Here is a 112022-nt window from a genome sequence, read left to right as displayed (position 1 = left end):
TGAGTCGGCTCCAAAGTCACCAAAGATCAAATTCTGGCGAAGTATTGGATCTTCACCTACTGCGGCTTTCCACATCGTCCACTCATGTCGAGGTGTTCTCGACGTTGATCCCTGAGCAGCCGGGTTCCTCTCCGGGTAATTGGTAGCCTCAACTACAACCCTCTCCCACAGTCCGACTTCCATTATAGACTGATAGTTGTCAGCCACCCACTCGCCTACGGTAAGCGGATCATCCAAGTCAGCACCAGCGAGGTCTAGTATCAATATGCAGTTTTGGGGTTTCAGGCCGATCTTGAGCAGAATTCGGTGGAGACGCGTTGTAAGCCCAGGATCACCCAATGCTCGCAATGTAACCCTGAGCGCAAGCCCATGAGCAAGATTCTGGATCACCGTCGAAGCCGCGCCCGACATCGGGCCTTCAAGGTCCTCTAACGAGAAGGTAGGTAATGCATTTACGTGAGCGTAGGCTGTTGCCTGGAACAGTTCGAGTAGCCCCGCACAGGTTTGTTCCACATCATCAAAGCGGACAAAACGCGGATCAACAATGCAAGGTCGAAGCGGCCAATGCTTTCCGACCCTTCGAGCGTTCTCTTGGATGATCTCCGCCTTCGTGAGCAACCGACCTTTCTCAGGATCACGCTCCTTTGTCGAAGGAAGAACGAAGTGCGGTAGAACGCGCTGCGCTACCGGGGCGTCTAGTTCCGTGACGGCGAGGTACTCACCGAGCTTCAGCCTGAGAACCGGCACATAGGATTGGAGATCCACGATCATCAAACACGCCTTTTCTAGAGGAATTGTCTACGAACCGCCCCTGCGCCAACCTCTTTTGTAAAAAGTTTATAGTTTCTTCTATCGTGCCTAATTTTCCCAAACACGATAGCCGGATGAACTCCGATCTGCTTAGCAAAATCGATTATAGTGTCGCGATCCTTGCTGATGCGCGCAGGCGAAATGCGCCACCGCTCTGGAGGGACTAACAGCGAACCAGCGAATTCGTTGGCTTCTTGCTCAAGCTCATCTGTCAACCCAGCCTCTAAATCGTCGAAGAAGCCAGCTGCCAAACCTGAACTTGAATGCAAGAACACATGCGCTAGCTCATGGAACAGAGTAAACCAAAAGTAGTCAAGCCGATCATGACGTAGCGTCATAGCGATTACCGGATGAGTGCGCAGCATGATCGCTGCGCCATCCAACCGCGTACCTGCCACATGAGGCTCAACCAAGAATACAATGCCATGATCCTGAAGGATTTGAGATACAGTCTTCAAACCGTCCTGATTAGCACTGGACCGAGCAAGCTCAACCAACCACGAAATTTCTAAGGGATCAAAATCCGGCAAGTTTTTACTTGAAGATTTCAAGCGGTCCTCGGCCAGATCAACTATCCGAGCCCGCCAAGCAGAAAGAGACAGGTCGTTCGTGATGTCTAGTGGATTGAGCCCCGTCCTCAGCAGCGCTGGGCTAGCTAGCAAGCGTTCCGGACGTTTGATATAGGCAAAGAGTGCAGCGCCTCCATCATCATCGTCGGGAACAGAGATCCAGTTGTTGTCCTTTGCGTGCGCGAGTGTTCTCGACATGTCTGACTTCGATATCGGAACCTTCTCAGCCCCAACGTCCCGACTCCAAAGAAAGCTTTCGGACCTTATGGTCGCTGTAAACTCGACCCCCAGTGCATTTGCTACTTTCCTGTAGTTTGACAGGCTAATTGAGCGATAACGCTCCGCCTCGTACCGCTGGATTTGCTGCTCCTTCAGCCCAAGGCGGTCGGCAAGTTCTGCCTGCGACAGCCCTCTGCTGATGCGCGCGAAGACCAGCATTATGCCCGGATCACGGCGAAATCTATCAAGGGACTCATCGAGAACACCCGCCTTCAACTTTTCGTAGAGTCGAAGCGCGGCTGCGGCCTTCTGCTCCAGCGTATCTACTGCTTTCCTGTGGCGTTCGATGACTTGAGGAGAAACTCCTGCGGCGGCAGCGTCGATTGCCGCTCGACCCGACGAGACCTCCTTGGCCCGCACGACGAACGCACGACCTCGCGCGGCTTCTCGTTCGTTCAGAATGAGTTGATCAGCGAACATGCCCCAAAGGTGACACAACAAATTTGTTGTGTCCAGCCGTCTCACACCTCAATCACCGCATAAGGCCGCCCGCCCTCCTTCGTAATGCCCGCCGCCACGTTGAACACCGGGATGCCCTTGGGCGTCTCGCCGCGATGGGCTCCCCGATGAGCGTGGCCGTGGACCACGGCTGAGACGCCGTCGAAGCGGTCGATGACCTCGGCCAGGCGCGAGGAGCCGAGATAGGGGTAGATCTGCTCCGGCTCTCCCACCACGGTGGCCTCGATGGGGGCGTAGTGCAGGACGACGAGCTTGCGCTCCGTGCGCAGCGAGCGCAGCGCGATTTCGAGGTGCATGCATTCCTGCTGCACCTCGGCCACGAAGGCCTTTGTCGCCGCCTCGCCGAACGCGCCGAGCATGTGGCGCCCGAAGCCGCCGCCGAAGCCCTTCACGCCCGCAAAGCCCACGCCCTTGTGGATGTGCGCGTTCTCGCCCAGGAAGCAGACGCCGGCCTGGCGCAGGATGCGCTTCACCTCCTCCGGCTGTCCGCATTCATGATCATGGTTTCCCAGCACGGCGACGATGGGCGCCTTGCAGTGCCGCAGGTCCTCCGCGAGGATTTCGGCCTCGCGGGTCTTGCCGAAATCCGTGAGGTCTCCGGCCAGCACCAGCACGTCGGCAGTGTCGGAGATCTCGGTGAAGAGGTCGCGGTAGGGGTTCGACGCCGTCTCGTGGACATGCACATCGCCGATGGCCGCGACGCGCACCGTGCCGGCCTCGCGCTGGGCGGCCGGCTCGTGCGCCGTGTCGCCGGCGGCGGCGGGGTTCAGTTCGATGACGGTGGCGTCTTCCTGCATGTTCGGCTCCCGGTGCGGTTTCCTCCTGCGGGGAATGTGCGGGGGCGCGGTGGGGTTCCCCCGGCGTGGCTTGTGGGGGGCGGCTGGGTGGGGAGGCCGATCCTTCGACGGGCTCAGGATGAGGTCTTTGGAGGTGGCTGGTCCGTTTGGCATCCCCTCCGCCTCATGCTGAGCCTGTCGAAGCCATGCTCGCGGGTGGGGGCTCGTGCTTCGACAGGCCCGGGATTGGGCTGTACGGTTCGCACGGCTGGAGATGGTGCGGCGGATGACGATGCTGGGACGCGGGCTGCTGGTGCTGGCCGGGCTGTGGGCGCTGACGGGCGTGGGGCCGGCGGCTGCCGAGGAGGCGCGGCGCGTGCTGCTGATCGGCAACAGCCGCACCTTCTACAACGACATGCCGGCGATGCTGCCCGAACTGGCGCGGTCCGCCGGCGACACCGCGCCGCTGGAGGTGGTGGTGGAGGCCCGCTCCGGCGCGCGCTTCGCCACGCATCTGCGCAACCCGGAGGTGGAGACGCTGCTGGCGCAGCGCTGGACGCTGGTGGTGCTACAGCCGCACAGCGCGGCCTTCAGCGACGAGGCGGCGGAGGCGGAATTCCTGGCCGACGGGCGCGTGCTGGCGGGCAAGGCGGCGGCCGGCGGATCGCCCGTCGCCGTGGTGGCGAACTGGCCCTATGCGCCGGAGCATTACGAGACGCGGGCGCCCGGCGCGCGGCAGGCGCACATCGCCCGCATCCAGGCCGTGACGCGGCGGCTGGCGGACGAGCTGGCCGCGCGGGTGATCGATATCGGCACGGACTGGGAGCGGGTGCGCGCGGCGGCACCGGGCCTCTCGCTCTACAGCGACACCAACCACCCCTCGCCGGCCGGCAGCTATCTGTTCGCGCTGGCGATCTATGCCGCCATACCCGGCGCGCGGCCGGGCGGGGTCACCTATGCGCCGCCGGGGATCGATGCCGCCGACGCCGCGCGGCTGCGGGCTCTGGCGGCGGCGACGCACTAGCCGACGAGGTCGGCGAAGCCCCATTCCGTGATGTCGATGAGGTAGTCCGGCGGCGAGAACAGGCGCCCGCGGCAGACCGGCGTCTTGCTCTCCGGAATGGCGCGCTGGTTCTGCAGGCGCTCCAGCAGCTCGTCGAACAGCCAGTCCGGCACGCAATGGCGCTGCGTGGGATAGACGAAACGGAAATTGAGGAGGTGGATGAACAGCACCTCCCAGTATTGCTCCATGTAGCCGAGCAGGCGCCGCCAATCGATGGCCGCGTGCTGCTTGAGGATGACATGGGCGATGTCCGCGCCGTCATAGCGCTCGCGGTTCTGGACAAAGACCTTGGAGTAGACGAGCTCGGTGGGCGCGACGAGCTGCACCTCCGTGCCGTAGATCTTGCTGGTGTGCTTCTCCGCGAACCATGAATCCGTGATGGGCGTGGCGGCGGTGCGGGAATTGAAGATGACGTCGAAGGTTTCGCGGCCCTTCTTGACCTTGGCGATCCAGCGCTCGTCCTCCACCACCGTCTTGTGGCCGAGCTCCTGGAAGTAGCGCAGGATGCGGGGGTAGTCGCCCGCCCGGCAGAACACGTCGAGGTCCTTGGTGGGGCGGCGGATGCCGGTGTAGCTGGAGACGGCGTAGGTGCCCGAGACCAGGAACGGCACGCCCAGCTGCTTCAGGTGCACCAGGCTCTCGGCATAGAACGCCTCCGAGCGCGGCGGCACCGGCATGCTGGACGGCTCGACATGGCTGGACGTCATTTCCTCGCGGCCTTTCGTCTTGGGCCTGTGCAGGCCGGTGGGACGTGAACCCTGCGAGGAGGGTCAAGGTTCCGGCGTGGCACCCGTCAGCGTTGCGATGAACCGCGCGGTGCGGGCCTGCTCCGGCTGGCCGAACAGGCGCTCCGGCGGCCCCTGCTCCACGATCTGCCCGGCTTCGAGGAACACGACCTCGCCGGCCATGCGGCGCGCGAGGCGCAGATCGTGCGTGGCCATCAGCATCGTGGTGCCTTCGCGAGCGAGGCCGGCCAGCACCTCCACCACCTCCTCCGCCAGTTCCGGATCGAGCGCCGAGGTGGGCTCGTCGCACAGCAGCACGCTGGGCGACGGCGCCAGCGCGCGGGCGATGGCGACGCGCTGCTGCTGCCCCCCGGAGAGCGTGGCCGGCCAGGCATCGGCCTTCCCGGAGAGGCCGACCTTGTCCAGCAGGTCCATGGCGCGGGCGCGGGCCTTGTCCTTCGGCCAGCCGAGCACGGTGCGCAGCCCCTCCTCCACGTTCTCCACCGCCGTCTGGTGCGGGAACAGCTGGAAATTCTGGAACACCATGCCGGTGCGGCGACGCAGGCGCAGCACATCGGCACGCGAGGGCTTTCGGTCCGGGCTAAAGGCGATGCGGCTGTCTCCGATCTCGACCGTGCCGGAGGTCGGGATCTCGAGCAGGTTGACGCAGCGCAGCAGCGTGCTCTTGCCGCCGCCGGAGGGGCCGATCAGCGCCGTGACCGTGCCCTCGGCCAGCGTGAGGTCCACGCCCTTGAGGATCGTCGCCTCGCCGAAGCGCTTCACGATCTGCTGCAGGCGGATCATGCGCGGGCTCCCATGAAGCCGCCATAGCGGTTGAGGCGCGTCTCCAGCCGGTCCTGCGCGAAGGACAGGATGGTGCTGAGCACGAGGTAGATGAGCGCCGCCTGCACGTAGAGGATCAGCGGTTCGTACGTGACGGCGACGATGCGCTGGGCGGACTGGAACAGCTCCGGCACGGTGATGGCGGCGGCGAGCGAGGTGTCCTTCACCAGCGAGATGAAGCTGTTGGACAGCGGTGGCACCGCTGTGCGCAGGGCCTGGGGCAGCACCGTGCGGCGCATGGCCTGCGTCCACGTCATGCCGATGGAATAGGCCGCCTCCCACTGCCCCTTCGGCACGGAGGCGACCACGGCGCGGATGATCTCGGAGGTGTAGGCGCCGACATTCAGCGTGAAGCCGATCAGCGCCGCGACGAAGGCGTCAAGCGTGATGCCGGCGCTGGGAAGGCCGTAGAAGATGAGAAACAGCTGCACGAGAAGCGGCGTGCCTCGGAAGATCCAGACGTAGAACCAAGCGACAGCCGCGAAGGGCCGCGGGGCGAACAGCCTGACCAGAGCGGTGCCAAGGCCCAGGACGAGCCCGAGCGCAAAGGACAGCAGCGCCAGGGGGACGGTGAAGCTCAACGTCGCCCAGAGCAGCGTCGGCAGCGACGACGTCATCAGTTCAAGCCAATGCGCCACGCCGCCGCCCTTGATCCCTGCGAGTTGATGATGGCCAGCGCGAAGCCGGCCACACCTCTACTTACTGGGCGGACACGTCCGTGCCGAAGTATTTCTGCGAGATCTTCGCATAGGTGCCGTCGGTCTTGATGTCGGCCAGCGCCTTGTCGAGCGCCGCCTTCAGCGCCGGCTCGCCCTTGCGGAACAGGATGCCGGACTGTTCGGCGGCGTCCTGCGTCGCGGCGATCTTCACCGGCGCGTCGGGCTTCTTGGTCTTGAAGTCGTAGAAGGACAGGCTGTCGTTGACGGTGGCGTCGGCGCGGCGCTGCAGCACGAGCGTGATGGACTGGTCGAAGCCGTCGGTGCCCACCAGTTCAGCGCCGGCCTTCGCGGCCATCTGGCCGAAATTGCTGGTGAGGGACTGGGCCGACTTCTTGCCCTTGAGGTCCGAGAGGCTCTTGATGCTGTCGTCGTCTGCCCGGACGATCACCACGGCTTTGGAGGTCGTGTAGGGCTCGGAGAAGTCGTATTTGGCCTTGCGGGCATCGGTAATGCCGACCTGGTTGATGACCACGTCGTAGCGGTTGGCGTCCACGCCGGCGATGAGGCCGTCCCACTTGCCCTCCAGGAACTCCGCCTTGACGCCGATCTTCTCGGCGACGGCGCGGCCGATCTCCACGTCGAAGCCGACGAGGTCGTTCTTCTGATCATGGAAGCTGAAGGGAGCGTATGTGCCCTCGGTGCCGATCTTCAGCACGCCGGCGGACTTGATGCTGTCGAGCCGAGACTGGGCTGCGGCCGGGAGCGCGGACAGGGCGGCAATGATGCCGGCCAGCAGAATGGTTCTCGTCTTCGTCATGATGGTGTTCCCGGCTGCATGCTGCCCAACGCGTGTGGGGTGATGAAGTTGCGTTCTGGTATCACAGGTTTCAAGCGTGCGTTTAGAATATCACCCTTTCTTCGCCTGGGTAATTCGATGGTCGCCGGTTGTTGCAGGATCGCAGATGCCAAGTCAGTGGTCTCACCATTCGCAGCGGGTATGGGTCCCGGCCTTCGCCGGGACGCCCGGAGCGAGGGGCGAACTCTGCGCGTCCTGACGCAGGTCAGGACCCATATGCTCCGTGGTCGAAGCCCTGCCCCGGTGCCACGAATCCCTCGTAGGGACGCCAGTTCTCCGTGATCAGGCGGACCGCATCTGCCAGCCCGGCCTCGTAGGTGAGGGTGCGGGCGAATGCGCGGCCGTTCCGCGCGATCTCGTGGCTGCGCGCGTCATGGCTGCGCACCCACTCGATCTTCTCCGCGAGGTCGGACAGATCGGCACGCACGGGGATGAAGTGCTCCCATGGCTTGATGCGGTCATAATACCATTGCCGGTAGCCGTGCTGGCTCTCCACCTTCAGCACGCAGCAGCCGTAGTGAAAGCGCACGAGCAGGTTGGACCAGGTGTTGGTCTGGCCGTCGATGTCGATGGCGAACTTGCGGCCGAGCCAAGTTTCCTCCGGAACGCGCGGGGACGCCAGCCCGTGCCGCCGCAGCACGTCCAGGGTGACCTCTCCGGGCGGCATGAAGACAATGCCGCCCTCGCAATCCGTGATGTCGCGGAGGGCAAGACAAAGAAGAAGCCGCGCCGCCCCCCGTTCTGGCCGCACCTGCGCGAGCACGGGATCATAGGTACCCTTGCCTGACGACGCGCCGACCCATGTGATCCGCGCCGAGCGGCTCTCCCATGGAACATCGTCGTTCTCGGAGCGCCTTCTCCAGTCGGCGAAGCCCTTCCACTGGAAGAAGTACGGGTCCGGCAAGGCGATCACGTCCGGCCGGTTGCTGGACGGTGCGAAGCGGGCTGCCGTGCCCGCCTCCCCGTCGGACAGCGTGATGGAGAAAACCTCTATGTCCCGCGCGCACGCGGTCAGCCAGTATAGGTAAGCAGGTCCGTGGAAGATCGCGAGTTCGGCCGCGCGCGCAACGTTGTGCATCGGCAGGAGAATGGTGAGCCCTCTCCCCTCGCGAACCGCCACGAGATCCTCTCCGTAAGGGAGGCTTGCAGTGAAGCGGACGGACAGCGGCGGGAGATCGCCGGGCGCTCCGCCGAGAATGTAGCGAAGGTTTCGGTTTAACTCGTAGGGCACCCAGTCCTGAAGAGCCCGCGCATGGTTGCCCAGCCCATGGCTCGCAAGCTGGTGCCGAAGCCTGTGATATTCCCTGATGATCTTCGGTGTCATGGGTGCACCCCCGGCCGCGCCTCACCGCAAGGTTGTGACACACGCGAAACCTTGCCGCGCCCCCCGGCTTCGCCTATGCCCTGCGACCATGTCGCACAACACCTTCGGCCACCTCTTCCGCGTCACGACCTTTGGCGAGAGCCACGGGCCGGCGCTAGGCTGCGTGGTGGACGGGTGCCCTCCCGGCATCCGGCTGACGCTCGACTGGATCCAAAGCTTCCTCGACAAGCGCAAGCCCGGCCAGTCCCGCTTCACCACCCAGCGCCGCGAAGCCGACGAGGTGGAGGTGCTGTCCGGTGTCATGCCGGGTGACGGCGTTGGGTTGGTGACCACCGGCACGCCGATCGCCATGCTGATCCGCAACACCGACCAGCGCTCCAAGGACTATTCCGAGATCGAGGCCAAGTACCGGCCCGGCCATGCCGATTACGCCTATGAGGCGAAATATGGCCTGCGCGACCATCGAGGCGGTGGCCGGTCTTCCGCGCGCGAGACGGCGGCGCGCGTGGCAGCCGGTGCCGTGGCACGAAAGGTCATCGCAGGCGTCGAGATCCGCGCCGCTTTGGTGCAGATGGGCCGGATCGTCATCGACCGCAGCCGCTGGGACTGGAACGAGGTGGACCGCAATCCCTTCTTCTGCCCGGACGCGGAAGCGGCGCGTGAGATGGAAGTTTATCTCGACGGCATCCGCAAGGCGGGCTCCTCCATCGGTGCCGTCATCGAAGTGGTGGCCGATAATGTGCCCGCCGGCTGGGGCGCGCCGATCTACGGCAAGCTGGACGCGGACCTTGCCGCTGCCTTCATGAGCATCAACGCCGTGAAGGGCGTCGAGATCGGCGACGGCATGGCGTCGGCGCGGCTGACCGGAGAGCAGAACGCCGACGAAATGCGGATGGGCAATGAGGGCAAACCCGTGTTTCTTGCCAATCATGCGGGCGGCGTTCTCGGCGGCATTTCGACAGGTCAGCCCGTGGTCGCCCGTTTCGCGGTGAAGCCCACCTCCTCCATTCTCACGCCCCGCCAATCCATCGACCGCAACGGACAGGATGTGGATGTCTCGACAAAGGGCCGGCACGACCCTTGCGTGGGCATCCGTGCCGTTCCCATCGGCGAAGCCATGATGGCCTGCGTGCTGGCCGACCACTTCCTGAGGCACCGCGGCCAAAACGGCTGATGCTTCCCAAGTCTGGAACCTGAGATGCAGGATATCTTCGCGCATGTTCGCTCTGCCATCGACGCGTTCGCGCGCGGCGAGATCGTCGTCGTCACCGATGACGACGACCGGGAGAACGAAGGCGATCTCATTTTCGCAGCCGTACATGCGACGCCTGAGAAACTGGCCTTCACTGTCCGCCACACCTCCGGCATCGTCTGCGCGCCGCTAACCTCCGAAGAAGCGCGCCGGCTGCGCCTCTCCCCCATGGTGACGGACAACGACGCGCCCATGCAGACGGCTTTCACCGTCTCGGTGGATGTGCGCCACGGGACCACGACCGGGATTTCGGCCGAGGAGCGCACTCTGACGGTGCGCGCGCTGGCCAACGGCAATATGGGTGCGGCCGACTTCGTGCGGCCCGGGCACATCTTCCCTCTCATTGCGCGCGACGGCGGCGTGCTGATCCGCTCCGGCCACACGGAAGCGGCGGTCGATCTCTGCAAGCTGGCGGAACTGCCGCCGATCGGCGTCATCGCCGAACTGGTGAACGACGACGGCACCGTGATGCGTGGCCCGCAGGTTTCCGCCTTTGCCGAGCAGCACCGCCTGACCCGCATCAGCGTGGCGGACCTGATCGCCTACCGGCAGGCGCGCGAGAAGCTCGTGACGCGCATCTCGGAGTTCGAGGTGCCGACCGAGATCGGCGTGCTGAAGGGCTATGGCTATGTGACGCCGTTCGATGCCGTGCACCATCTGGCGCTGGTCCATGGATCCATGGGCGACGGCCGCGCGGTGCCGGCGCGCCTGCACCGGGCCGATGCGCTGACGGACGTGTTCGGCGGCGGCAAATCCATCCGCGCGGCCCTGCGGCAGTTCCAGGCCAGCGGGCGCGGCGTGATGGTCTATCTGCGCGATGGCGCCGTGGGTGTGCCGGTGCAAGCGACCGGCGAGAAGTCCGCCAGCGAGAGCACGCGCGACCAGCAATGGCGCGAAGTGGGGCTCGGCGCGCAGATCCTGCGGGATATCGGGGTCTCGTCGATCCGCCTTCTGGCGTCGCGCGAGCGGCATTATGTCGGACTGGCCGGATTCGGCATCGAGATCGAGGGCACGGACATCATCGAGTGATGGTGATGTGGTTCGGCAGGGCGCGTCCTGACGAAGGTCAGGACCCATACGCTCCTCGCCGGCGGCTCAGCCCGGCTTCTTCCCCTCGAACAAACCTCCAGCCACGTCCCGCAGCGTCGGCGCTTCCCGGGCGGAGAACGGCAGCGGGCGGCACACCGCGATGGCGGCAAGGCCAATGCGTGCGGTGAGGATGCCGTTGATGACGCCCTCGCCCAGCCGTGCCGACAGCTTGGCGGCGATGCCATGGCCGACGAGCTGGTCGATGACGCTTTCACCCGCCGCCATGCCGCCGGTGACCGCGAGATGCGCCAGCACATGGCGAATGAGGCGGAAGAAACCGATCGTGCCCGGGCGCCCACCGTAGACACCGGCGATGCCGCGGATCAGCGCCGCCGATGTCGCGGCGACCACGGCGATGTCGATGACCGCGCGCGGTGCGACCGCCGTAATGGCCGCGACGCGCTTCGAGGCATTGGAGACGATGCGCCGCGCCTCGGCATCGAGGCCGGTCATCAGTTCACGTTCGGCGAGGTGGACAAGGTCCGCCCCGTCGATGACCTCCCCCCGATGCTGCTGGAGCGAAGAGCGGCCACGCGCGGTGGCCGGCACGGTTGAATAGAGCGCGACGAGTTCATCCACCACGCCGAGCGCAAGCGCCCGGTCGTCCTTCAGCACGGCGGCTTCGGCGCGGGCGCGCAGGCCGTCGATGCGGCCGAGGCGGCGCAAGGCGAGCAGTTCGCGGCCGATGATGAGCACCAGCGCCAGCACGAACAGCACCACGAGGCCGACGCCGATCCAGCCCAGCCATTGGCTGCGCGCGAACAGATCTTCCACGAGGGCCGTGACCGCGAGGCCGAAGCCCAGCGAGACGAGGCCGCTGAGCGAGGTCCAGAACAGGGTGGCGAGCGGCCTGCGCCGGGGCGCCGTGGCGGTGGCGACGGCGGAGGTCGCGGCGATCTCGCCGTTCTGCGGCAGCGGCTCGATCAGCAGATCGGCGGTGTCGGGTTCCGCCTCCTGCAGGATGAGCTCGGGATCGTCGAGCCGGAACGTGGCGGGTCTGCGGGGTGGCTGCATGTCTTCCTCGCCTCAGGCCAGCTTGTCGCCGAGCAGGAACTGCAGGACGCGGTCCATGCGGATGTGCGGCAGGCGGGGTTTGTCGCGGCTGCCTTCCACGCGCGGCGGGCGGAAGCGGATGATTCCCACATCGCCCTCGCCTGTTTCCGCGCGTCCCCGGTAGCCGCCGGGCTGAAGTGCGATGGCGGGATCCGCCGGGAGGTCTCCCGGGAAGACGCCGATCTCCTCCTCGCCATCGAGCACCTTGTCTCCGGAGCGCTCGCCGGGCTCAGGGGTGCCGACGATGATGGGGAGGTCCTGCCCGTCCTGCCTCGCGCTGGCTTCACGCGTGGCGCGGACGGCGGCGATGGCCAGCACCTCGACCTCCGCGCCGCTGAAGCTGGCGCGCTGGCGGGCGCGGTCCACGAGACGACCGAGAATGGCCTCCAGCCGGTCATGGCTGGTGTGGTGGAGATGGTCGGCCTTGGTGGCGGCGAAGAGGATCTTGTCCACCCTGGGCCGGAACAGCGATGTCAGCCAGGAATTGCGGCCGTGGCGGAAGGCGTCGAGCACGCCGGAGAGCGCGGATTCGAGATCGGCGACCGCATCGGGGCCTGCATCGAGCGCTGCCAGCACGTCCACCAGCACGATCTGGCGATCCAAGCGGGCGAAGTGTTCGCGGAAGAAGGGCTTCACGACCTGCGCCACATAGGAATCGTAGCGCCGCGCCATCATCGCGTGCAGCGTGCCGGGCGCAGGCACGGCATCGGCGGCGACATCGAGCGGCGCGAAGGTCAGGACCGGCGAGCCCTCGAGATCGCCCGGCAGCAGGAAACGCCCCGGCGGCAGCGCCGAGAGCGCGTGGCGGGCCGTGCGCGAGGCGCGGAGGTAGTGCGTGAAGAGCTCAGACGAAGCCTTTGCCCACGATTCGCTTTCCGGCGCCGCCGCGTCGGCGGTGGCGAGGTGGGCGTGCCATTCGGCGGCCAAGGATGCGCGGGCGCCCTTGCGGCTCATGGCCAGGGTCTCGGCGGAGAACTGGGCATAGGTGCGGCCCATCAGTCCGAGATCGAGCAGCCATTCTCCGGGGTAATCCACGATGTCCAGCGTGAGGTGCGAGGTGCCGAGGCGGCGGCCGATGAAGGTGTCCGACTGGAACTCCAGCACGATGCGGAGTTCGGAGATGCGGCGCGTCGATTGCGGCCAGCGGCGCTCGTCCAGCACGGCGGACAGATGCGTCTCGATGTCGAAGCGAGGCACCGCATCGTCCGGTTGCGGGCTGAGGCGGGCCGCGATGAGGCGGCCATCGGCAAAGGCGCGGAACAGCGGCAGGCGCGCACCGCTCACCAGCGCATTGACGAGCGCCGTGATGAAGACGGTCTTGCCGGCGCGGGACAGTCCGGTGACGCCGAGGCGAATGCTGGGGTTCAGCGCGCCGACCGCCGCGTCACGGACGCTGGCCGCAACGATCAACGCCTCGTTCTGGAGATCGGCGGCCTTCATTCGCCCTTGATGCCCAGATGTTTGGGCGTGACGAAGGCGGACAGCCAGGCCGTCTTCTCCTCAAGCGCCGCCCAGGGCACGTCCTCGAAGTCCAGCACCGCGATGGCGGCGGTCGGGAACTTCTTCTGGAAAAGGTCCACCACTTCCGGCTCGCCGCTTTCGGCCAGCAGCGTCACCAACATCTCCATTCCGGGATTGTGGCCGACCATCAGGAGCGTGAACACGTCCGAATCCTGTTCCTGTACGACTTCGAACAGGGTCTCAGCGGCGGCCTCGTAGATGCGGTCGTCGTAGGTCACGACGGGCGCAGGATCGAAGGCGCGGCTTGCGAGACGCCATGTCTCGCGCGTGCGCGCCGCACCGGAGCAAACCACGGCGTCTGGAACGATGCCCTGCCCGGCCATCCATTCGCCCATGCCTGCTGCCGCAGTCCGTCCCCGCGGAGCAAGCTGCCGATCATAGTCGTTAACGGGATCGGGCGCTTCGGCTTTGGCATGCCGCAAGAGGACCAGTCTGCGCATCGGTGTGTGGCTTTCGTGTCATAGAGTTCATGAATGGCAAAGGGAAAGGCGAAATCCTGTGAGAACTAATGTTCCTTAACCAAGTTTACCCCAGAGCCGCCCTAAATTCGACACGGCTGGGCAGGAAACCTTAGGCGTCACCCCGGGATAACCCCCAAGGGCGCCGCCTTTTCATAGGAACGGGTCTGATGTCACTCGCGTATGCGTATCAATCTGTCGAGCCGCTCCCAGTTGAGCGGTCGCTTGATCTTGATCACCTTTCCCGCCGCACTTCCGGCGATGCTGCGCTCGAGCGCGAAGTACTTGCAATATTCCGCCGGCAGGCGCGGCAGGTGCTGTTCCAGCTCGAAGCCATGACAGATCCTCATACCAGGCTGAAAATCGCCCAGTCGCTCAACGGTTCCGCCAAGGGCGTAGGCGCCTGGCGCGTGGCTGAAGCCGCCGAGGCGCTGGAAGCTGCCATGCGCGACGAAAGGCCCGCCGGGGCCGTGGTCGCCGATCTGGCCGAGTCGATCTCCGATGCCATCGGTGAGATCGACAACGTTCTCGAAGGCTGACGCACCTCTGGCGCGACGCAGGGTTTCGCCCTAAGTCTCCGCGTGGTTATCAACGGGAGCGGCCCGCCCGCTCCCGCACCTGCGCGAGTTCCCATGCCCAGCATCACCTTCATCGATTCCTCCTCCGAGTCCCGCACCATCGATGCCGAAACCGGCTCGACGGTGATGGAAGCGGCCATCCGGAACGGCATTCCGGAGATCGAGGCGGAATGCGGCGGCGCGTGTTCCTGCGCCACCTGCCATGTCTATGTGGACGATGCGTGGATGGAGAAGACCGGCGGCCCCTCTCCGATGGAAGAGGACATGCTGGACTTCGCGTTTGACGTACGCCCCACCAGCCGACTGTCCTGCCAGATCAAAGTGTCCGACACGCTCGACGGCCTTGTCGTGCATACGCCGGCGCGCCAGGGCTGATCCGGGACTTCCGCTTTCCGCTCTCAGCGTCTAAGAAGCCGCATCTTTTTCCCTTGGCGCGTGCGGACGCCCCAGTCAGGACTGTTCAGTCTCTATGAGCGACACCATCAAGACCGATGTGGTCATCATCGGCGCCGGCCCGTGCGGCCTGTTCGCTGTGTTCGAACTCGGCCTCCTCGACATCAAGTGTCACGTCGTCGACATCCTGGATAAAGTGGGCGGCCAGTGCGCCGAGCTCTATCCCGAGAAGCCGATCTACGACATTCCCGGCCTGCCGATGGTGACCGGCCAGGGACTTACCGACAATCTGCTGGAGCAGATCAAGGCGTTCGATCCCGTGTTCCACCTCGGCGAAATGGTCGAGTCGCTGGAGCGCCAGGAGGACGACACGTTCCGCCTCGTCACGAACCACGGCACGGTGTTCGACACCAAGGTGGTGGTGATCGCGGCCGGCGGCGGCTCGTTCCAGCCGAAGAAGCCGCCGATCTCGAACGTCGCGGAATACGAAGACGGCTCGGTGTTCTATTCGGTGCGCAAGATCGAGTCGTTCCGCGACCGTCGCGTGCTGATCGTCGGCGGCGGCGACTCGGCTCTGGACTGGACGCTGAACCTGCAGCCGGTGGCCGGCCGGGTGACGCTGCTACACCGCCGCGACGACTTCCGTGCCGCGCCCGACAGCGTCAACAAGATGCGCGCGCTTGTCGAGCAGGGTGCGATCGACCTCAGGATCGGCCAGGTGACGGAGTTGAAGGGCCCCGACGGCAAGCTGGAAGCAGCCGCCGTGAAGGGCACCGACGGCACGGTTTTCGACATCGAATGCGACGCCATGCTGCCGTTCTTCGGCCTGACCATGAAGCTCGGTCCGCTGGCGGAATGGGGCATCCACCTGCATGAGAACCTCATCATGGTGGACACCGAGAAGTTCGAGACCAACGAGCCCGGCATCTTCGCCATCGGCGACATCAACACCTATCCGGGCAAACTGAAGCTGATCCTCTCGGGCTTCCATGAGGGCGCGCTGATGGCGCAGGCGGCCGCCCGCCGCATCAGCCCCGACAAGCGCTTCGTGTTCCAGTACACGACCTCGTCGACCAGCCTTCAGAAGAAGCTCGGCGTCTCCTGACGCGCAGAGGACATGACTGCGGAAAAGGCGGAGCCCCTGGCTCCGCCTTTTTGTTTCAGCGCCGCACGGGCCATGGGCCAAAGGTCTAGAGCACGCTGCCGAGGCCGGATTCCCATCCGCCCCAGCATTCCCGGGCAGCTTCACGCCCGCAAAATATCCTGACAACTTTACGCATCCCAACAAATCAAAGTTGAGGGTTCGCGCGGCAAGGTAGATCTGCGGCCGGATCACCGGCTGTTCTTATGGTAAATGAAGCGTTAACGACGTTAGGGAAATCCCGGGCTATCCAGTTTCCAAGCCGTGCCGCTTTGCGTAAAGTTCAGGTGCGGCGAACTATCTTCGGCACGGGCCATGGCCTTTGCCGAAGCGGAGACGGAAGCCCCCGGGCGCCAGGCGCAGCCATTGTACCGGCTGGGCAGGCACCGTCTCTGATGTGGACGCAGCCGGTTTTGTAATGCGGTTCGGCAGCGAGGCACTGTAATGGCTCATCAACCCACCAAGGCGCAGCTCCCCTCGGATGCCGCCTTGTCCGCGATCGAACAGGCTTTGAACCTCGAAAGCGACGCCCCTTCTCCCGCTCCGGCACCGGAGCCCGACCCCCAGCCGCGTGCACAGCGCACAGGCGGCGGCCTCACGGCCAGCCAGCCACCGGCGAACGACGACGCCCGCTCCTTCGCCCATGTGCTCTACGGTCTTCAGCGGCGTCCGTCCTACGCACCGTTCATCGCGGCGGGCGTGGGTTCGCTGGTCTGGATCGCACTCGTCAGCCTCTATGCCGTCACCACGCTCAACATGGCGGGCGGCTTCGATGTGAACGCGCCCGGTGCGCTGCCGCAGGCGGCGATGCTGGCCGTCATCGCCATCGCGCCGATCCTGTTCTTCTTCACGCTGGCCGTGCTGTCGCGGCGCGCGCAGGAAATGCGCCTCGTGGCGCGCTCCATGACGCAGATCGCCATCCGCCTCGCGGAGCCCGAGAAGGCCGGGCAGAACGGCGTGGCCAATCTCAGCGAATCCGTGCGCCGCGAGATCGCCGCCATGGACACCGAGATCGAGCGCGTCGTGTCGCGCGCCAGCGATCTCGAAGCCACCCTGCGAGGCGAAGTGGTGTCGCTCGAACGCGCCTATGCGGACAATGAATCCCGCATGCGCATGCTGATCGACGATCTGCGCCTGCAGCGCGAGACGCTGATGTCCAACGCCCATGAGCTGCGCCTGTCCATCGAGGAGGCACAGAGCGGGCTTTCGCGCGAGCTGAGCACCGCGAGCGAGGCCATGGCCGGCCAGATCACCGCCGCCGGCGATAACGTCGTGCGTTCGCTGGAAGAGCGCAGCGCCGACTTCAGCAGCGCCGTGGGTGTTGCGGGCGAGAACCTGCTGACCAGCTTCAACAACGAAAGCCAGGGCCTGCTGGCGCGGCTTAACGAGACCGGCTCCACCTTCAACCAGAACTTCGCCGAGACCGGCGAGCGGCTGGCCGGAGAGTTCGGCATGCGTGCCGGGGCCATCCAGGAGACGCTCGCGGCCACCACCGACGACATCGCCCGCATGCTGGACGAGCGTACCCGCGCGGTGGGCGAGAGCTTCATCGACAATGGCAACCGCGTGGCCGACCGCATCGAGGAGCAGGCCCGCACCTTCGACGCCACCGTGACCGCGACCAGCGCGAACCTGACCGATTCGCTGACGAGCCGTGCGCAGATCCTGACCGACGCGCTGATGCAGACCGCCGACGCCGTGAACGACGTCATGGGCGAGCGCACGCAGGCCGTGATCTCCACCCTCACCCACACCACGCAGGAAGTGACCCAGGTTCTGGCCGAGCGCGGCGAGGACGTGGTCCGCGCCGTGTCCGAACAGGCCAACAGCGTGACGCTGAACCTGGCCGACAGCGCCCGCGAGATGGCGCAGACCCTGAGCGGCACCGGCTCCACCGTGACCATGCTGCTGGCCGACCGTGCCCGCGAGATGTCCGACGCGCTGGCCGATACGGGTCTCCAGATCGCCGAGACCATCGGCAATCGCGGCGATCTGGTGGGCGAGGCGCTGGAGCGCACCGGCCGCAATGTAGCGGCGACCTTTGCCGAGCGCGCCGATGCGCTGAACCAGGCGCTGCTCGATTCGAGCGAACTGATCGGCCGCAATCTCAGCGACCGCGTCGGCGAAGTGAACGAGATGCTGCGCTCCAGCGGCGAGACGCTGATGGGCGATATTGCGTTGCGCGGCGAGGAAGTGGCGGCACGGCTGGCCGACAGCAGCACCCGCATCGCGGACGTGCTGGGACACGGCGGCGCTCTGGCCGACAGCATCACCGAGGCCAGCGAACGTATCCGCGAGGCCGTGCTGGACCGTGGCGGCGAACTGGACCGCAGCCTGCAGGACGGCGCACGCCTCCTCATCGACGGGCTGGACACCCGCATCGGCACCATCCGCGACGTGGTGGAAGCCGGCGCCCGTGCGGCCGATGGCCTGTTCGAACAGCGCGCCGAGGACATCCAGCAGCGTCTGGACCTGGCGAGCGCACGCGCGGCGGACAGCATCGCCGAGCGTGGCGGCGCCATCGTCGAGCAGATGACCGGGTCCGTCTCCCGCATGCACGACCTCATCGTGGTGCGTGGCGAGGACCTGGAAGCCCGCATTGCGGGTGCGGCGACGGCGGCCTCCGAACTGCTGCTGCGCGGCACCGACGGCTTCGAGGAGCGGCTGGCCGGCCAGATCGAGGCCACCGTGCTCAATGCACGTGACGCACTCGCCGGCGCCGGCGACATGCTCACGCACGACCTCAACGACCGCATGACGGTGCTGACCGCGCGGCTTGCCGATCTCGGCGGCGATGTTGCCGACCGGATGGCCGAACGTGGCCAGCAGGTCAACGACCAGCTTATCGCGACGGCGGAGCGGGTCTCCGGCACCATCGTGGCGCAGGGCGACACTGTGGGCTCTGCGCTCGCCGCCTCGCTGGGTTCGTTCGACACGCTCATCAACGGGCGCGCGCTGGACATCGCCAACCGGCTCGGCTCGGACGCCGCCGAGATGAACCGGGCGCTGGACGGCCATGTCCGCAGCCTCGAGCATATCATCGACGTGCGCGGCACGGGCATTCTCGAGCGCCTGGAAGGCCATGCGGGGGAACTGGACCGTGCCTTCAATTCCGGCGCCGAGGCGCTGGACGCGACGCTGGGCCGCTATGTCGGCACCTTCGAGGACGTGCTGGGACGCCGGGCGGGCGAGGTCGAGCAGGCCGTTGCGGCCGGCACCGAGACCGTCGAACAAACCCTCTCGCGCTATGTGCAGAACTTCGACCAGCTGTTCGGCGACCGGAGCGTCGCCGTTGAGCAGGTGGTGACGCAGGGCACCGAACGCCTCGACACCGCCCTGCTCCGCCATGTCGAAACGCTGGACGTCCTGTTCGGCGACCGCGGCAATGCCGTGGAGCATGCTGTGGCCCAAGGCGCGGAACGCCTCGACGGAGCCCTGCTCCGCCATGTCGAGACCATCGACACCCTGCTCGGCGAGCGCGGCAACGCGGTCGAGCAGGCGGTGATCCAGAGCACGCAGGCGCTCGATCACACCTTCAACCGCCACAGCCTCGCCTTCCGCGAGATGCTTGAGACGCGCGGCACCGGGCTGGAGCGCAGCCTTGCCGAAACCACCGAAGCCATCGGCGCGGTGCTGGGCCAGCATGCCGACGCCTACCGCGACTTCATCGGCACCCGAAGCGATGCGCTGACCCTCACGGTCGAGCAGACCGCACAGGCGCTGGACGACAGCCTTGCTCGTCAGGCCGCCACCATCGAAGGGGTCTGGACCGGACGCGGTGCGGCCGTGGAGCAGGCCGTGGCTCATGGCGCAAGCGCGCTGGACGCCACCCTCGCCCGCTATGCCGAGGCCTTCGACACGCTGTGGACCGAGCGCGGTTCCTCGCTGGAGAACGCCGTCTCCGGTGCTGCCCAACAGGTGGAGACGGGCCTTGATCGCCAGCTGACCTCCTTCGAGCGTATCTGGGCCGAACGCGGCGCTGCTCTCGAACAGAACCTCGCAAGCGGCACCGAAGCCCTCGACGGCTCGCTCGACCGCTATACCCAGGGGTTCAACGCCCTTTGGACCGAGCGCGGCACGGCGCTCGAGGACGCGGTCAGCGGCATGGCCGAGCAGATCGACGGTTCGCTGGGCCGCCATATCTCGGCCTTCGAGAACATCTGGACGGAACGCGGCGGGGCCGTGGAGCGCGCCGTCAGCGGCGCCGCCGAGACCATCGACGCGGCACTTGTGCGCCACATCTCCGCGCTGGAAGATGTGTGGCACCAGCGTGCGCCTTTCGTGGAGCAGGCGGTCGCACAGGGCACCGAGCAGCTTCGCGCCAGCCTCACCCAGTACATCGAGGCGTTCGAGAACATCTGGGCGCAGCGCGGCGGCGCCGTGGAACAGGCTGTCGCCCGCGGCACGGACGCGATCGACACCACTCTGAGCCGCTATGCCACTTCGCTGGAGACCTCGCTGACCGAACGCGGCCAGGCCGTGGAACGCGTCATCGCCGAGGGCACCGGCACGCTGGACGCCGCGCTGGGCGGCTATGCTCAGGTCTTCGAGACGCTGTGGCAGGAACGCGGCACGGCGCTTGAGCGTGCGGTGGCCGACGGCGCCCAGAGCATCGACGGCAATTTGGAGCGCGGCGTTCGCACCATCGAGACCACGCTCGCAGACCGCAGCGGTGCGGTGGAGCGCGCAGTGGCCGAAGGCGCCAGCACTCTGGATGCGGCTCTCGGCGCATATGCCGAGCTGTTCCAGACCCTGTGGCAGGAGCGCGGCGGCGCGCTGGAACGCGCGGTCGCGGAGGGTGCCGAGCGCATGGACGGCAATCTGGAGCGCGGCGTGCGCGCCATCGAGACCACGCTCGCAGACCGCAGCAGCGCCGTGGAGCGCGCGGTCGCGGACGGCGCCAGCACGCTGGATTCGGCGCTCGGCGGCTATGCCGAGCTGTTCCAGACGTTGTGGCAGGAACGCGGCGGTGCACTTGAGCGCGCCGTGACCGAAGGTGCCGAGCGCATCGACGGCAATCTCGATCGGAACGTCCGCTCCATCGAGACCACTCTTGCCGCCCGCAGCGGCGCCGTGGAGCGCGCCGTGGCCGAAGGCGCCAGCACGCTGGAAGCAGCTCTTGGCGGCTATGCCGAGCTGTTCCAGACCCTGTGGCAGGAGCGCGGCGGGGCGCTGGAACGCGCGGTCGCCGATGGTGCGGAGCGCATCGACGGCAATCTGGAGCGCGGAGTGCGCGCCATCGAAACGACCCTGGCCGCGCGCAGCGGCGCCGTGGAACGCGCTGTTGCCGACGGTGCCAGCACCCTGGAAGCAGCTCTCGGTGGATATGCCGAGCTGTTCCAGACCCTTTGGCAGGAACGCGGCGGGGCGCTGGAACTCAGCGTCTCGCAGGGCGCGGACAATCTTCAGGGCGTCCTCACCCGTTATGCGGACGGCATCGAGACGCTGTGGCGCGAGCGCGGCGAGCAGCTTGAGCGCGCCGGCGTCGGCACGGTCGAGGTTCTGGAGCAGCGCCTTGGGGCGCAGATCGGCCGCTTCGAGGGCTTCTGGACGGAACGCGGCGGCACCATAGAGCAGGTGGTGCGCGATGGCACCGGCGCGCTCGACGAGGCGCTGAACCGCTACGTCGAGGCGTTCGGACTGGCGTTTGGCGACCGCGGCGAGGCCATGCAGCAGATGGTGGCCGCCGGCACACAGCAGCTGGACGACACGCTGGCTCGCCAGATCGACGCCTTCAACAAGGTCCTGTCGCGTCGCGGCACAACCATCCAGCAGGTCGTGCAGCAGGGCACGGAATCGCTCGACACGACCCTGGCGCGCCACGCGGAAGCCATCACGGGGGCGTTCGACGGACGCGGCGAGGCCATCCAGCAGGCAGTGGCAGAAGGCGCCCAGGCGCTGGACATCACCCTGACCCGCCATTCCGACACCATGGCCGGCATGCTGGCCCGCACCAGCCAGACGGTCGACAACGCACTGATCACCGGCACGCAGTTGATCGACGTGACGCTTGGCGGCCACGCCGAGACGTTCAACACGCTGCTCTCGCGGCGCGCCGACGAGATCAGCGCGACCGTGGCCGCGCGCCTCGACGGCTTCAGCGATGACGCCGCCATCCGCGTGGAAGAAATCGGGGGACGCCTGGACAATCGCCTCCAGCGCATCGGAGATGGCCTGGACGCCCGCGCCGAGAGCTTCAACGAGATGCTGGCTTCGCGCACCTCCGACCTCTCGCGCACCCTCAACGAGGGCGGCCGCGAGCTGGCAGAGACGCTGGACGCCCGCGTGCAACGCTTCGCCGAGGACATCGTCGAGCGTTCGGCCGGTGTGGTCGAGGTGCTGGAAACCAGCGCGCGGACGGTCAACGAGCAGCTTGGGCAGAAAGCCACCGAGGTGGCCGAGACGCTCAACAACCGCATCGGCCGCTTCGAACACGCTGTCGTCGCGCGTCTGGACGAGGTGTCGTCGAACCTCGAATTCCGTGGCGACGCCCTCACCCATCGTCTGTCGCAGGATGTCGAGCGCGTGGCGCAGAGCCTTGCAAGCGCGGTCGGTCAGGCCGAGGAAAGCCTGCAGGGTCTCGCGGGCGGCACGGTGGCGACGCTTGCCGAGCGCACCCATGGCCTTGCCGATGTGCTGGGCGAGCGCACCTCCGAACTGGCCCGCGTGCTGGAAGAGGACGGCACGCGCTTCGCCGACCTAGTGGCGGCGCGCCGCGGCGAGATCGCCGAAGAGGTGCGCCTGACGGGCGACGAAGTGGCACGCGCCATGGACCGCCAGTCGGAGATCGCCTCCCGCACCCTGCACGCCCAGGCCGAGCGCATCCGCACGGAACTTGCGGCGACGATGGAGACCGTGACTGGCGGCATGTCGGAGGATGCGCTGCGCGCGGCCGCCGATCTGCGCATGGCGAGCGACCAGCTTGCGCAGCAGCTTCAGGGCTCGCTGGCCGGCATCCAGAACACCAGCGCCACCATCGGCCAGCTCGTCATGCGGGCAGCCGAGACGGTGGACCAGCTCGGCCATCAGGCGGACCAGAAGTCCGAGGTGCTGGCGGAGCAGCTGGACGGCCTGCGCAGCCTGAGCCATGGCCTGCTTGGCGACCTCACCAGCCTTACCGAGCGCTTCGACCAGCAGGGCAGCGCGCTGTCCGGCGCGGTGGCAGCCCTCGCCAGCACGCAGGAGACGCTGGAGGACAACCTCAACGCCCGCCGCGAATCGCTGGAAGGCCTCACGGCTGCTCTCGATCGCCGCGCCCGCGATCTGGATGGTGTGCTGCGCAGCTTTGCCGGCACCATCACCCAGCAGCTGGACGAAGCGGAAATGCGGGCCCGTGAAGCTGCAGCAGGTCTCGGCCTGCAGGTGGCGGACACGACCCGCCTGCTGCAGAGCGGCCTAGAAGAGGTGCGCGGCGTGACCGAGGCCGAGCGCGAGCGCACGGCACGTGCCCTTCGCGAGACCTATGACACGGCGCTCGCGGAGATGACCGGGCTGCTGCGCAGCAGCACCGACGGTCTTGGACAGATCGCACAGGACATGCGTGGCATGACCGGCGTGATCCACCAGGAGCTGGAGGCCACCCGCGAGGAACTGCGCCGTGGCGTGCTGGCCATGCCGAAGGAGACGGAGGAGAACACCGCCGCCATCCGCCGCGTGGTCTCCGAGCAGATCCGTGCCTTGAACGCCCTCACCGAGATCGCGACCCGCCACGGCGGACTGCACGATGCGGTGGAGCCACGGCGTCTGGAGGCGGTCGCCTCGGAGGGCAGTCGCACCGCCCGCCGCGTGGAGGCGAAGCCCGTGGCGTCGCGCCCTGCACCGCAGCGCGAGGAACGGCCGTCCCAGGCTGCCGCCACCAACGAGCGCGGCTGGCTGGGTGGGCTTCTGGCCCGCGCGGCAGAGGATGAGGAGACGGTGGACACCACTGCGCAGGCACGCTCGACCCTGAGCTCACTGGACAGCCTGTCCGCCGATATCGGCCAGTTCATCAACACCGACGCGATGATGGACGCCTGGGACCGCTATCGCCGGGGCGAGGACGATGTGTTCACGCGCCGCCTGTACACCCGCGACGGCGCAAAGACCTTCGACGACCTGCGCCGCCGCTACGGCCAGAACGCCGAGTTCCGCCAGACCGTGGACCGCTATGTCAGCGAGTTCGAGCGGCTTCTGGAGGATGCCACCCGCGACGAGGCCAATCCGGACGTGGCAAAGGCCTACCTGACTTCCGACACCGGCAAGGTCTACACCCTGCTCGCCCACGCGGCGGGCCGGCTGGACGAGAAGGACTAGGGCTTGGCTGGTCCGGATGTGACGTGATCAAGGGGCGCTTCGGCGCCCCTTTTTCGTTTGGTAGTGCGGGTGAAGTTGGTTCGGCGTCCGGAAGGCGCGTTGCGCCTGTCCGTGCCCGCTGCGCCGTATGGCTGCGGGTGGAGTTCTGCCGTNGTGATCAAGGGGCGCTTCGGCGCCCCTTTTTCGTTTGGTAGTGCGGGTGAAGTTGGTTCGGCGTCCGGAAGGCGCGTTGCGCCTGTCCGTGCCCGCTGCGCCGTATGGCTGCGGGTGGAGTTCTGCCGTCACGGCACGGGGTATGGGTTCCGGACAGCGCAGGCGCTTCCGGAACGCCCGAGGCGGGAGTCTCCCGTATCTGCCGTGTCCTCCCGGCAGGAGGTCGCATGTTTCGAGGCGGGATGACGCTGCGGCAAGCGGCAGTGCGTCCCGGGAGGCGCAACGCGCCTGTCCGGGACCCATACGCCGTGTGGCTGCGGGTTAAGTTCTGCCGATACGGCACGGGGTATGGGTTCCGGACAGCGCAGGCGCTTCCGGAAGGCACGCATTATTTGTGCGTGTCAGGCGCCGGCGCTGCCCCAGGTCACGAGATCACCGAGCACCTGCCACAGCGCGGCGTTGAGGCCGTGCGTTGCGCCGGCGCCGGTGATGCTGGTCACGGGCGCCTGGCCCTGGAAGACGCGGGCGCTGCGCACGCGCCCTTCCCGGTCCACGAGGCGAGCGGAGATCTCCACCAATGCGGTGCCGGTCGTGCCGGAGGCGGACACCTCGAAGGCGCGGATTTCGGTCAGGAGCGTCAGGTCGCTGGCTACACGGTCCTGCGAGCGGGTGACGGAGCCCATGCGGCCGGAATTCTCGAAGGCCTGGACGATGCGGGTCTGCAGCAGGCCGGGCAAGGTGTCGGTCCACTGGGAGGCGGGAAGGTAGCTGACCTGCGAGCCGGTGCGAACCACGATGCGATTGGAATCGAGCACCTGGATGGCGCTCGGCACCTCCACCGCAAGGACACCGCGGCGTGCGGCACGCTCTACCGACAGGCTTGGCGGGGCGCTGAGATCGAAGGTGGTCGAGGGTGCCGTCTTGCCGAAGCCGGCGCAGCCGCCGACGAGCAAGGCAAGGCCGAGCACAAAGGTGCGACGCGCGGAAACTTGCGTGAAACCAGTCAGCACCCAGCGATCTCCAGCCCTGCTCAGACACCAGCGCCGCGAATGGGCGCCTTCAGACATCAGCGACGCGGCGCATAATCCGGAACGCCGCCTCCGCCGAAGATGAACCGCTGCGGATTGCGCTCGAGATCCCGCACCACGCGGTCTACGCCAGACAGAGTTTGGCGGCCACTTGCTACAAGTCCACTAAGATCACGCAGGCCCTGACCAGTAAACTTGTTGATGTCACCCGAAAGCGACGCCGTGCGCTTGTCGAGATTGTCGGAGAGGATGCGGATCGACTTGGCGGCTTCGCGCACCTCGTTGAAGACGCCGCTCTCCTGACCCTCGCCGAGCAGCGAGTCGGCACGTGCCAGCACGCCGTCGATGCGCACGGACGCCTTGTTGAGGCGGTCGGACAGTTCGCGGGCGTCGGCCACGATCTCGTCCACCGAGGGCGCGTTGCGCTTCAGTGTTTCCGAGAAGGTGGCGGCGTTGTCCACGACCTGCCGGATCCGGTCCGGGTTCACGGCGGCGACCACCGACTGGACGCCCGTCAGCGTCTCGTTCAGCTTGGTGCTGGAGGTCACGAGGTTCGAGGTGACCGTCTGGGCGTTGGTGAGCACCACGTCCAGCTTCGGCCCGACTTCCGAGATGCCGTTGGCGAACTGCTGGGTGGATTCCACGATGCTGGCGATGCGCTGCGGGTCCACGGCCTTGACGATGCGCTGGGCATCCGCCGTGAGGTCGCGCAGCGGGCCGGCAACATCCGCCACGGCCTTCGCCATCTCGCCGGTTGAGGCGAGGAAGCTGTCGAGGCCGGAGGCGTTCTTCGCCAGCGCGTCGGTGAAGGTCTGGACATTGGCGACCGACTTCGTCAGCGGCGCGCGGTTCTCTTCCACGAAGCTGTTGAGCCCGGTCAGCACGCTGTCGGCCCGCTCCATGATGGTGCGGGCGCCCTCCATGATGTCCTGATAGGAGGAGCTTTGCGCGATAAGCGTGGGCGGTGCTCCGTTCTGCGAGACGAGCGCCGGGGCATCCGCGCGGCCGCCCTGAAGCATGATCGACGCGACGCCGGTGAGGCCCTGATATTCCAGCTGCGCCTTGGTATCGGAGCGGACCGGCACGGACTGGTCGACGCCGATCACCGTGTAGATCTTGCCCGGATCATCCGGCGCGACCGCGATGCTCTTCACCTCGCCGACATTGAGGCCGTTGAAGAGGACGGTGGACCCGCGCACGAGCCCGGACACGGAGCCCTGAAAGACGACGCGGTAATCCACCCGGCTGGCCAGATTGGACTTGCCGCTGAACCACCAGACAAAGCTGAACCCGCCGAGCAGGACGGCCAAGGTGAACAGCCCGATGACGAAATGATTGGCGCGCGTTTCCATCGCTAACCGTTAAACCTCCGCGCCTGCCGCCGCACGTGCGCGCGGGCCGCCGAAATAGGCCTTGAGCCAAGGGTGGGTGGCACGGCGCATCTCGGCGATCGTTCCTTCAGCCAGCACCGCACCATCGCCAAGCGCGGCAATGCGGTCGCAGGCATGAGCCAGGCTGTCGAGGTCATGGGTTACCATGAAAACGGTGAGCCCCAAAGTGCGGCGCAAGGTCAAGATAAGTTCATCGAAGTCCTGCGCGCCGATGGGATCGAGGCCCGAAGTCGGCTCGTCCAGAAAGATGAGGTCCGGGTCCAGCGCGATGGAGCGCGCGAGCGCGGCGCGCTTGATCATGCCGCCGGAAAGCTCGGACGGGTAGAGGTCGGCCGCGGCCGGCTTCAGCCCTACGAGCTCGAGCTTCAGCATCGCGACCTCGTCCATCAGGCGCGGGGAGAATGTGGTGTGTTCGCGCAGCGGCACCTGGATGTTCTGCTTCACCGTGAGCGATGAGAACAGCGCACCATGCTGGAAGAGGACGCCCCAGCGCCGCTCCACCCTCTGCCGCTGGTCGGTGTCGGCCCGGTCCATGTCGGTACCGAATACTTCGACGCGGCCTTGGCGCTTCGGCACAAGGCCGATGATGGTGCGCAGCAGGACGGACTTGCCGGTGCCGGATGCGCCGACCACGCCGAGGATTTCACCGCGGCGGACGTCCAGATCCACATTCTTGAGGACGAGCTTGTCGCCGAAGCCGGCCGCGAGGCCGCGCACGCGGATGACCGGCGTGGCCTGTTCTGCGGCGATGGCGCGGGCGGATGCGGGTTCGGCCATCTAGTATCCGATCGCCGCGAAGAACATGGCGAAGAGGCCGTCGAGAACGATGACCATGAAGATGGACTTCACCACCGACGCCGTGGTGCGGCGGCCCAGCGACTCGGCGGAGCCTTCGACGTTCAGCCCCTCGATGGTGGCGATGAGGCCGATGACCATGCCCATGAACGGGGCCTTCAGCGTGCCGACGAGGAAGCTCTCCATGGTGAGCGTGGTCGGCAAACGCGTCAGGAAGACATCGAGGCTGATGCCGCCATAAACCACCGCGACGAAGGCGCCGCCGGCAATGGAGGCGAGCGTCGCGAGGAAGGACAGCAGTGTGATGCCGACGACGAGCGCAAGGATGCGCGGCAGGATCAGCACCTCGATGGCGTCCAGCGCCATGACGCGGATGGCGTCGATCTCCTCCCGCATCTTCATGGAGCCGATCTCGGCCGTGAAGGCGGAACCGGAGCGGCCGGCCAGCATGATGGCGGTGAGCAGGACACCCAGTTCGCGCATGGAGAGGATGCCGACGAGGTCCACCACGAAGACGGTGGCGCCGAAGGCGCGCAGCTGGAAGATGCTCTGCTGGGCGATGATGGCGCCGACGAGGAACGAGATCAGCGCGATGATGGGCACCGCGCGCAGCCCGACCAGTTCGAGATGGTGGACGAACGAGGTGAAGCGGAAGCTGCGCGGGCGCAGCATGACGCGGCCGAGGGTGGCGACCACCGCGCCGAGGAAGACGACCCAGGATTTCAGGTCGGTCACGGAGGACAGGACGCCCCGGCCGATATCGGCGACGAGGCCATAGCCCGCGTTTTCGCGCCGCGCTTTCGGAGCGGGCGTGTCCTGCGGCTCGCGATCCGCCGCGTCGATAAGGATGCGCTGTTCGGGACGACCGCCCTCCAAGGTGGCGGAACCGCCGGCGGCGGCGATCTCGCGGCGCAGGCGGCCCAGAAGCAGCGCGCCGACGGTGTCCACGCGCGAAATGCCGGCAATGTCCACGCGAACCTGATGACCACCGAGGCGCATCACGGCGTCGGCGACGAGTTGTTCCAGGTCAGCCGCGTGCCGTCCCGTCCATTCGCCGGACAGGCGCAGCAACTGGCCCACGCCGCCGCCGGCGGCATCCGGTTCAGCCGAAATCGCCAACGCACTGAGCCCATGGTGAGAACATGCTTAAGCTTTACCCGAGCACGGGGTTGCCGCATAGCAGCGCGACAACCGGCGCATCAAGATTGTCGCCGTGCGAGCCCCGGCGGCCACAGCAGAAGCGGGTTTGAACCAATGGCACGACATCTCCTGGTGGAGATCGAAAGCTGGCCCATTGCGGGGCGCTTCACGATCTCGCGCGGCTCCCGCACGGAGGCCGTGGTGGTGGTGGCCCGCTTGGAGGATGGCGGGCTGATCGGCCGTGGCGAGTGCGTGCCCTATGCTCGCTACGGCGAGAGCGTGGAGAGCGTGGCGGCGGCCATCAATGCCATGGCGGATGCGGTCGCACAGGGTCTGACGCGAGCGGACTTGCAGGCGGCGATGCCGGCCGGTGCCGCGCGCAATGCGCTGGATTGTGCGCTCTGGGATCTCGAAGCCAAGACCGCGGGTGCTCCGGCGTGGCGGCTGGCCGGCCTTGCGGAGCCCCGGACAGTCGAAACGGCCTACACGATCAGCCTTGGCTCGCCGGAAGAGATGGCCGAAGCCGCCGCCCGCGCCGCCGCGCGGCCGCTGCTGAAGGTGAAGCTGGGACAGGCAGGCGACGCGGAACGAATCGCGGGGGTCCGGCAAGCGGCGCCCAATTCCCGCCTCGTCGTGGACGCCAATGAGGGCTGGACGCCGGAGAACCTCGCGGCCAATGCGCAGGCCTGCGCGGATGCTGGGGTGGAACTGATCGAGCAGCCCTTGCCCGCCGCCGACGATACCGTGCTCGCGGATTTCCGCTCGCCGGTGGCGATCTGCGCGGACGAGAGCGTGCACAGCCGCCAGGGGCTGGAGGCGCTGCGTGGACGCTATGACGCCATCAACATCAAGCTCGACAAGACGGGCGGCCTGACCGAGGCTTTGGCGCTTGCGGCGGAAGCCGAGCGGCTGGGCTTTGGCATCATGATGGGCTGCATGGTCGGCACGTCTCTCGCCATGGCGCCGGCCATGCTGCTGGCAGGCCGCGCGCGGTTCGTCGATCTCGACGGACCGCTGCTGCTGGCGCGGGACCGGATGCCCGGCCTTAACTATACGGGCTCTTTGGTGAGCCCTCCGGACCCGGATCTGTGGGGTTGAAAGGGTTCCATTAAGCGGGACGCAACTCTTCTGCGGCAGGTTCTGCTCAGCAGAGAGGCCGGGCCTGCCCGGAACGGATCACGACCTGATGTCCCAGTCGAACCAAACCCACTTCGATGATGAGTACGACGCCATCGAAGCCGCGGTGATGGAGACGGAACGCGGCCGCTGGTTTCTGCGCGAGTTCGCGCGCCGTACCCGCGCTACGGAAACCGCCGCGCTCCTGGCCGCTATCGACCGGCTGGAGAATGCGATGAAGGCCGGGCTGCAACCCCTGCCCGCTGCTGAGGAAATTGCCGCTGCGGCGAACGGTTCGAAGCCGGCCCTTCCGGGCATGCGCGCGGAAGATCTTGAAGGCAACAGCTTCGAGAGCAAGATCCTCTACTTCTCCTGAAGCTCCGGGTGCTGCGCGGCGAAGACCATCTCGTCGATGAACATGCGCGCGCACTGATGCCAGGAATGCTGCAGGGCCAGATCGCGCGCCGCGCTTTTCGATAGGGTCAGCGCCCGACGTGCTGCGGCGCCCAGATCCCAGTCCAGCGCGCCAGCTGTCTCATGGCCGCCGAGCACGTCCAGCGGACCCGTGACCGGGTAGGCCGCGACAGGAAGACCGCTGGCCAGCGCCTCCAGCACGACGATGCCGAAAGTGTCGGTGACACTCGGAAACACGAAGACGTCGGCGGACGCATAGATGCGCGCCAGATCATCCCCCGTATGCTTGCCAAGGAAGACGGCCTTCGGGAAGCGCGCCTGAAGATGCGCCATGGCCGGCCCCTCGCCGACCACGACCTTGGTGCCCGGAAGGTCGAGCGACAGGAATACCTCGAGGTTCTTCTCTACGGCTATGCGCCCGACGGAGAGGAAGATGGGGCGCGGCAGGTCAAAGGCCGGCGGGCCATCGACGGGGTGGAACAGCTCCGAATCGACACCCCGGGTCCAGGGCCGCAGCTTGGTGAAGCCCCGCTCCGCCAGTTCCGCGCGCAGCGAGGCGGTGGCGACGAGGGTTCCGCGTCCCGCATTGTGGAAGCGGCGCAGGAAGGCGTAGCTCCACCGCTCCGGCACGGGCAGGCGCGCCCTGACATATTCCGGGAAACGCGTGTGGTAGCTGGTGGTGAAGCTCCAGCCACGGTTGAGGCAGGCCCGCCGCGCGGCCTGGCCCAGCGGACCCTCGGTGGCGATATGCAGGTGATCCGGGGCGAAGGCGCTGATGTGCTTTGCCACCGCCCCCGGCGGGGTGACCGAGAGACGGATTTCCGGGTAGCTCGGCATCGGAACGGTGCGGAAGCGGTCCGGAGTCAGAACCTCGACGTCATGGCCGAAGCCGCGCACTTCCTGGCTGACGCGGTCCAGCGTTCGCACGACGCCATTGACCTGAGGGTGCCAGGCGTCGGTGACGATGAGGATGCGCATATGGCGATGGAGCCGTCCGCGTGCTCAGGCGGCGTCGAGGGATGGAGTGCGAGCCTCGCCAACATTAGCATCATCGCTGACGAGTCGCAGGGAACGGTTCCAGCGGATGATCTGGAAGCTTCCGTCCTCGTTCTCGGCCAGCGCGGTGCAGCTCTCCACCCAGTCGCCCGTGTTCATGTAGCGGATGTCACCGATGTCGCGCAGCGCGGCATGGTGGATGTGGCCGCAGATGACGCCCTGCACGCCGACGCGTGCCGCCTCGCCCGACAGCGAGTTCTCGAACTCCGAGATGAAGTTCACGGCGTTCTTGACCTTGAGCTTGGCCCAGGCGGAAAGCGACCAGTAGGTCAGGCCGAGCTTGCGGCGGACGATGTTGATGTAGGTGTTGACGCCGAGCGCCGCGACATAGGCCCAGTCGCCCAGATAGGCGAGCCAGCGCGCGTGACGCACCACCATGTCGAAGATGTCGCCATGAATGACGAGGTATTTGCGGCCGTCCGCCGCCTCGTGGATGGCGGTTTCCGCCACCTCGATGCCGCCGAAATGCGAGCCGTAATAGCTGCGCAGGAACTCGTCGTGGTTGCCGGGGATGTAGATCAGGCGCGAGCCCTGCCGGCCCTTGCGTAGCAGCTTCTGCACCACGTCATTGTGGGCCTGCGGCCAGTACCAGCTCTGCTTGAGGCGCCAGCCATCCACGATGTCGCCCACCAGATAGATGGTGTCCGCATCGTGGTAGCGGAGGAAATCGAGCAGCATCTCGGCCTGGCATCCCTTCGTCCCAAGATGGACGTCGGAGATGAAGAGAGCGCGGAACCGCTGCGGCTGGGGGCGTGGAGCGTTCATACCTAAGCGAAACCACCCCCTGATCACAACGTGATGACATAAACGCCAGCACGCGGGTTTGGTTTCAGCCGGGCTGCCACATCCTGTGGAAATGATGAACCGGGCCGTGGCCTCGCCCCACCTTCAGGGTGTCGGAAGCCTGTATGGCGCCGGTGATGAAGGCCTTGGCCTCGCTGACCGAGTCGCGAAGATTCATGCCATTCGCAAGGCCGGCGGCAATAGCGGACGACAGGGTGCAGCCGGTGCCGTGGGTGTTCTTGGTGGCGTGGCGGCGCGAGGTGTAGCGCTGCAGCCCCGCTGCATCGAGCAGGATGTCCGTGCTTTCCTCGCCCTCGCCGTGCCCACCCTTCAGGAGGACGGCGCGGCAGCCGAGCTTCATCAGCCGCTCGGCCTGCCGGATCATGGCGGGTTCGTTTTCGGCCATGTCCTCGTCCAGCAGGGCCGCGGCCTCCGGCATGTTGGGGGTAATGACGAGCGCCTTGGGGATGAGGACCGTCCGCAGGGCATCAATCGCTTCCGGCACGAGGAGCCGGTCGCCGCTGGCGGCCACCATGACCGGGTCCAGAACAAGCCTTTCCGTGGCGACGTAACGATCCAGCCCCTCTGCGACGGTGCGGATGACCTCCGGCTGGGACAGCATGCCGATCTTGACGGATTTCACGTCCAGATCGTCGAAGACGCTGGCGATCTGCTCGGCGATGAACGCGGTCGGCACGTCGTGAATGGCGCGCACGCCCTGGGTGTTCTGCGCCACCAGAGCCGTGATGACGGAGGCGCCGTAGACGCGGAAGGCCGAGAAGGTCTTGAGATCGGCCTGCACGCCCGCCCCGCCCGTGGGGTCGGTGCCGGCGATCGTCAGCGCAATATTGATGTCCTGAGAGGCTGTAGCCATCCCGCTTTCCTCCGCCGGCATGACCCGGATCAGGTTCGTGGGTTGGCGTCGATCCTTGCGGACCCCGTGCCTCTCAGCGCACCGGCGTGCGCACCCCAAGCAGATGGCCGTCACATAGAGATCATGATCGCGCAGGGCAAGACGGATCAGACGGGCGGTGGCTCCGCCCGGCGGGCCTTCGCGCGCTCGATTCCGAGGCGGCGCTCGTACAGGATGACGAGCACGCCCGAGGCGACGACGACAAGGCCGCCCACCAGTCCGTAGATGTCCAGAAGGTCGCCGAAGGCCAGCCAGCCGATGGCGAGCGCCCAGATCAGCGTGGTGTACTCGAAGGGGGCGATCACCGAAGCCTCCGCGTAGCGGTAGCCCTGCGTCAGCAGGATCTGACCGATCCCGCCCGCGATCCCCGTGGCGAGAAGGGCCAGGGCATGCGGCAGATCGGGCACCACCCAGCCAAAGGGGAAAGTCAGGAGCGCGAAGAGCGTGGAGAAGGTGGAGAAGTAGAAGACCACCGTGCCGGTCGATTCGGTCTGAACCAGCCGCCTGACCTGGATCATGGCGCAGGAGGTCAGCACCGCACCCGTGAGAGCGAACAACGCCCCGGCCGACGCCTCCCCGCCCCGGCCATCGAGCATCTCGGCCAGTTTGCCGCCCGCGACGTGCGGCCAGAGCACGATGCACACGCCGGCAAGGCCGACGAACACCGCGACGAGGCGCGGCAACCGCAAGGGTTCGCGGAGCACGACGGTGGCCAGGATCGTGGTGAAGAGCGGCACCGCATAGGAGATCATGGTGCTTTCCGGCAGGGACAGGCGGGCCAGCCCCAGGAACAGGCAGAACATGGACGCCACGCCGATGCTGGCGCGCAGAAAATGGCCAAACGGACGCGGCGTGCGGAACGCGCGCGGGAGTTCGCCGGACAGGCCGAGCCAGAGCAGGATGGGGAGCAGCGCGAAGAAGCTGCGCGCGGCCACGATCTGCCCCGTGGGGACATCGTGGCCGATCCAGCGGATGAGGCCGGCCATGACGGTGAAGCAGAACGCGGACGCGATCTTATAGAAGATGCCGGTGAGCATGATTGGATCGCTTGCGCGGGAGGCACGGGAAACGGTTCGCTCTTCTAGCGCCTGCGTCATCGCGCCGACACGGGAATCCCGCACAAGGCCCTCATCCAGACGATGCTGATGCTGAATCAACTGGACATGATCTTCGGAACTCCGGACCGGCCCGAGCGTTTTGGTGCACCGGTGTCGTGTTTTGCGTGGAAAGGACGCCAGATCTTATGTCGGACGTCTACATGATCGAGGTCGATGAGCGTTCGGTCGGGCTCGTCGCACGTGATGCGGAAAGCGGATTCTTCCGGTTCCACGCAGCCCTCGAAGCTGTGTTCGGGATGGAAGGTCGCGAGTTCACCACTCCCGATCAGGCCCGTCGCGAAGCCCGCCAGATCCTTGGCCTGAAGCCGCGAAACGCGCTCCAGGATCTCGACTGCGCCGCTTGATGAGGCGGGCGATACACGCCTCTTGATCGCAACCTCAGGTTCTGTGCTAGCCTCCCTTTCAGAAGAGCCGGAAAAAGAGCTCTTCGCTTAGGGGGAAACGAATGAAAAATACGACGATGGCGTCGCTGGCCGTGCTGTGCCTGGCGATGGGTTCCGGCGCGTCTTACGCACAGGATGCCGAGCCCGACATGTCCCACGCCAAGAAGGTCGAGGCTTATGCCCGCGACTTCATGAAGAGCTGGGGCAATGATCCCAAGCTGCTCGAGGCGGTCAAGGCATCGACGGATAAGAACCGGAGCCTTGGCTACGACGACGTCCAGATCCAGGACAAGGAATGGCAGCTTGCCCGCACCAAGGGCAAGACGGACGAGAAGTCCACCGCAGCCGCCAAGAAGCTGACGGACGAGCTCGCCGGCCTCGACAAGAAGTCCGCCGACGATCACATGGCCAATGGCGAGAAGACCATGGCCAGCATCCGCGGCAGCGCGACGTCCAAGTGGCTCGAGACGCAGATGCAGAAGGCTCCTGGCGGCGCCGTGACGGAAATCTTCGTCATGGACGGCTGGGGCTGGAATGTCGGCCAGACCGGCGGCACCTCCGACTTCTACCAGGGCGACGAAGGCAAGTGGCAGAAGACCTTTGCCGGTGCTTCCGAGACGGGCGTCGAAGTGCTTCCCGTGGTGGAAGAGGATGGCGTGAAGGTCTCGCAGGTGTCCCTGCCCATCAAGGACGGCGACAAGAATGTCGGCGCGGTCACCATCGGCGTGGACGTCGACAAGGTGAAGTAAGGCCGGCAGCAGCTGGAAGTTGGTGAGCGGCCTTGTGCCGCTCATCTTTTTTCCGGTATCGGGCAACCGTGGCCCATGGTGCCCCGCCGGCTGGGATTTGCCGCATCAGGGGGAAGGCAGATCCAGATGACGGTGACAAACGAGGACGAACTCGCGGCCCTGAAGCGGATCGGTCGCATCGTTGCCGACACCCTGGAGCTGATGGGCAAGTCCATCGAGCCGGGAATGACGACGCTGGAACTCGACGGCATCGGCCGGCGATACATGGAAGCGGCCGGAGCCCGACCGGCTCCCGAACTGGTCTACGGCTTTCCCGGGGCGACGTGCATCAGCGTCAACGAGGAAGTGGCGCACGGCATCCCGGGTGCCCGCAGGATCATGGCGGGTGATCTGGTGAACGTGGATGTCTCGGCCGAAATGAACGGCTTCTTCTCCGATACGGGAGCGTCGTATGCCGTGCCGCCCGTGACGCGCGCGGTCGAGCGCCTCTGCAAGGACGGGCGCCGCGCGATGTGGACCGGTTTGCGCCAGGTCGGCGCCGACAAGCCGCTGTCCTGCATCGGACATGCCATCGGCGTCTTCGCAAAGAAGAACGGCTACACGCTTGTCCGCAATCTCGCGAGCCACGGCGTCGGACGGTCGCTGCATGAAGAGCCGACCGAGATTGCGACCTGGCCTGACCAGTCCGAGCGGCGGATCATGACCGACGGGCTGGTCTTCACCGTGGAGCCGTTCCTGTCCCTTGGTGCGGAATTCGCCGAAGATGGCGATGATCCCTGGACTCTCTACAGCGAACCCAGAGCTCTCACCGTCCAGTACGAGCATACGGTGGTTGCGACACGGAGCGGGCCTCTCGTCCTGACCATGGCCGGCCAGTAGGCCCTTAGTCTTCGAAGCGGCTCGCGGCGACGCGGTCGCCCTCGTAGTGCCTCAACGTCGGAAATGGCGGCAGCCACGATTCGCGGCGCGCGGTCCAGCTCTCATAGGTCGGCGTGAACTGGTCGGGTGCATCCAGCGAGCCCAGGTTCACTTCGAACTCGTCCCCGGTGCGGGCGAACACCGACGAGCCGCAGCGCGGACAGAAACAGCGCCCCGCATAGCTCTGCGTTTCGCCGCTGACCGTCACCGCGTCTTCAGGAAAGATGGCCGAGGCGTGGAACAGGGCGCCGTGATGCTTGCGGCAGTCGAGACAATGGCAAAGCCCGACACGATAAGGCCGCCCGCGCGCAAGGAACCGGACATCTCCGCACAGGCAGCCGCCGGTGAATTCCTCCATCTCCAGCCTCTTCCATTCGCAACCGGCGTCGACCCGTCCTGACCAGATGCCGCAGCAGTGCCGGGGGAACAGGGTTCGCGCCGCGTTTGTTTTTGTCTAAGAAGAAATCCAGTAAACGCACCGAACGGTTCGCAGCCACTTGATCGACAAGCTGGAATTTGTGCTGGCCCTCGCACGCGAAGGGCATTTCGGACGCGCCGCAGAAGCCTGCGGCGTCACCCAACCCACCCTTTCGGCCGGGCTCAAGCAGCTAGAGGACGAATTGGGAGTGCGCCTCGTGGATCGGGGCTCGCGGTTCCAGGGCTTCACCGCCGAGGGCGAGCGCGTGCTGGATTGGGCGCGGCGCATCGTGGGTGACAACCGAGCGATGCGCCAGGAGATCGAAAGCCTCAAGAAAGGCCTCTCGGGACGCATCCGTATCGCTGCGATTCCAACCGCCCTGCCCATGCTGGCGGCGCTAACGACGCCCTTCCGGCAGCGCCACCCGGACGTCACGTTCAACATCATCTCGCGAGCTTCGGTCTCCATCCTGACGCAGCTCGAAAACCTCGATGTCGATGTCGGCATCACCTATCTCGACAACGAGCCGCTCGGGCGCGTGAAGAGCGTGCCGCTCTACCGCGAGGAGTTCCAGCTGTTCACATCGTTGGACAGTCCGGTAGGGCGCAAGGACAAGGTGACCTGGAAGGAAGCGGGAAAACTTCCTCTGTGCCTCATGTCGCCCGACATGCAGAACCGGCGCATCATCGACGGCGTGCTGCGCAGCGTCGGCTCCGACGCGCAACCGACGCTCGAAAGCGATTCCCTGACGGCGCTCGTCGCGCATGTACGGACGGGACAATGGTCCGCCGTCATGCCGCGCAAATTCGCCGATATGTTCGACCTTCCGTCGAATGTGCGGGCCATTCCCCTCGTTGATCCCGAGGTGTTCCACACGATCGGGCTCATCGTGCCGGAGCGTGACCCGCTGCCGCCGCTGACGGCAGCCTTGTTCTCGGAGGCTCGCCAACTCGCGCCGACGCTGACAAGCGGCGCCCGGCGAGGCTGATCGCCCCGCCGGATCGTCTCTGCGGATCAATCGCAGCGGTAACGCCGTCCATCCCTGCCGCGATAGGTGTTGGTGCGGCGGTCATAGCTCTTGTAGCGAGCGTCGCAGGCGGTGTTCTCGATCGTCTGTCCAACGGTGCGAGCGCCCCCGACAACAGCCCTTCCGGCCTTGCCGAAGAGGGAGCCGAGCGTCTCGTCACTGCGGCGGCCATCGCGATACCGGCGGCAGTCGCGGTCTCCGGGGTTCTTGGCGCAATAACGTTCGACCTGCCGCTGACGGCCATCGTCGCCGCGCTGTGCGCTGGCGGGAGCCGCGGTGAACACCGCCGCCGTGGCGAACAGGGCAACCATAGTGGACGTGATCAATTTAGTGTGCATGGAATTCTCCTGTGGCGTCCCGTGACATACAGGAACGCCGGGCGCTGCAGTTCTGTTCACTCGCAGGGAAAGAAACAGAGCTTCTTAACGCGCTGCGGGTAATTTAGCCGCGAGCGCCGAAAATAGGGCCGACTGTGACGATCAGCCGATATTTTCCGAAGCAGTACTTCTTCCCGGTCGTCCTGATCCTTGGCAGCAGCTTTGGATGTCTCTTCTACATGTTCTCCTACCTGACGAATGTTCAGGACCAGATGGAGGTGGCGCGGGAAGAGCAGTTCGTCCGCAATTCGGTTCGCACGGCCTCAAGCCTCGCAGTGCACGACCTTCAGGACTACGCGATCTGGGACGAGGCCGTCCGCTATATCGCGACGGGTCTGGACCCCGCCTGGATCGACGAGAATGTCAGCGCCTATCTTGGCGTGATCCAGGGCTACGAACATGTCTTCGTGGTCGATGGGACAGGCCGCACGCTCTACTCCTTCAAGGATGGCAAGCGCTCGACCGAACCCATGGATGCGGTCAGGACCGTTGGAGCTGCGTTCCTGACCACGCTGAACCGCGCGATGACCATGCCCGCCGAAGCAAGGCCGGTGATCGGCGGCTTCGCGCGCAATGCACAGGGAGAGCCCCACATCTTCGGTGTCGGGCGCATCATCCCGCTCAGCGACAAGGTCGAGACCCCGCCCCCGCCGGGATTCGCCATCGTTGTCGCGGGCGCCCTCGACCAGAAGCGGCTGGACAGCTGGACCGAACTTTACCAGGGCAGCGCCCTTTCGATCGTACCCGATGACGCGACCGATCCACTGCTCGGAACGCTGGACCTCAAGGACGACGATGGCGGACAGGTCGCGCGCCTCGCCTGGAGCCTTTCCAAGCCCGGCACGGAGCTCATGCGGAAGATCCTGCCGGGTTTCCTGGTCATCGGCCTGATCTCGCTGATGTCCGCCGGTCTGATCCTGCAGCGCGCCCGCCTGAACAACGAGGCGCTGCACCGCAGCAAAGTCCGTGCCCAGTATCTCGCCCACCACGACATCCTGACGGGGCTGCCGAACCGGCGAGAGCTCCTCAGCCATCTGCGCGCCAGCATGCGCAGCACGCGCGTCTTCCTTCTGTATATGGACCTCGACGGCTTCAAGGAGACCAACGACGTCTATGGACATGCGGCCGGAGACGAGGTGCTGCGTGAGGCTGCCACGCGCATCACGCGAGCGTCCGGTCCCGGCGGCATCATCGTGCGCGCCGGGGGCGATGAGGTGGCCGTGCTTCTCACGGGCGTCGACGGACACCAGGCCGAAAACACTGCGGAAGCCGTGCTGCGGGCCTTCGACGAGCCCTTCCACGTCAGCGGCTACAGCGTTGCTGTTGGGGTCAGCATCGGCATCTCGTCCAACGAGGACACACGTGACGAGGAGGAACTGATCCGCCGGGCCGATCTCGCGATGTATGCGTCGAAATCGAACGGCAAGAACAGCTGGTGCCATTACGATCGCGAGCTCGACCGCGACAATGAGAGCCGGCGCGAACTGGAAGGCCCTTTGCGGGCGGCTGTGGCCGAGGACCGCATCGAGGTGGTGTTCCAGCCGATCGTGAACGCCACCAGCGGCCGCATCGACAAGGTCGAGGCTCTGGCCCGCTGGACCGATCCCGTGCTCGGCAGCATTCCGCCCGATCGCTTCATCCGGGTGGCCGAACAAAGCGGCCTCATCAACGATCTCGGGCGCAACGTCCTCCAGCGGGCGTGCCGCGCCGCCGGCAAATGGGATGTGGGCCTGGCCGTCAATCTTTCGCCCGCTCAGTTCTGGGACCGCGACCTCGCGGGCGCGATCCACGAGATCGTTCAGCGGGAGAACTTCCCGGCCTCGCGTCTCGAACTGGAAATCACCGAAAGCTACCTGCTCCGGCGTGCGGACGACGCCGAGCGTATCCTGCAGCGGCTCCGCGAGCGCGGCATGCGCATCGCACTCGATGATTTCGGATGCGGCTTCGCGAGCATCGGCTACCTGCAGCGGCTCTCCTTCGACGCCATCAAGATCGACCGCTCCTTCGTGAATTGCGTAGAGGAGAGCGCTGATGCCGCCAATCTTGCCCGGGCGATCGTTGCGCTGGGGCTGGCATTGAAGCTGACCGTCACGGCCGAAGGCGTCGAGACCGAGGAACAGGCGCGCGTGATGACCGAGCTTGGCTGCACCCAGTTGCAGGGCTGGCTTTACGGACGCCCGATGACCGAGGATGAGATGTCGGCCGCACTGGCTGCACAGGGCAGAGGCGCGGTGCTCGCCGGCTGAGCTCTTGTCCGGCGAAAGCTTACGCGCGACAAAGGCCCATGCGCATCGCCACCTGGAACATCAACTCCGTCCGCCTCCGGATCGACAATCTTGTCCGCTGGCTGAAATCCGCCGAGCCGGATCTGCTGTGCCTGCAGGAGATCAAGTGCCAGAACGAGCAGTTCCCCCGGCAAGCCATCGAGGATGCCGGCTACAATTGCGTCGTACATGGCCAGAAGTCGTGGAACGGCGTGGCCATTCTGTCGCGGCACCCCATCGAGGACACGCACACGAACCTGCCGGGATCGTCGGTGGACGAACAGTCTCGTTATGTAGAGGCCGTGATCTCCACCAAAGACGGCGTGCTGCGCGTCGCCTCGATTTACCTGCCGAACGGCAACCCGGTGGACACGGCCAAATACCCCTACAAGCTGGAATGGATGGACCGCCTCACGGCCCATGTGCGGGAGCGGCTGCTGCTGGAGGAACCGCTGGTTCTTGCCGGGGACTACAACGTGATCCCCGCCGCCGAGGACGTCCACAATCCCGCTTCGTGGACTGAGGATGCCCTGTTCCGTCGGGAGACACGTGACAAGTTCAACACCCTGCTGAACCTCGGCCTGACCGACGCCCTGCGCGCCACGACGGACGCACCCGGCCAGTACTCCTTCTGGGATTACCAGGCCGGCGCATGGCAGCGGAACCTTGGCCTGCGCATCGACCACCTGCTGCTCTCGTCGCAGGCCGCCGACCGCCTGACATCCGTGCACATCGACAAGGAGCCGCGCAGCTGGGACAAGCCCTCCGACCACACTCCCGTGGTGGCGGATTTCGCCATCGAGGCGCGGTGATCATCCAGGGCGGCTGCCTGTGCGGAGCGTTGCGCTATGCCCTCGATGGCGTCAGCGATGACGTGGCGCACTGCCATTGCCGCATCTGCCAGCGCTCGTCGGGCGCAGGGATGCTGACATGGGCCACCTACCCCGCGGCGGCGATGCGCTACGTGTCCGGCCAGCCCTCGGTGTTCAGATCATCGGCCTCGGCGGTTCGAGAGTTCTGCGGGCGCTGCGGCACCCAGCTCGTCTTCCGGGGCGATGATGGAGCGACCGTCGACGTAACCGTCGCCAGCCTCGACGAGCCGGACCTGCTGGTGCCTGTCGCGAATATCTGGACGGGTACGCGGCGCGCCTGGCTGCACCACTTCGATGCCTCCTTGCCCAGCTACACCAACGAAGTTCCCGCTTAGTAGCTCTACAGGATTGCCGTTTCTCGCGTCCTGCCCCACCTTCGAGCTCTAAGTTTAAAATGGGGATTGATGTTGGATTATATTGTCTCTCTTCTGAGTGACCCCGCTGCCTGGGTTGCGCTGGTGACCCTGATCGCCATGGAGCTTGTCCTTGGCATCGACAATCTCATCTTCATTTCGATCCTGACCAACAAGCTGCCGGAGGAGCAACGCTCCTTTGCTCGCCGTCTCGGCATCGGCATGGCCGTCGTGCTGCGGATCGGCCTGCTGTTCACCATTGCCATCATCGTTGGCCTTACCGCGCCAGTATTCACGGCGTTCGGGCACGGTTTCTCGTGGCGTGATCTCATCCTGATCGCCGGCGGCCTGTTCCTCGTGTGGAAGGCCACCAAGGAGATTCATCACCACGTGGATCCTGCTCCGACCAACGATGTGTTCGAGCAAAAGGGCACTGTCAGCCTTGGTATCGCAGCGGCCATCGGGCAGATCCTGGTGCTCGACCTTGTGTTCTCGGTCGACAGCATCATCACGGCCGTGGGCATGACGGAGCATGTGCCGATCATGGTGGTGGCCGTTCTCGTCACGGTGACGGCGATGCTGCTGGCCGCCGATCCCCTGGCCAACTTCATCAACCGCAATCCCACGGTGGTGATGCTGGCCCTCAGCTTCCTGCTGATGATCGGCATGACGCTTGTCGCCGAGGGCTTCGGCGCCCATGTTCCCAAGGGCTACATCTACACCGCCATGGCCTTCTCGGCGGGCGTGGAGCTGCTGAACATGTTCGTGCGGCGCAAGCAGGCATCGGGAGGGGCCGCGCACTAGCGCGGCTCATCAGGGGCAGAAGCTGAAGGCTAGTTCGACGAACGGGCCTTCAGCCAGCCGTCCAGGAAGCTGGTGGCGCTGCGGCGCTCGTCCTCGGAGGCTTCCTGCTGGGCCTTTTCATGCAGGTCGATCATCCACTGCGCATCGGCTGCGCCGGACTGCTCCGCAGACTGGCGGGCCAGCATCATCAGCATGAGACCACGGGCCGGCTGGCGCTTCACCACCTCGCCCCTGAACATCATGTGCCCGAGCAGTGCGCGCGAGGGGCCGTGGTTCTTCTTGGCCGCCAGATTCAGCCAGCGGACGGCCTGGCCGGGATCCTTCTTGACGCCGTTACCGTCGAGATAGATGCGGGCCAGATTGTACTGGGCGTTCGGATCGCCGTAGTTGGAGGCGGCATCCGTGAACAGGCGGATGGCAGCGGCCGGGTTCGGCTTGATGGACGAGCCCGGAATGCCTTCGAGATAATAGGATCCAAGCCAGACAAGCGCGTTCGAGATGTAGGGCGCATTGCTGCGGTCCTCGAAGCTCTCCTCAGCCCCTTCATTGGTCGCGCGGTTGACCAGATCCCGGAAATATTCAAACGCCTTGCGGTCGTCATGAGTGACGCCGTCACCTTCCGCATACATGCGCCCGAGCATCCAGGTGGCGCCGGCATGGCCGCGCCCGGCGGCGAACTGCAGCGCGCTCAGGGCCTTTTCCTTGTCCCCGGAACGATAGGCGTTGCGCGCCAGGTCGAAGGCCTCGAGCGGTGTCGCCGCGGCAGGATCGGCTGCCAGAGGGCGGCCGGTGACGTCGAACATGCCGGCATCGGGGTTTCCCCCGATGCTGAGCGACGGCGCCTGATCCCCGTTCATGCCGGGGATCACCGTCACGGTCTCGCCGTCGAATGCGCGCGCAGGGACCGCCGCGAAAAACGCGGCGGCAAAGCTGGCTGCGAGCAGGCTAGATGTCCGCATAACAGTGCGTCTCTTCCTTGCCACCCGGATGGGTGACGGCACCTTTGCGCGCCGAGCCGACGCCCTGCGCAAACTTCCAGATCGCACCGGAACGGAAGTTCTCCGGAGGAGCCTTCCAGTCGGCGCGGCGGGCTTCCAGTTCCTCGGCGCTCAGATGCACGTCGAGTTTGCCGGTCACCGCATCGATCTCGATGATGTCGCCGTCGCGGATCAGCGCGATCGGGCCGCCGACAAAGGCTTCAGGGCCGACATGGCCGATGCAGAAGCCGCGCGTGGCGCCGGAGAAGCGGCCATCGGTGATGAGGGCCACCTTGTCGCCCATGCCCTGCCCGTAGAGCGCGGCGGTGGTCTGCAGCATCTCGCGCATTCCGGGGCCGCCCTTGGGACCCTCGTAGCGGATGACCAGGACCTCGCCTTCCTTATAGGCGCGGTTCGAGACCGCCTCGAAGCAGGCTTCCTCGTTGTCGAAGCAGCGCGCCGGACCGGTGAACTGCTGGTTCTTGAGGCCGGCCACCTTCACGATGGCACCATCGGGCGCAAGATTGCCGGCGAGACCGACCACGCCGCCCGTGGGCGTGATGGGGTCGTTGGCCGGGCGCACCACGTCCTGATGCGGGTTCCACTTCACCGAGGCCATGTTCTCGGCAATGGTGCGGCCCGTGACGGTCAGGCAGTCGCCGTGCAGGAAGCCGTGATCCAGCAGCGTCTTCATGAGCAGCGGGATGCCGCCGACCTCGAACATATCCTTGGCGACGTAGCGTCCGCCGGGCTTCAGGTCCGCGATGTAGGGCGTGCGCTTGAAGATCTCGGCCACGTCGAACAGGTCGAACTCGATGCCGACCTCGTTGGCGATGGCCGGCAGGTGCAGCGCCGCATTGGTGGAACCACCGGAGGCGGCCACGACCGTTGCCGCGTTCTCGAGAGCCTTGCGGGTGACGATGTCGCGCGGGCGGATGTTGCGGGCGATCAGCTCCATGATCTGCTCGCCGGCGGCCATGCAGAACCGGTCGCGGATCTCGTAGGGAGCCGGTGCGCCGGCCGAATAGGGCAGCGCAAGGCCGATGGCCTCGGAGACCGTGGCCATGGTGTTGGCGGTGAACTGCGCGCCGCACGCCCCGGCGGAGGGGCACGCCACCTGCTCCAGCTCGTCCAGATCGTCGCTCGACATGTCGCCGACCGAGTGCTTGCCGACCGCTTCGAACAGGTCCTGCACCGTGACCGGCTGGCCGCGGAACGAGCCCGGCAGGATGGACCCGCCATAGATGAAGATCGACGGCACGTTGAGGCGCACCATCGCCATCATCATGCCCGGCAAGGACTTGTCGCAGCCGGCGAGGCCGACCAGCGCATCATAGGAATGGCCACGGATCGTCAGTTCGACCGAGTCGGCGATGACCTCACGCGAGGCCAGCGAGGACTTCATGCCCTCATGGCCCATGGCGATGCCGTCTGTGACGGTGATGGTGCAGAACTCGCGCGGGGTGCCGTTGGCGGCGGAGACGCCCTTCTTCACGGCCTGCGCCTGGCGCATCAGCGAAATGTTGCAAGGTGCGGCCTCATTCCAGCAGCTCGCTACGCCGACGAGCGGCTGGTGAATCTGATGCTTGGTGAGGCCCATCGCGTAGAGGTACGAGCGGTGCGGAGCCCGCGACGGGCCCTCGGTAACGTGGCGGCTGGGCAGCTTGTCCTTGTCGAAAACCTTGGCGTCCATCACTGTTCCTGGCGCAAGCAGCGCGCGTCTCTTGGAGCTGCGGAAACACGTCCGACGGGCCGAAAACTGGCGGCCGCTCTGTCTGTACGTGCATGCTCCTTTCGAAGGGCGAAATGGAGCTTTGTCTATGGCGCAATTGGGGCGATTTCGTTCATGCCGTGACGTGGAACCGACTTGCCGGATCGGCGTTGCTGTAGGGCCACAGTTCCGTCCGTGGCCGGAAGGCTGACGGCCTGACGGTCAAGCGCCTGTCATCCAAACCAGCCAGCCTGTGCCGACCTCGAAGGCACAGGTGCTCCATGATCCGAACGCTGCTCTTGCTCTCCGCTTCCCTGATCGCAACATCCGCCGGCACCGCCGCCGCACAATGGAAGACCCTCAACGGGGAACGCCCGGTCATCGTCGCCCATCGTGGCGCCAGCGGCTATATGCCGGACCACACGCTCGAGGCGTACAAGCGCGCTGTCGACATGGGCGCGGACTTCATCGAGCCTGATCTTGTCTCCACGAAGGACGGCGAACTCGTGGCCCGGCACGAGCCGATGCTGAGCGGCACCACCGATGTTGCGGACCGTCCGGAATTCGCGAGCTACAAGCGGACGCGCAATATCGACGGCGCGCCGGTGACGGACTGGTTCGCCTGCGATTTCACTTTGGCAGAGATCAGGACGCTACGTGCCAGGCAGCCCCTGCCCGAGCGCGATCCGCAATTTGACGGCAAATTCACGATCCCGACGCTGCAGGAGGTCATCGACCTCGCAAAGGCCGAAAGCACCCGCACCGGCCGCACCATCGGAATCGCGCCGGAGACCAAGCACCCGATCTTCCACAGCGCCATGGGCGTGCCGCTCGAGGACCGCCTCATCGGCGTGCTGACGGCCGCAGGCTGGACCGGCGCCGACGCGCCGGTGGTGATCCAGAGCTTCGAGGTCGCGAACCTCAAATACCTCAACTCCCGCATCGACGTGCGTCTCGCCCAGTTGATCGATGGCGGCGACGTGGACATGGAAGGGCGCGTGGGAGGCGAAGGGCTGAAGGCGCGGCCCTACGACTTTACGGTGACGGGCGATCCGCGCACCAACCACGATCTGCTGACGCCGGAAGGCCTCGCCGAGATTCGCACCTATGCGGAGATCGTCTCACCGTGGAAGCCGTATCTCGTCATCGCCAAGCAGGTGGACGAGAATGGCGACGGCAAGCCCGACGACCTGAACGGCGACGGCAAGATGGACGAGCGCGACCGCGTTCTCGTTGGCCCGACCGAGGTGATCCAGAACGCGCACAAGGCAGGGCTGCAGGTCTACACCTGGACCATGCGCAGCGAACCGCGCCGCCTGCTCTCGACCTATAAGGGCGATCCGGCGGCGGAGTACCGCGCCTTTTTCGACCTGGGGCTGGACGGCGTGTTCAGCGACCACACCGACCATGCCGTGGCCGCGCGCGACAAACGCTAGGCCCCTTGCCCGCCGCGCATTGGTGCGGCGGGCGTTTCGGGATCAGGCGCCGCCGAGTTGCTCCAGCGCCTCGGTGATCCTGACGCGGCGCAGTTCGGCTTCCTCGCGGCGTTCGCGCTGCTCGTCCACCACCTCTTCCTTGGCGCGGGCCAGGAAATCGGGATTGCCGAGCTTGCGGCCGATCTTCTCGATCTCGTCCACGATCTTCGCGAGCTCCTTGGCGAGGCGCGCACGCTCGGCGCCGAGGTCCACGACATCGGCGATCGGCAGGGCAAGAACGCCGCCGCGCACGAGAAGCTGGATGGAGCCTGCCGGCGCCGTAGGGGCCGTCGTTACTCCCGAGAGGCGCGCAAGGCGCTTCAGCGCATCCTCGTAGCGGACGGCCCAGGACTGCACCGCGTCCGTGGGCTGCACCAGCACCAGCGGAATCTGGGCGCTGCCCGGCACGTTCATCTCGGTGCGCACCGAGCGCACCTCGGAGATCGTGTCGACCAACCAGCCGATCTCGCCCTCGGCTGTCGCCCAGTCGTTTTCGACCGGCTCCGGCCATGCGGCGAGCGCCAGCACGCTCTCCCGTCCAGCGGGCGGAGCCGTGACCCGCCACAGCTCTTCGGTGATGAAGGGCATGAAGGGGTGGAGCAGCTTCACCGACTGATCAAGGCACCATGACAGGGTGGCGCGCGTCTCGTCGCGCTCCGCCGACGGCGTCTCGGATTGCAGGACCGGCTTGGCCAGTTCGACGTACCAGTCGCAGAAGATGCTCCAGACGAAGCGGTAGACCGCGCCGGCCGCATCGTTGAAGCGGTATGCGCCGAGCGCGTCCTCGGTGTCCTCGATGGCGCGGGAAGTTTCCCGGATGATCCAGCGGTTTAGCGTCGTGGTGGCGTTCGCCGGATTGAAACCCGTGTCCACGGCGCAGCCGTTCATCTCGGCGAAGCGTGCGGCGTTCCAGAGCTTGGTCGCGAAGTTGCGGTAGCCTTCGATGCGCTGGCGAGCCAGCTTGATGTCACGCCCCTGCGCGGCCATGGCGGCAAGCGTGAAGCGCACGGCATCGGCACCGTACTGGTCCATCAGGTCCAGCGGGTCGATGACGTTGCCCTTGGACTTCGACATCTTCGCGCCCTTCTCGTCGCGGACGAGGGCGTGGATGTAGATGTCCTTGAACGGCACCTCATCCATGAAGTGAATGCCCATCATCATCATCCGGGCAACCCAGAAGAAAATGATGTCGAAGCCGGTCACCAGGACGGAGGTGGGATAGTAACGCGCGACCTCCGGCGTCTCGTCCGGCCAGCCCAGAGTGGAGAACGGCCACAGGGCCGAGGAGAACCAGGTGTCGAGCACGTCCTCGTCACGGCGCAGATAAAGGTGCTGGTCGCGGCCTTCCGCGATGTTGGCCGCAACCTCCTCGCTCAGCACGCCATTCGTGACGTAATGGGCCAGCGCCTTGGCCATGGCGTCCTCTTCCGTCTCCTCGACGAAGAGCGTGCCGTCCGGGCCGTACCAGGCCGGGATCTGGTGGCCCCACCACAGCTGGCGCGAGATGCACCAGGGCTGGATGTTGTTCAGCCACTCGAAATAGGTCTTCTCCCAGTTTTTCGGGATGAAGTCCGTGCGCCCGCTCTGCACGGCGGCCAGCGCAGGCTTTGCGAGCGTGGCGGCGTCTACGTACCACTGGTCGGTCAGGTACGGCTCGATGACCACGTTCGAGCGGTCGCCATGCGGCACCATGTGGAGGTGCGGCTCGATCTTCTCGACGAGTTCCCGCTCTTCCATCAGGGCCAGCACGGCCTTGCGGGCGGCGAAGCGCTCGACACCATGAAGCGCCATGACCTCGGCAAGCGGCTCCGCGCCTTCGAGGAAGGCATCGTTGTCCTGCAGCGTCAGGCGGGCTTCGGGATCGAAGATGTTGATGAGCGGCAGGTCGTGGCGGCGGCCGACATCGAAGTCGTTGAAGTCGTGCGCCGGGGTGATCTTCACCGCGCCCGAGCCCTTCTCGGGATCGGAGTACTCATCGGCCACGATGGGAATGCGGCGTCCGACCAACGGCAGCAGCACGTGGCGGCCGACGAGATGGCGATAGCGTTCGTCCTCCGGGTGCACCGCCACGGCGGCGTCGCCCAGCATGGTCTCGGGCCGCGTGGTGGCGACGATGATGACCTCGTTGGTCCCCTCCACCGGGTAGCGCAGGTGCCAGAGATTGCCGCGCGTCTCGACCTGCTGGACTTCGAGGTCCGAGATCGCGGTCAGGAACTTGGGGTCCCAGTTCACAAGGCGCTTGTCCTTGTAGATCAGGCCCTGATTGTAGAGCTCCACGAAGATCTTGCGGACGGCCCGCGACAGCCCCTCGTCCATGGTGAAGCGTTCGCGCGAGAAATCGCACGATGCACCGAGGCGGCGCAGCTGGCGCATGATGGTGCCGCCGGATTCCTCCTTCCACGCCCAGACGCGGCGGACGAATTCCTCGCGCCCGAGATCGCGACGCGAGGGCTCGCCGCGTTCGGCCAGCTGGCGCTCCACCACCATCTGCGTGGCGATGCCGGCATGGTCGGTGCCCGGCTGCCACAGCACGTCCTTGCCCTTCATCCGCTGCAGGCGGCACAGCACGTCCTGCAGGGTGTTGTTGAGCGCGTGGCCCATATGCAGCGAGCCGGTGACGTTCGGCGGCGGGATGACGATGGAGAAGGTCTCGGCGTCCATGCGCTCCGGACGGCCCGCGCGGAACGCCTCCGCCTCGTCCCACGCCGCGCTGATGCGCGGCTCGATGTCTGCGGGCTGGTAGGTCTTCTCGATGGTCATGGCACGCTTCGGTTCTGCGGGAACGGAGGGTGCCGGTTAGACCCGCTGCCGCCCGCGCCTGTCAACGCATCGCGGGTTTTCGCCAGACGCAGAGGGCAGCGCTCAGCGGCGCGGGCCGCGCGATACCCGTTCGATTTCGGCGCGGACCAGCCGCTCCACGATGCCTGGCAGGTTGTCGTCGAGCCAGTCGCTGAGCATGGGCCGCAGCATGTCCTGCACGAGATCGTCCAGCGTGCGGCCGTTCTGCGAGATGATGGTGTTGCTGAGCGTTCCGAAGGCGGACGCGACGGCTCGGGTTGCCTCGGCACCGACCAGCGTCTCGGTCTCGGCATGGAAAGGCGTGCGCGGGCCGGCGGGCGCGACCTCGACTTCCACCGGCGCGGAGGCCGCGGTGAAGCCATAGGCTGCAAGGGTTTCCTGCCCGGCCTTCTCGTTCTCGGCCGCGTTGCGGATGGCGGCATCGAAGGCCGCGAGGTCGTCCGTCAATCCGGCGGCCTGATCGGGAACGGTGACATACGTGTCCTCGTCCTCGACGTCATCGAGCTCAGGTGCCTCGGGTTCCACGGCGCGGAGCGCGGGGCGCGGCTGCGCGTTCTCGTCATCGGCAATGATCCGGCGGATGGAGGCCAGGATCTCCTCCATCGTCGGCTCATGGGCTTTTGCCGTGTTGTTCATCGACCTGTCCTGACAACGCAACCAGCGGACGCACCGGGTGATTCCCGCTGCGCGTCCAGTATTGCCCGCATGACAATCAAGACAAGCGGGCGCAGGGACTTATCCCCCCGGATCAGCGCCCGTCAGGCGTGCGAAGGCCGAACCACTTGTCGCGCACCTGATCGTAATGGACCTGTGCGTCGTATTTCGCGACCTTGAGGCCGAGGCGCTCGGTGTTGAGGCGGCCGATGGCCTGCAGCACCGCATAGGATGCCACCACCCGGTCACGCTGCGCGGTGATCAAAGTCACGCGCGCATTCAGCAGTTCCTGCTGGAAGTTCAGCACGTCGAGCGTGGTCCGCTGGCCGACGCGGTATTCCTCGCGCACGCCGCTGAGGGCGATGCCCGATGCTTCCACCTGTGCCTGCGCCGCGATGATCTGCGCCTTTGCGCCTTCGAGAGCACCCCATGCGGAGACGACGGCTGCGCGCACCTGATCGCGCACGATGTCGGCTTCCAGCCGGCGCTGGCCGAGGATTTCCTTGGCTTCGCGGACGCGGGAATATTCCTGGCCGCCCTGATAGATCGGCACCGTCAGCACGCCGAGCACGCTGGCGTTGACGCTGTTGGTCGTGCCGTTGGCAGAGCCCGCGCCGAGCCCCGTTCCAGCACCGCTGGAATAGGCGTCATCGACCTGACCGCTGACATTGCCCTGCACCGAGAGCGTCGGCGCCAGTTCGCCCTGCACCACCCGCACCTGAAGCGCGGCGGCGTCATAGGCGTGGAGCGCCGCGAGGCTGGCGGGATGCTCGGCATGCCCGACATCCAGAGCCGCGTTCAGCGTCTTGGGCAGCAGGCGGTCGATGGGACGGCCCGGAACCAGCTTCGTGGGCTCGGACCCGATGATCTGCCGGTAGATGGCGCGGCTGGCCTTCAGATTGGCCTCGGCGACGCTGACGTCGGAACGCGAACCTGCGAGGCGCGACTCGGAGAGCGCGACGTCGGTGCGGGTCACCTCGCCCACATCGAAGCGCTCGCGGGTTGCGCGCAGATCCTCGTTGAGAAGCTGGACGTTGTTGCGGTTGAGATCGAGGATCGCGAAGTCGCGAAGCACGTTCATGTACGCTTCGGCGGCGTCGTAGAGCACGTTCTGCTCGGTGTTCAGCAAGGTCTCGCGAGCGGAGAGCACGCCGCTTTCGGCCTGACGGACCCCGTTACGGGTGCGATACCCGTTGAAGATGTTCTGCTGGATGGTGACGCCGGTGCTTGCCGTCCAGGCATCGGAATCAACCCGCGCGCCGCCGGGACGCCAGGTGCGGCCCGCTGTCCGGCCACCGTCCAGCGAGCCGGAAATCTGCGGGCGATAGCCCGACAAGGCCTGAGGAACGCTCTCGTCGGTCGCGCGAGTCGCCGCGCGTTGAGCGTTCAGCGTCGGGTTTGCGGTGTAGGCCTGCGCCAGCGCGTCCATCAGCGTTTCAGCCGAGACGGGCGCTGCGAAGACAGCGACCAGTGCGGTCTGGGCGACAAGCAGGCTCAGGAGCCGCTTCAGCCCTCGCGCTTTCAGGTTCATCCCCGGCTTCATGCTGCCACCCTTTAACACCGACACGCGTCCGTCCGACTTCTATAACGGATACGCGCTAATTCTAGTGATGGCGGAGCGGTCTAAAAACCCAGGCTGCGCCAATCCCGGTCGTTAACCGGGAACTGGTGCATTATGGACACAGATCAGAAGACGAACTCGCGCTTTTGTTCAAAGCCCGGAAGCACGGGCGCGGCAGCACCGAAAACGGGGAACCCGCTGAGTTCTCCGCCGACCGCGCGGAAGACCGTGCCCTGCCCGCTGCGCCCGGAGCCAAGAACCGTGACGAGCCGGCCTTCGGGCTTCAGCTGAACCGCAAGGCCGTCCGGAATCACCTCGACGGCGCCCTCGATGATGATCGCGTCGAAGGGCGGCTGATCGGCACAACCCGCCGCCAGATCACCTGCCACGACAACGACATTGGTGAAGCCGCCTTTGCGCAGCGCGTCCGTGGATGCAGCCGCCAGATCGGGTGTCTCGACCGCGACCACCTCCGCCGCGATGCGCGAAGCGAGCGCCGCGCCATAGCCCGTGCAGCCGCCGATCATCAGGACGCGCTCCCCCGGCTGGAGGTCGGCGGCCTTGAGCAGCTTGCCCAGCACCATGGGGTTCAACAGCTTGCGGCTGGAACCCTCGACGGCCGGAATCTCATGATCGGAATAAGCAAGGGTCTGCCAGGAGTCGGAAACGAACAGCTCCCGCGGCACGGCGTGCATCGCGGCCACGATAGGGGTGTCCGTGATCTCGTTGGTCCGGATCTGCCCCTCGATCATGTACCGGCGTGCCTGCGCAAAATCGAACATCGGTCCGCACCCTGTTTCCCTGCATTGCCCCCGCACTTAGCGGCGAAGAAGCGGCGAACGCAAGCGTTGAACGATGTGGCTTTTGCGTGAAGCGGGTGGTTGAACTGCCCCGGTGCGACTGCTATTGGCTGTCCACCCCCGCCAGTCGAATGCTCTTCGATTTGGAATTTTGAGGCCACGTGGCGGAGTGGTTACGCAGAGGACTGCAAATCCTTGCACCCCGGTTCGATTCCGGGCGTGGCCTCCATCTATTCCGATAATATGCGGGCACTCAGACTTGGCGCCGGGCATCTATTGCAAGGTTCTATGTCGCCTTCGTGCTGCGATCAGATTCGTGGGGCACCGGCGGCTACCTTGAAGATGGCGAGCGCATCACGTGAACGCTTCGCAGACGCCTGCCCGCTTTCGAACGTATCGCGGAGCACGCGCGAAAGACGCCCCGTCTCACCGGTATCCGGCCCCGCGAGTGCTCCGCGATTTCCGGGATGAAGAATATCCCTCATGCATCCATGTTGCAGAAAGTGGCGAGCCCGCCATTGATCTCACCCCGCGCCGTCCGAAATGGACAACAAAGCGATTATTGGTATGCTTTCGGAGTAATGCGTTTGGCTGATCCGTATCCGTCTTACTGCTAGCTGAAAGTTCGAAGTTTTGCCGGATTGCAACCTGGTTTTGTTCCACCGAGCGCGCTGGCAGGACGTCTCGGATTTCTTCCGGCTCAAGCAAATGATCGAAGCAAGGGAGCCGCGGCTGGAGGTTTTCGTCGCGTCCGATGACGACCCGTCGGCGTCTATGCTCAAGCGTGCGTCCAGGCGTCCAGCGCTGCTTTTCTCCCCCGGAACGCTCCTGAAATCGACGCCCAGATCGGGGCGCCTTTACCAAGGACGCTTCATCCCCAAGCAGCAACAGACTTCCTTGATGGAAGCGGCCGGCATTCCAACCCCACGATCAGCACTCCTGACACCTGAACTTCGCCTGGGACCGGAGTGGGGAGACTTCGTTATCACCAAGCCCACGGCCCGGGGCACATCTTCAACAGGTCTGGGCGTACAGCTGTACCGGCGTTCGGAGCTGCGCTACAGGGCACCGTCGGACTTCCCGTTGGAACATCCCGGCCGTCGCGGCCCCATGCTCGTCCAGCATTTCATCGATACGGGTGCCTTCCCCTCCCATTACCGCGTGTGTTCGCTGCTCGGCCGCGCCCTCTATTCCGTAAAGTTCTGGAGCGACGTACAGCGGCCCGATCTGCAGACGGCGACGAATGAAGAGCTCGCGATGGCGCGGATCGCCACAAATCTCAGCGGAGGAGGACGCAACCGCCAACTCGTCGCGGAAGACGACGTTCTGGATCTCGCAAAACGCACACACGATATGCTTCCAGACATTCCCTTGATGGGTATCGACATCGTTCGGGAAGCAGCAACGGGGAAGCTGTTCGTTCTTGAGCTCAACGCGGGTGGCCAAGTCTGGCATCTTTCGTCCGAAGCCGGCATTCCGTTCCGCCTCAACCTTGCCGCACAGCGCGGCGCCCCCCCGGAGCAAGCGGAGCACGTCGGCCGCAGCATGATCGAAGAACAATTCGGCCTTTTCGACATTGCCGCCGAAACCTTGGCTGCAAAGACCCTGGCAGAGGCTCAATGACCGCCGAACACTGGAGGTCCATGGCGGAGCGTTGGTCGCAGATCGACGTGCCGATGCGACCGAGCGCAGAAGACACGGCCATTTTTGCCGCAGCCATCTCGCCGGACAGACCGGTGCGATGCCTGCTGCTCGGCCTGACGCCGGAACTGGCCGGCCTTTCCTTGCCGCCTGGCTCAATCATTGTGCCGACGGACTTCTCAGAGCCGATGCGGAGTGCACTCTGCGGGCTGGCAGAGCCGCTCCGGACGACGGCAGTCATCGCCGACTGGCGGCAGATGCCGTATCCAGATTCCTGTTTCGATCTCGTCCTGGGCGATGGTGTTTACACGGTGATCGGGGGTGCCGCTCCGCAACAGGCGCTTAGCAGGAGCATTCGCAGGGTTCTCCGCCCGGGCGGCCAACTGATTGTCAGGCACTTCGTACGGCCTGAGAACTCCGGCACACCGGACGAGACGATAGGCTTGTTGCACGCCGGTCACTTCGCGACGTTTCAAGGCTTCAAGATGCGCTATCTCATGTCGATGGCTTCACCGATCACCAATTGCGTTGAACCTCGCGACTGCTGGGAGCATTGGCAGGCGCAACACATCGACAGACGGGAACTGGCCGCAAGACTCGGGTTCGCTGAAAGCGCCATCGATACGATCGACGGTTATCGCGGCAGCACGGAGATCTATAACTTCTCGACGCTTGAAGGCATCCGCAACAAGCTGTCGGAGCACTTCACCGAAGAGTGGCTGGTCATCCCCTCTTACCGTCTCGGAGAGAGCTGCCCGGTGATGGGGCTCACCCCCCGGTGAGCGGCCCCCCGCCATGCGCTCGTGCCGCCAGCGACCACCTGGGCACGACATCTTTCCGCGCAGAAACCGCCAAACACGGGTTGGCATCCGCGGCGAGTCTGGCTATATCGTGCGGATCGGCGCTTCGGCGGCCGTTCCCTGATAGCTCAGTTGGTAGAGCGTTCGACTGTTAATCGGATGGTCGCAGGTTCGAGTCCTGCTCAGGGAGCCACCGCCGCCCTCTTGTGAGAGCGCCGGCTTCAACCCCCGAAACAATTGACGAGTGACGGCATCGCATCGTGCGATCTCTCACCCCTTGGGGATCAACCCGAGAAGCCCCCCTGCTCCAGGAATGCCACTTCTTCGGCCGTGCTCTCGCGCAGCAGGATCGCGTTGCGATGCGGGAAGCGGCCATAGAGGTGGACGATCCGCCTGTGCTCCGCCGCGTGGTGGCGGGTGGCCTCCGGAAGATCCCGGGCCAGCATGACGCAGAGGTCCTGATCCCCGAGCTCTTCCGAGTGCATGAAGGGCAGGATGAAGAACGAGCGCAGTTCGGGCGCCACCTGCTGCATGTAGCCCAGCCGCTGCGCCTCGCGTGCGTAATGCAGCGCCAGCGGATCGGTGGCGTACATTTGGGCGGTGCCTCGGAAGGAGTTGCGCGGGAACTGGTCGGTGAGGATCAGCAGTGCGAGCGCGCCGTCCGGGCTGGTCATCCACGAATCGAACTCGCGGGCAGCTGCCTTGAAATGCAGGTCCTCATAGCCCTGCCGGAAGCGGCGGTCGAAATCCTCGTTCTTCTCGAACCAAAGCCCTTTGGCCCCGGCATCGCGCCAGAAGGCCAGCAGATCCGCGATCTGCTGCTCTGAAGCGTCCACAGCTTGTTGGGAAGCCGGCCCGCGCACAGCCTCGGGGCTGGCTGCAAGTGTGTCGGCTGGCATGATTTTGACTCCTCGGGCAGGTTCGGGACTATGTCCGCTGCGCCGGCGCTTCGTCAAAACCACAGGGAATCGATCATGCTCGTCCTGCGCTCCTCGCCGGCTTCTCCTTTCGGCCGCAAGGTGAAGATCGCGGCGTCCGTCATGGGGCTGCGGAACCGCATCGATGTGGTGGCCGCCGACACGACCGACCCGCAGGACAGCCTTCGCCAGCAGAACCCCTTGGGCAAGATCCCGGTGCTGGTCTTCGACAACGGCGACGCCCTCTACGACAGCCGCGTCATCGTCGAATATCTCGACAGCATCTCCGAAGCCGGGCGGGTGATTCCCGGCGGGGCGGCCCGCTTCGACGCGCTGCGGCTGCAGGCGCTGGCGGACGGGATCGCGGATGCGGCGCTGATGCGGGTTTATGAGAGCCGCTTCCGGCCGGAGGAACATCGCAGCGCGGACTGGGTGGCGCACCAGACCGGCAAGGTCGACCGCGGCCTCGCCCATCTGGAGCCCGGCCCCCTGCCCGAAATCCCGGAAGTGCCGCATATCGGCGCGATCGCGCTGGCCTGCACCCTTGGCTATCTCGACCTGCGCGCACCCGGCTGGCGGCCCGACTACCCCAGCCTCTCGGCGTGGCTGGACAGCTTCGAAGAGCGCGTGCCGTCCTTTGCCGAGACCCGGGCCCACTAACAGGAAAAGCCCCGCCTGAGCGGGGCTTTGCCGTTGAGACTTCAAGCTTCCTAGAAGCGGTAGTTCACGCCGAGGCGCACATTGTGCAGGTCCGGCTCGATGTCGCCGACGCCGGAATACGACTCGCTGCCGAAGTCCATGTAGAGGTACTCGGCTTTGGCCGAGACGCGCTCGGTAAGAGCCATTTCCACGCCCGCACCAAGCGTCCAGCCAAGGTGGGTGTTGCTGTCCGAGGACACCGGGCCTTCATATTCGGCGTTAGCCCAGGCCAGGCCGCCCGTGCCGTAGGCCACGAAGCGGTCGAAGGCGAAGCCGACGCGGCCGCGGGCGGTGCCGAGCCAGTCCACGTCGTAGCTGTCGACCAGACCGCTGGCGCCCACGCCGGAATAGGACACGTCGGCTTCCACGCCGGCCAGGAACTGGCCCATCTGCCAGTTGAAGCCGCCCTGCACGCCACCGACGAACCCGTCGATGTCGGCTTCGCTGGCTTCGCCGGTGCCGTAGCCGACATGGCCACCGACGTAGAAACCGGTCCAGTTCGACGCAGATGTCGCGGGCGCGGCATAGCTGCTCTCGCCACCGCCGTAATAGGGAACGTCTGCCGCAGATGCAGCCAGGGGCGCGGACATCGCGGCGCCGGCTACAGCAAGGCTCGTGAGGAGATTACGCATTACAAAACTCCGGAACTAGCCGTCCAACCTCAGTGCAGGAGGACTTCTAACCCCCGAACACTTCTCGGAGCCTTAACGACGCGTAACCTGAATGTTTTGCTTTTTACGTAGTTGACGAGCCGTAAACCCGTGCCCGCTGAGGTAAACAAAAAATGCCCCGGATTTCGCCGGGGCCTTCTACTTTTGAGAGACGCTGGGATCAGAAGCGGAAGTTAACGCCCGCCTTCACCGTGTGGGCGTCGAAGTTGACGTCTGTGCCGCCGACATCCTGCTCACCGAGATCGACATAGCCATATTCGGCCTTGGCGGAGATGTTCTGCGTCAGGCCGACCTCGACGCCGCCGCCGGCGGTCCAGCCGATCTGGGTGTCAGCAGCGCTGGCCACTGCGTTCGAGTACTCGACCTCACCGAAGGCCACGCCGCCGGTGCCGTAGATGAGGATGCGGTCGAGCGCGAAGCCGACGCGGCCGCGAACGGTGGCGAGATAGTTCAGCTGCGAGTCGAAGCCGACCTCTGCCGCATCGTCCTCGTTGTTCAGGTCGGTCCAGGAGGCATCGCCCTCGATGCCGGCGACCCAATTGCCGAACTGCATGTTGTAGCCGACCTGGCCACCGGCCAGCGCGCCTTCGGTGTCCGATTCGAGGCCGTCATCGGTCTTGCCGAAGCCGTAGCCGCCATGCGCACCGACATAGAAGCCGGTCCAGTCGTAGGCGGAGGGCGCTTCGGGTGCCGGCGCAACGGCGGCATAAGGCGCCTGCTGCACGGGCATGTCGGCAGCGAAGGCTGCTGGGGCAAGCGCCAGGACGGACGCGCCCGCCAGCAGAGATGAAAATGTTTTGATCATGAGCTGAACCCTTACTGTCACCCTGCCCGGCTGCTCGCAAACGCGGAAACGTCATGCGGCGCATGCCAGGCACGGAACAGGGGTAAAACAAAAGGCCGCGAATTGCTCGCGGCCCTTTCAAAGCAAATATGGGGCAAATTTGGGTAGCTGCCAAAGAGCTGCCGCATTCCGGTCAAGGTGCGCCTAGAACTTGAAGTTGGCGCCCAGCCTCATGACATGCCCGTCCCACTCCGTGTTCTGATCGCCGGCCGCTGTCTCGAAGCCTTTTTCCTCAAGGTCGAGATACAGATACTCGGCCTTCAGCGTCAGGTTCTTTGTTAGCTCCCGCTCGATGCCCGCGCCGGCTGCAAGGCCCCAGGCAGTCTGGTCCTCGCTGCCGCCGCCCGGCGTGCCGCTCTCGATGCCACCGACAGCGGCACCCGCGGTGCCATAGACGAGAGTCTTGTCGAAGGCGTAGCCAATGCGCCCGCGCAACGTGGAGAACCAGTTCAGGTCGCTCTGCGTGGGAGCGTCCGCGAGCGAGGTCGATCCATCCACGCCGCTGGCCTGAATATCACCCTCGACGCCGATCACGACGCGGCCGAGTTGCTTGTTGTAGCCGATCTGGAAGCCGCCGATGGCCCCATCACCGTCGTAGCTGGTGCTGGCACCGGCAGCCGGCGTGAAGGTGCCGAACTCTCCGAGCGTGTAGCCCGCATTGACACCGGCATAGGCGCCCGACCAGTCGGTCGCGGCCTGTTGCACGGCGACATCGAGAGGAGCGATGCGCGGCATGTCCGCAGCCTGCGCGCCGAAGGGCAGCGCGGACGCGATCAGGACACCATAGCAGGCGAGACTGTTCTTCATGCCTCAGTCCTCCGCGACGGGACGCCGCGCACACATACAAACCTACAACGCACGAGAGCCCCATCGGTTGCCCCGGTACGATCCCGGAAGCTACGCCACCAGTTTGGAGAAAACGTGGCGGAGGCCCGGCGCGACCATGGGTGGAGGATCGTGCGCGGAGTGCCTAGATAAGGCCGGCCGCCACGAGCGGCTGATTCCCCCGGCGACATGAACAGCACCAAGCAGAACCTGGAACCCGACAACATCCTGGCCGACGCCTCCGAAGTGGACGCGCCCGAGGCGGAAGCGCGCGTCGGTGCGGACGACTGGGGCCGCGCCGATCTTTCGGAAGAGGATGAAGGCCCTGCGGGAACCGGCGTGGAGGTGATCCGCCGGGCCGTGAAGACGCTGCCGAACAGCCCCGGGGTCTATCGCATGGTGCAGGCCGACGGGGAGGTTCTCTATGTCGGCAAGGCGCGCAGCCTGAAGAAGCGCGTCTCGAACTATGCGCGCGGCTATGGCCACACCGACAGGCTGGCGCAGATGATCGCCGCCACCGCACGCATGGAGTTCGTCACCACGGGGACGGAATCCGAAGCCCTGCTGCTGGAGGCCAACCTCATCAAGAGGCTGCGCCCGCGCTTCAATGTGCTGATGCGCGACGACAAGAGCTTTGCCTACATCCTCGTCGCGCACGACCATGAGGCGCCGCGCATCGCCAAGCATCGCGGCGCGCGCAGCATCAAGGGCGATTATTTCGGCCCCTTCGCCTCGACCTGGGCGGTGAACCGCACGGTGACGGCGCTGCAGAAGGCTTTCCTGCTGCGCTCCTGCTCCGACGCCGTCTATGAGAGCCGCACCCGCCCGTGCCTCTTGTTCCAGATAAAGCGCTGCTCCGGCCCCTGCACGCGGGAAATCGCGCTGGAGGAGTACGGCGAGCTGGTGAAGGAGTCGCACGACTTCCTGTGCGGCAAGAGCCAGGCGGTTCAGCGGCGCCTTGCCATCCACATGCAGGAGGCGTCGGAAAACCTCGATTTCGAGACCGCGGCGCGATACCGCGACCGCATCTCGGCACTGACCTCGATCCAGTCCCATCAGGGCATCAACCCGCGCTCCGTGGAGGAGGCCGATGTGTTCGCCATCCATCAGGAGGGCGGGCAGACCTGCATACAGGTGTTCTTTTTCCGCACCTTCCAGAACTGGGGCAACCGCGCCTATTTCCCGCGCGCCGATCGCTCCCTTTCATCGGAGGAGGTGCTGGGCGCTTTCATGGCCCAGTTTTACGAGGACAAGCCGGCGGCTCGCCTCATCCTTCTCTCCACCGCCGCCGAGGATTCGGATGTGCTGGCGGAGGCGCTGACCCTGCGGACCGGACGCAAGGTCGAGATCGCCGTGCCGCAGCGCGGCGACAAATGCGAACTGGTGCGCCATGCCCACCAGAACGCCCGCGAGGCTCTGGGCCGCAAGCTGGCGGAAAGCGCCAGCCAGACGCGGCTGCTCGACGGCCTTGCCTCGACGCTGAACCTGCCCACGCCGCCGCGGCGGATCGAGGTTTACGACAACAGCCACATCATGGGTCAGGCCGCCATCGGGGCCATGATCGTGGCCGGGCCGGAAGGTTTCCAGAAGAACCACTACCGCAAGTTCAACATCCGCTCGGAGGAGATCACTCCGGGCGACGATTTCGGGATGATGCGGGAGGTGCTGCAGCGGCGCTTCGCTCGGCTGGTGAAGGAAAGCCCTCGCCTGCCGGTCACGGGCGAGGCCGATACCCGCAACGAGGAAACGGGCGCGCCCGGCGAAACGCCGATGTGGCCGGACCTCGTCATCATCGATGGCGGCGAGGGCCAGTTGAAGGTGGCGCGCGAGATCCTGTCGGGCCTCGGCATCGAGCATGTGGCTTTGGCTTCGGTGGCCAAGGGGCGCGACCGGGATGCCGGACGCGAGTTCATCCACATGCCCGGCCAGCAGCCGTTCCGGCTCGAACCGCGCGATCCCGTACTGTATTTCATTCAGCGCCTGCGCGACGAGGCGCACCGCTTCGCCATCGGCACCCACCGCGCCAAGCGCGCCAAGGAGTTCGTGAAGAACCCGCTGGACGAGATCGCCGGCATCGGGCCGACGCGCAAGCGCGCCTTGCTGCACCATTTCGGCAGCGCGAAGGCGGTCGCCCGCGCCGGCCTGACGGATCTGGAGAAGGTGCCCGGCATCAACCGCGCAACGGCCAAGATCGTCTACGAGTTCTTCCACGACAAGGCGGGCTGAGGACGGCGCCCCCCGTGCAGGACGTCTTAAGTATTGCCGGCTACGCTCATTGACGCCCCGCCCTCGCGCCCCCTATCTGAACCCATGTCGACCGTAGACGCCTCTCGCGCTTATGCGTGGAGCCTGCCCAATCTCCTGACCTATGCCCGCATCGCAGCGGTGCCGGTTGTTGTCGGCTGCCTTCTGACGAAGGACATCGATTACCGCTGGCTGGCGCTGGGCCTCTACATCGCCGCCGCCATCACGGATTACGTGGACGGCTATCTGGCGCGCGCCTGGAGCCAGCAATCGCCGCTGGGCCGGATGCTCGACCCCATCGCCGACAAGCTGCTGGTGGCGTCCTGCCTCCTGGCTTTCGCCGCCACCGGAATGCTGCAGGCCGGCACGGCAAATATCGGGACGATCTCGTTCTGGGCGGCCGTGGTGATCCTGTGCCGCGAGATCCTTGTCTCGGGCCTTCGTGAATTCCTCGCCGAGCTGCGCGTCAGCGTTCCCGTGACCCGCGTCGCCAAGTGGAAGACCGCCGCGCAGCTGACCGCCGTGGGCTTCCTCGTGGCGGGCCCTGCGGGCGACCAGATCGTGCCTTTCGTGACCGAGGCCGGGCATGTGCTGCTGTGGGTCGCCGCCGGCCTGACGCTCTACACCGGCTACGATTATTTCCGCGCCGGGCTGCGCAGCGTCTTCACGGACGATCCGGCATGAAGCTGCGCTACTTCGCCTGGGTTCGGGAGCAGATCGGCCGGCCCGAGGAAGAGGTCGAGCTGCCCGAAGGCGTGGAGACCGTGGGCGATCTCGTGCGCTGGTTGAAGACGCGCGGCGAGGAATACGGCGCAGCCTTCGAGCATGAAAAGGTTGTGCGCGCCGCCATCGACCGGGTGCATGTGAAGCCTGCCGCACGCCTCGAAGGCGCCAGTGAGGTGGCCTTCTTCCCGCCGATGACGGGCGGCTGACACATGGCCGTGCACCTGCAGGAAGAGCCCTTCGACACCGGTGCCTGGATCGACCGGCTGACGGCGGGGCGCACGGATGTCGGCGCTGTCGTGTCCTTCACCGGCCTGTGCCGCGCGGACGGCGAGACCGGCACCATCCAGGCCATGACGCTGGAGCACTATCCCGGCATGGCGGAGGAGGAACTCGGCCGGCTGGAGGACGAGGCGCGTGCGCGCTGGCCCTTGCTGGACGTGCTGATCCTGCACCGTTACGGGCGGCTGGTGCCGGGCGATCCCATCGTGCTGGTGGTGACGCTCTCGTCACACCGTGCAGCCGCCTTCGCGGCCGCCGATTTCGTGATGGACTACCTCAAGACCTCGGCTCCCTTCTGGAAGAAGGAAGAGAACGAGCGCGGCCCACAATGGGTAGAGGCCAAGGCGTCCGACGACGCCGCGCGCGACCGCTGGTAGCTATTCCGCCGTCGCGGGTTCCACGGTGAGGCCGGGATGGGCGATGGTCTGCCCCGCGCCGGCCCCCCAAAGGACTGTGCGCGAGCGCTCCCGGATATCCAGATCGCCATGGGCGTATCCGCGCTGCACCATCTCGCAGGTCCAGGCGCCCTTCTCCCCGTCTATGCGATAGATGTTGTAGGCGCCGGGCGTGCTCTCATTGGTCGGACCGATGGAAGCGGAGGGCACGCCGATCACCGGCACGGGACCGGATCGCCCCAGCAGGTGGATGAACTCGTTGCGGTGGTTGTGGCCGTGGAGGACCAGTTCGGCCCCGGCACGCAGCAGCGCCCGCTTGATGCGACGCGCGTCGGTGAGGCGGCGGAAAACCTCGCCCGTGCCGCTGGGAGGGTGATGGATCATGACCACCCGGAACATGCCCTCACCGTCCAGTTCCTTCAAAATCTCCGTCAGGCGGTAGCATTGCTCCTTCCCGAGGCGACCCTCCGCAGAATGAAAGCCGGTCGGCACCGCCGACGACAGCCCGATCAGGGCGACCTTTCCGCGCCGCCGCACATACGGAAAGAAGGGCGATCCCTCCGTGCGCTGGCTGTCGCCAGCCATGTATTCCGCCCAGTGCAGCTGCGGATGGTCGGCCGTGCCGCTGACATAGGCGTCGTGGTTGCCGGGAATGGCGGACACGTGCTCCGGCGATCCCAGCTTTTCGAGAAAGGCGCGAGCCGGCGTGAACTCCGCATCGAGGCCGATGACGGCGAGGTCTCCGGTGACGGCGATATGGTCGCAATTCTGCGCCAGCAAGTCCTGCGTCAGGGCCGCGAGGCAGGTCATGTCGTGCCGGCCGCGCCGGCGCACCCGCCAATTGGTGTAGCCCAGCAGCCGTTTGGAGAAGAGTTCGGAGAAACGCGGCCGGGGCAGCGGGCCGAGATGGGGGTCGGACAGGTGCGCGAGCGTGAACATGGCCGATCTCTAGCACAGCCCGGCGCCGGGCGTCCGCGCAAAACCGTGACGCTCGAATCGCCCGGCCCGGCCTAGACTTCTTCGGATGAAGGACCGCCTGTTTCCCATTATGCGCCCGTTTCTTGCACGACTCTGGGCTGTCACGCGCGGCCTCACCATGGGCGTCCGTGGTGCTGTGCTGGACGGTGAAGGCCGGATCCTGCTGGTGAAGCACGGCTATGTCGGCGGCTGGCACATGCCCGGCGGTGGCGTGGAAGTCGGCGAGACGGCGGAGCAGGCGCTGGTGCGGGAGCTTCAGGAAGAGGCGAACGTGACGCCGAAAGGTAGGCCCCAACTGCTCGGGGTGTTCCACCATCCCGGGTTCAGCCAGCGCGACCATGTGCTGGTCTATGTGGTGCGCGATTATGTCTGGTCCGGGCCGCGTACTCCGGATCGTGAGATCACGGATTGCAGATTTTTCCCGCTGGATGCGCTGCCGGAGGGCACGACGCCGGGAACGCGGCGCCGGATCGCGGAGATCGTGGATGGCGTGGCGCTCGCGGATCGCTGGTAGCGCGGGGCCTCATCCTGAGCTTGTCGAAGGATGCTGGCGGGCTGTGATCAACCGGTGACGCGGTGCGTATGGGTTCCGGCCTGCGCCGGAACGCGGCCGTTGATGGAAATGCCCCCACCGGGCGTCCCGGCGAAGGCCGGGACCCATACGCCGTGTCGTACCTGCTCTTGCTCCAGCCGTTTTAAGGCGGCGTCCGGCCAACATCCTTCGACGGGCTCAGGATGAGGGCGGTGCGGATGCTCCCCTGAGCCGCTTCCGCATAGGGCCGTGTCAGCCGTAGGTCCGCGACGAAATTGGCATACTCCTCGGCCTTCCGCGCGGCATCCGGCACGCGCAGCAGGAACGACGGGTGCACGGTGACGAGCGCCGCCTGCCCGCCCGGCGCTTCCAGGATGCGGCCGCGATTCTTGCCGATGGGCATGGTCTTGCCGAAGAGCGACTGCACCGCCGTCGCACCCATGGCGATGACGAGGCCGGGCTTGATGATGGCCAGTTCCTGCTCCAGCCATGGCTTGCAGGCGCGAATCTCGAGCGTGCCGGGCTTCTGGTGGAGCCGGATCTTGCCGCGTGGCTCGAACTTGAAGTGCTTCACCGAATTGGTGACATAGGCCTTGCCGCGATCGACCCCGGCTTCCGCCATGGCCTTGTCGAACAGCTGCCCTGCGGGCCCCACGAACGGACGGCCCGCGAGGTCCTCCTTGTCGCCGGGCTGCTCCCCGAGGAAGACGAGCGGCGCATCGGGCGGTCCCTCGCCGAACACGGTCTGCGTGGCAGGCTCCCAGAGCGGGCAATTTCGGCATCCCTTCGCCGCCTCGCGCAGGGCATCGAGCGGATCGTTGGTGCCGGGCCGGATGATCGCGACGGGCGCGATCTCGCGCTGGCGGTTCGGTTTCGGCTCCGTCTGCGCATGGGCCACCATGTGGTCGGTCCTCCTGCGGGCTTCCGCCACGAGGGGGGCGATGAGCTGCGCCTCGGGCAGGTTCTTCCAGTATTTGCGCGGCATCTCCGATCGCATCGCGCCGACCTTCAAACGCGCGGGATTGAAAATGGCTGCGTAATAGCCGCGCCACATCTCCTCCAGTGCGTCATCGTCCGGAGCGTCGTGACGCCCGGCACCGGGGCCGAAGGTGAGTTCGCCGTCATAATGCGCCGAAACCTCGGGGCTGAGGATGGACCAGTCCATGTTGGAGAAGCGGCGCGTGAAGAACGGCGCGCCCGCCTCAATGGTGTGGTGCTCCGGCTCGAACCACGCGACGAAGCGCGCACCCTCCTCCGTCGCGACCTCACGGAAGCGGACGAAGGCGTGCATCTTGTGGATGTCCCGGCCGACATTCTTGGCGAGCAGCGTGGCGCGGACCACATCCGGGTCCACCGTCACCTCCATCAACTGCGGCTCGTTCCGCAGCCGCCAGAGCAGGCGGTAGAACAGCGCGAAGCGTTCGGGATCGCTGTGCAGCAGGCCGCTCTTCGCCAGTTCCACGAAGCGGCGCGGCACGTTGAAGGCGCCCTCGCCGGCGGCGGGAAGATCGCTGGCTCCGCCGAACAGATCCGGCGTGTCTTCAAGCGTCCAGATCACCTGTTCCGGAGGTACATCCGCAAGGAAGAGGCGGCGGGCCGCGGCGCGCCAGCCTTCGAAATCTGCCGGACCGGCGAGGACGACGTTATGCGGCATTCCCGAACAACGAATATTGCACCGGTTCGGGTTTCACGAGGGTGCGGAGATCGGCGCGGTCGAGCAGCTTCGTGGGCCGGTGCTCGGGCAATGTGATGAAGGGCAGCGCGGTCTTCAACGGCAGGCGAAGCTGGGTGAGGTCTTCCATCCGGATGGCCCGCACGCGGCGCGCGCGGATGAGCCGGTCCACCGTCTTCACGCCGAATCCGGGGACGCGCAGCAGTTCCTCGCGGTTGGCCAGGTTCACGTCCAGCGGGAACCGCTCGCGGTTGCGCAGCGCCCAAGCCAGCTTGGGGTCGATGCCGAGATCAAGCATGCCATCCGTGCCGGCGAAGATTTCCTTGTTGTCGAAGCCGTAGAACCGCATCAGCCAGTCGCCCTGATAGAGCCGGTGCTCACGCACCAAAGGCGGCGCCTGCGGCGGCAGCAGCGAGGAGGCATCGGGGATAGGACTGAAGGCCGAGAAGTAGACGCGGCGCAGCCCGAACGAGCCATAGAGATTGGCGCTGGTGGCAAGGATCTCGCTGTCGGGCGTGGCGTCCGCGCCGATGATCATTTGCGTGGACTGGCCAGCCGGTGCGAAGCGCGGCGCCTTCCGCTCGGCCTTGGCCTCGTCGATCTTCAGCCGCATCCGCCCCATGGAACGGCGGATGGCGCGCGCATCCTTTTCCGGCGCGAACCGCTTCACACCCTCTTCTGTCGGCAGCTCGATGTTGATCGACAGCCGGTCCGCATAGCGCCCGGCCTGCGCCAGCAGCAGTTCATCCGCGTCGGGTATGGTCTTGAGGTGGATGTAGCCGCGGAAGCCGTGCTCCTCGCGCAGCTTGCGGGCGACTTCGACCAGCTGCTCCATGGTGTAGTCCGGCGAGCGGATGATGCCGGACGAGAGGAACAGGCCTTCGATGTAGTTGCGCTTGTAGAAGTCGAGCGTCAGCGTCACGACCTCGTCCACCATGAAGCGCGCGCGCGGCACGTTCGATGAGGCGCGGTTCACGCAGTACAGGCAGTCGAACGCACAGGCGTTCGTCATCAGGATTTTCAGCAGCGAGATGCACCGGCCATCGGGGGCGTAGGAATGGCAGATGCCGGCGCCCTCCGTGGAGCCGATGCCGGGATTGCCTTTGGAATTGCGCTTGTCCGTGCCGCTCGACGCGCAGGATGCATCATATTTCGCGGCGTCGGCCAGGATTTCCAATTTTCGCTTTAGGTCCATCGATCTCGCACCTGATGGTGGGAGTATAGAGTTCCCTCTATGTTCTTCAATGGCCGTTTTTCGGTCACGGCGCCGCACCGCACGCAACAAAAAAAGCCGGGCATCGCGCCCGGCTTCTGCATTCGGTTGGCTGGGGGACGATCAGTCCTTTGCGCGTTCCACATAGCTCGCATCCTCGGTGAGGATGACGATGCGGGTGCCGACGCCGATATGCGGGGGCACGTTGGTGCGCACGCCGTTGGAGAGGATGGCCGGCTTGTAGGAGGAGGATGCCGTCTGGCCCTTCATGGCCGGCTCGGTCTCCACCACTTCCAGCGTCATGCGCTGGGGCAGTTCGAGGCTAAGCGCGAGGCCGTTGTAGATGGACAGCTGAACCTTCATGCCCTCCTGCAGGTACGGCGCGTAGTCGCCCACCACGTCGGCCGGCACGGCGATCTGCTCGTAGCTCTCCGGGTTCATGAAGTGGAAGCCGTCGCCGTCCGAGTACAGGAAGGTGTGGTCCATGTCCTCGACGAAGGCGCGCTCGACCTGCTCGGTCGTGCGGTAGCGCTCGGACACCTTCACGCCGTCGGAGATGCGGCGCATGTCGAGCTGCGTCACGGGCGTGCCCTTGCCGGGATGGATGTTCTCCGCCGTGAGGATGACGTAGAGGCGGCCGTCCTCGGCCTCGACGACATTGCCTTTGCGAAGCGAGCTGGCGATAACCTTCACGATCTGTCCTCTGATAGGCCGCAGATCACAGTCCACGGTGTATGGGTCTCTGACCGCCCGTCTCGCACACTTCGCCGCTCTGAGAAAGACCTCATGGCCCCTGCCGCGCCATTCTGGCGGCCCGACCATCATGCCGCCCGCCGGCCATTGCTGCTGCAGCGCGGGCGCATCAAGGCACGGCTGAGGGGCTGGTTCGAGGCTGATGGGTTCGTGGAGGCGGAAGCCGGCGTGCTCCAGACCTCGCCGGGGAACGAGGCGCACCTGCATGCCTTCGCGACACGTTTCGAGCAGCCGGGAGCGCACGTGCAGCCGCTCTTTCTGCACACCTCTCCGGAATTTGCGCTGAAGAAACTGCTGGCGGCCGGCGAGACCAGGCTGTTCGATTTTGCCCGCGTGTTCCGCAATGGGGAGCGCAGCGCGCTGCATCATCCCGAGTTCACCATGCTGGAATGGTATCGCGCGGGCGAGACTTACGAGTCGCTGTTCGCGGATTGCGCGAACCTCCTTCGCCTTGCCGCGGAGACGGTGGGGCGTCATCGCTTCCTCTTTCGAGGGAGGGAATGCGATCCCTTCGCGGAGCCGGAGCGCATCACGCTGGCCGAGGCGTTCGAGCGTTTCGCGGGAATCGACCTTCTCGCCACCGTGTCGGCAACAGAGACGGACCGGAACGCGTTGGCCGCGCAGGCACGTGCCGCTGGCATCCGCGTCGCCGGGGACGATGTGTGGGCCGACGTGTTCAGCCGCGTCCTGGTGGAGCGGATTGAACCGCGTCTCGGCATCGGCCGCCCGACGATCCTCCACGAATATCCCGTGGCCGAGGCTGCGCTGGCCCGCCCCGCACCGCATGATGAGCGGGTAGCAGAACGCTTCGAGCTTTATGCCTGCGGGGTGGAATTGGCCAACGGCTTCGGTGAACTGACGGACGCTGTCGTTCAGCGGGCGCGGTTTGAAGCCGAGATGGCCGAGAAACGCCGCGTCTACGGCCATGACTATCCACTGGACGAGGACTTCCTTGCCGCTCTCGACATCATGCCAGAGGCTTCGGGCTGCGCGCTGGGATTCGACCGGCTGGTGATGCTGGCAACGGGCGCCGAGCACGTCGAGCAGGTGATCTGGACGCCGCTTGCAGAAGGTCCTCATGCCCGGGCTTGACCCGGGCATCCAGAAAGCCGCACACGCCCCGCTGGATTGCCGGGTCACGCCCGGCAATGAGGAAGGCTGATGGCTGCCACTGCAACACTCCGCTCGGCGGACGACCTGGCTGACGCGGGACTTATCGACCCCAGCCAGGCCCTCGTGCTTGAAGCCGTCTCGGACCGCTATGCCATCGCGATCCCGCCGGCTTTGGCGAAGCTGATCGATCGGAACGATCCGAACGACCCGATTGCCCGGCAATACGTGCCTTCACCGGAGGAACTGCACACCACGGCGGAAGAACTAGCCGATCCCATCGGCGATCTGGCCTTCTCACCTGTCGAGGGGATCGTCCACCGCTACCCCGACCGCGTGCTGCTGAAGCCGCTGCATGTCTGCCCGGTCTACTGCCGCTTCTGCTTTCGCCGGGAAATGGTCGGGCCGGAAGGCTTGGGCACGTTGTCGTCCGAGGCTCTCGACTCCGCATTTGCCTACATCGCCGCGCACCCGGAGATCTGGGAGGTGATCCTTACAGGCGGCGATCCCTTGATGCTGGCGCCGCGCCGGCTCGCAAGCATTCTCGCGGCGCTGGACGCCATTCATCACGTGAAGATCGTGCGCGTCCACACCCGCGTGCCGGTGGTGACGCCGGAGGCGGTGGATGAGGCGATGGTGCGAGCGCTGAGCGCGTCCAGCAAGACTGTGTATATCGGCGTGCACGCCAACCATCCGCGCGAGATGACGGACGCGGCGCGTGGAGCCTGCGCCCGGCTGGCCGATGCGGGTCTGCCCCTGCTGAGCCAGACCGTGCTGCTGCGCGGGGTGAACGACGATCCCGCGGTGCTGGCCGATCTGATGCGGGCCTTCGTAGAGAGCCGGGTGCGGCCTTACTACCTGCACCACCCGGATCTGGCGCCGGGCACCGCCCGTTTTCGCCTGACCATCGCGGAAGGACAGGCCATCATGCGTGCGCTGCGCGGCCGCGTCTCGGGCCTGTGCCTGCCGACCTATGTGCTGGACATCCCCGGCGGGCACGGCAAATCGCCGGTGGGTCCGAATTATGTGAACGGCGGCGAAGTCGAGGATTTCCGGGGGCAGGCGCACGCCTACCCGCCGGAATAGACACTACTGCCCTGCGCGCAGGGCCTGCAGCAGTTCCGTGCTGGGATAGCTGTCCGCCGGTTGGCCGAGACGGACCTGCTCCTTCTTGATGGCCGCGCGGCTGCCGGCACCCACGATGCCGTCGATCTTGCCGACATCGTGGCCCTTGGCGGCAAGCAGGCGCTGAAGATCCTTCACGCCATTGGCGTCGAGATCCGGCGTGCCATCGCCCGTAGACATGGGGCGCGCGCCCTCCAGCCTCGTCGCCATATAGGCGGCGGTCGTCGAGTAGATGAGCGAGTGGTTCCACGTCAGGTAAACGTTCTTGAAGTTGGGATAGGCCAGGAAGGCCGGGCCATGGCGGCCCTGCGGCAGGTGCAGGGACGAGGCCGGGCCGGAGATCGGCTTGCCGTCCGTGCGCCGCACGCCCCAGCCGGTCCACTGCTCGGCGGTGTGTTCCACTGTGAGATCGGCCTGATCCAGCGGCACGTCGGGCGAGATCTTCACCTCCACCAGCCAGGGCTGGCCGGCCTGCCAGCCTAGATGCTTGATGTAATTGGCCGCGGAGCCGAGCGCGTCGGCGTCGGACTTGATGAGGTTCACGCGGCCATCGCCGTCATAGTCGAGGCCGAAATCCACGTAATGCGTGGGCAGGAACTGGAACTGCCCGAGTTCGCCGGCCCAGGGACCGCGCATCTGGTCGGGCGTGAGGTCGCCGCGACCCACGATCTTGAGGATGGCCATCAGCTGGTCGCGGAACATGTCCGCCCGCTTGCAGTCATAGGCGAGGGTCGCGACCGAGCGGATGGTATTACCGTTGCCGAGGAAGCCGCCGAAATCCGTTTCCAGACCCCAGAAGGCGGTCAGCACGCCGGCAGGAACGCCGAACTCCTGCTCGATGCGGCGGAAGGTGGCGGCGTTCGCGCGGATCTTCGCCTCGCCGTTGGCGATGCGGTTGGCGTTGGCCATGCGCCCGGCGAACTGGACGAAGCTTTGCGTGAAGACGGCCTGCCCGCCGCGATCCTTGCCGACGGTGGCCTGATCGAAGGTGACGCCATCGAGCGCCGAGGCGATGGCGCGGCTGGAGATGCCCTGTGCCGCCGCATCACGCTTGAATTCCGACAGCCATGTCTCGAAGCTGCGGCCGCCCTGGCAGGACGCGTCCTGTGCGCGGACCGGAACGGTCCATGTCATCGCGAGGGCCAGACCAAAACCTGCCAGAACCTGCCGCTTCATAGGTCAACTTCCCATCTTTGGCCCCGACCGGGGTCAGAGCACCTCAACCTCGTGCACGCGGATGACGATCTCGTCCTGTTCGAAATCCCGCTCCAGGCCCCGCCGGTAGGCACGCCACCAGTCGCGGTCCAGATCGCCGACCATCACCTCGAACACCACGATGTCATCCTGCGCCACGCCGTCATTGCCGCCGGTCCAGCGGCCCTCCGCGGGTGCCCGCGTATGGGCCGTGAGGCCGCCGTGCCGTTCCGTCAGGTGATGCTTCACCGCATCGAATCGCTCGGATGGCACCTCACCGCCATGCTTGAACTGCAAAGGGAGCAGGATCGTGACGAGGTGCGGCACGGATCACGCCGCGGCGAAGCGGAGGTTTATGCGCGTGCCGCGATGGGCCGGGTCGAACTCGACGGTCGTGCCGAGGATCCGCGCCATGGCGTTGATGATCTTCGATCCCAAGCCGCCTCCTTTTGGCGTGCCCTGCCCGGTCCAGCCGATGCCATCATCCTCGACGGTGATGTTGACATGCTCCCCATCGGCGCGGGCAAGCTGCACGCGAATGCCACCCTCGACGCCTTCGGGATAGGCGTATTTGTAGGAGTTGGTGACCAGTTCCGTGATGAGCATTCCCAGCGACACCGCCTTATCGGTCGGCATATGCACCTGGTCGCCCTTGAACTCGATCGGGTGCGGACGACCCTCGCCGCTCAGGGCGGATTCCAGCTCCTCGAGCAGGCCATCCAGATAGGTGCCGATCTCCACGAAGCGCACATCGTCGGAGGTGTAGAGGCGACGGTGGATCTGCCCGATGGCGGCGATGCGGCCCTGCGTCTCCAGAAGCGCCGAGCGGGCGGCGGCGTCCGTGACCATCGCGGTCTGCATCGTGACGAGCGAATTCACGAGCTGGAGGGAGTTGGCGACGCGGTGATTGACCTCGCGCAGAAGAAGCTCCGCGCGGTCGCGCGCTTCGCGAACCTGCCGCTCCGCCTCTTCCTTGGCCTTTTGCAGCTTTCGCTGCTCGACAGCCTGAATGATGGCGCTTCGCAGCAGTTCGAGGAAGATGCCCTCGACGTCCTTGATGACGTAATCGGTGGCACCCGCCTTCAGTGCCGACACGGCGATGCGGCTTTCGTCCGCTCCCGTCACGTAGATGACGGGCGGCGCATCATCCATGGCCCTGATGTCGTCCAGGGTCGCCAGTCCGTCCTTGCCGGGCATGAAATGGTCGAGCGTGACCGCGTCGAACCGCTCCACGCGAAGCCGTTCCAGCCCTTCATCGCCGCTCGACGCGAACGCGACATCGAAGCCATGCCGCGTCAGCGCCTTTTCGACCAGCCGCCGCAGACCCGGATCGTCGTCGACATAGAGCACGCGGATGCCCTCGGACGGGGGCGCCTCCGCGGCCGGTTGTTCGTTCATATGGCGTCAGGAACCTGGATGACGGAGAGGAACAGGCCGAGCTGGCGGATGGCCTGCGCGAAGGTCTCGTAGTCCACCGGCTTGGTGATGTAGACGTTGCAGCCCAGATCGTAGCAGCGCTGGATCTCGACCTTGTCGTCGGTCGTCGTCAACACCACCACCGGCGCCTTGCGCAGGTGCTCGTCGGCCTTGATCTTCGCGAGGATGTCCGTGCCGCTCATGTCCGGCAGGTTGAGGTCCAGCAGCACGAGGAACGGCCCGGCGCCGCGCGTTTCCGCCGTCAGCAGGAAATCCAGTGCCTCGGTGCCGCTGACGAAGTGCTTGACCTCATTATTGACGCCAGCCCGGCGGATGTTGCGCTCGATGAGGCGCGCATGCCCTTCATCGTCCTCGATCATGATGATCGTGACGGGGTTCTGATGGGCCATCAGGCGTTTCCTTCGGTTCGTGTCAGCGTCTTCGGCAATCGGACGCGGAATGTGGAGCCGCGTCCTTCCTCGGAATTCAGGATGATCGTTCCGCCCAGGCGGCGCACGAGGGCGCGCACATGGGCCAGACCGATCCCTTCGCCCGGCCTGTCCTGCGCGCCTGCGCGGCGAAACAGATCGAACACCCGGCTGTGGTCGCGTGGATCGATACCACGACCATTGTCCTCGACGTCGATGACGATGGTAGCACCCTCGCTCCAGCCACGGACTTTTATCTGCCCCTTGCGCTGTGGAGCAAGGTACTTCACCGCGTTCTCTACCAGATTGCTGAAGATCTGTTCGAGGGCCACCCGGTCCGACGTGATCTCCGGCAGATTTTCGATATCGAGGTCCGCGCCCGCCTGCTCGATCTGAAGGGCAAGGCTCTTGGCGATCGTCTGCATCAAGGCCGACAATTCGATCCGCTCGGGAGCCAGCACGCGGCGTCCTTCCCGGGAGAGTTTCAGGATGGCGTTGATGAGGCGGTCCATCTTCGCCGTGGAGGAGCGGATGAACTCGATGGCCTCCGGCAGATCCTGCTGGATGGCCAGTTCGGTGTTCTTGTCCGCGGCTTCCGGATGCTGCTCCACTGTGCGGTGGTAGAAGCGGGACAGCTCCTCCCGCGCCACGTCCAGCTCGCTCGTAAAGCCCATCACATTGACGAGCGGCGAGCGCAAATCGTGGCTGACGATGTAGGCGAAACGCTGCATCTCCTCGTTCGCTTCCTGAAGGTCCGCCGTGCGGATCGAGACGCGGGTCTCCAGGTTGCGGTTCAGCGCCTCCAGCGCGCTGCGTGCGCTCTCCAGCTGGGCCGTGCGTTCCTCGACACGCTCCTCCAGCCCGGCATTGGCGATGTGGATTTCCTCGCGGGCCTTCTCCGCCTCGCGCATGGCACGTGCCTGCGCCAGCGAGGCGCCGAACAGGAGCACCGTGGTCAGCAGCCCGCCTGCCGCGATGAACGGGATGGACGAGCGGTTGGAATCGCGGGCGAAGCTTTCGCTGCTGACGGCCCGGAGCGTCCAGTTGCGGCCCGCAACCTGTGCGGTCCTCGTCGTGCTGTAGTCTGCTTCCGCCAAGGGCGCAGCGGTCGAGCGGAACAGCAGGCGGGCGGGCTCGGTGCCGGTGCCGTCGTAGATTTCCCAATCGATCTCGGTTGTGCGGCGGCGGTCCCCCGCGGAACGGGTGAACAGGTCCTGCGAGCGGAACGGGCTGTAGACCCAGCCGCGCAACCGGCGGCGACGTTCCTCGACGCTGTCGGGGGTGGCTCCGCGCACGGTATCGTAGACCGGCAGATAGATGAGGATGCCGAACAGGTCCGGCTGGCCCGCATCCTGCACCAGCGCGACCTTGCCGGTCATGGCGCGGTTGCCGCTGTCGCGGGCAAGCTCCATTGCCTGGCGGCGCACCGGCTCGCTGAACATGTCGTAGCCGATCGCCAGCAGGTTCTTCTCGGTGGACGGCTCGAGGAAGGTGATGGCTGTGTAGAAATTCCTCGGAGTGTCCGGACGGATGCGGAAGCCGGGTTGCTCCGTCTGCCGCCCCTGCTCGAACAGCGCGACACCGTCCGTCGGGACTATGGCGCTGTACCCGATGCCCTGGATGCCCTGATAGAGATCGCCGACCCGCAGCCGCTCGACATAGGCGCTGAATTCGGCGCCCGTGACATCCCCGCTCGCGGAGAATAGCCCGGCCGCGCCGCGCATCAGCGCGAGGTAGGTTTCCATACGGTCCTGGATGGCGTCGATGCGGTCTTCCACCAAGGATGCGAAGTGCTGCGCCTCGGCGCGCTCGACCGTCCGCTTCATCTGTACGGTGGCGAGCACGGTGCACAGCAGGCCGGCGACGAGTATGACGGCCGGCACCATAGCCCGCCACAGTCCCGAATGCCGCCAGTTGATGGCCAGTGCTTGCGTTGTCTTGCTCAATCCGCTCCCACCCGAACAATCCGCCCAACGCACGGATGGTACGCTGCCCTCTGGGGCGCGAGTTAGCGGAAATGGCTGCAGGAGTCTTCCGGATTCTTGTCGCACCGCTGCGCCCGGCATTCGGCGCGTTCCCTTCCGTACGCCGGGGCGCGCAAGCAGCCTGCGCGGTGCCGGCGTACGGTGCTGCGCGGCCCCGTGGCCAGGGTGCACGCTTCGGAAGCAGCCGACTTCCAGCACTTTCGACCTGTTCCAGAGTAATCACACCGGCCAGACAGTATCGCTCTAGATTATAGTTCTTCTAATTCAAGGCAACCAGAAGATCATTGACTTTGCACCGCAGACGATGATGGAAAGACCCCGAGCCGGCCGCACGAGAGCCGCCAATCCTTTCAAGCATCGGACACCGCCATGAACGAGGCGCACGATCTTTCCTTTGTCGGCCTGTTCCTGCAGGCCGACATCATCGTCAAATCGGTGATGGCTCTGCTGGCCATTGCGTCGGTGATCTGCTGGACCATCATCTTCGAGAAGATGATCCGCTTCAGCGCCGTGAAACGGCATCTCCGCAGCTTCGAGACGGCCGGCCGTTCCGGCGACCTGCAGAACGTGAAGGGCGACCTTCCCAATGGCGTCCTGCAGGCCGGCATGACGGCCTGGCAGGACTACGATTCCACCGAATCCCGAGCGGAGCGGCGCGAGCGCATCGAACGCGCCATGAAGGGTGCGATGACCGCGCGGCTGCGGCGGCTGGAGGTCGGCCTGCCCTTCCTCGCCACCATCGGTTCGGCCGGCCCGTTCATCGGCCTGTTCGGCACCGTCTGGGGCATCATGAACTCGTTCTCGTCCATTGCGCAGAGCCAGGACACCAGCCTTGCCGTCGTCGCGCCCGGCATCGCGGAAGCACTGTTCGCCACCGCCATCGGGCTTGTCGCGGCGATCCCCGCCGTCATGGCCTACAACAAGTTCAGCGTGGATCTAGGCCGCATCGCCTACCGCACCGGCGCCGTCATCGCCGATGTCGGAAACCGGCTGGCGCGTGACCGCAAGCTGCACCGGGCAGAGGCGGCCGAGTAATGGGCGCACAGATCGGCGGCCATGGCGGCAACTGGGAATCGGAAGACGGCGGCTTTTCGCCGGTCTCGGACATCAACGTCACGCCTCTCGTCGACGTCATGCTCGTGCTGCTCATCATCTTCATGGTGGCCGCGCCCCTGATGACCGTGGGCGTGCCGCTGCAACTCCCCAAGACCGCCGCCGCCAAGGTGGCGGAGCAGAAGGACCCGACGGTCGTCTCCATCGACAAGGACGGCAAGGTCTTCCTCGGCGAGGAGGAACTGGCGCAGGACAGCATCGTGCCGCGCCTCGCCGCCCTTGCCGCGCAGGATCCGCAGCCGGTGGTACTGGTGCGCGGGGACCGGGAGATCCCTTATGGCCGCATCATGGAAGTGATGGGACAGGTGTCGACCGCCGGCTTCCTGAAGGTCTCGCTGATCGCGGAGAAGGCACCGGGCGCTAGCGTTCCGCCGGCGCAGGGCGCCGCCCCGAGTGCCGTCGCGCCCGCGCCGGTCAGCACGGCACCTGCCGCGCCCGCAGTTCCCTGATCCGAGGCCATTCCGATGCCGCACACGGTTTCGCCTGAGCCGGAGAGCCCGTACGCGCTCGAAGACCGCCTGCGCGCGCGCGACCGGCGCCGGCTGTTCACGGCCTTCGTGGCCGCGGGCGTGCTGCATGTCGGCACAGCCTTCGCCATCGTCTACGCGCCGAAGCACGAAGCCGTCGAGCCGCCCGGAGAGATGACGATCACCATCGATCTCGCGCCGGCCCTGGCATCGGCGGAGAGCGTGGTGGCAGGCGAGACCCAGGCAGTGGAAGCGGCAGCTGCCGAGCCCAGCGAGGTGGAGGAAACCCCGCCCGATCCGGAGCCGGTCGAAGAGGTGGTCGAGGAAACCCCGCCGGAGCCCGTGCAGGAACCGGAGCCGCCGCCACCGGAACCCGTTCCCGAGCCGCTGCCGGAGCCCGAACCCGTGGAGGAACTGCCGCCGGTTCCCGATCCGCCGCAGGAGATCATCGAGGCACCTCCCCCGCCGCCCGCGGCGGAACCGGAGGTCGTCGTTCCCCCGAAGGCGCAGCCGAAGCCCAAGCCCAAGCCCGTCGAGAAGCCGAAGAAGCCGGTCGAGAAGCCGCGCGAAGAGGCACGGAAGCCGAAGCCGAAGCCACCGGCAGCCACGCCGTCCTCGGCTGCGGCGGCGAGCGCCTCGCGGCGGCAGAGCGACACCGCCGGCAGCGGCGCGCGCGCCACGCCCAGCGAGATCAACCGCTACACCGGACAGGTGCGGGCCGCGATTGAGCGGCGGAAGCGCGCTCAGTCCAGCAAGGGCACGGTCTATGTCAGCTTCACCATCCAGTCCTCCGGCAGCGTGACCGGGGTGCGGGTGACGAAATCGTCCGGCGATCCGGGTCTCGACGATGCTGCACGTTCAGCGGTGTCGAGCGCCAGCATCCCGCCCATCCCGTCGGGAATGGCCTCGCGGATGAACATCGGCGTTCCCATCCGCTTCAACTGAATCGACGCCCGGCCTGAGAGCCGGGCTTCCTGCGTCCAGACGGATGCAGCGGCATTGACGTGACATTTTTCCAACACATTCCTGCATGTAGTTCAGGAGAGCTCTTTAGAATTTCTACAATGGGCAGACGAGGGATCCGCCCACTTTCTATTTATAAAAACTACAAACTACAGGTTCTTACAAGGACTCTAAAACATAGCTCTTGAAGATTCCGAGTATTCGAAGTTTTAAGCACCTCATCAAAACTGGGGTGTGGGAATGACCAAGATTTCGCATACGGGGAGCCTGCGCGAGCAGATGTCCCATACAGCAGTGACGGCGGGCCTGGCCCTGTCCTTCGCGGCCATGGCGCAGAGCGCGGCGGCACAGGGCGCCCAGCCGGTGGCCGGCGAACAGGATGTCGAGCTCGAAACCATCACGGTCGAAGGCAGCGGCACTGGCGAAGGCTCCGGAGAGGGCACGCCGAACACGCTGCGCGCGAACACCGGCATTGCCCGCCTGCCGGGCTCCGTGCAGGACACGCCCCAGATCATCAATGTCATTCCGCGCGAGACGCTGCAGCAGCAGAACGTGACCTCGCTGGAGCAGGCGCTGCGCAACGCGCCGGGCATCACCACCGCCATCGGGGAGGGCAATGGCGGCCTGAACGGCGACCAGTTCCGCATCCGCGGCTTCGAGGCCAAGGGCGACATCTTCACCGACGGACTTCGCGATTTCGGCGTCATGGTCCGCGACAGCTTCAACTATGAGAGCGTGGAGGTGCTGAAGGGCCCCTCCTCCGAGAGCTTCGGCGTCGGCTCGACCGGCGGCGCGATCAACACCACGAGCAAGATCCCGCATCTGGACGACTGGTACCGGGCGGACGCGACCATCGGCAACGGGCCGCTGTATCGCGGCACCTTCGACGTCAACAAGCAGGTGAACGACACCACTGCGGTGCGCTTCGTGGGCCTCGCGCACGAACAGGACGTGCTGGACCGCGACAACGTGCATTCGGACCGCTATGGCTTCGCCGCTTCGGTGGGCTTCGGGCTCGGCACCGACACGACCTGGACGCTGCAGTACTTCTTCCAGCACACCGACCGCATGCCCGATTACGGCGTGCCCGTGATCAATCCCGGCTTCGGCGACATCGCAGCGAACGGATCGCAGGGACGGCCGGTGACTGAATTCGGCGTGGACCGCGACACATTCTACGGCAAGGAGACCGATCAGGACGTCGGCAATGTCCATGCCGTGACATCGCGCTTCCGCAAGGAGGTGAACGACTGGATCACCTTCAGCAACGACACGCGCTTCGCGTTCTACGACCGCGACTTCTCAGCTTCGGTTCCAGGCTGCGGGGCGGGAACCGCCGTTGACGGCGTCGTGCCCGAGCCGAGCTATGAAGCATCCTGCACCGGGCAGTTCTTCAACGGCGCCAATCCTACGATCGCGTTTGGCGGCGGCAATCCCAGCTACTTCCAGGAGAGTTGGGGCGTGCAGAACGTCTCCACGGCCATCATGAAGTTCGAGACCGGCGTTCTGCGGCACGAGGTCGTGGCGGGCGTGGACTTCCTGTACCAGCACGACCAGCGCGACGCGAAGGGCATAGTCGGCAATAAGGGCACGCAGCCTATCCGCAACCCGATCTTCGAGAACGAGACCGGCTATACCGTCAATTACACCGGCGCCTACAAGGAGAGCGAGAGCACCAATGTGGGCCTCTTCGTGAGTGACCGCGTGTGGTTCACGGAACAGCTTTCGGTGCTGGCCGGCGTGCGCTGGGACTATTTCGACGTGAGCTACGACAGCGTGTCTACGGCCGGTGTCTCCTCGCCGTTCGATCAGGAAACGGACTTCTTTTCGCCCAAGGCCAGCCTGATCTGGGAGCCGACCAAGCTCCAGACCTACTACTTCTCCTACGCGACATCGGCTTCGGTCGCTGGACAGTTCCCCACCAACGCCGCCAACACCATCTCGGATGGCTGCACGACCTCTCCGACCATGTCGTGCGACGGCTTCCAAGCCGTGCAGCCCGAGGAAAACGAGAGCTTCGAGCTGGGCGCGAAGGTGGGCCTTCTGGACGGCAAGCTCGGGGTGACCGCTGCCCTGTTCCGCGTGAACAAGGACAATGCCTTCATCACCGATCCCACGACGGGCGATACTCTGGCCACCAACGAGCGTCAGCGCGTGCAGGGCCTTGAGCTCGGGATATCCGGCAACATCACCAAGGAATGGACGGTGCTCGCCGGCTACACCTATCTCGACAGCGAGATCCTCGGAGATTCGTTCACAACCACCGCCAGCAATGTCGGCAACCGGGTGCCCTTCGTGGCCGAGCACGCGATCTCGCTCTGGACCACCTACGACATCAGCTCCGTCGCGCTGCGTGATATCCCCGGCATCCTGCTTGTCGGCGGCGGCGTGACCTGGCGCGACGAGGTGTTCCTGAACAACACGAACACCAACATCGCACCGTCCAACTTCACGCTGGACGCGCTCGCCTCCTACGAGAACGACAACTGGCGCGTGGCCCTGAACGGCTACAACCTCACCGACGAGCTGAACTACGACGGCCTGTGGGCCAACCGCGCGATCCCGTCTGCCGGCCGTGCGGTGACCATGACCGTCGGCGCGAAGTTCTGACGGCCTCTCCCCAGAGCCAGCCGTCGAAATGGGGAGGCCGCCTGCGGCCTCCCCAACCCCATTCGTGGATGAGAACATGCTCGTACAGATCAAGAATGTGCTGACACCCGAGGAAGTGGCGGGCGTGCGCAAGGTGCTGGAAGAGGCCGCGTGGGTGGATGGCAAGGCCACCGCCGGCGAGCAGGCGGCCAAAGCCAAGCTGAACATGCAAATCCCCGAGGGCTCTCCCGCCGCGCGCGAGGCGGGCGACGTGGTGCTGCGGGCCCTGGGCCGCAACCCGACCTTCCATTCCGCCGCCCAGCCTTTCCGCGTGCTGCCGCCGCTGTTCAACCGCTACGATGTCGGCATGAAGTTCGGCGCCCACGTGGACGGCGCGGTGCGCGCCATTCCGGGCGCGGGGATGCGGATGCGGGCGGATGTGTCATCCACGCTCTTCCTCACCGATCCGTCCGAATACGACGGCGGCGAACTCATCATCGAGGACACCTACGGCTCCCATGCCGTGAAGCTCGATGCGGGCGACATGGTGGTCTACCCTGCGACGAGCCTCCACGCCGTGACCGAGACCACGCGCGGAAGCCGTTGGTCGAGCTTCTTCTGGACGCAGTCCATGATCCGCGACGACGGCAAGCGCACCCTGCTCTACGATCTCGACCAAGCCATCATGAAGATCCGCACGGATCTGCCGGACGATCACAGCGGGGTGGTCGGCATCACCAGCCACTACCACAACCTGCTGCGGGCCTGGGCGGAGCTCTGATGTTCCGCCGCACGCGGAAGGCCCCTGAGGCCACACGCTTCGATGAGGTGATGGCGCTCGGCGGCGATGCCCTGCGCGAACTTGTCGCCGCCGATCCCGCGGCTGCTGCCCCTTATCTGGAAGCGGCGGCGAAGTACGGCCTCGTCAACGCGCAGCTGGCCTGGGCTCGGATGCTGCTGCATGGCGAGGGCGTGCGGCGCGATTCGGAGGCCGCCGCGCGCTGGTTCGCCGCCGCGGCGGGCAGCGGGAATGCCGAAGCCGAGAACATGCTGGGCCGCTGCCACGAACATGGCTGGGGCGTGGAGCCGAGCCGCGAGGCCGCCGTCCGGCACTACGAAGCTGCCGCCGGAAAGGGAGATGTCTGGGGCATGTACAACCTCGCGCAGCTCTTGCTGGCGGGGAACCCGGACGAGGACGACCAGCGCCGCGCGCTCGATCTTCACCGAACGGCCGCCGAGGCGGGGCACGCCAAGAGCATGAACGTGGTGGGGCGCTTCTGCGAGGAAGGCTGGCACATGCCGAAGGACCGCGGCGCCGCCAAGGGCTGGTACAGGAAGGCCGCCAAGGGCTGGTACAGGAAGGCTGCCGAGGGCGGCGATTACTGGGCGCAGTTCAATCTCGGCCGGATGCTGCTTGTCGGCGAAGGCGATGTCGCAGCGGCGGCACACTGGCTTGGTCGCGCAGCGGATGAGGGCAATCCGGAATTCGCGGCAAGCATCGCGCCCGCGCTTCTGGCAAGGCCGGAGCTGGAGATCAGGGTGATCGGTGAGCGCATTGAGGCACGCATATCGGGTAGAAAAGTAGCTCTCAGCGAAACGTGAAGGTGTAGAATGGGCCGGATCTCCGACAATTCCCCGGAATTGCCAAAATCCGGGTGATGGTGCATTCGAGCCGCACAGGGCTGATCCGAAAAGAAAGAGACACTTATCTATGGCCATCATCCGCACGGCACGTTCTGCCTCCCGCGCCGCCCTGATGGCCCTTGCTTTGGCTGCCGGCATTGGCTGGCATGGCCCGGCCCTCGCGCAGACCAAGATCGCGGCGCTGGTGAACGGCACGCCTATCCTGTCCTCCGAGGTCAGCGAGCGGCAGGGCTTCATTCGCCTCACGAAGCGCAAGACCATCTCCACCCGTCAGGCCCTCGACAGCCTCGTGGACGAGCAATTGCTGCTGCAGGAAGCCAAGAAGCGCGGCCTGACCATTTCGGAGGCGGATGTCGACGAGCGCTTCACGGCCATCGCCACCAATATGAAGCTGTCCACCGACCAGCTCGGCCAGGCACTGGCGCAGGGCGGCGCAAGCTCGCGCACCTTCAAGTCCAACATTCGCAACCAGCTGATCCAGCGCAAGCTGCTGCCGGCGCTGGTGAAGGCGAAGAGCGCCGTCTCCGAGCAGCAGATCGCCGCCGCGATGATGGAACGCAAGCAGAAGGGCGAGAGCCGGTCCTATCGCTTCGTGCTGCAGCAGATGGTGTTCGTGGTGCCCGCCGGATCCAGCCCCGCTTATGCCGCCCAGCGCAAGAACGAGGCCGAGGCCTTCCGCAAGCGCGTCAACAGCTGTGAAGCCGCCGTTGCGGGCGCGCGCGGCATGCGTGACGTGGCGGCCAAGCCCCAGGTGATCCGCCTGAGCGCGCAGCTTTCCAGCAGCATGCGCGACCAGATGGGCGGCATGTCGCCCGGCCAGACGATGCCCGTGCAGCAGAGCGAGTCCGGAATGGAGTTCGTCGTGCTGTGCGACAAGAAGGACGCCCCGGACGACAGCGCGCTGCGCAACGAAATCCAGAACGAGTTGGCCGGCAAGGCCTCGGAAGACGAGGGCGACCGGCTGCTGGCCGACCTCAAGAAGAAGGCACTGATCCAGTACCGCTGATCTGGATCAGGACCGCCGCCGCACCTCTTTGGGCGCGATGCTGAAGCGGCGCCGGAATGCCGTCGCGAAATTGGCCGGGCTGGAATAACCCGCCGCAAAGGCGACCTGCGTGATGGAGAGCCCTTCCCGCTCCAGCTGAAGCCGGGCGCGGTCCAGCCTGAGCGCGCGCGCATGTCCCAGCACAGTGGTGCCCAGGGCCATGCGGAAGAGCCGCTGAAGCGTGGCGATGCTGACGCCGGCATCACCGGCGACCTCTTCCAGGGCCGGCAGGTGATCGAGCCGCCGCTCAAGAAAGGCACAGGCCCGCGTCAGGCGCTGCCGGTCCAGTGCGGCCAATCCGTCCTCCCCCGCTTCCTGCATGACGAGCGCCGTCACGGCTTCCGCGACCATCTCCGTGGCCCGGCTTTCGAGGTACAGCGTCTCGGCGCAGGTGGCGTGGGTGATGATGAACAGCACATCCTCGGCAAGCGCCACGAGGCGCGGTGACGGGCGCCAGCGAAGCTGCGCGAGATGCGCGCCACAGAAGCGGGACAACGGGCCGTCATCGCCGGCTTCCAGGAGGCCGCGCTGTTCCAGCCATTCCCTGGAGAAGGAGATGTTGACCTTGCGCTGGCGCTCCCCCTTCCGGGCGCGGCGGCGGAAGAGCTCCGGCCGTGGATGCGAGATCATCACGGCCTCGAGCTCTGGACCGTGCCGGCCCACGCGCATCGGCTCGCCGGCAATCGACAGATCGACCTCACCCGCGAGAAACAGGTACAGCGTGATGCCACCATGGTGCTGCATCTCGCTGTCTAGGTCACGCATGGTGATGCCGTCGGTCGCATGAAGGACGAGGCCGCATGAGAGCCTCTCCATGCGGAAGACCCCGTCGAGCACCGGGCCACGGGCAGGCATCGTGCGGACACGAAAATCCTGCCCCGCGACAGAGACAAGGCGCGCCACCTCGTCCGGCGTCACAGTCCCTTCGATCTTCATTGGAACTCTTCAAAAAATGTCTGAAGTGAACATGCTGTAGAAGGCTTGATGATCACGAGCTGTCAACACAACGTTCGGCTATGAATATTTGAACGGATCTAGACTACTCACGATGAATTTCGGCGGCATCTTGAACGAATTTGCAACACCGGCTTTGCAAGCGTTGATCTGACGATCCGGCAAACATGATTGCATTTTCACCAAAGGCTTTCCCTGTCCGCCGCCGCTATGAGCCACGGCACGGCATCTTCGGGGGAAGACAACATGCGCATCGCGTCAGGCCAGTATCGGGCCATGCTTCTGGCCACCACCATGATCACGGCTCTGGCCGCGCCCGCCGGGGCGCAGCAGGCGGTGGACGTGGAACTGGAGACCATCACGGTGGAAGGCCAGGCACAGGGCGCCGGCGGTGCCAAACCGAAGACCGATCCTGCCGCGACCGAGGGCACAGGCTCCTACACCACCGACCGGGCAACCATTGGCGGCAAGGGCGCGGTGCCTCTCCGGCAGATCCCTCAATCGGTGTCGGTCATCACGCGGCAGCGGATCGAGGACCAGAACTTCACCCAGCTTGAGGATATCGCGCGGCGCACCGTGGGCCTGCACGTGCTGCGCAACGATCCCGGCCGCTCCAGCATCTTCTCACGCGGGTTCGAGTTCGACACCGCGCTGGTGAACGGGTTGCCGGCTCCGATGGCGAGCATCTACGGCACGCAGCCCGACCTCTTCATCTTCGACCGCGTGGAAGTGCTGCGCGGCCCCGCTGCCCTGTTCAGCGCGGCAGGTGAGCCCGGCGGCGCGGTGAACCTCGTGCTGAAGCGCCCGACCGAGGAGACAAAGGTCTACGGCTCCGTCTCCGGCGGCTCCTGGAACAACTTCCGGGGAGAGATCGACACCTCCGGCTCGCTGGTAAAATCGGGCGCTGTCCGCGGGCGTGTGGCCGCCGCCTTCCAGGACCGCGACAGCTTCGTGGACGTGAACGACAATCAGGTGGGCGTGCTGTTCGGGACGGTGGAAGCGGACCTGACGGACGACACGACGCTGACGGTCTCCGCATGGCGGCAGGAGCGCAAGAGTACGCCGTTCAACGGATTGCCGGCCTATGCAGACCGGCGCCTGCTCGACGTGGACCGCTCGACCTTCGTCGGCGCTGACTGGAACAGGTTCGACAACGAGTCGAACGAGGCGCTCGTGGAGTTGGAGCATCGGCTGGACAATGGCGGCCGCATCGGGGCCGGAATGCGCGTGACGGACCGCGAGGTGGATTATCTTTATGGGTTTGCCGGCAGTGTTCGAGGGCAAGCCGCCGGCGTGGATTCGAGCGGGAATATACCCCGTGCCGGCACGGCCCGCAGGTATGAAGAGCGCACGGTCTCGGCTGACGCTCATATCGACACCCCCTTCCAAGCTTGGGGGCTGACCCACAACTTCGTGGCAGGCGTGGATTACCGACGCTACGAACAAACCGTCCAGAACGGCACTGTAACGGTGCCGGGCACGACGAACGTGTTTGATCCTGATCCGTCCTGGCAGGCCCCCGTGGTCAGCTACGGTGACCGCCTTCGCACCGAGCCTGAGCAAATGGGCGCCTACAGCCAGTTGCGCGTCAAGCCTGTGCAGCCGGTGACCGTGGTCCTCGGCGGGCGGCTTGGCTGGTACCAAAACCAGACAACGAACTTGCGGACGGGCGGCCTGTCGGGAGAATTCGACGAGGACGCGAAGTTCCTGCCCAATCTCGGCTTGGTCGTCGATATCACCGACAACATCTCGGTCTACGGAAGCTACGCGGAATCCTTCGCCCTGCAGACCACCGCCGGAGCGGAATCTCTCGAACCGCGGGAAAGCGACAGCTACGAGGCAGGGGTGAAGACGTCCTGGTTCAACGGCAACCTCAACACGCAGCTCGCCGTGTTCCAGCAGCACGACAAGAACCGCGCCTTCAGCGACATCAGCACGGGCGGCGTCTTCGCTGCCGTGGGCGAGGTGGAGATCAACGGCGTGGAAGCCGAGATCAGCGGGAGCCCCATCAAGGGCTGGGACGTCTTTGCCGGCTACACCTTCTCGGACATGGAGTTCATCCGGGCGCCTGTCGCCCAGAACGGACAGGCGTTCTCAAGCCTCGTCCCCCGACATGTCTTCTCACTGTGGACACAGTACAAGTTCGACGAAGGTTATCTGAAGGACTGGTCCATCGGCGGAGGCGTGAAGGCCGTCAGCAGCTTCTACAATGTCAACGGAGCGGCGAGGTTCGAAGAGGACGGGTATGTCATCGTGGATGCCCGGCTGGCCTACGACATCAACGAGAACATCAGGGCCTCGGCAACCGTCACCAACCTGTTCGACGAGGTCTACTACGAGCGCCTCGGCTCCGCCACGGTGTTCAACTTCTATGGCGAGCCGCGTGCTTTCAACGTGAAGCTGGAGGCGCGCTTCTGAGCGCATCCTCATCCAGCACGTGAAGCTGGACCGCGCGAGGCATGTCCCTGCCGCGCGCGGCCAAGGCGAGCACGTGATCGGTGGTAGACCATTGCGCGAACTTCCATTCCGACGTGGGCCCATCATCCGCTGAATGGAAGACGGGCCGGTCCGGACCGGCCGCGAAGGACACGCGGTCGAGACCTCCGGAAAGGCCGCGCCCCGTTGCCTTCGCGAACGCCTCCTTCAGGGTCCAGAATTGCAGGAAGAGCCGCTCGCGCGCCACATCCTCCACGACGCCGTGGATCATCGCGGTTTCGTCCGGACAGAAGGCCGACGCCGCATACCTGCCGGCAGGCCGTGGCCGGGGCGAGACTTCGATGTCGACCCCCAGTTCGACGTCACATCCGAGCGCCACCGCAACCACGCCCGCGCTGTGGCTCAAACTGAAAGGGATTGTCTCAAATCCACTCTCCAGCACCGGCTTGCCGCCGGGCCGCGACGAAAACCGAAGGGCTGGCGGCTCCACGCCCAGCCTGTGCCCCAGCATCACGCGCAGCAGGGCGTGTGCGGCAATATAGGAAAGCCGGTCCTGCACCCGGCGATATCGTGCCGCGCGCTTCTGCTCCGCATGGTCCAGCAGCGGAAGAATGCCGCGAGGATCCGCTTCGGGCGCGACCGGCATCACGTAGAGATCGATAGCTGCTGCCCCGGTCAAACCCGCTCCCTGACCGTCCAGACCGAACGCCTAAAACAGAAAACCCCGCCCGTGTTTACGGGCGGGGTTTCTTTCAGGCCAGCGGCAAGGATCAGATATTCGTTGCCGGGCTGTTGTTGCTGCTGCCGCCGGTGGGCGAGGAGATGGCGCTGGCCGTCTTATTCGAGGCCTCGTCCACCTTCTTCTCGGCATCGGATGCGCCGGCCTGCACTTCATCGGCCAGCGTTTCCTTGCCCTTCTCGTAGACCGCCTTGACGCGGTCTCCGAGCGAGCCCACGGCGCCCTTGGCGTCCTGGGTGGTGAGCCCCTGCGACTCGGCCTCGGACTTCACCTCATCGAAGGTATGCTGCACGGCTGACGCCGCACGCTCATAACCTTCATGGGCCAGTTCAGCAGCCTGGGCCTTCAGGCGATCGGCCTGCTGGCCCATCAGGCGACGCTCGGCTTCCGTGGCGCGGAAGCTGGCGCCGACGATGGCGCCGATGGCAAGACCCATCGCTGCCACGAGCAGCGGCTGCTGATCGGCGAACTCGCCGACCCGGCGGCCCGCGGACGCACCACCGCGATAGGCCTGGTTGCCCATGCGGGAGGCCCGGTCACGAAGATAAGCCGCACGATCGCCGGCGTAGCCGCCGAATTCCGAGGCGCGGGAGCCTGCGCCACTGAAGGCACCGGTCGCGCTCGATGCAGCACCGCTGATCTTGTCCGACACCGTGGACACCGCGCCCGTAACGGCGTCGGCAGCACGATGTGCGGCGTCGGAGATCGTACCGCCAGCGCTGCGGAGGCCACCACGAGCCTTGTCGATCATGCCCGGCTCGTCGCCCTCGTAGTGCTCATACCCCTCCGTCTCGAAGTCGCGACGGGTGTAGGGCGAGGAGTAACCGGAAGAACCGACCCGACGGCGTGCGCCGTAGGTGTAGTTCTCGTCGTCATACTCATCGCCATAGGAGCTCGATGAACCGAAGGACGGCGTGCCCTTGCCGCTCATCAGCCAGGCGAGGCCGGCGCCGATGAGAACCACCGGGATGGGGTTGTCGCGGACGCTGCGGCCGAGGTTGCGAGCGAAGTCGCCCCCGCCGCTGCCGCTTGCGAATTCCCAGACTTCATCCACGACGGCGCGCGGCTGAACGCGGTCGCGCAGCTGGCCAAGGGTGTCTTCCAGACCGGCCCGGGTGCTTTCGACCTCGCGCTCGATCTCTGTGCTCGACTTGTTGGAGGTGTCGGTCATTGGGCTTGCTCCTTGAGAAGCGCGGCGTCTTGCGCCAGCTGGTCTGCAGTTTTCTTCGGCATGAGGTTATCGGTCTTCAGCGCCGCCATGCCGCGATTGAGCATCACGTAGCCAATGATGGCGACGATGACGCCGACGATGATGGAGGAAAGCCAGGCAGGCACGCCGGCTTCCGTCAGGCCCGTCACGGCGGCGGCAAGCAGGACGTTCAGCGCGGAGATGAACAGCACCGCAGCGCCAATCATCATGCCGAGGCCGATAAAGCCTTCCGTGACCTTCTCGGCCATCTCCGCCTTGGCCAGCTGTATCTCCTTGCGGAAGAGCGTGGAGCTCTGCGCAAAGAGATCGGCAACCAGCCCCGGAAGGGAGCGGGTGCGGTCAGATTCCATTGCGGGTTCCTCCGGAGACCGTTCCGAAGTCACTCGGCTGCGGGGTCGCGTCCGAGAGCGGATCGCGACCGGTAGGGCTCACGCGATCACCGATCTTGCGATCCGGATCGGTGCCGCCGGCCAGACCGGTGCCGGTACCGCCAAAGCTGGAGCCGGTGCCGCCGAGGCCGGAACCCGAGCCACCAAGGCCAGAGCCCGTGGTGCCGGTGCTCGACCAGTCATTGCGCGGCGTGCCGACATTGGTGGGACGCGGTGCGGGCGGCGGATAGGAACCGGCGCCTTCATAGGTCGGCTCAGCGGTGCTCTTGAGGAAGCGGCTGAGAAGCACGCCGGCAACGACGGCGCCCCCGAACACAGCCAGCGGCTGGCGGCGTGCGTAGTAACGGGCCGAATCCACCAGATCCTCGACGCTGCGGTTCTGCAGGGTGGAGGACAGATCCTCGACCTTCGCAGCGGCCTGCCGGATGAGCCGGGCCGTGTGCGGCGAGGCCTCTTCCAGATCGCCCGCTGCGCGGTCCACCGCCGATGCGATGGTGGAGAGGCGTTCGGCGCCTGCATTCTTCTGGTCTTCGGCGAGGCTCCTGGCCTTCTCGGTTGCGCCGCTCGCGAAGCTCGAAGCTTCCGAGCGAAGATTACCGGCAACGGACCGCGCAGTGTCCTTGGCGCTCTCGGCACCCTGTCTCAGCGCGTCGCGGCCGTCCGCGGCCAGTTCGCTTGCCTTGGCGCGAGCATCCTGTGTTCCGCCGGACAGTGACGAGCCCCCGCCCTGTGTGGAGAAGCCGCTTCCGCCGGGTGTCGTGGTCGTAGACATCGCAATGGCCCCTTTGTTGAGGAATTCTGCCGCCCCGTGGCGACTCCCCTGCAAAACCGCGCGATGCCGCCAACTGTTCCATAAGGTGGAAGGAGAACCTGCGAGAAAGACTTTGGAACTTCTTGCGTGCCTGTCTCAACACCCGTTGCCAGGGGCAACCGATCACTGAACGGCGGACGTCCTCGCCAACGTGGTTTCACTGGCGCCGGTGCGGCGGGCAACCGTGATGAACCTTCCCGTGCGGCTCTGGTGCAGGGCCAGAGCATGGGCCTCAAGCACACGGCGGGAGGCACCATCGCCAATGTCCGCCATTGCGAAGCGCGGAGCCGCCGGAAGCCGGTCGCCCTTAGCCGCGAGGTTGGAGTTGGTGGTGGCGGATTGGGCGGGCGGCGTCACGTGAGCAACGGCCGCGCCGGCCGTCTTCACCTGGTCGGCGTACAGGTTCGCACCAAGGGTGATTGTGGCCACCAGTCCGAAGGTTGTTGCGAAGCCGCGCAGCATGTCCGTCTGTCCTGTTCCGGATCGTTCATCGTCTTAACGATGTGTTACCGGCCGGACGTTTCGGTCGTATTGCCCCGTTTGTTTCCGTTTGTTTCGTGCGGCTGTCACACCGCCGGATGCAGGAAGCGGTGGATGGCATGGACGACGACCGAGCCCTCGCCCACGCTCGATGCCACGCGCTTCACCGATCCGGAGCGCACATCACCCACGGCGAAAATGCCCGGCGTGCTCGTCGCGTACTGGATGGTGTCCGCCGATCCCGAGCCGGAACGGCCCGTCAGCACGAAGCCCTTCTCGTCCAGATCGAGGCAGCCATCCAGCCACTCCGTGTTGGGCTCCGCACCGATCATCACGAAGAGCGCGCCGACGTCGTGCGTCTGGCTCTCTCCGGTCTGGCGGTTCGACCATGTCACGGTCCGGAGGAACTGGTCTCCCTGAAGTGCCGTGACGGTCGAATGCGCGTGCACGGTGATGTGGGGCGAACTCTCGATGCGCTCCACCAGATAGTCCGACATGGTGGCCGCGAGGCCCGTGCCGCGAACCAGGATGTGCACATGCCGCACGCTCTGCGACAGGAACACCGCCGCTTGTCCGGCTGAATTACCGCCGCCCACCACCACGACGTCCTGGCCTGAGCACAGGCCGGCTTCCATGGCCGTGGCGGCGTAGTGGATGCCGGAGCCCTCGTAGGCGTGGTAATTATCCACATCGAGCTTGCGGTAGCGCGCGCCCGTGGCGACCACCACGGAGCTTGCCTGGACCACCTGCCCTCCTTCCAGCGTCAACTGGAACGGGCGCGTCGCGCAATCGACCGACAGCACGGGACGGGAAATCGCCAGCCGAGCGCCGAACTTCTGGGCCTGTGCCTGTGCGCGCCCGGCGAGTGCAGCGCCCGATATGCCAGTCGGAAAGCCGAGATAGTTCTCGATCTTGGTGGAGGTGCCGGCCTGCCCGCCCGGAGCGAGACCTTCGAGCACGATGGTCGAAAGCCCCTCCGAAGCCGCGTAGACCGCAGCTGCCAGACCGGCCGGGCCTGCGCCGATGATAGCGACATCGCAAATGGCTTCGGAGTCGATCTCCTCGACCAGTCCCAACGCCGCCGCCAATTCATGGTTCGTGGGCTTCCTGAGCACGTCGGCGCCCGGCACCAGCACAACCGGAAGCTGGTCCTGCTGCACGCGGAAGCAGTCGAGGAAACCCGCCGCCTGCGTGTCGCTCTCCGTGTCCATCACGCGGAACGGATAGGTGTTGCGCGTAAGGAATTGCTGCAGGCGCAGGGTGTCGGCCGCGCGGGTCGAGCCGACCAAAACCACCCCGCCGTGCTGGTGCCGGATCAAGCCCACGCGGCGCAGGATGAAGGCGCGCATGATGATTTCGCCGATATCGGCCTCGCGCGAGGCCATCTCGCGGAACCGCGCGCGCTTCACGCGGAGCAGCCGGCTTTCCACCTGCGCGCGGGCGGAGACCAGCACTTCGCGGTCGTTGAAGAGGTCCATCTCGCCCGCGAACTGGCGGTCATCCTCCGTGACGAACACCCTCTCCTCGCCATCCACGCCCGTCTCGAAGATCTCGATGCGGCCTTGCAGGACGAGGAAGAAGTCGACGCCGCGCTGGCCGCGCTCGAAGATGAGCGATCCGGCAGGGACCGTCTCCTCCGATCCGTAGCGGCGCACGCGCTCGATCATGTCCGTGCTGAGGCGGGGAAATGTCTGCGCCTCCCGCTCATAGGGGTCCGTCGGATCGACGGTGGCTTCGGCGTTGGTCATCTGATGTGGGTCTTTCAGTATCCGCGTGCGGCGCCGGCGCCGGCACGGCTGTCGATGGCGCCGAAGAAGCGTTCCTTCCGGTCCGGGTTCGTATCGGCCAGTTTCGGGCCGCCTACCAGGATGCCGGCCGCCTCGCCCCACACCGGCCAGTCCGCGTCGCCCGTGACCTTGTGGCCCATCTCGGTGAGTATCTTGATCGTGTCCGGCGACAGCGCCCGCGGCTCGATGGTGATCTGGTCGGGCAGCCATTGATGATGGAAGCGGGGCGCATCCACCGCCTCCTGGATGTCCATGCCATGATCGATGACGTTCACGATGGCTTCCAAAGTGATGGTGATGATGCGGGCACCGCCGGGGCTGCCGATGACCATGACCGGCTGACCCTCACGGGACACGATGGTCGGGCTCATGGAGGAGAGCGGCGTCTTGCCCGGTGCAATGGCATTGGCGTCGCCCTGGATAAGGCCGTAGAGATTTGGCACGCCCGGCTTCAGTGTGAAGTCGTCCATCTCGTTGTTGAGGAGGACGCCCGTGCCCGGAGCCACCACGCGGGCACCGAACGAGCCGTTCAGGGTGTAAGTGACGGCAACGGCGTTTCCGTCCTTGTCGATGATGGAATAATGCGTGGTCTCGCGACTTTCACCCATCCCCTTGGGCATCAGGTTTGCCGAGACGCCGGCGCGATACTTGCTGATGCGGGTGCGAATCTCGGCCGCATAATCCTCCGAGGTCAGCTTCGCGACAGGGTTATCGACAAAGTCGGGATCGCCCAGCGCCGAATTGCGGTCCACGAAGGCGTGCCGCATGGCCTCGGCCATCAGGTGGACGCTGTCAGCCGAATGGTAGCCGAGACTTCCCAGAGGATAGGCCTCGATCACCTTTAGGATCTCGCAGATGATGACGCCGCCCGAGCTCGGCGGCGGTGACGAGGTGACGGTGTAGCCGCGATAGCCGCACTCCACCGGCTTCATCTCACGCACAGCGTAGCGCTCGAAATCCTCCTTGGCGAGCACGCCGCCGCCGGCTTTGCTGGCTGCGACGATCGCGTCTGCCGTGGCGCCCTTGTAGAAGGCATCCGCGCCGCCTTGCGAGATGGCCGTCAGAGTGGCGGCGAGATCGCTCTGCACCAGCTTCTCGCCGGCCGCGTAGGGCTGGCCGGCTTTCAGGAAGATGGCGGCGGCCGCCGGGTCCTTGGCAAGGTCTTCATTGCCCTCGGCGAAGGACACCACGTCGCCTGGCTCAAGCGCGAAACCGTCGCGGGCGAAGGCAATGGCGGGCGCCAGAAGGTCCGCGCGCGGCAGGGTGCCGTATTTCTCGCGGGCATATTCGAAGCCCTTCACCGAGCCCGGTACGCCGACCGCGAGATAGCCGTCGGTGCTGGCGCCGGGCACCGGCTGGCCCGCCGCGTCGAGGTACATGGTCTTGGTGGAAGCGGCGGGAGCGCGCTCGCGGAAGTCGAGGAATGTGGTGCGGCCATCCTTCAGGCGGATGGTCATGAAGCCCCCGCCACCGATATTGCCGGCCGTGGGATAGACCACGGCGAGCGCGTAACCGACGGCGACCGCGGCATCCACGGCATTGCCGCCGCGCTTCAGAACCTCGACGCCGACATCGGAAGCCAGGTGCTGCGCCGTCACCACCATGCCGTTCTCGGCACCGACCGGCGCGGGCGAAGCCGCCCTGCCCGGGCTGGCGACGGCCAGGACGCAGGTGGCGACAGAAAGAACACGGACCAGTTCCAGACCACGAAGCTTCATGCGCTGTTCTCCCGACGGTGGGGCACCATGGTGCGCCCGTCCTCGCCGTCTGTCACCCCGGAGGTCGGGGTCAGACGACCGCCTCCCGCGCCTCATACTGGGCATGGCCGAAGACACGGCGATAACGTTCGATGTCCTCCGGCTCGCCCGTGGCCTTGGCCGGATTGTCCGAGAGCTTGACCGCCGGGCGTCCGTCCACGGACGTGACCTTGCAGACCAGCGAGATGGGGCTGAGGTCGACCGTGGGATGCGTGGACAGGCCGCGGAAATCGTTGGTGAGATTGGTGCCCCAGCCGAAGCTCATCTGCACCCGGCCGGCGAAGTGGCGGTGGGTTTCCTCGATGCTGTCGATGTCCATGGCGTCGGAGAAGATCAGCAGCTTCTCGCGAGGGTCGCGGCCTTTCGCCTTCCACCAGTCGAGGATCGCCTCGCCACCCTCGATGGGAGGCGCAGAATCGGGGCGGAAGCCCCGCCAGTTCGCAACCCAGTCCGGCGCATCGCGCAGGAATTCGGAGGTGCCATAGGCGTCGGGCAGCACCACAAGCAGGTTGCCGCCGTAATAGCGCTGCCAGTCCTGCAGGACGCGGTAGGGCGCGCTGCGAAGCTGCTCGTCCGTGTCCGAGAGCGCGGCCATGACCATCGGAAGTTCATGCGCGTTGGTGCCGATCGCCTCGAGATCCGCTTCCATGGCCATCAGCACATTGCTGGTGCCGATAAAGGCCGAGCCGAGACCTTCCTTCAGTGCCTCCACGCACCAGCGCTGCCACAGGAAGCTGTGACGCCGGCGGCTGCCGAAATCGGAAATCTTCAGGTCCGGCAGTTCGCGCAGTCGTTCCACCTTCTGCCAGAGGCGTGACTTGGCGCGGGCGTAGAGCACGTCGAGCTCGAAGCGGCCATACTTCTTCAGAGCCGCGCGCGAGCGAAGCTCGTTGATGATGGAGAGCGCCGGGATCTCCCACATCGTGGTGTGGGTCCATGGGCCGTGGAAGTGCAGTTCGAATTGTCCGTCCACGCGGTGAAGATCGTAATCCGGCAGCTGAAATTCGGAGAACCAGTTCAGGAAGTCCGGATTGAAGATCTGCCGCCGACCGTAGAAGGTGTTGCCGGCCAGCCAGATCATCTCGCGCTTCTGGATGCGCAAGGTGCGCGCGAAGTCCAGCTGGGCGCGCAGTTCCTCCTCGTCGATCTCGTCCGCCAGCCGCACCCGCTTCGTGCGGTTGATGAGGGAGAACGTGACCTGCCGGTCGCGGTACTCGCCCCAGATCATCTGCAGCATCAGCAGCTTGTAGAAGTCCGTGTCGAGCAGGCTGCGGACGATAGGGTCGAGCTTGAAGGTGTGATTCCAGACCCGCGTCGCGATATCGGGGATCACCATTGCGCCGGCGTTCCCCTGCTGGCGTGGAATGGGCTCATGCGTCCGGTCCTGTCCTGCGGCCAATTGGTGGGGTGCGGAGCGTAGCGGCCCTTCCCCGCAGGGCAACCCCTAAAAGCCGCTCGCAGCCAATCGCCTCGCAAGGTGCGATGCAGCGAAACCCTGAAGGGGCGGCGACGTTGTTTCCCCAGCGGGGCAAGCCTCTCGCCGATCTAACGCTCGATGCAAGGGTTCCCTATGCCTCACCGCTGGCCAGCACAATTGTGGATCGTCCGCCATGGGGAAAGCGCGGGGAACGTAGCCCGCGAGCAGGCGATGGCGTCGGGGCTTACCCATATCGACATCGCCGACCGAGACGTGGACGTGGCGCTTTCCGCACGCGGCGAGCAGCAGGCCACGGCGCTCGGTCAATGGTTCGCGGAGATGCCTGCGGACGAGCGCCCGCAAGTACTTCTGGTTTCGCCCTACCGCCGCGCGCAGCGAACGGCGGAACTGATCCAGGCGGCGGGCGGCATGGACCCTAAGGCAGAGGGCCTCGTGCTGGACGAACGGCTCAGGGAAAAGGAGTTCGGCGTCCTCGACCGGCTGACGACGGCCGGTATCGCGGAGTTCCACCCCGACCAGTATGAATTCCGCCGCCTGCTGGGCAAGTTCTATCACCGCCCGCCGGCCGGCGAGAGCTGGTGCGACGTGATCCTGCGGCTGCGCAGCGCCGTCGATACGATGTGCTTGCACCATGACGGCTGCCGCGTGCTGATCGTGGCGCATCAGGTGGTGGTGATGTGCCTGCGCTACCTGCTGGAGAACATGACGGAGGAGGAGATTCTGGCCATCGACCGGTCCGGCGATCTCGCGAACTGCTCCGTTACGGAATACCGGTTCGATCCCGACAAGGGCCGGCACGGTGCGCTTGCCCTGCACCGCTACAATTTCGTGGCTCCCATGACGGAAGGCGGCGCGCCCGTGACCTCCGAGCCCGACGCGAACGTGGCTGCCCGATGAGCGGCCCGACGCCTGTCGACAGCGCCGTCCTGCGGGACATGCCCCTGCCCGAGCCGCAGGAAGGCAGCAAGGAGGAACGCGGCCGCGTTCTCGTCGTCGGCGGCAGCCGCGATGTGCCGGGCGCCCTGCTGCTGGCCGGGCTTGGGGCCTTGCGCGCCGGTGCCGGCAAGCTGCAGTTGGCGACCGTCGCGAGCCGCGCGCCGCATCTGGGCTTCGCCATGCCCGAGGCGCTGGTGATGGAATTGCCGGAAACGCGGGACGGGACAATCGCCGCGTCCGCTGCGGAACGTCTCAAGCGGAATGCGGGCGCCTGCGATGCCCTCGTCCTCGGGCCCGGCATGACCAATGATGCCGATGCCGACGCGCTGACGCGCGACCTGCTGCTGGCGGCTGCAGATGCGGGATGCGTGCTCGACGCAGGGGCGATGTGCGGCCTCGACCAGCTTTCGGAAATGCTGCGCGACCGTGCCAAGCCTGCGATCATCACGCCGCATTCCGGCGAGATGGCCAGCCTGCTGGAATGCAGCCGCGAGGCTGTGGACGCGGACCCGCTGACGGCCGCGCAGAACGTGTCTCGGCAGCTCGGTGCCGTCGTCGTCATGAAAGGCAGCCGCACGCACATCGTGATGCCCGAAGGCACGGCCTGGCTGTTTTCAGGCGGCAGCGTCGGGCTCGGCACCTCCGGCTCCGGCGACACCCTGGCCGGCATTGTCGGCGGGCTTCTGGCGCGCGGCGCGGATCCCGTCACCGCGGCCATCTGGGGCGTGTACCTGCATGGAGAGGCCGGGCGCCGCCTCTCCCGCAAGATCGGTACGATCGGATTTCTCGCCCGTGAGATCCCGGACCTCGTGCCGGGGCTCATGGACGAGTTTCGCTGCGCCTAGCGGGGCGCTCCACCCTCGCGGAGCAAGGCCTCGTTGCGTGCGCGACAGGCAGTGAGGAAGTTCTCGCCCTCGCCGCCTGTGAGCTCGAGTTCGTCATGCTGCTCCTTGCAGATCTTCTCCTGCGTCTGCGCATCCACGGCACGCGGCGTGGGTCCAGTGCCGGTCGCGCCTGTGAGGCAGGCCATCATCCACTGCTTCTTCTGCTCGTCCGACGGGAGCTTCTGGTTCTCGACCTGGGTGGTGCAGCTCCACATCGCCTCTTCCTGGGGCGTGGCCTTGCCCCGGGCGTTGTCACCCTCCTGGGCAAGAGCCGGTGCGGCAAGCAGCAGGGCGGTAAGTACGAAAACACTTCTCATGGGGGTTCACCTCATGGCGTTGCGGTGAACGGATAACTCGCAAGCGCCCGAAAGGGTCACGGCAAGCACATGCGGCAGACAGCCCCGTCCGGGTCGGTAGCGTACACGCGAATCGGCAACTTGCAGCGGATGGGCGGCGGCGTAAGCTGGAGGCCAGCCGCTCGGCAAAGAAGCGGCACAGGAGACGCCGAGATGGACACCGTCGAAGTGATCGCTCGCTCGCTCGAGCAGTACCTGCTGGACCTGAACGATGCCGAAGGGCGGCTTAGGCTGCTGTGCCCGGATGGCCAGGTTGAAATTGCCGGAACCTTCAATCTCAAGAAGCTGGCCCGCGCGGGCGCCCTCGCGGTTCATGAAGCCTTGAACATGGAGCGCGAGGCATGTGCGCGCATCTGTGAAGGCGTGCACGCGACAGCCACGCCGCATGATCGTTACCAGCAAGGGCTGGCGGAGGGCTCGAACGCCACCGCCGCGATGCTCGCGCGGATGATCCGCGCGCGTGGGCCCCTGCCTGACGAGGACGTGGAAGAAAGCGAGGATTACACGCCCGCCTCAAGGCCCGAGGCAAGGCAGCTTGGCCCCTGCCCCAATACGTGGTGGCCCTAGCGCCGACCTGGCCAGTATCCGGACATGCAACCTCCCCGGAGCAGTGCGCGTTTGCCAGCAGAAGGCTCGCGCAGCCCCGGGAGGACAGGCATGGACCAGATCAGCGGAACGATGTGGATTTTGGTGGCGGTGGGATTCGCGTGCGCCGCGGCCGCGATGATCTACGGAACGATGCGCTCCCGCCGGAAGACCTTGCCGGAAAGCAGCGCCCAGAATGCTGCGACGCGCGAAATTTATCGGCGCGAAGGGGAATAACCCCCGCTATCAGCCGTTCCTGAACCTGGAACCGGGAGCGGGACCATCATCCTCGCTCTCGAACATGCCTTCGATCTCGCGGCGCGCCTGCAGCCAATGCTCGCGCTCGCGACCCTCGGGCATGCCTTCGCGGATCCAGATCTCGAAGGCACGAAGCCGGATCAGTTCTTCCTTATCCATGCCGACCTCCTGATCGGAAGGTTTGCAGCCGCCAATTCGAAGCAGCGCAAAGCGTGCGGTTTATAGCCCAGAGCGCGCGGCAGGGCAGCATCCCCTAACGATTTCATGCGATTGTACGGGAAGATTCACGCGGACCGAAAAGGCGGCACGCGCGTTCTGAATTTGCCACAGGGAGAGACGGACATGGCGGACAACAAATTCACCGGCATCCAGCTGGACGTGAAGGACGAGGACGAACTGGTCATCACCATCGAGACGAGCAACGGCACGACCCTGACGTTCAGCGCGACGGTGGATCAGGTCGAGGACATCATGGACACCCTCGCCGACGCGTTCGAAGAAGTCGACGACGAGGACCTTGCCGAGGAAGACGACAGCAAGGCCTGAAGACTTCGGACCGCAGGAGCGCTATGCGGCGCTCCTGCGGCTCCCCTTGCCGCGCGGGGCAGCGGCCTTCTTCGGCTTGCGCTCCGCCGCCTCCGGCTTCGCCGCCTTTTCCGCCGCTATGCTGCGCTTGAGCGCCTCGAACAATCCAACCACCTTCTCCGGCGCCGCTTTCGCCGGCGAGGGCGCGGCGACGGATCCGCCGGCCTGCTTGGCCTTCAGCAGCTTCTGCAATGCCGCCTGATAACGGTCCTTCAGGGCCGATGCCTCGAAGCGGACCGTCTTCTGGCGCATGATCTGGCGAGCGGCTTCCACCATGTCTTCTGGCGCATCGGCATCGCCGATTCGGGAAAACGCCTCGGCTTCGGAACGCATCTCGTAGGGATAGCGCAGCGTCGTCAGCAGCACGCCCTTCCCGCGCGGACGCACCACGATGTAGCGCTCCCGGCCATTCACGATCAGACGGGCGATGCCGGCGACATTGTTCTCCTTCATCGCGTCCCGGATGACCGCAAAGGCCTCCTCGGCAACGGCGTCGTCCGGCATCAGATAGTGGTGGTCCCCCATCCAGAGCGGATCGAGTTCGTCCATGGGCACGAACTGTTCGATGTCGATGGTGTGCTTGGTCGGCAGGGCGACCTTTTCCAGGTCCTCGTCCTCCACCATGATGTGTTCGCCCTTGGCGAACTCATAGCCGCGAGTGACGTCCTCCCGGTCGACCTCCTCGCCGGTGCCGGCATCTATAAGCCGCTGCTTCAGGCGATTGCCGGTCGCCTTGTTCAGCGTGTTGAAGCGGACCCGGTCGCGTTCGGACTGCGCGGGCGTCATCGCCACGGCGCACGAGACCAGCGAAAGCTTCAAATAGCCCTTCCAGGATGTGCTGCGCGCCATGACATCGACTCCGAACTGCGGGAGTCCGAGTCCTTTCAGCGGTGAATCGTTCCGACTCCACACACAGAAGAACGGTCCTGAACCGTACCGGCCCGAGGCGTGGGGGAACCGGGCGTTGCGGTCGCTGTTGGATTCAGCGTTCACCGTGCGAGAGGACTACATGGCCGACACCTACGCCCACGAGCTCTACATCACGGCGCTGCGCAACGCGCATGCGCTTGAGAACCAGGCTCTTTCGATCATGAAGCCGCAGATCTCCCGGCTGGAAAACTATCCGGACGTTCTGAGGCAGCTGGAGATGCACAGCGCCGAGACCGAACAGCAGATCACCCGACTCGAGGGGCTGCTGCAGAACCTGAACGAGACCCATTCGGCCCTGAAGGACACCGCCCTTTCCTTCAGCGGCGCCATGGCCGCTCTTGGCCATTCGGTGGCAGGCGACGAGATCCTGAAGAACACCTTCGCGAACTATGCGTTCGAGAACTTCGAGATCGCCAGCTACAAGTCGCTGATCACCCTGGCCGAAGCGAGCGGCAACACCCGCGACGTATCGGCCCTCGAGCAGACGCTCGGCGAGGAGATCGCAATGGCTAGCTGGATCGAGAACAATATCGAGCCGGTGACCCGTCGTTTCCTGATGCTCTCGGAGCAGGGTCACACCGCAAAGGTGTGAATGCTGCCTTCGCTCGACTGATCTAGGCCATCCGGCTCCGAAGGGACCGGGTGGCCTCGACGCGCATGTGTGCTCTGACTGCTAGTCGGCGACGCCGAAACGGTAGCTGACAGCGGCCGACAGGATGCTGACATCCAGTTCCGACGAGGCGCTGAACGGCTGGCCGAGGAAGCGGTCGTTGCCGTCTTGGATGTTGATCCGGTCGTCGCCCACGCCGAAACTATAGAGGTAGCTGAGATCGACCGAGAGGCGGTTGCTGTACTTGTAGGACAGGCCGGTCGAGAGAATGACCTGGTTTGACTCGGGCAAACGGGTGTCGCGGTTCTCGACCGTGAGCGGCACCCGCTCATAGCCGATGCCAGCGCGCACGGTCAGCTTGTCGGACGCGTCATATTCAGCGCCGACGGAGTAGAGCCAACCATCCCGGTAATCCAGATACAGGCTCGTGAGGACCGCACCATTGGAGGCCGCCACCGGAAGGTCGCCGTCCAGCCGGCTCCAGCGATCCCATTCAACGGTTCCCAGCAGGCGCATGCGATCACTGACGGCCTGGCTGATGCCGAGGCTGAGGACGTCAGGCGTGTCGAGGGTCGTCCCGACGTCGAACCGACCGAGCGGCGAGGTCAGGTCGCCCTCCAGATCATGCTCGATGGACGAGCGGTAGCCCAGTCCGATGGATGTGCCCTGCCAAGGCCGCAGTTGTATTCCGAGATTGAAGCCGAAGCCAATGTCGTTGGCGTCGAGTTCCGCATCCGGCGCGCCTGGCTCGATACCTGCCGCCTGGCTCAACGTGGCTTTGAAGTATTGCGCCTGCACGCCGGCACCGACTGTCAGCATATCGTTGACGCGATAAGCCAGCATGGGATTGACGTTCAGCGAGAAGATCTCGGAGGAGCGAGAGTAGATCTGCCCCGCCCAGTTGTTCGGAGACTCGCTTGCGAGGCCAAAGGGGCTCGACAGAACAAGACCGGCCGTCAGATTCTCGGTCAACGCATATGCGGCATAGGAGGACGGCACCAACGCGTTCTTGCCGACATCGATGGAGCCGGAAGGCGTCCCACCCGCTCCCGCGACGAATGCGTTCGTCGTGGCGTCAGGCTCGATGTCGAAGGACGGGAAGATGCCCGCGGCGTTGGCCTCGACCCGGAAATCGTGGATGGTCCCGAGAACGGCCGGGTTCCAGTAACTGTAGGACAGGCGGTCACCGGCGGCGACGCCGGCCAGAGCACTGCCGAAGCCGGCCGCGCTCTGGCTGCGGATGAGAAACGCGCCAGCCGAGGCACCCGAAGTCGCCGCCAGCAGGACGGCCGCGCCGATACCTGCTGTTGCCAAACCTTTTGCTCTCGTCCGCATGCCTTCGAATCCGATGTCCAGCTACACTGAAGCGGTACATTCTAGTGCGTAGAAGTTCTGCAGGGGTTAAAGATCAAGCACGCAACTTAAAAGCAAAAACCACTTCAGGTTGCGTCAGACAGATGCCCAGGCACCGATCAGACGGGGATAAAATACGCAGTATTCGCCGTCGGAAGCTTCTGCACGAAGCCGATCCTGCAGATCGCCGATGCCGATCTCCTCGGGGGTGGCGATGCCGAGTTTCTCAATGAACGGCAGCAGGCTGCGCACCGATTCAGCCATGAACTCGAAGCCCGCCTCTTCCTTCCCGCTCCCGATGCGCGTGAACCCGATGAGGTCCGGGTTCAGCCCCGCTGCGCGGAACGCGGCGAAGAGCTGCGAACCCATGTCCATCTGGCGTCCGGCGCGTCGGTAGACTTCGCAGATGTGGTCGATGTTGCGGCTGAGCAGCGGCAGATGCGGCAGAGCGGTCGCGGTGCTCATATCCATCTCCACGAAGGACAGGATGGCACCGGCGCGCATCCGGCCCGCGACCTCGCGGATCAGCGATGCAGGATCCGGGATGTGAACGAGGATGAAACGACCGATCACCGCATCGAAATCGGAAAAGCGGTCAAAGGCTTCGATCGTCGAGGCTTCGAAACGTACGTGATCCCGGCCTGTCGCCTTCATGCGGCGCCCTGCGATGCCGATCGCTTCGGGAGATATATCGAGGCCGAGCACCTCTCCCCCGTCTCCGACCAGGTCAGCGGCGATGGACGAGACGTCCCCGACCCCGCAGCCGAGATCGAGCACCTTCATGCCGGGCTTCAGGCCTGCGCGAAGCAGCACGTCGCGCGTCATGTCGGCAAAGAAGCCGGCCTGCCGTTCGAGCCGCGCAAGCTCACGGTCGCTATGGCCCAGAACGTAGGCCCCGCCCTCATCCTTAAGCATCGCCAATCCCCGTCTTCAAGGCCGCGCCCCGCGAGCGCGACCCACGCATCCGGCACGGTCTATACCAACGCATTAGGTGAAACCGCCAGCACAGCAAGGATTCGTACACCTTTGCTCGTGATTCTAGCGGGACCGACAGGATGTAATGACCTCCGCTCGCAGAACCATTCACACCGCGAATGCCGATATCGCTGTCGCCGACACCGGTGGTACCGGCACGCCTGTGCTGCTGATCCACGGCAACTCGAACGGCAAGGACGTTTTCCGCGAGCAGCTTGAGGCCCCGGAACTCCGCAATTTGCGGCTTATTGCCATGGACCTCCCCGGACACGGGGACTCGTCCGACGCGGTAGATCCCGCAGCCTACTCAATCGCCGGCTATGCCGATGCCGCCTTCGCGGTACTGGAAGGCCTCGGCGTCGCAGAAGCGGTAGTGATGGGCTGGTCGCTCGGCGGGCATATCGGCATCGAAATGCTGAGCCGCAGACTTGGTGTCAGAGGGCTCATGATCGTGGGCACGCCTCCAACTGCGACCGGCATTCTCGGCCTGATGCGCGGCTTCCATGTGAGCCTGGGACTTCTGTTGGCCACCCGCGCAAGGCTCGCCCCGGTCGAGATGCGGCGCTTCGCGGCGATCTGCTTCGGGGACGCAGCGGATGAGCGCGTGATGCAGATGATCGCACGCACCGATGTCCGGGCGCGACCCGCGCTGTTCTGGTCGATGATGAAAGGCATGTCGGCCGACCAGAGGTCCACCGTGGAGCAGGCGCCCGAACCGATTGCGGTGGTCAACGGCGACAACGAGCCTTTCGCGCGCCTCGACTACCTGGAAGGGATTCAGTACGGCAATCTCTGGCGTGGACGATGCCACGTCCTGGGCGGTGCGGGACACGCGCCATTCCTGCAGACGCCCGCCGCCTTCAACGAGTTGTTAGGCGCCTTCGTAGCGGACGTGGCAGCGCGGCCACAGGCCGCGCCGACGACGATCGGCCAGTGCTTCGCCTGAACGCTAGGCGTGTGCCGCCGCATGGCGGGGAACGATCCCGGTGCCGGACTCCAGCGGCGGCAGCCGTAGCGGCACCACGGTCCTGCCGGTCGACGCCGGTTCCCCGAACAGCCTTTCCCGTTCCGCCGCCGTCGACGTCAGGAACGGATATCGCGCCATGATGCCCTGTCGCACCGTCGGATAGTGGATCGCCATCAGGCTGATCGGCTTTGCGAGGCTTGGGTAGTGACGCGGCAGGCAAAGCGGCTTCAGGCCGAACAGCCGCTTGTAGAAAGCCTGATGCTCCGCACGCACGGTGGCAAGACCGATGTCCGCGTCGAAATATTCCGAGGCGACAAAACCGAGGCGCACCGTTGCGTAAGGCAGCTCAGGATGCAGGCGCGCCTGCCGCTCGTCGGCAACGAAGCGCGTAGGGTCGATGATCGTGCGGCCCTGATCCAGTTCCGGCTGGAGCAAGTCCGGGAATACGCTCATTCCCGGCGCCTGCGCATTGCGAGGCGAAGCGACATGTATCCGGATCGAACTCGCAAGCTCATCATCGATGTAGATGCCGAAGATCCAGCAATTCGGGAGATCGTCGTAAGCATCGGTAAAGCGCCGGGCGGCGTTCGGCTCGATGGCTCCTTCGCGAACATAGGCGTCGTGGCGAAGACGGAAAACGGCTTCCCGCTCCTCGACCGTCCTTACGGGCCGGTAGTCCACCAGATCGATGAATTCGGAAAGCTTGTCCGAGAAGCTCTTCGCCTGTCCTGTGCCACCCGCCATGATGCATCCTCCAGCCGCCGCTCCAGCTGAGGACAAATTAACCTTTTGTTAACTACGTTTGAAGTTATCCGGTGCCCAAACGAAGATTTTATTTGCGTGGTTGAATCGGCGCACCCCGGATTGGGAGCGTTTTTCTGCAAATCGGTACCTCTTCGTAATTATTTCGGAGGCAAGATGCGGCGTGGACAATCCGCTTCGCGCCCTTGGTCGTTTGCGTCAGACCTCTCGCCGCGTGCCCCAGGCAGCTCACGAGAGCCTGCCTTCGCAGGTCTATGTCTCGACGGTAGACGCACTCTATTCTGATGCACGATCGCTGTTCGCGGGCACTCTGAGCTCCGCACTGGCCGCAGCTGTCACCTTCTGGCGCACCGGGGACGTGCTCCTGCTGGCCTGTGCGGCGCTCATGGGCCTTATCGGCGTGGTGCGGGCGGCCGAGATGAAGGCCTACGCACGGCAGCCGCAGCCGAAGTCACCGGATGTCGCGCACTATTGGGAGCGCCGCTACATCGTGGTGTCGGCAGCCTATGTCGGCCTTCTCGGCATCTGGTGTTTCCTGTGCTTCTCGCGCACCGACGACGCCGCGGTCCATCTCATCAGCTTCGCCGTGGTGATCGCGTATCTGGTCGGCATCACCGGCCGCAACTTCAGCAGCGACCAATTGGTGGTCACCCAGACGATTTGCGCCGCGGTGCCGATGATCGCAGCGCTCCTGATGCGCAACAGCGCGCCCTACTTCTTCCTTGCGGCGCTGCTGGTCCCCTTCTTCCTGAGCATCCGCATCATCTCGGCACGGCTGCGCGGCATCCTGTTCGATGCCGTGATCGCCAGTCATGAAATCAAGACGCTCGCGACGCAGTTCGACACCGCCCTGAACAACATGCCGCAAGGCCTGTGCATGCTGGATGCCAATCAACGCTTTGTCGTGGCGAACCAGCGCTTCGCAACACTGTTCGGCCTCAACACCGCGCGGGACCGACGGGGCATGGCCGGGAACGATCTGCTGGCGGAAATGCTCAGCATCGGCCTTCTTCGCGGAGCGGCGGCGGAGACGTTCGCCGTGCAGTTCCTGGATCGCGTGGCGGCGACGCGCCGGACCCTACCCTTCATGAGCGAACTTGGCGATGGCCGCACTCTGGAACTGGCGGCCCAGCCGATGGAGGCGGGCGGGTGCGTGCTGGTGGTGGAGGACATCACGGAAAGGCGCATCGCCGAGGCCAAGATCGAGCACCTTGCGCGCTTCGACTCGCTGACCGGGCTGCCGAACCGGACCTTCCTCACCGAGCAATTCGACCGCCTGCTGGCGGAACACCAGCCGCCTGTCCCGCGTGCGGTGCTCTTCGTCGACCTTGATGAGTTCAAGCAGGTCAACGACACCTTGGGCCACCCCCTGGGCGACGGGCTGCTCTGCGCGGTGGCCGAACGGCTGCGCAAAGTCGTGCGCGAAAGTGATGTTGTGGCCCGTTTCGGCGGCGACGAGTTTGTCGTGCTGCAGAACTCCGTCAGCAGCCGCGAGGATATCGAGGCGCTTGCCGCCCGCATCATCGAATTGCTCAGCGAGATCTACGAGATCGACGGACACCAGATCATGGTGGGCGCGAGCATCGGCATTGCCCTGGCGCCAGAGCACGGTGTCCATGCGGACCAGTTGCTGAAGAGCGCCGACATCGCGCTGTACCGGGCGAAGGCCGAGGGCCGCGGTGGCTGGAGGTTCTTCGAGCCCGACATGGATGTCGAGGCGCAAGCCCGCCGCAAGCTGGAGTTCGACCTGCGGGAGGCGTTCGCGCGCTCGCAGTTCGAGCTGTACTACCAGCCCATCATCGACGTGAAGTCCGGCCGCGCCAGCGTGTGCGAGGCGCTGCTGCGCTGGCGCCATGCGGAGCGCGGCATGATCTCCCCGGCGGAGTTCATCCCCGTGGCGGAAGAGATGGGCCTGATCGTGGAGATCGGGCAGTGGGTACTGCGCGAGGCCTGCCGCACCTGCGCCACATGGCCGTCCGATGTGCGGGTCTCGGTGAACCTGTCGCCCATCCAGTTCCGGCGCGGCAATGTCGAGAGCACCGTGCGCGCGGCGCTGGCGGACGCCGGTCTCTCGCCCGAGCGGCTGGAACTTGAGATCACCGAGACGGTGCTGCTCCAGGACACGCCGACGATCCGCCTCTCACTCGAACGGCTGCAATCGCTCGGGGTGCGGATTGCACTGGACGATTTCGGCACCGGCTATTCCAGCCTCAGCTACCTGCAGTCCTTCCACCTCGACAAGGTGAAGATCGACCGCTCCTTCCTGGTCGGCATCGAGGTCGAGCCCCGCGCCATGACCCTGCTGCGCGGGGTCGCCCGCCTCAGCGCCGATCTTGGAATGGACGTCATCGTCGAGGGCGTGGAGACGCAGCAGCAGCTGGTGGTGATCTCCGCCGAACGCAGCGTCTGCGGCGTACAGGGCTTCCTCTTCAGCCGCCCGGTGCCCGCACCGGAGATCGCCGCGTTCCTGGGCAGCGAGCGCCAGGAATCGATCCGGGTGGCCTGAGAGCAGACTGCTCGTCAGTTCCAGCCGCTAAAGCAAGATCGTTCGCAGCCCCCTGGCGCCGGTCTGACACCAGCTCTGCCTATCCTGCCTCGCGAGATGAGCCTTTCCCGCCGGAATGCACGCAGGGGTTGCGATACGCCGCAGCGTTTGAAACAACAGATGAAGCGCCGGCTGAGGAGCGGGACGAGGTCCTGCGAGAAAACCGCTATCTAGGAGGGGTCATGTCTTCCGTACTGGTCCTGTCATCACACACGAAGCCCGGCTCACCCGCCGCGATCAATCACGCGGTCTACTGCGAGCGGCACGGGTATGATTACCTCTTCGACGCCACGCCCTATCGGCTGCTATCACCGTTCGATCAGAAGACAATGGCGGCGATCGGCGTGTTAAAGCGGTCGAGAGCTGAGTGGGTCTTCTGGGTCGATGATGACGCCTTCTTCATGGACCACAGCAAGACGCTGGAAGCCATCATTGAGGGAGCCGGGTCGGCAGACTTCATCTTCTGTCGCAGCCCCGTAAACCTGAAGGGGCAATGGTCCTACATCAACGCTGGCCTTTACTTCGTCCGCAACACGCCGCGAGCAATCGAGGTTCTGGAGGATGTCTTGAGTGCGGACGGAAAGGCGGTTCGAGACTGGTGGGACGCAGATCGTTTCGGCATGTACACGACGCTTAACAGCGACCAAGAGGCTTTCGTTTACGTGCTGGAGCGGCGCGGGATGCTCAACACGTCGGCCGTCGCGATCCTCGACCACCTAGCCTTCAATGCGCGCCCTTATCACTTCACGAAACGGCATGACGAGAATTTTATCTGCCACCTGGCGAGCCACACCGACAAGTATGTGCCTTGGGCGGATATGCGGTCTCGCTTCGGGCTGGATCGATACCTTCTGCCTCAAGGAGCCCTGCAGGCCGCTGACGATTTCCGCTATTCAGTGGCTGCCCAAGATCTCAAGCCGAAGCCGGCGCCAACGATCATAGGGCGTGCCAGAAGGAAGGCTTTGGGGATGTTGAGCCCTGCTGGCCTTCGAACGCGCTGATTCACCGGCGTGGCGCCGATCGCCTGAAGAGCCTTTGAGATGCGGCCTTCGGAATCTGGCGGCGGCTTGAAGGGAACGACGAGCCTGTAATTATCCGGCTCGTTCGGGCCTCCAATTCTTGCCCAAGCGTAAGAGGAGACGAAGCCGAGCCCGCTTTTCGGCGAAGGTAGTCTCGCGCGCAATCCTCCCTTCGTTTTGCAGAACGGCAGGGCATCCTGTCCAGCCGGCCCGCCCGATGTCGTCGTTAAATCGTGGCGCTGTGACTCGAACCCCGGACACGCGGATCATGATGCTGAGTAGCAGGGAACGTCTGAGCCCTGTTCTCGTCCTCCTGCACCGGAGTGTGAACGGTCGGGCGCAGGGCGAGCTCACACTGCTACCCTCGTCTGTGTTTCTCCTGCGAGAAGATCCAGCAGATGTTCCTTTATGGCGATGACTTGGGCGCTCGCGCGTCGGCGTGGATGCGGTAGGTTCACCGAAATCTGCGTTCGGATGTGCCCCGGTCGGGATCCCAGCAGCACCACGCGATCCGATAGGAAGATCGCCTCCTCCACGTCGTGAGTGACCATCAGCATGGTGGTTCTCTGATGGCGCCAGATGCGCAGCAATTCCTCCTGCAAATGACTGCGCGTGAGCGAATCCAGGGCGCCCAGCGGCTCGTCGAGAAGCAGAACCTCGGGGCTTGGCGCCAGTGAGCGGGCAATGGCGGCCCGCTGCGCCATTCCGCCGGACAATTGATGCGGGAAGGCGTTCTCAAAGCCGGCCAGGCCCACCAGCGAGATCAGTTCCGCTGCTCGCTGCAACCGCTGCGCCGCCGTTGCGTCCGCCTTGTGCAGGCCGAGCAGCACATTGTCGAGCACGCTCAGCCACGGAAACAGGCGATGATCCTGGAAGACGATGCCGCGCTTGAGGCTCGGGGCGTTCACGGCTTGGCCGTCGACCGCGATGGAACCTTCGTCCGGTGTATCGAGCCCGGCGACCAGACGCAGCAAAGTGGACTTGCCGCAGCCGGACGCACCGACAAGGCTGACAAATTCACCAGGCTCCACCCTCAGGGACACGTCGCGCAACGCATGCACAGGCCGCGCATCGACGGTGAACATCTTCGAGACGTGGCGGATATCGAGCAGTCCGGTTTGCAACATATCGGCGCCTCAGGAGGGCAGATGACGGGCGATCAGCCGGCGGGAGCCAAGGCGCACCACCTGGCTGAAGAACAGACCCACGAAGGCAAGGGTGACGATGCAGACGATCACGAGGTCCATGCGGTTTCCCTCGCGCGCCGCGCTCAAGAGGATGCCGATCCCCTGGCCGTTCCCGATGAGGTATTCGGAACCCACGGTGCCGATCCACGATGCGATGAGACCGAGTTGCAGACCTGCGATGATCGAGGGTGCCGCGGCGGGCAAGATGACGCGCCACACAGTGCTTGCCGGGCCAAGCTCGAGCACACGGCCAACTTCGCGATAGGTTTTCGGCACGCCGCGGCAGCCGGCCTGCGTGTTGAGCGCGGCAGGGAAGAACGCCGCCATCGAGATAAGGACGATCTTCGGTGCGTCGTACATGCCGAACCAGGCGCTCAGCAGAGGCAACCAGGCAAACAGCGCTACCTGCCGCAAGGCGTGGAAGGTGGGCCCCCCGGCCCTATCCGCCGTCGGAGAAAGCCCCATGGCCAACCCTGCGGCGAGACCTGCCGCGCTGCCGATCAGCCAGCCTGAGATGAAGCGCCCGAGGCTGTGCAGCAAAGCGGTGATGCCGTTTTCATCCATCACAGCCTCGGCAGCGGCGGAAAGAACCCTCAGCGGCGAGACGAGAATATGTTCGTTGCCCAGCCCGAGCGCCGACGAGCAGCTCCACAGCCCGAGGATGGCCGCCGGCAGGACGAAACCACGCCATCCCAGCCCGGAGTAGCCGGCAGTGGAGAGATCAGGCCGCATGACCGCTCCATCGGGTGAACCGGCGTTCCGCACCGCGCGCTATCGTATCGAGCGTCCATCCCGCAAGGCCGATGACGGCGATGGTGACGAGCACGGTGTCCAGCTGGAACATCAGGCGCCCGAAGGCCATCAAATAGCCGATGCCCTCGGCGGCGGCGAGCATCTCCACCACGACCAACGCCTTCCACGCGTTGCCGAGGGCAAGCCTTGCCCCCGCGAAGATGTTGGGGAGAACCGCCGGCAGGACGAGGCGTCGCAGGGTCTCGATCCGTGTGAATTCGAAGCTGCGGGCCACGTCGAAATACCGCTCTGGCACGGCGCGTATGCCCTCGAAGGAGTTGAGGGCGAAAGGCAGGAAGCTGGCCTTGACGATGACCGCGAGCTTCAGACCCTCCCCGATGCCGAGCACCAGCATGAAGAACGGTATCCAGGCGAGCGTCGGCACAAGGCAGAAGGCGCGCACCGTCGGACCCACATAGGCCTCGAAGGTGCGCGACAGACCCATGGCGGCGCCAAGCGAGATGCCGACGATGGCTCCGATGGAGAAGCCGGCCATCACCCGCCACATGCTGGTGAAGAGCGCATCCGGGATCTCGCCGTTCGCGATCATCTGCAGACCGATGTCCAGCACCTGGGCAGGAGGAGGCAGAATCTGCAAGGATACGAGCTGGAAATGCGCCGATATCTGCCAAGCAACGAGGATGAGGATCGGCAGGATCAAGGCCAGGCCGGTGTCGCGCAGGCCATTGAAGGTCGAGGCCGCAATCCGGGTGAGCCGGCCCTTGCCGGGTATTTCACGGGCTTCCGTGAGGACAAGGCTCATCGCGCCAACTCCTGAACTTGATTGCTGGGCAACTGCCCGGTGAGCGATGCAAGGCGCAGGCGGTGGGTAGGATCGTCGGCCGTGCCACCCGGGCGCCCGTTCTCCCATCCCAGCGCACGGGCGTAGCTGCCGAACAGGCCCGACGCCTCGATCTCGTATTCATCGACGACGGACGCCGTGTCTGCTTTCGGAGCCACGAAGAGCGCGTCAGCGGGGCAGTAGATTTCACAGAGAAAGCATGTCTGGCAGTCGCGTTGCCGCGCGATCACGGGAATGCCGCCGGTGACGACGTCGAACACATTGGCAGGGCACACCTTCACGCACAGATTGCAGGCCGTGCATCGGCTTTCGGACACGACCTCGATCATGATGCCAGCACCTCGGAAGCCACGGCCCGGTCGGGCGTAATGACAGGATCGTCGATGCCGGAAACAATGAAACGGTGCGTCTGGCCGATATCGATTGCCGGCATGTCGAGCCGGATGTGCATGCCGCGGGATTCGCTGCGTGCAAGCGCGGAACGCAGGGCCCAGCGGCTGGAGGCGATAAGCGCCGCCGCCTCTCGGGTCCGGAGCGCTCGCTGCCCGTCGCCTGCGGAATGATCGCGGATGGCCGTCCACATGCCATCGAGTCGACGAAGCGAGCGCGTGAGTTGCTCTCCGCTGCGGAAAAAGCTGCGGTCGAGAGGCAGCATTTCTGACTGCACCACCGCCATCGCCTCCTGCGGGTTCACCGCCTTCTCGGTACCTGCCGGGCGCAAGCCGGCTTGGCCGGCCGGACGGACGGTGCGCTGCCCCGCTCGCGGGCCGAGGCTTGCCGCGAACCGAGCGGCCCCCTGCCCGGCCCAGACTCCGGTCGCGATGGCCCAGGATGCGTTCGGCCCCCCTCCCGCCGAGGCCGCCCCGCCGATATCCTGCCGCTCCAGCGCATCTCCAGCCGCGTAGAGCCCCGGAATTGCCGTCGAACAGTCATCGTCCGCCCGGCGCAGTCCGCCCGTACCGCGCACCGTGCCTTCGCAGCGAAGGGTGATCGGGAAGACCTGGCTGAACGGATCGACACCCACGCGGTCGAAGGGCAGGAAGCAGTTCGGCTGGCCGCGCCGCAAAGCGTCCGGGAGTTGTCCGTGCGCCCGGTCCAGCCGGGAGAAGATCGCGCCGCGCAAGGCCTCGCGCGCCAGCACGGGAAAGCGCTGGCCCGGTGGTATAATGATCTGCGAGCCATCGGCACGGTAGAAGCTCCCCCACCCATAGGGCAGGCCCTTGTTGACCGAGCTGTCGAAGGGAACGATGCCGTACTGATTGGAGAACTCCATCCCCGAAAGTGTCGCGCCAAGCTCGGCTGCCATCAGCTGGCCGTCCCCGGTCAGCCCTGTCGCGCCGAGTATGCGGGAGCCGAAGGCGCAGCCGCCGGTCGCGAGCACCACCGCCGCGGCCCTCGCCTCCCAGGACCGGCCAGCCTGCCGGGCCACGCCCGCGGCACCGGCGACGGCATCGCCGGCAACCAAGAGCTCCAGCGCCGGATGATGATCGCGGACGGTGACGCCGGCCCGGATGACCTGCGACCGCATGAAGCGCATGTAGTCAGGCCCCCGCAGATTGGCGATGTAGAGCTGTCCCTCGTCATCGAGCGGAAAGGGATAGCCGCGCGCTGCGAGCGCATTCAGATGCTGGGTCGAGGCTTCGATCACGCGGTGCATCTGGCGAACATCTGCAAGGCCGGCGGCTAGCTTCAGCCGCTCTTCGACAAGCTTTGCCTGGCGCTCGGGCGTTGCCGCATACCAGGTGCCGGTGTTCGACGGCGCCGTCGCGCCACTCGTACCGACATAGCCCTTGTCCACCATGACGACGCTCAGCCCCGCTTCGCGTGCGGCCAGCGCAGCCCAGCAGGCGGCGGGACCGCCGCCCAGCACGAGCACGTCAGAGGAGAGGCGAACCAGATCGTTCATGGGCACATCGCGTGGTGAGAGAAGGAGGCCGCAGCAGCTGCGCCTCCGTGCTGGCGGTCAGGCTGCGGCCGTGGCCGCGCCGAACCATTCCGGCTCATGACCCGGCAGCCAC

106 protein-coding genes, 2 tRNA genes and 1 riboswitch (2 of these 109 cut by a window edge) are annotated in these 112022 nt (G+C 65.6%); of the genes, 47 read left to right on the top strand and 61 right to left on the bottom strand.

Going from position 1 to position 112022, the window contains the following annotated elements:
- The 3 genes in view from SCD90_RS13360 to SCD90_RS13350 are tightly spaced (at most 41 nt apart) and all read right to left on the bottom strand, a layout consistent with a single transcriptional unit that may run on beyond the window.
- Positions 1-771: the 5' portion of a beta family protein gene (locus tag SCD90_RS13360; RefSeq protein ID WP_319845185.1), read on the bottom strand. 372 nt of this gene lie to the left of the window's left edge; 771 of the gene's 1143 nt are visible here — the first part of the coding sequence; its start codon is at positions 769-771; its stop codon lies off the left edge, out of view.
- A gap of 14 nt (positions 772-785) precedes the next feature.
- Positions 786-2078 (bottom strand): XRE family transcriptional regulator, encoded by a 1293-nt coding sequence (locus tag SCD90_RS13355; protein WP_319845184.1) that lies wholly within the window; start codon positions 2076-2078, stop codon positions 786-788.
- A gap of 41 nt (positions 2079-2119) precedes the next feature.
- The gene (locus tag SCD90_RS13350; protein WP_319845183.1) at positions 2120-2914 is read right to left on the bottom strand and encodes a metallophosphoesterase family protein; all 795 of its coding nucleotides are present in this window, start codon (positions 2912-2914) and stop codon (positions 2120-2122) included.
- Positions 2915-3179: 265 nt separating this feature from the next.
- On the opposite strand from SCD90_RS13350, the gene SCD90_RS13345 reads away from it, so the two are divergent.
- Positions 3180-3917 carry an SGNH/GDSL hydrolase family protein gene (locus SCD90_RS13345; protein WP_319845182.1) on the top strand — a complete coding sequence of 246 codons (738 nt, stop codon included), beginning with the start codon at positions 3180-3182 and terminating at the stop codon, positions 3915-3917.
- Here SCD90_RS13345 and SCD90_RS13340 read toward each other — a convergent pair.
- From SCD90_RS13340 to SCD90_RS13320, 5 genes are all read right to left on the bottom strand, one after another.
- A complete protein-coding gene (locus SCD90_RS13340) occupies positions 3914-4663 on the bottom strand; it encodes a nucleotidyltransferase (protein ID WP_319845181.1) in 750 nt (249 codons plus the stop codon). The two genes, SCD90_RS13345 and SCD90_RS13340, sit on opposite strands and share 4 nt — an antisense overlap.
- A 63-nt stretch (positions 4664-4726) precedes the next feature.
- Positions 4727-5485 (bottom strand): amino acid ABC transporter ATP-binding protein, encoded by a 759-nt coding sequence (locus SCD90_RS13335; protein WP_319845180.1) that lies wholly within the window; start codon positions 5483-5485, stop codon positions 4727-4729.
- Positions 5482-6162, bottom strand: coding sequence for an amino acid ABC transporter permease (locus SCD90_RS13330; RefSeq protein WP_319845179.1), 681 nt, complete (start codon positions 6160-6162; stop codon positions 5482-5484). The genes SCD90_RS13335 and SCD90_RS13330 overlap by 4 nt, the downstream gene beginning before the upstream one ends.
- 61 nt (positions 6163-6223) lie before the next feature.
- Positions 6224-7000 carry an amino acid ABC transporter substrate-binding protein gene (locus tag SCD90_RS13325; protein WP_319845178.1) on the bottom strand — a complete coding sequence of 259 codons (777 nt, stop codon included), beginning with the start codon at positions 6998-7000 and terminating at the stop codon, positions 6224-6226.
- A gap of 244 nt (positions 7001-7244) precedes the next feature.
- Positions 7245-8363: a glycosyl transferase family 90 gene (locus tag SCD90_RS13320; RefSeq protein ID WP_319845177.1), complete on the bottom strand. Its 1119-nt coding sequence runs from the start codon at positions 8361-8363 to the stop codon at positions 7245-7247.
- An 88-nt stretch (positions 8364-8451) separates the two neighbouring features.
- Here SCD90_RS13320 and aroC point away from each other — a divergent pair, with 88 nt between their 5' ends.
- The gene (gene aroC / locus SCD90_RS13315) at positions 8452-9537 is read left to right on the top strand and encodes a chorismate synthase (protein WP_319845176.1); all 1086 of its coding nucleotides are present in this window, start codon (positions 8452-8454) and stop codon (positions 9535-9537) included.
- Between the two features lie 24 nt (positions 9538-9561).
- Positions 9562-10644, top strand: coding sequence for a 3,4-dihydroxy-2-butanone-4-phosphate synthase (gene ribB / locus SCD90_RS13310; RefSeq protein WP_319845175.1), 1083 nt, complete (start codon positions 9562-9564; stop codon positions 10642-10644).
- 66 nt (positions 10645-10710) lie between these two features.
- Here ribB and SCD90_RS13305 read toward each other — a convergent pair whose 3' ends face one another.
- From SCD90_RS13305 to SCD90_RS13295, 3 genes are read right to left on the bottom strand one after another with little or no spacing between them, the layout of a single operon-like run.
- The gene (locus SCD90_RS13305; RefSeq protein WP_319845174.1) at positions 10711-11718 is read right to left on the bottom strand and encodes a YcjF family protein; all 1008 of its coding nucleotides are present in this window, start codon (positions 11716-11718) and stop codon (positions 10711-10713) included.
- A gap of 12 nt (positions 11719-11730) precedes the next feature.
- Entirely contained in the window at positions 11731-13197 is a 1467-nt protein-coding gene (locus SCD90_RS13300) for a YcjX family GTP-binding protein (RefSeq protein ID WP_319845173.1), read from the bottom strand.
- Positions 13194-13718: a SixA phosphatase family protein gene (locus tag SCD90_RS13295; RefSeq protein ID WP_319845172.1), complete on the bottom strand. Its 525-nt coding sequence runs from the start codon at positions 13716-13718 to the stop codon at positions 13194-13196. Before SCD90_RS13295 ends, SCD90_RS13300 begins: the two co-directional genes overlap by 4 nt.
- 188 nt (positions 13719-13906) lie before the next feature.
- On the opposite strand from SCD90_RS13295, the gene SCD90_RS13290 reads away from it, so the two are divergent.
- The 4 genes from SCD90_RS13290 (at position 13907) to SCD90_RS13275 (ending at position 24140) form a co-directional block, all read left to right on the top strand.
- Complete coding sequence (locus SCD90_RS13290; RefSeq protein WP_319845171.1) at positions 13907-14275, top strand: Hpt domain-containing protein; 369 nt, start codon at positions 13907-13909, stop codon at positions 14273-14275.
- Positions 14276-14368: 93 nt separating this feature from the next.
- Positions 14369-14689 (top strand): 2Fe-2S iron-sulfur cluster-binding protein, encoded by a 321-nt coding sequence (locus SCD90_RS13285; RefSeq protein ID WP_319845170.1) that lies wholly within the window; start codon positions 14369-14371, stop codon positions 14687-14689.
- A gap of 94 nt (positions 14690-14783) precedes the next feature.
- Complete coding sequence (locus SCD90_RS13280; RefSeq protein ID WP_319845169.1) at positions 14784-15812, top strand: NAD(P)/FAD-dependent oxidoreductase; 1029 nt, start codon at positions 14784-14786, stop codon at positions 15810-15812.
- A gap of 480 nt (positions 15813-16292) precedes the next feature.
- Positions 16293-24140: an apolipoprotein A-IV repeat region-like domain-containing protein gene (locus tag SCD90_RS13275; protein WP_319845168.1), complete on the top strand. Its 7848-nt coding sequence runs from the start codon at positions 16293-16295 to the stop codon at positions 24138-24140.
- 554 nt (positions 24141-24694) lie between these two features.
- Here the strand turns inward: SCD90_RS13275 and SCD90_RS13270 are convergent.
- From SCD90_RS13270 to SCD90_RS13255, 4 genes are read right to left on the bottom strand one after another with little or no spacing between them, the layout of a single operon-like run.
- Positions 24695-25303: an ABC-type transport auxiliary lipoprotein family protein gene (locus SCD90_RS13270; protein ID WP_319845167.1), complete on the bottom strand. Its 609-nt coding sequence runs from the start codon at positions 25301-25303 to the stop codon at positions 24695-24697.
- A gap of 56 nt (positions 25304-25359) precedes the next feature.
- Positions 25360-26673, bottom strand: coding sequence for an MlaD family protein (locus SCD90_RS13265; protein ID WP_319845166.1), 1314 nt, complete (start codon positions 26671-26673; stop codon positions 25360-25362).
- Between the two features lie 9 nt (positions 26674-26682).
- Positions 26683-27489: an ABC transporter ATP-binding protein gene (locus SCD90_RS13260; RefSeq protein ID WP_319845165.1), complete on the bottom strand. Its 807-nt coding sequence runs from the start codon at positions 27487-27489 to the stop codon at positions 26683-26685.
- A complete protein-coding gene (locus SCD90_RS13255; protein ID WP_319845164.1) occupies positions 27490-28626 on the bottom strand; it encodes an ABC transporter permease in 1137 nt (378 codons plus the stop codon).
- 135 nt (positions 28627-28761) lie between these two features.
- On the opposite strand from SCD90_RS13255, the gene dgcA reads away from it, so the two are divergent.
- A complete protein-coding gene (dgcA, locus tag SCD90_RS13250) occupies positions 28762-29745 on the top strand; it encodes an N-acetyl-D-Glu racemase DgcA (RefSeq protein ID WP_319845163.1) in 984 nt (327 codons plus the stop codon).
- An 88-nt stretch (positions 29746-29833) separates the two neighbouring features.
- Positions 29834-30139: a hypothetical protein gene (locus tag SCD90_RS13245; protein WP_319845190.1), complete on the top strand. Its 306-nt coding sequence runs from the start codon at positions 29834-29836 to the stop codon at positions 30137-30139.
- Here SCD90_RS13245 and SCD90_RS13240 read toward each other — a convergent pair.
- The 4 genes from SCD90_RS13240 to SCD90_RS13225 all read right to left on the bottom strand — a co-directional run bounded on the left by SCD90_RS13240 (position 30127) and on the right by SCD90_RS13225 (position 33966).
- Positions 30127-31155 (bottom strand): glycosyltransferase family 4 protein, encoded by a 1029-nt coding sequence (locus SCD90_RS13240; protein WP_319845162.1) that lies wholly within the window; start codon positions 31153-31155, stop codon positions 30127-30129. The two genes, SCD90_RS13245 and SCD90_RS13240, sit on opposite strands and share 13 nt — an antisense overlap.
- Before the next feature lie 24 nt (positions 31156-31179).
- On the bottom strand, positions 31180-31998 hold the full coding sequence (locus SCD90_RS13235) for a UDP-2,3-diacylglucosamine diphosphatase (protein ID WP_319845161.1): 819 nt from the start codon (positions 31996-31998) through the stop codon (positions 31180-31182).
- A gap of 64 nt (positions 31999-32062) precedes the next feature.
- Positions 32063-32890, bottom strand: coding sequence for a bifunctional hydroxymethylpyrimidine kinase/phosphomethylpyrimidine kinase (gene thiD, locus SCD90_RS13230; RefSeq protein WP_319845160.1), 828 nt, complete (start codon positions 32888-32890; stop codon positions 32063-32065).
- Positions 32880-32998, bottom strand: a riboswitch (TPP riboswitch). (Overlaps the previous gene by 11 nt.)
- A 38-nt stretch (positions 32999-33036) precedes the next feature.
- On the bottom strand, positions 33037-33966 hold the full coding sequence (locus tag SCD90_RS13225; RefSeq protein ID WP_319845159.1) for a DMT family transporter: 930 nt from the start codon (positions 33964-33966) through the stop codon (positions 33037-33039).
- A 206-nt stretch (positions 33967-34172) separates the two neighbouring features.
- Between SCD90_RS13225 and SCD90_RS13220 the strand changes: the two genes are divergently transcribed.
- The 3 genes from SCD90_RS13220 to map all read left to right on the top strand — a co-directional run bounded on the left by SCD90_RS13220 (position 34173) and on the right by map (position 36058).
- Positions 34173-34391: a hypothetical protein gene (locus SCD90_RS13220; protein ID WP_319845158.1), complete on the top strand. Its 219-nt coding sequence runs from the start codon at positions 34173-34175 to the stop codon at positions 34389-34391.
- Between the two features lie 101 nt (positions 34392-34492).
- The gene (locus SCD90_RS13215) at positions 34493-35179 is read left to right on the top strand and encodes a hypothetical protein (protein WP_319845157.1); all 687 of its coding nucleotides are present in this window, start codon (positions 34493-34495) and stop codon (positions 35177-35179) included.
- Positions 35180-35305: 126 nt separating this feature from the next.
- Entirely contained in the window at positions 35306-36058 is a 753-nt protein-coding gene (map, locus tag SCD90_RS13210; RefSeq protein WP_319845156.1) for a type I methionyl aminopeptidase, read from the top strand.
- Positions 36059-36062: 4 nt separating this feature from the next.
- Here the strand turns inward: map and SCD90_RS13205 are convergent, their stop codons facing one another.
- Positions 36063-36455, bottom strand: coding sequence for a GFA family protein (locus tag SCD90_RS13205; protein WP_319845155.1), 393 nt, complete (start codon positions 36453-36455; stop codon positions 36063-36065).
- Between the two features lie 139 nt (positions 36456-36594).
- On the opposite strand from SCD90_RS13205, the gene SCD90_RS13200 reads away from it, so the two are divergent.
- Positions 36595-37503 carry a LysR family transcriptional regulator gene (locus SCD90_RS13200; protein ID WP_319845154.1) on the top strand — a complete coding sequence of 303 codons (909 nt, stop codon included), beginning with the start codon at positions 36595-36597 and terminating at the stop codon, positions 37501-37503.
- 26 nt (positions 37504-37529) lie between these two features.
- Here SCD90_RS13200 and SCD90_RS13195 read toward each other — a convergent pair whose 3' ends face one another.
- Positions 37530-37880 (bottom strand): BA14K family protein, encoded by a 351-nt coding sequence (locus SCD90_RS13195; protein ID WP_319845153.1) that lies wholly within the window; start codon positions 37878-37880, stop codon positions 37530-37532.
- A gap of 134 nt (positions 37881-38014) precedes the next feature.
- Here SCD90_RS13195 and SCD90_RS13190 point away from each other — a divergent pair, with 134 nt between their 5' ends.
- The 4 genes from SCD90_RS13190 (at position 38015) to SCD90_RS13175 (ending at position 42212) form a co-directional block, all read left to right on the top strand.
- Complete coding sequence (locus SCD90_RS13190; protein WP_319845152.1) at positions 38015-40165, top strand: bifunctional diguanylate cyclase/phosphodiesterase; 2151 nt, start codon at positions 38015-38017, stop codon at positions 40163-40165.
- Between the two features lie 38 nt (positions 40166-40203).
- Positions 40204-40995, top strand: coding sequence for an exodeoxyribonuclease III (gene xth / locus SCD90_RS13185; protein ID WP_319845151.1), 792 nt, complete (start codon positions 40204-40206; stop codon positions 40993-40995).
- Positions 40992-41390 carry a GFA family protein gene (locus tag SCD90_RS13180; protein WP_319845150.1) on the top strand — a complete coding sequence of 133 codons (399 nt, stop codon included), beginning with the start codon at positions 40992-40994 and terminating at the stop codon, positions 41388-41390. Before xth ends, SCD90_RS13180 begins: the two co-directional genes overlap by 4 nt.
- A gap of 69 nt (positions 41391-41459) precedes the next feature.
- Entirely contained in the window at positions 41460-42212 is a 753-nt protein-coding gene (locus SCD90_RS13175) for a TerC family protein (protein ID WP_425265688.1), read from the top strand.
- Positions 42213-42241: 29 nt separating this feature from the next.
- On the opposite strand, the gene SCD90_RS13170 is transcribed toward SCD90_RS13175, so the two are convergent.
- On the bottom strand, positions 42242-43171 hold the full coding sequence (locus tag SCD90_RS13170; protein ID WP_319845149.1) for a tetratricopeptide repeat protein: 930 nt from the start codon (positions 43169-43171) through the stop codon (positions 42242-42244).
- The gene (ilvD, locus tag SCD90_RS13165) at positions 43158-44882 is read right to left on the bottom strand and encodes a dihydroxy-acid dehydratase (protein WP_319845148.1); all 1725 of its coding nucleotides are present in this window, start codon (positions 44880-44882) and stop codon (positions 43158-43160) included. Before ilvD ends, SCD90_RS13170 begins: the two co-directional genes overlap by 14 nt.
- A gap of 299 nt (positions 44883-45181) precedes the next feature.
- Here ilvD and SCD90_RS13160 point away from each other — a divergent pair, with 299 nt between their 5' ends.
- Complete coding sequence (locus SCD90_RS13160) at positions 45182-46336, top strand: glycerophosphodiester phosphodiesterase (protein ID WP_319845147.1); 1155 nt, start codon at positions 45182-45184, stop codon at positions 46334-46336.
- A 42-nt stretch (positions 46337-46378) separates the two neighbouring features.
- Here SCD90_RS13160 and SCD90_RS13155 read toward each other — a convergent pair whose 3' ends face one another.
- From SCD90_RS13155 to SCD90_RS13140, 4 genes are all read right to left on the bottom strand, one after another.
- A complete protein-coding gene (locus SCD90_RS13155) occupies positions 46379-49135 on the bottom strand; it encodes a valine--tRNA ligase (RefSeq protein ID WP_319845146.1) in 2757 nt (918 codons plus the stop codon).
- Between the two features lie 102 nt (positions 49136-49237).
- On the bottom strand, positions 49238-49777 hold the full coding sequence (locus SCD90_RS13150; RefSeq protein ID WP_425265692.1) for a PopZ family protein: 540 nt from the start codon (positions 49775-49777) through the stop codon (positions 49238-49240).
- Positions 49778-49922: 145 nt separating this feature from the next.
- Positions 49923-51359: a TolC family outer membrane protein gene (locus SCD90_RS13145; RefSeq protein ID WP_319845144.1), complete on the bottom strand. Its 1437-nt coding sequence runs from the start codon at positions 51357-51359 to the stop codon at positions 49923-49925.
- Positions 51360-51514: 155 nt separating this feature from the next.
- Positions 51515-52171: a protein-L-isoaspartate O-methyltransferase family protein gene (locus SCD90_RS13140; RefSeq protein ID WP_319845143.1), complete on the bottom strand. Its 657-nt coding sequence runs from the start codon at positions 52169-52171 to the stop codon at positions 51515-51517.
- Between the two features lie 173 nt (positions 52172-52344).
- Between SCD90_RS13140 and SCD90_RS13135 the strand changes: the two genes are divergently transcribed.
- The 4 genes from SCD90_RS13135 (at position 52345) to SCD90_RS13120 (ending at position 54823) form a co-directional block, all read left to right on the top strand.
- Positions 52345-52418: transfer RNA gene (locus tag SCD90_RS13135), tRNA-Cys, on the top strand.
- A gap of 479 nt (positions 52419-52897) precedes the next feature.
- Entirely contained in the window at positions 52898-53812 is a 915-nt protein-coding gene (locus SCD90_RS13130) for an ATP-grasp domain-containing protein (RefSeq protein WP_319845142.1), read from the top strand.
- Positions 53809-54612, top strand: a complete 804-nt coding sequence (locus tag SCD90_RS13125) for a class I SAM-dependent methyltransferase (protein WP_319845141.1) — start codon at positions 53809-53811, stop codon at positions 54610-54612. Before SCD90_RS13130 ends, SCD90_RS13125 begins: the two co-directional genes overlap by 4 nt.
- Positions 54613-54747: 135 nt before the next feature.
- Positions 54748-54823 (top strand) — tRNA-Asn (locus SCD90_RS13120).
- A gap of 91 nt (positions 54824-54914) precedes the next feature.
- On the opposite strand, the gene SCD90_RS13115 is transcribed toward SCD90_RS13120, so the two are convergent.
- Positions 54915-55529 carry a DUF924 family protein gene (locus SCD90_RS13115; protein WP_319845140.1) on the bottom strand — a complete coding sequence of 205 codons (615 nt, stop codon included), beginning with the start codon at positions 55527-55529 and terminating at the stop codon, positions 54915-54917.
- Between the two features lie 75 nt (positions 55530-55604).
- On the opposite strand from SCD90_RS13115, the gene SCD90_RS13110 reads away from it, so the two are divergent.
- Complete coding sequence (locus SCD90_RS13110; protein WP_319845139.1) at positions 55605-56207, top strand: glutathione S-transferase family protein; 603 nt, start codon at positions 55605-55607, stop codon at positions 56205-56207.
- Positions 56208-56257: 50 nt separating this feature from the next.
- Here SCD90_RS13110 and SCD90_RS13105 read toward each other — a convergent pair whose 3' ends face one another.
- The 3 genes from SCD90_RS13105 to SCD90_RS13095 form a co-directional block, all read right to left on the bottom strand.
- A complete protein-coding gene (locus SCD90_RS13105; protein ID WP_319845138.1) occupies positions 56258-56878 on the bottom strand; it encodes an outer membrane protein in 621 nt (206 codons plus the stop codon).
- Positions 56879-57077: 199 nt separating this feature from the next.
- Positions 57078-57722, bottom strand: coding sequence for an outer membrane protein (locus SCD90_RS13100; protein WP_319845137.1), 645 nt, complete (start codon positions 57720-57722; stop codon positions 57078-57080).
- Between the two features lie 183 nt (positions 57723-57905).
- On the bottom strand, positions 57906-58568 hold the full coding sequence (locus SCD90_RS13095; RefSeq protein WP_319845136.1) for an outer membrane protein: 663 nt from the start codon (positions 58566-58568) through the stop codon (positions 57906-57908).
- Positions 58569-58775: 207 nt separating this feature from the next.
- Here SCD90_RS13095 and uvrC point away from each other — a divergent pair, with 207 nt between their 5' ends.
- The 4 genes from uvrC (at position 58776) to SCD90_RS13075 (ending at position 62212) form a co-directional block, all read left to right on the top strand.
- Entirely contained in the window at positions 58776-60812 is a 2037-nt protein-coding gene (uvrC, locus tag SCD90_RS13090; protein ID WP_319845135.1) for an excinuclease ABC subunit UvrC, read from the top strand.
- Between the two features lie 84 nt (positions 60813-60896).
- Entirely contained in the window at positions 60897-61514 is a 618-nt protein-coding gene (gene pgsA / locus SCD90_RS13085) for a CDP-diacylglycerol--glycerol-3-phosphate 3-phosphatidyltransferase (protein WP_319845134.1), read from the top strand.
- Complete coding sequence (gene moaD, locus SCD90_RS13080; protein ID WP_319845133.1) at positions 61511-61762, top strand: molybdopterin converting factor subunit 1; 252 nt, start codon at positions 61511-61513, stop codon at positions 61760-61762. The genes pgsA and moaD overlap by 4 nt, the downstream gene beginning before the upstream one ends.
- 3 nt (positions 61763-61765) lie before the next feature.
- The gene (locus tag SCD90_RS13075; RefSeq protein ID WP_319845132.1) at positions 61766-62212 is read left to right on the top strand and encodes a molybdenum cofactor biosynthesis protein MoaE; all 447 of its coding nucleotides are present in this window, start codon (positions 61766-61768) and stop codon (positions 62210-62212) included.
- Here the strand turns inward: SCD90_RS13075 and SCD90_RS13070 are convergent, their stop codons facing one another.
- Positions 62213-63169: a metallophosphoesterase family protein gene (locus SCD90_RS13070; protein WP_319845131.1), complete on the bottom strand. Its 957-nt coding sequence runs from the start codon at positions 63167-63169 to the stop codon at positions 62213-62215.
- Positions 63170-63278: 109 nt separating this feature from the next.
- Here SCD90_RS13070 and SCD90_RS13065 point away from each other — a divergent pair, with 109 nt between their 5' ends.
- Entirely contained in the window at positions 63279-63722 is a 444-nt protein-coding gene (locus tag SCD90_RS13065) for an NUDIX domain-containing protein (protein ID WP_319845130.1), read from the top strand.
- A 181-nt stretch (positions 63723-63903) separates the two neighbouring features.
- Here SCD90_RS13065 and SCD90_RS13060 read toward each other — a convergent pair whose 3' ends face one another.
- The 3 genes from SCD90_RS13060 to efp form a co-directional block, all read right to left on the bottom strand.
- Positions 63904-65394 carry a UdgX family uracil-DNA binding protein gene (locus SCD90_RS13060; RefSeq protein WP_319845129.1) on the bottom strand — a complete coding sequence of 497 codons (1491 nt, stop codon included), beginning with the start codon at positions 65392-65394 and terminating at the stop codon, positions 63904-63906.
- On the bottom strand, positions 65384-66607 hold the full coding sequence (locus tag SCD90_RS13055) for a putative DNA modification/repair radical SAM protein (RefSeq protein WP_319845128.1): 1224 nt from the start codon (positions 66605-66607) through the stop codon (positions 65384-65386). Before SCD90_RS13055 ends, SCD90_RS13060 begins: the two co-directional genes overlap by 11 nt.
- A 141-nt stretch (positions 66608-66748) precedes the next feature.
- The gene (efp, locus tag SCD90_RS13050; RefSeq protein WP_319845127.1) at positions 66749-67318 is read right to left on the bottom strand and encodes an elongation factor P; all 570 of its coding nucleotides are present in this window, start codon (positions 67316-67318) and stop codon (positions 66749-66751) included.
- A 93-nt stretch (positions 67319-67411) separates the two neighbouring features.
- Here efp and epmA point away from each other — a divergent pair, with 93 nt between their 5' ends.
- Entirely contained in the window at positions 67412-68470 is a 1059-nt protein-coding gene (gene epmA / locus SCD90_RS13045) for an EF-P lysine aminoacylase EpmA (protein WP_319845126.1), read from the top strand.
- A 69-nt stretch (positions 68471-68539) separates the two neighbouring features.
- The gene (locus tag SCD90_RS13040) at positions 68540-69574 is read left to right on the top strand and encodes a lysine-2,3-aminomutase-like protein (protein ID WP_319845125.1); all 1035 of its coding nucleotides are present in this window, start codon (positions 68540-68542) and stop codon (positions 69572-69574) included.
- A 3-nt stretch (positions 69575-69577) separates the two neighbouring features.
- On the opposite strand, the gene SCD90_RS13035 is transcribed toward SCD90_RS13040, so the two are convergent.
- From SCD90_RS13035 to SCD90_RS13015, 5 genes are read right to left on the bottom strand one after another with little or no spacing between them, the layout of a single operon-like run.
- Positions 69578-70789 carry a lytic murein transglycosylase gene (locus tag SCD90_RS13035; RefSeq protein WP_319845124.1) on the bottom strand — a complete coding sequence of 404 codons (1212 nt, stop codon included), beginning with the start codon at positions 70787-70789 and terminating at the stop codon, positions 69578-69580.
- Between the two features lie 33 nt (positions 70790-70822).
- Positions 70823-71134, bottom strand: coding sequence for a hypothetical protein (locus tag SCD90_RS13030; RefSeq protein WP_319845123.1), 312 nt, complete (start codon positions 71132-71134; stop codon positions 70823-70825).
- Between the two features lie 3 nt (positions 71135-71137).
- Positions 71138-72205 carry a sensor histidine kinase gene (locus SCD90_RS13025; protein ID WP_319845122.1) on the bottom strand — a complete coding sequence of 356 codons (1068 nt, stop codon included), beginning with the start codon at positions 72203-72205 and terminating at the stop codon, positions 71138-71140.
- Positions 72202-72633: a response regulator gene (locus SCD90_RS13020; protein WP_319845121.1), complete on the bottom strand. Its 432-nt coding sequence runs from the start codon at positions 72631-72633 to the stop codon at positions 72202-72204. Before SCD90_RS13020 ends, SCD90_RS13025 begins: the two co-directional genes overlap by 4 nt.
- Positions 72633-74597, bottom strand: a complete 1965-nt coding sequence (locus SCD90_RS13015) for a CHASE domain-containing protein (RefSeq protein WP_319845120.1) — start codon at positions 74595-74597, stop codon at positions 72633-72635. The genes SCD90_RS13020 and SCD90_RS13015 overlap by 1 nt, the downstream gene beginning before the upstream one ends.
- A gap of 408 nt (positions 74598-75005) precedes the next feature.
- On the opposite strand from SCD90_RS13015, the gene SCD90_RS13010 reads away from it, so the two are divergent.
- The 7 genes from SCD90_RS13010 to SCD90_RS12980 all read left to right on the top strand — a co-directional run bounded on the left by SCD90_RS13010 (position 75006) and on the right by SCD90_RS12980 (position 82418).
- On the top strand, positions 75006-75671 hold the full coding sequence (locus SCD90_RS13010) for a MotA/TolQ/ExbB proton channel family protein (protein WP_319845119.1): 666 nt from the start codon (positions 75006-75008) through the stop codon (positions 75669-75671).
- Positions 75671-76198, top strand: a complete 528-nt coding sequence (locus SCD90_RS13005; protein WP_319845118.1) for an ExbD/TolR family protein — start codon at positions 75671-75673, stop codon at positions 76196-76198. Before SCD90_RS13010 ends, SCD90_RS13005 begins: the two co-directional genes overlap by 1 nt.
- A gap of 15 nt (positions 76199-76213) precedes the next feature.
- Positions 76214-77161, top strand: a complete 948-nt coding sequence (locus SCD90_RS13000) for an energy transducer TonB family protein (RefSeq protein WP_319845117.1) — start codon at positions 76214-76216, stop codon at positions 77159-77161.
- A 258-nt stretch (positions 77162-77419) separates the two neighbouring features.
- The gene (locus SCD90_RS12995) at positions 77420-79789 is read left to right on the top strand and encodes a TonB-dependent receptor (RefSeq protein WP_319845116.1); all 2370 of its coding nucleotides are present in this window, start codon (positions 77420-77422) and stop codon (positions 79787-79789) included.
- Between the two features lie 76 nt (positions 79790-79865).
- Positions 79866-80549 (top strand): Fe2+-dependent dioxygenase, encoded by a 684-nt coding sequence (locus tag SCD90_RS12990; protein WP_319845115.1) that lies wholly within the window; start codon positions 79866-79868, stop codon positions 80547-80549.
- Positions 80549-81370 carry a tetratricopeptide repeat protein gene (locus SCD90_RS12985; protein WP_319845114.1) on the top strand — a complete coding sequence of 274 codons (822 nt, stop codon included), beginning with the start codon at positions 80549-80551 and terminating at the stop codon, positions 81368-81370. The genes SCD90_RS12990 and SCD90_RS12985 overlap by 1 nt, the downstream gene beginning before the upstream one ends.
- A gap of 109 nt (positions 81371-81479) precedes the next feature.
- A complete protein-coding gene (locus SCD90_RS12980) occupies positions 81480-82418 on the top strand; it encodes a SurA N-terminal domain-containing protein (protein WP_319845113.1) in 939 nt (312 codons plus the stop codon).
- A 6-nt stretch (positions 82419-82424) separates the two neighbouring features.
- On the opposite strand, the gene SCD90_RS12975 is transcribed toward SCD90_RS12980, so the two are convergent.
- Positions 82425-83393 (bottom strand): AraC family transcriptional regulator, encoded by a 969-nt coding sequence (locus tag SCD90_RS12975; protein ID WP_319845112.1) that lies wholly within the window; start codon positions 83391-83393, stop codon positions 82425-82427.
- Positions 83394-83657: 264 nt separating this feature from the next.
- On the opposite strand from SCD90_RS12975, the gene SCD90_RS12970 reads away from it, so the two are divergent.
- Positions 83658-85829, top strand: a complete 2172-nt coding sequence (locus SCD90_RS12970) for a TonB-dependent siderophore receptor (RefSeq protein ID WP_319845111.1) — start codon at positions 83658-83660, stop codon at positions 85827-85829.
- Here the strand turns inward: SCD90_RS12970 and SCD90_RS12965 are convergent.
- From SCD90_RS12965 to pncB, 8 genes are all read right to left on the bottom strand, one after another.
- Positions 85801-86526 carry a 4'-phosphopantetheinyl transferase family protein gene (locus SCD90_RS12965; protein ID WP_319845110.1) on the bottom strand — a complete coding sequence of 242 codons (726 nt, stop codon included), beginning with the start codon at positions 86524-86526 and terminating at the stop codon, positions 85801-85803. The genes SCD90_RS12970 and SCD90_RS12965 overlap by 29 nt on opposite strands.
- Positions 86527-86617: 91 nt before the next feature.
- Positions 86618-87757, bottom strand: coding sequence for a DUF3618 domain-containing protein (locus SCD90_RS12960; RefSeq protein ID WP_319845109.1), 1140 nt, complete (start codon positions 87755-87757; stop codon positions 86618-86620).
- Positions 87754-88146 (bottom strand): phage holin family protein, encoded by a 393-nt coding sequence (locus SCD90_RS12955; protein WP_319845108.1) that lies wholly within the window; start codon positions 88144-88146, stop codon positions 87754-87756. The genes SCD90_RS12960 and SCD90_RS12955 overlap by 4 nt, the downstream gene beginning before the upstream one ends.
- Positions 88136-88957 (bottom strand): hypothetical protein, encoded by an 822-nt coding sequence (locus SCD90_RS12950; RefSeq protein ID WP_319845107.1) that lies wholly within the window; start codon positions 88955-88957, stop codon positions 88136-88138. The genes SCD90_RS12955 and SCD90_RS12950 overlap by 11 nt, the downstream gene beginning before the upstream one ends.
- 162 nt (positions 88958-89119) lie before the next feature.
- Positions 89120-89458 (bottom strand): hypothetical protein, encoded by a 339-nt coding sequence (locus SCD90_RS12945; RefSeq protein ID WP_319845106.1) that lies wholly within the window; start codon positions 89456-89458, stop codon positions 89120-89122.
- 104 nt (positions 89459-89562) lie between these two features.
- Complete coding sequence (locus SCD90_RS12940) at positions 89563-91224, bottom strand: FAD-dependent oxidoreductase (protein ID WP_319845105.1); 1662 nt, start codon at positions 91222-91224, stop codon at positions 89563-89565.
- 14 nt (positions 91225-91238) lie between these two features.
- Complete coding sequence (gene ggt / locus SCD90_RS12935) at positions 91239-92981, bottom strand: gamma-glutamyltransferase (protein WP_319845104.1); 1743 nt, start codon at positions 92979-92981, stop codon at positions 91239-91241.
- Between the two features lie 70 nt (positions 92982-93051).
- A complete protein-coding gene (gene pncB, locus SCD90_RS12930; protein ID WP_319845103.1) occupies positions 93052-94356 on the bottom strand; it encodes a nicotinate phosphoribosyltransferase in 1305 nt (434 codons plus the stop codon).
- Between the two features lie 219 nt (positions 94357-94575).
- On the opposite strand from pncB, the gene SCD90_RS12925 reads away from it, so the two are divergent.
- Positions 94576-95355 carry a histidine phosphatase family protein gene (locus SCD90_RS12925; protein WP_319845102.1) on the top strand — a complete coding sequence of 260 codons (780 nt, stop codon included), beginning with the start codon at positions 94576-94578 and terminating at the stop codon, positions 95353-95355.
- Positions 95352-96239 (top strand): NAD(P)H-hydrate dehydratase, encoded by an 888-nt coding sequence (locus SCD90_RS12920; RefSeq protein WP_319845101.1) that lies wholly within the window; start codon positions 95352-95354, stop codon positions 96237-96239. Before SCD90_RS12925 ends, SCD90_RS12920 begins: the two co-directional genes overlap by 4 nt.
- On the opposite strand, the gene SCD90_RS12915 is transcribed toward SCD90_RS12920, so the two are convergent.
- Positions 96236-96595 carry a hypothetical protein gene (locus SCD90_RS12915; protein WP_319845100.1) on the bottom strand — a complete coding sequence of 120 codons (360 nt, stop codon included), beginning with the start codon at positions 96593-96595 and terminating at the stop codon, positions 96236-96238. The two genes, SCD90_RS12920 and SCD90_RS12915, sit on opposite strands and share 4 nt — an antisense overlap.
- 192 nt (positions 96596-96787) lie before the next feature.
- Here SCD90_RS12915 and SCD90_RS12910 point away from each other — a divergent pair, with 192 nt between their 5' ends.
- Together SCD90_RS12910 and SCD90_RS12905 are read left to right on the top strand one after the other, a co-directional pair.
- Positions 96788-97201 carry a hypothetical protein gene (locus SCD90_RS12910; protein ID WP_319845099.1) on the top strand — a complete coding sequence of 138 codons (414 nt, stop codon included), beginning with the start codon at positions 96788-96790 and terminating at the stop codon, positions 97199-97201.
- Between the two features lie 90 nt (positions 97202-97291).
- The gene (locus tag SCD90_RS12905) at positions 97292-97456 is read left to right on the top strand and encodes a hypothetical protein (RefSeq protein WP_319845098.1); all 165 of its coding nucleotides are present in this window, start codon (positions 97292-97294) and stop codon (positions 97454-97456) included.
- 9 nt (positions 97457-97465) lie between these two features.
- Here SCD90_RS12905 and SCD90_RS12900 read toward each other — a convergent pair whose 3' ends face one another.
- Entirely contained in the window at positions 97466-97636 is a 171-nt protein-coding gene (locus SCD90_RS12900) for a DUF2934 domain-containing protein (RefSeq protein WP_319845097.1), read from the bottom strand.
- Positions 97637-97819: 183 nt separating this feature from the next.
- On the opposite strand from SCD90_RS12900, the gene SCD90_RS12895 reads away from it, so the two are divergent.
- A complete protein-coding gene (locus tag SCD90_RS12895; protein WP_319845096.1) occupies positions 97820-98023 on the top strand; it encodes a hypothetical protein in 204 nt (67 codons plus the stop codon).
- Between the two features lie 21 nt (positions 98024-98044).
- On the opposite strand, the gene ku is transcribed toward SCD90_RS12895, so the two are convergent.
- Entirely contained in the window at positions 98045-98911 is an 867-nt protein-coding gene (ku, locus tag SCD90_RS12890) for a non-homologous end joining protein Ku (RefSeq protein ID WP_319845095.1), read from the bottom strand.
- 160 nt (positions 98912-99071) lie between these two features.
- On the opposite strand from ku, the gene SCD90_RS12885 reads away from it, so the two are divergent.
- Entirely contained in the window at positions 99072-99584 is a 513-nt protein-coding gene (locus SCD90_RS12885; RefSeq protein ID WP_319845094.1) for a ferritin-like domain-containing protein, read from the top strand.
- Positions 99585-99665: 81 nt separating this feature from the next.
- Here SCD90_RS12885 and SCD90_RS12880 read toward each other — a convergent pair whose 3' ends face one another.
- Both SCD90_RS12880 and SCD90_RS12875 read right to left on the bottom strand, forming a co-directional pair.
- Entirely contained in the window at positions 99666-100916 is a 1251-nt protein-coding gene (locus SCD90_RS12880; protein ID WP_319845093.1) for an OmpP1/FadL family transporter, read from the bottom strand.
- Between the two features lie 135 nt (positions 100917-101051).
- Positions 101052-101870 (bottom strand): class I SAM-dependent methyltransferase, encoded by an 819-nt coding sequence (locus SCD90_RS12875; RefSeq protein ID WP_319845188.1) that lies wholly within the window; start codon positions 101868-101870, stop codon positions 101052-101054.
- 145 nt (positions 101871-102015) lie between these two features.
- Between SCD90_RS12875 and SCD90_RS12870 the strand changes: the two genes are divergently transcribed.
- Positions 102016-102876: an alpha/beta fold hydrolase gene (locus SCD90_RS12870; protein WP_319845092.1), complete on the top strand. Its 861-nt coding sequence runs from the start codon at positions 102016-102018 to the stop codon at positions 102874-102876.
- Positions 102877-102879: 3 nt separating this feature from the next.
- Here SCD90_RS12870 and SCD90_RS12865 read toward each other — a convergent pair whose 3' ends face one another.
- Positions 102880-103641 carry an N-acyl amino acid synthase FeeM domain-containing protein gene (locus SCD90_RS12865; protein WP_319845091.1) on the bottom strand — a complete coding sequence of 254 codons (762 nt, stop codon included), beginning with the start codon at positions 103639-103641 and terminating at the stop codon, positions 102880-102882.
- Positions 103642-103822: 181 nt separating this feature from the next.
- Here SCD90_RS12865 and SCD90_RS12860 point away from each other — a divergent pair, with 181 nt between their 5' ends.
- A complete protein-coding gene (locus SCD90_RS12860; RefSeq protein WP_319845090.1) occupies positions 103823-106165 on the top strand; it encodes a putative bifunctional diguanylate cyclase/phosphodiesterase in 2343 nt (780 codons plus the stop codon).
- Between the two features lie 221 nt (positions 106166-106386).
- Positions 106387-107205 (top strand): putative nucleotide-diphospho-sugar transferase, encoded by an 819-nt coding sequence (locus SCD90_RS12855; RefSeq protein ID WP_319845089.1) that lies wholly within the window; start codon positions 106387-106389, stop codon positions 107203-107205.
- Between the two features lie 368 nt (positions 107206-107573).
- Here the strand turns inward: SCD90_RS12855 and SCD90_RS12850 are convergent, their stop codons facing one another.
- The 6 genes in view from SCD90_RS12850 to SCD90_RS12825 are tightly spaced (at most 57 nt apart) and all read right to left on the bottom strand, a layout consistent with a single transcriptional unit that may run on beyond the window.
- The gene (locus tag SCD90_RS12850) at positions 107574-108350 is read right to left on the bottom strand and encodes an ABC transporter ATP-binding protein (RefSeq protein WP_319845088.1); all 777 of its coding nucleotides are present in this window, start codon (positions 108348-108350) and stop codon (positions 107574-107576) included.
- A 9-nt stretch (positions 108351-108359) separates the two neighbouring features.
- The gene (locus tag SCD90_RS12845) at positions 108360-109142 is read right to left on the bottom strand and encodes an ABC transporter permease (RefSeq protein ID WP_319845087.1); all 783 of its coding nucleotides are present in this window, start codon (positions 109140-109142) and stop codon (positions 108360-108362) included.
- Positions 109132-109965: an ABC transporter permease gene (locus SCD90_RS12840; RefSeq protein WP_319845086.1), complete on the bottom strand. Its 834-nt coding sequence runs from the start codon at positions 109963-109965 to the stop codon at positions 109132-109134. The genes SCD90_RS12845 and SCD90_RS12840 overlap by 11 nt, the downstream gene beginning before the upstream one ends.
- Positions 109962-110333, bottom strand: a complete 372-nt coding sequence (locus SCD90_RS12835) for a ferredoxin family protein (protein ID WP_319845085.1) — start codon at positions 110331-110333, stop codon at positions 109962-109964. Before SCD90_RS12835 ends, SCD90_RS12840 begins: the two co-directional genes overlap by 4 nt.
- Complete coding sequence (locus SCD90_RS12830; RefSeq protein ID WP_319845084.1) at positions 110330-111910, bottom strand: FAD-binding protein; 1581 nt, start codon at positions 111908-111910, stop codon at positions 110330-110332. Before SCD90_RS12830 ends, SCD90_RS12835 begins: the two co-directional genes overlap by 4 nt.
- Before the next feature lie 57 nt (positions 111911-111967).
- Positions 111968-112022, bottom strand: partial view of a thioredoxin family protein gene (locus SCD90_RS12825; protein WP_319845083.1) — the 3' portion only. 542 nt of this gene lie beyond the right edge of the window; only the last 55 of its 597 coding nucleotides appear in the window; its start codon lies beyond the right edge, outside the window; its stop codon occupies positions 111968-111970.

The sequence above is a fragment of the Terrihabitans rhizophilus genome, assembly GCF_033898525.1.
Taxonomy (GTDB): Bacteria; Pseudomonadota; Alphaproteobacteria; order Rhizobiales; family Methylopilaceae; genus Flaviflagellibacter; species Flaviflagellibacter rhizophilus.
The sequence above is the reverse complement of the archived record's forward strand: the minus strand, read 5'-3'. Positions and strand labels throughout refer to the sequence as shown.

What these genes read in the sequence shown, in the direction of transcription:
- SCD90_RS13355 (WP_319845184.1), bottom strand. Translation starts at nt 2,078, where the DNA reads ATGTTCGCTGATCAACTCATTCTGAACGAACGAGAAGCCGCGCGAGGT.
- SCD90_RS13350 (WP_319845183.1), bottom strand. Translation starts at nt 2,914, where the DNA reads ATGCAGGAAGACGCCACCGTCATCGAACTGAACCCCGCCGCCGCCGGC.
- SCD90_RS13345 (WP_319845182.1), top strand. Translation starts at nt 3,180, where the DNA reads ATGACGATGCTGGGACGCGGGCTGCTGGTGCTGGCCGGGCTGTGGGCG.
- SCD90_RS13340 (WP_319845181.1), bottom strand. Translation starts at nt 4,663, where the DNA reads ATGACGTCCAGCCATGTCGAGCCGTCCAGCATGCCGGTGCCGCCGCGC.
- SCD90_RS13335 (WP_319845180.1), bottom strand. Translation starts at nt 5,485, where the DNA reads ATGATCCGCCTGCAGCAGATCGTGAAGCGCTTCGGCGAGGCGACGATC.
- SCD90_RS13325 (WP_319845178.1), bottom strand. Translation starts at nt 7,000, where the DNA reads ATGACGAAGACGAGAACCATTCTGCTGGCCGGCATCATTGCCGCCCTG.
- SCD90_RS13320 (WP_319845177.1), bottom strand. Translation starts at nt 8,363, where the DNA reads ATGACACCGAAGATCATCAGGGAATATCACAGGCTTCGGCACCAGCTT.
- aroC (WP_319845176.1), top strand. Translation starts at nt 8,452, where the DNA reads ATGTCGCACAACACCTTCGGCCACCTCTTCCGCGTCACGACCTTTGGC.
- ribB (WP_319845175.1), top strand. Translation starts at nt 9,562, where the DNA reads ATGCAGGATATCTTCGCGCATGTTCGCTCTGCCATCGACGCGTTCGCG.
- SCD90_RS13305 (WP_319845174.1), bottom strand. Translation starts at nt 11,718, where the DNA reads ATGCAGCCACCCCGCAGACCCGCCACGTTCCGGCTCGACGATCCCGAG.
- SCD90_RS13300 (WP_319845173.1), bottom strand. Translation starts at nt 13,197, where the DNA reads ATGAAGGCCGCCGATCTCCAGAACGAGGCGTTGATCGTTGCGGCCAGC.
- SCD90_RS13295 (WP_319845172.1), bottom strand. Translation starts at nt 13,718, where the DNA reads ATGCGCAGACTGGTCCTCTTGCGGCATGCCAAAGCCGAAGCGCCCGAT.
- SCD90_RS13290 (WP_319845171.1), top strand. Translation starts at nt 13,907, where the DNA reads ATGTCACTCGCGTATGCGTATCAATCTGTCGAGCCGCTCCCAGTTGAG.
- SCD90_RS13285 (WP_319845170.1), top strand. Translation starts at nt 14,369, where the DNA reads ATGCCCAGCATCACCTTCATCGATTCCTCCTCCGAGTCCCGCACCATC.
- SCD90_RS13280 (WP_319845169.1), top strand. Translation starts at nt 14,784, where the DNA reads ATGAGCGACACCATCAAGACCGATGTGGTCATCATCGGCGCCGGCCCG.
- SCD90_RS13275 (WP_319845168.1), top strand. Translation starts at nt 16,293, where the DNA reads ATGGCTCATCAACCCACCAAGGCGCAGCTCCCCTCGGATGCCGCCTTG.
- SCD90_RS13265 (WP_319845166.1), bottom strand. Translation starts at nt 26,673, where the DNA reads ATGGAAACGCGCGCCAATCATTTCGTCATCGGGCTGTTCACCTTGGCC.
- SCD90_RS13260 (WP_319845165.1), bottom strand. Translation starts at nt 27,489, where the DNA reads ATGGCCGAACCCGCATCCGCCCGCGCCATCGCCGCAGAACAGGCCACG.
- dgcA (WP_319845163.1), top strand. Translation starts at nt 28,762, where the DNA reads ATGGCACGACATCTCCTGGTGGAGATCGAAAGCTGGCCCATTGCGGGG.
- SCD90_RS13245 (WP_319845190.1), top strand. Translation starts at nt 29,834, where the DNA reads ATGTCCCAGTCGAACCAAACCCACTTCGATGATGAGTACGACGCCATC.
- SCD90_RS13240 (WP_319845162.1), bottom strand. Translation starts at nt 31,155, where the DNA reads ATGCGCATCCTCATCGTCACCGACGCCTGGCACCCTCAGGTCAATGGC.
- SCD90_RS13235 (WP_319845161.1), bottom strand. Translation starts at nt 31,998, where the DNA reads ATGAACGCTCCACGCCCCCAGCCGCAGCGGTTCCGCGCTCTCTTCATC.
- thiD (WP_319845160.1), bottom strand. Translation starts at nt 32,890, where the DNA reads ATGGCTACAGCCTCTCAGGACATCAATATTGCGCTGACGATCGCCGGC.
- SCD90_RS13225 (WP_319845159.1), bottom strand. Translation starts at nt 33,966, where the DNA reads ATGCTCACCGGCATCTTCTATAAGATCGCGTCCGCGTTCTGCTTCACC.
- SCD90_RS13220 (WP_319845158.1), top strand. Translation starts at nt 34,173, where the DNA reads ATGTCGGACGTCTACATGATCGAGGTCGATGAGCGTTCGGTCGGGCTC.
- SCD90_RS13215 (WP_319845157.1), top strand. Translation starts at nt 34,493, where the DNA reads ATGAAAAATACGACGATGGCGTCGCTGGCCGTGCTGTGCCTGGCGATG.
- map (WP_319845156.1), top strand. Translation starts at nt 35,306, where the DNA reads ATGACGGTGACAAACGAGGACGAACTCGCGGCCCTGAAGCGGATCGGT.
- SCD90_RS13205 (WP_319845155.1), bottom strand. Translation starts at nt 36,455, where the DNA reads ATGGAGGAATTCACCGGCGGCTGCCTGTGCGGAGATGTCCGGTTCCTT.
- SCD90_RS13195 (WP_319845153.1), bottom strand. Translation starts at nt 37,880, where the DNA reads ATGCACACTAAATTGATCACGTCCACTATGGTTGCCCTGTTCGCCACG.
- xth (WP_319845151.1), top strand. Translation starts at nt 40,204, where the DNA reads ATGCGCATCGCCACCTGGAACATCAACTCCGTCCGCCTCCGGATCGAC.
- SCD90_RS13175 (WP_425265688.1), top strand. Translation starts at nt 41,460, where the DNA reads ATGTTGGATTATATTGTCTCTCTTCTGAGTGACCCCGCTGCCTGGGTT.
- SCD90_RS13170 (WP_319845149.1), bottom strand. Translation starts at nt 43,171, where the DNA reads ATGCGGACATCTAGCCTGCTCGCAGCCAGCTTTGCCGCCGCGTTTTTC.
- ilvD (WP_319845148.1), bottom strand. Translation starts at nt 44,882, where the DNA reads ATGGACGCCAAGGTTTTCGACAAGGACAAGCTGCCCAGCCGCCACGTT.
- SCD90_RS13160 (WP_319845147.1), top strand. Translation starts at nt 45,182, where the DNA reads ATGATCCGAACGCTGCTCTTGCTCTCCGCTTCCCTGATCGCAACATCC.
- SCD90_RS13155 (WP_319845146.1), bottom strand. Translation starts at nt 49,135, where the DNA reads ATGACCATCGAGAAGACCTACCAGCCCGCAGACATCGAGCCGCGCATC.
- SCD90_RS13150 (WP_425265692.1), bottom strand. Translation starts at nt 49,777, where the DNA reads ATGGAGGAGATCCTGGCCTCCATCCGCCGGATCATTGCCGATGACGAG.
- SCD90_RS13145 (WP_319845144.1), bottom strand. Translation starts at nt 51,359, where the DNA reads ATGAACCTGAAAGCGCGAGGGCTGAAGCGGCTCCTGAGCCTGCTTGTC.
- SCD90_RS13140 (WP_319845143.1), bottom strand. Translation starts at nt 52,171, where the DNA reads ATGTTCGATTTTGCGCAGGCACGCCGGTACATGATCGAGGGGCAGATC.
- SCD90_RS13130 (WP_319845142.1), top strand. Translation starts at nt 52,898, where the DNA reads ATGATCGAAGCAAGGGAGCCGCGGCTGGAGGTTTTCGTCGCGTCCGAT.
- SCD90_RS13125 (WP_319845141.1), top strand. Translation starts at nt 53,809, where the DNA reads ATGACCGCCGAACACTGGAGGTCCATGGCGGAGCGTTGGTCGCAGATC.
- SCD90_RS13115 (WP_319845140.1), bottom strand. Translation starts at nt 55,529, where the DNA reads ATGCCAGCCGACACACTTGCAGCCAGCCCCGAGGCTGTGCGCGGGCCG.
- SCD90_RS13110 (WP_319845139.1), top strand. Translation starts at nt 55,605, where the DNA reads ATGCTCGTCCTGCGCTCCTCGCCGGCTTCTCCTTTCGGCCGCAAGGTG.
- SCD90_RS13105 (WP_319845138.1), bottom strand. Translation starts at nt 56,878, where the DNA reads ATGCGTAATCTCCTCACGAGCCTTGCTGTAGCCGGCGCCGCGATGTCC.
- SCD90_RS13100 (WP_319845137.1), bottom strand. Translation starts at nt 57,722, where the DNA reads ATGATCAAAACATTTTCATCTCTGCTGGCGGGCGCGTCCGTCCTGGCG.
- SCD90_RS13095 (WP_319845136.1), bottom strand. Translation starts at nt 58,568, where the DNA reads ATGAAGAACAGTCTCGCCTGCTATGGTGTCCTGATCGCGTCCGCGCTG.
- uvrC (WP_319845135.1), top strand. Translation starts at nt 58,776, where the DNA reads ATGAACAGCACCAAGCAGAACCTGGAACCCGACAACATCCTGGCCGAC.
- pgsA (WP_319845134.1), top strand. Translation starts at nt 60,897, where the DNA reads ATGTCGACCGTAGACGCCTCTCGCGCTTATGCGTGGAGCCTGCCCAAT.
- moaD (WP_319845133.1), top strand. Translation starts at nt 61,511, where the DNA reads ATGAAGCTGCGCTACTTCGCCTGGGTTCGGGAGCAGATCGGCCGGCCC.
- SCD90_RS13075 (WP_319845132.1), top strand. Translation starts at nt 61,766, where the DNA reads ATGGCCGTGCACCTGCAGGAAGAGCCCTTCGACACCGGTGCCTGGATC.
- SCD90_RS13070 (WP_319845131.1), bottom strand. Translation starts at nt 63,169, where the DNA reads ATGTTCACGCTCGCGCACCTGTCCGACCCCCATCTCGGCCCGCTGCCC.
- SCD90_RS13065 (WP_319845130.1), top strand. Translation starts at nt 63,279, where the DNA reads ATGCGCCCGTTTCTTGCACGACTCTGGGCTGTCACGCGCGGCCTCACC.
- SCD90_RS13060 (WP_319845129.1), bottom strand. Translation starts at nt 65,394, where the DNA reads ATGCCGCATAACGTCGTCCTCGCCGGTCCGGCAGATTTCGAAGGCTGG.
- SCD90_RS13055 (WP_319845128.1), bottom strand. Translation starts at nt 66,607, where the DNA reads ATGGACCTAAAGCGAAAATTGGAAATCCTGGCCGACGCCGCGAAATAT.
- epmA (WP_319845126.1), top strand. Translation starts at nt 67,412, where the DNA reads ATGGCCCCTGCCGCGCCATTCTGGCGGCCCGACCATCATGCCGCCCGC.
- SCD90_RS13040 (WP_319845125.1), top strand. Translation starts at nt 68,540, where the DNA reads ATGGCTGCCACTGCAACACTCCGCTCGGCGGACGACCTGGCTGACGCG.
- SCD90_RS13035 (WP_319845124.1), bottom strand. Translation starts at nt 70,789, where the DNA reads ATGAAGCGGCAGGTTCTGGCAGGTTTTGGTCTGGCCCTCGCGATGACA.
- SCD90_RS13025 (WP_319845122.1), bottom strand. Translation starts at nt 72,205, where the DNA reads ATGAACGAACAACCGGCCGCGGAGGCGCCCCCGTCCGAGGGCATCCGC.
- SCD90_RS13020 (WP_319845121.1), bottom strand. Translation starts at nt 72,633, where the DNA reads ATGGCCCATCAGAACCCCGTCACGATCATCATGATCGAGGACGATGAA.
- SCD90_RS13010 (WP_319845119.1), top strand. Translation starts at nt 75,006, where the DNA reads ATGAACGAGGCGCACGATCTTTCCTTTGTCGGCCTGTTCCTGCAGGCC.
- SCD90_RS13005 (WP_319845118.1), top strand. Translation starts at nt 75,671, where the DNA reads ATGGGCGCACAGATCGGCGGCCATGGCGGCAACTGGGAATCGGAAGAC.
- SCD90_RS13000 (WP_319845117.1), top strand. Translation starts at nt 76,214, where the DNA reads ATGCCGCACACGGTTTCGCCTGAGCCGGAGAGCCCGTACGCGCTCGAA.
- SCD90_RS12995 (WP_319845116.1), top strand. Translation starts at nt 77,420, where the DNA reads ATGACCAAGATTTCGCATACGGGGAGCCTGCGCGAGCAGATGTCCCAT.
- SCD90_RS12990 (WP_319845115.1), top strand. Translation starts at nt 79,866, where the DNA reads ATGCTCGTACAGATCAAGAATGTGCTGACACCCGAGGAAGTGGCGGGC.
- SCD90_RS12985 (WP_319845114.1), top strand. Translation starts at nt 80,549, where the DNA reads ATGTTCCGCCGCACGCGGAAGGCCCCTGAGGCCACACGCTTCGATGAG.
- SCD90_RS12980 (WP_319845113.1), top strand. Translation starts at nt 81,480, where the DNA reads ATGGCCATCATCCGCACGGCACGTTCTGCCTCCCGCGCCGCCCTGATG.
- SCD90_RS12975 (WP_319845112.1), bottom strand. Translation starts at nt 83,393, where the DNA reads ATGAAGATCGAAGGGACTGTGACGCCGGACGAGGTGGCGCGCCTTGTC.
- SCD90_RS12970 (WP_319845111.1), top strand. Translation starts at nt 83,658, where the DNA reads ATGCGCATCGCGTCAGGCCAGTATCGGGCCATGCTTCTGGCCACCACC.
- SCD90_RS12960 (WP_319845109.1), bottom strand. Translation starts at nt 87,757, where the DNA reads ATGACCGACACCTCCAACAAGTCGAGCACAGAGATCGAGCGCGAGGTC.
- SCD90_RS12955 (WP_319845108.1), bottom strand. Translation starts at nt 88,146, where the DNA reads ATGGAATCTGACCGCACCCGCTCCCTTCCGGGGCTGGTTGCCGATCTC.
- SCD90_RS12950 (WP_319845107.1), bottom strand. Translation starts at nt 88,957, where the DNA reads ATGTCTACGACCACGACACCCGGCGGAAGCGGCTTCTCCACACAGGGC.
- SCD90_RS12945 (WP_319845106.1), bottom strand. Translation starts at nt 89,458, where the DNA reads ATGCTGCGCGGCTTCGCAACAACCTTCGGACTGGTGGCCACAATCACC.
- SCD90_RS12940 (WP_319845105.1), bottom strand. Translation starts at nt 91,224, where the DNA reads ATGACCAACGCCGAAGCCACCGTCGATCCGACGGACCCCTATGAGCGG.
- ggt (WP_319845104.1), bottom strand. Translation starts at nt 92,981, where the DNA reads ATGAAGCTTCGTGGTCTGGAACTGGTCCGTGTTCTTTCTGTCGCCACC.
- pncB (WP_319845103.1), bottom strand. Translation starts at nt 94,356, where the DNA reads ATGGTGATCCCCGATATCGCGACGCGGGTCTGGAATCACACCTTCAAG.
- SCD90_RS12925 (WP_319845102.1), top strand. Translation starts at nt 94,576, where the DNA reads ATGCAAGGGTTCCCTATGCCTCACCGCTGGCCAGCACAATTGTGGATC.
- SCD90_RS12920 (WP_319845101.1), top strand. Translation starts at nt 95,352, where the DNA reads ATGAGCGGCCCGACGCCTGTCGACAGCGCCGTCCTGCGGGACATGCCC.
- SCD90_RS12915 (WP_319845100.1), bottom strand. Translation starts at nt 96,595, where the DNA reads ATGAGAAGTGTTTTCGTACTTACCGCCCTGCTGCTTGCCGCACCGGCT.
- SCD90_RS12910 (WP_319845099.1), top strand. Translation starts at nt 96,788, where the DNA reads ATGGACACCGTCGAAGTGATCGCTCGCTCGCTCGAGCAGTACCTGCTG.
- SCD90_RS12905 (WP_319845098.1), top strand. Translation starts at nt 97,292, where the DNA reads ATGGACCAGATCAGCGGAACGATGTGGATTTTGGTGGCGGTGGGATTC.
- SCD90_RS12900 (WP_319845097.1), bottom strand. Translation starts at nt 97,636, where the DNA reads ATGGATAAGGAAGAACTGATCCGGCTTCGTGCCTTCGAGATCTGGATC.
- SCD90_RS12895 (WP_319845096.1), top strand. Translation starts at nt 97,820, where the DNA reads ATGGCGGACAACAAATTCACCGGCATCCAGCTGGACGTGAAGGACGAG.
- ku (WP_319845095.1), bottom strand. Translation starts at nt 98,911, where the DNA reads ATGGCGCGCAGCACATCCTGGAAGGGCTATTTGAAGCTTTCGCTGGTC.
- SCD90_RS12885 (WP_319845094.1), top strand. Translation starts at nt 99,072, where the DNA reads ATGGCCGACACCTACGCCCACGAGCTCTACATCACGGCGCTGCGCAAC.
- SCD90_RS12875 (WP_319845188.1), bottom strand. Translation starts at nt 101,870, where the DNA reads ATGCTTAAGGATGAGGGCGGGGCCTACGTTCTGGGCCATAGCGACCGT.
- SCD90_RS12870 (WP_319845092.1), top strand. Translation starts at nt 102,016, where the DNA reads ATGACCTCCGCTCGCAGAACCATTCACACCGCGAATGCCGATATCGCT.
- SCD90_RS12865 (WP_319845091.1), bottom strand. Translation starts at nt 103,641, where the DNA reads ATGGCGGGTGGCACAGGACAGGCGAAGAGCTTCTCGGACAAGCTTTCC.
- SCD90_RS12855 (WP_319845089.1), top strand. Translation starts at nt 106,387, where the DNA reads ATGTCTTCCGTACTGGTCCTGTCATCACACACGAAGCCCGGCTCACCC.
- SCD90_RS12850 (WP_319845088.1), bottom strand. Translation starts at nt 108,350, where the DNA reads ATGTTGCAAACCGGACTGCTCGATATCCGCCACGTCTCGAAGATGTTC.
- SCD90_RS12845 (WP_319845087.1), bottom strand. Translation starts at nt 109,142, where the DNA reads ATGCGGCCTGATCTCTCCACTGCCGGCTACTCCGGGCTGGGATGGCGT.
- SCD90_RS12840 (WP_319845086.1), bottom strand. Translation starts at nt 109,965, where the DNA reads ATGAGCCTTGTCCTCACGGAAGCCCGTGAAATACCCGGCAAGGGCCGG.
- SCD90_RS12835 (WP_319845085.1), bottom strand. Translation starts at nt 110,333, where the DNA reads ATGATCGAGGTCGTGTCCGAAAGCCGATGCACGGCCTGCAATCTGTGC.
- SCD90_RS12830 (WP_319845084.1), bottom strand. Translation starts at nt 111,910, where the DNA reads ATGAACGATCTGGTTCGCCTCTCCTCTGACGTGCTCGTGCTGGGCGGC.